Origin of the sequence: Streptomyces sp. NPDC005811, from assembly GCF_040630405.1 — a bacterium.
GTDB lineage: Bacteria > Actinomycetota > Actinomycetes > Streptomycetales > Streptomycetaceae > Streptomyces.
The window spans coordinates 1-115343 of sequence record NZ_JBEXXK010000012.1 but is presented as its reverse complement, the minus strand read 5'-3'; the positions used below and the strand labels follow the sequence as shown (position 1 = coordinate 115343).

Sequence of the window (115343 nt, the reverse complement as noted above, 5' to 3'; positions counted from 1 at the left end):
GCCTACCGCCGCAGCCGCAAGGTCGCCGACGGCCGCGTCAAGGGCGTCCACTACCTGATGAAGAAGAACGGGATCACCGAGTACGACGGCCGCGGCACGTTCCTCGACCCGCACACCCTCCAGGTCACCGGCTACGACGGCGAGACCCGCACGCTCGGCTTCGAGGACTGCATCATCGCCACGGGCGCCACCCCCAAACTGCTCCCCGGCACCCGCCGCACCTCCCGCGTCGTCACCTACGAGGAGCAGATCCTCGCCGAGGAGCTCCCGCAGTCCGTGATCGTCGCGGGCGCCGGGGCCATCGGCATCGAGTTCGCCTACGTCCTGAACAACTACGGCGTGAAGGTCACCGTCGTCGAGTTCCTGGACCGCGTCGCGCCCCTGGAGGACGCCGAGGTCTCCGCCGAACTCGCCCGCCAGTACCGCAAGCTGGGCATCGACGTCCTCACCTCCACCCGCGTCGACTCCATCGACGAGTCCGGGCCGCAGGTCCGGGTCACCGTCACCGGCAAGGACGGCGCCCCGCGGATCCTGGAGGCCGACAAGGTCCTCCAGGCCATCGGCTTCGCCCCGAACGTCACCGGCTTCGGCCTGGAGAACACCGGCGTCACCGTCACCGAGCGCGGCGCCATCGAGGTCGACGGCCGCTGCCGCACCTCCGTCCCGCACCTGTACGCCATCGGCGACGTCACCGCCAAGCTGATGCTCGCCCACACCGCCGAGGCCATGGGGGTGATCGCCGCCGAGACCCTCGCCGGCGCCGAGACCATGGAACTCGACTACGCGATGATCCCGCGCGCCACCTACTGCCAGCCGCAGATCGCCAGCTTCGGCTACACCGAGGCCCAGGCCCGCGAACTCGGCTACGACGTCAAGGTCGCCAAGTTCCCCTTCAGCGCCAACGGCAAGTCCCACGGCCTCGGCGACACCACGGGCTTCGTGAAGCTCATCTCCGACGCCAGGTACGGCGAGCTGATCGGCGGCCATCTCATCGGCCCCGACGTCACCGAACTCCTGCCCGAGCTCACCCTCGCCCAGCAGTGGGACCTCACCGTCCACGAGGTCGCCCGCAACGTCCATGCCCACCCCACCCTCGGCGAAGCCGTCAAGGAAGCCGTCCACGGGCTCGCCGGGCACATGATCAACATGTGAACCCCGGGCGGCGGGGCCGGACGGGTCGCTCACCCGAACGGCCTCGCCGCGCTCGCCGCCCCCCGGCACCCGGGATGTCCTGGCACCAGCCGCGGGACCCGAGCGACGGCGCGGCGCAGCACCGGAAGGGACGCCCCCCCATGACCTCCCACTCCTCTCCCCACGGCCCGACCGGCCACACCCAGGGCGAGATAGGCACCGCCTGGTCCGTCCCGCCCGGCGGCCCGCGCCGGTCCGCGGCGGCCGCGCACGACAGCTTCGCCTCCGGCGGGATCGTCTTCGCGGGCGTCCTGCTGCTCTGCGGCGGCCTCCTGGCCGTGCTCCAGGCCGTGGTCGCCCTCGCCGGCGACGACGTCTACGCCCGTGTCGGCTCCTACGTCTACGAGCTGAGCCTCACCGGCTGGGGCGCGATCCACCTCACGCTCGGCGTCCTCGCCGCCGCGACCGGTGCGGCCCTCCTGAGGGGCGCGGTCTGGGCCCGCTTCCCCGGCATCCTCCTGGCCGCGCTCAGCCTGGTCGCCCAGTGGCTGTTCCTGCCCTACGAACCGCCCTGGTCGGTCACCGTCATGGCGATCGACGTGTTCGTGATCTGGTCCCTGGCCATGCTCCCGGAACGCCGGCCGGACAGATGATGTCCATGTCGGATTCTCGCCAGCGCCGGGGCGCCCGGTGGTCGATGCTGGACGCATGCAGAACGCGATGCACACCGACCGCGAGCGCTGTGTGCGCGCCGTGCAGTCGAAGGACGCGCGGTTCGACGGATGGTTCTTCACCGCGGTCCTGACCACCGGTATCTACTGCCGGCCGAGCTGCCCCGCCGTACCGCCCAAGCCGCAGAACATGGTCTTCCACCCGAGCGCGGCCGCCTGCCAGCAGGCCGGCTTCCGCGCCTGCAAGCGCTGCCGGCCGGACACCAGCCCCGGCTCCCCGGAGTGGAACCAGCGCGCCGACCTGGTCGCCCGCGCCATGCGGCTGATCGCCGACGGGGTCGTCGACCGGGACGGCGTGCCCGGACTCGCCGCCCGCCTCGGCTACAGCACCCGCCAGGTGGAACGCCAGCTCCTCGCCGAACTCGGCGCGGGCCCCCTGGCGCTGGCCCGTGCCCAGCGCGCCCAGACGGCCCGCCTCCTCGTCGAGACGACCGGACTGCCCATGGCGGACGTGGCGTTCGCCGCCGGCTTCTCCTCCGTGCGCACCTTCAACGACACCGTGCGCGAGGTGTTCGCGCTGTCCCCGAGCGAACTGCGCACCCGCGTCCCGCAGAAGGACCAGCCCCCGCCCACCGGCCCCGCGGCACCCGCCACCGGCGGCACCCTCCAGCTCCGGCTGCCGTTCCGGGCCCCGCTCAACCCCGACAACCTCTTCGGACACCTCGCCGCGACCGGGGTCCCCGGCGTGGAGGAGTGGCGGGACGGCGCCTTCCGCCGCACCCTGCGGCTCCCGTACGGCCACGGTGTCGTCGCGCTCACCCCGCACCCCGACCACATCGGCTGCCGGCTCACCCTCACCGACCTGCGCGATCTCACCGTGGCCACCAGCCGCTGCCGGCGCATGCTCGACCTCGACGCCGACCCGGTCGCCGTCGACGACCAGCTGCGCGCGGACCCCCTGCTGGCCCCCCTGGTCGACAAGGCGCCCGGCCGCCGGGTGCCGCGCACGGTCGACGAGGCCGAGTTCGCCGTACGCGCCGTCCTGGGTCAGCAGGTGTCCACGGCGGCCGCCCGCACCCACGCGGCCCGGCTGGTCACCGCGTACGGCGACCCGGTCGAGGACCCGGAGGGCGGCCTCACCCATCTCTTCCCGTCCCCCGAGGCGCTCGCCGACGTCGACCCCGAGTCCCTGGCGATGCCCCGCACCCGCCGCACCACCTTCACCACCCTCGTCCGCCGGCTGGCCGGGGGAACCCTCCACCTGGGCCCCGAGAGCGACTGGGCGGAGACCCGCGCCCAGCTCCTCGCCCTCCCCGGCTTCGGCCCCTGGACCGTCGACGTCATCGCCATGCGCGCCCTCGGCGACCCCGACGCCTTCCTCCCCACCGACCTCGGAATCCGGCGCGCCGCCCAGGAGTTGGGCCTGCCGTCCACCCCGGCGGCCCTCACGGCCCGCGCGGCGGCCTGGCGCCCCTGGCGGGCGTACGCGGTCCAGTACCTGTGGGCGACCGACAGCCACCCGATCAACTTCCTGCCTGTCTAGGGACGTTCCCATGAAGAAGCACACCGTCATCGACAGCCCGTACGGCCCCCTCACCCTCGTCGCCGACGACGGTGTGCTGTGCGGCCTCTACATGACCGGGCAGCGCCACCGGCCACCGGAGGAGAGCTTCGGCCCGCGCGACGACACCCTCTTCGGCGCGGCCGAGGAACAGCTGGAGGCCTACTTCGAGGGCGGGTTGAAGGAGTTCACCCTGCAACTCCGCATGGCGGGAACGCCGTTCCAGCGCGAGGTGTGGGACCAGCTCCGCGGGATCCCGTACGGCGAGACCCGCTCCTACGGCGAACTCGCCGAGGCCCTCGGCAATCCGGGCGCCTCGCGGGCCGTGGGCCTCGCCAACGGCAAGAACCCGATCGGGATCATCGTCCCCTGCCACCGTGTGGTCGGCGCGAACGGCGGCCTCACCGGGTACGGCGGCGGCCTGGACCGCAAGCAGCGCCTGCTGGACTTCGAGAGCGGCACGGCCCTGTTCTGATCCTTCCCCCCCCCGACCCTCCCCCCCGACCCTCCCCCCTGACCCCTCACCCCTGGCAGACCACCGCCAGGTCCGCGCCCGCCCGGAGCAGCGCCACGGTCCGGCCGGCGATCCGGTCGAGGCGCTCCCGCAGGAGCTGCCCGGTGCTCTCCAGTCCGTCGAGCCGGTCGAGGGAGTCCATGATCTCGCGCACGGCGGGGATCCCGTACCCGCCGGCGCGCAGCGCCGCGACGACACGGGCCGCCCGGACCGCCGCGAGACCGTAGCGGCGCGCCCGCAGCGAGGTCACCCGCTCGGGGGCGACCAGACCCTCCTGTTCCCAGAACCGCAGAGTGGAGGGTCGCACCCCCAGCGCCCCCGCCAGCTCGGTGATCGTCATCGCGTCGCCGACGGCCTCCGGCCCGCCGTCCCCGGCCTCCCGCCGGATCGCCCGCAGCGCCTCCTGGGCGCGCAGGACCTCCTCGCGTTCCCGGGCCAGCCGGACATGCACCGCGCCGATCGCCGAGGCCGCCTCCCCGAGCGGCTCCGTCCGCACCCGGGCGAGCAACTCCCGTGCCTCGACGGGCCCGACGGCCCCCGCGAGACCCCGGTAGGCGCGCAACGCGTGCACATGGACCGGCGTGTACGACCGGTAGCCGTTCGCGGCCCGGCCGGCCGGCGGAATCACCCCCAGCCGCTCCAGATCCCGCACCTGCTGCACCGAGTACCCCGACTCCCGCGCGACGTCGACCGTCCGCAACGGCCCCACCCCTCCCTCTCCCCCCAACCCCACATAAGCACTTGAAGGTCATGCTCGAACCATGACTACCACGAGCATGGAGCAGATCATCGAGACGGTGCGTTCCTTCGACGGCGCGCTGGTGGTCGTCCCCGCACCGGGCGGCGACCTTCCCGAGATCGCGTGGGGCGACGCGTTCTTCTACTACGCCCCCGACGGCCGGATGCCCGAGCGCGGCCAGCCGTACGGGACGATCGTCACCAAGGACTACCCGGGCGACACCGCCTCCGACCTCGCCCCGCCGGACCGCTGGCGGGTCAACGTCAAGGTCGACCGGTCCACCTTCCTCGACCTCACCGGGGAGGAACCGCGCGCCCTCGCCCGGCCCCGTGATCACGCGGCCGTCGACACCGTGCTGCCCCACCCCGTGTACGGCGCGCTCGGCTGGATCGCGGTGGTCAACCCCGCCGAGGGGACGACGGAGCTGGTCCTGCGACTCCTGCGCGCCGCCCACGCCGCCGCCCGCGCCCGCCGGCGGTGAGGGGACCGGACCGGCGGAGGTGAGGAGGTCAGACCGGCTGCGCGCCCAGCTCCCGCAGCACCCGCGGCAGGGCCGTTCCGATGGGCTCGCGGACGACCTCGTCGGCGATGTCGTCGTACGGGGTCGGCTCGGCGTTGACGATGACCAGGCGGGCGCCGTGGTCGGCGGCGACCCCCGGGAGGCCCGCGGCGGGCTGGACCTGGAGGCTGGTGCCCACGGCGATGAACACGGTGCAGGCCTTGGAGATCGCGAGCGCGTCTCCGAGGACGACCGGGTCGAGCCGTTCGCCGAACATCACGGTGGCCGTCTTCAGGATCCCGCCGCACTCCAGACACGGCGGGTCCGGCTCGCCGGCGTCCACGCGGGCGAGGGCGTCCGCCATCGAGCCGCGGGCGTGGCACTTGGTGCAGACGACACCGTGCGCGGTGCCGTGCAGCTCCAGCACCTTCCGCTCGGGCAGGCCCGCGCGCTGGTGGAGGCCGTCCACGTTCTGGGTGATCACCCGCACCGGGATCCCGGACCGCTCCAGCTCGGCGACGGCCAGATGCGCGGCGTTCGGCTCGGCCCGCAGCGCGCCGGTCTCCCGCCGCATCAGCCAGGAGCGCCGCCGGATCTCCGGGTCCCGCATGTAGAAGTCGTAGGTGACGAGCTTCTCGGCCTCGGGGTCCCGCCGCCACAGCCCGTTCGGACCGCGGTAGTCGGGGATGCCGGAATCGGTGGAGATGCCGGCCCCGCTGAGGAGGGCGACGAGTGGCCTGTTCATGGGCCCGAGGGTAGGGTTCCCGCCCACCCCGGGGCGAACGGATATCCGGTGCGCCGGCCGGGGCGTCAGCAGGTCCCGCGGACGTAGCCGTCGGAACCCTCGGGCACGACCTCCTCGTCGCGGCGCACGACGGCGAGGGTGCCGCCCCAGCCGGAGCACGCCCGCGCCAGGCCCTTCGCCGTGTACTCGACCACGAGCACGTTGTCGTCGAACGCCTCGGCGAACGCGCCGCACTCGTCGTAGTCGGCGCACTCCTCCACGATGGCGAAGTCCAGGCCCACGGCCGCCCGGTCGGCCACGAGTTCGACGGTGTTCTTCTGGGCGACGGCCAGCCCGTCGGCGTGCGCGTGCGCCGCCAGCAGCTTCATGAGCGCCTCGGCCTGACCGGCCCGCAGATAGGACGGGAAACGGGTGAAGGAGTCATAGTTGTCGGGCTCCACGGCCCGGTAGCCCTTGGCGGCGCAGCCGTCGATCCAGGTGTTCAGCTCGGCGGCGATCCGGCGGCGCTTGGCGTCGGTACGGATGTCCAGGACCGCCTCGTCCCAGTCCTCGTCGTAGACGACCTTGCCGTCGGCGTCGCGCAGCAGCAGATCGGCGTCCCAGTCGCCCTCCGCGCCCTGCTGCGCCTGGAAGGCGTTGATGTTGCAGATGGTGTAGACACCGGGCGCGGGGGCGCTCTCATGACTGCGGCTCACCACCTTCACCCCGGCGGGAGGGGGGTACGCGCCGCCTATCTGGTAGTCCCACGGCACGTGCTTCGGCGGCAGCGTCACGGCGGCGACGGCGGCGGCGGACGTGGACGCGGAGGCCGAGGGGGAGGGGGCCGCGTGCGTGCCGGGCGCGTGCGACGGGGAGGCGCCGCTCTGGGGGCGCGACGTGATCTTCACCGCCGTGACGCTCAGCGCGGTGACGGCCAGGACCGCGGCGAGGCCGACGAGGACGCGCCGCCTGCGCCGCCCGGTCCCGGCGGCGGTCCCCTCCGCAGAGTCGGACACGGCCGCCACTACCGGCTCCACCGGCTCCGCCGGCCCCTCGGCATCCGGCAACGTCCGCAGCGTACGCCGCAGTTCGTCGAGGCCCGGGCGGGCCGCCGGGTCCTTGTCGAGGCAGCGTTCGGCGATGCCGCGCAACGGTTCGGCGACTCCGTCCAGGGCCGGTGCCTCGTACATCACCCGATAGCCCGTCAAGTACGGGCTGCTGCCGTCGAACGGGCGGTTGCCGGTGGCCGCGTAGACGAGCAGCGACCCCAGCGAGAAGACGTCCGAGGCGCCGGTGACCTCGCGCGGCGCGGTGAACTGCTCCGGTGACATGAAGGGCGGGGTGCCGATCAGCCGGCCCGTCATGGTGAGGGCCTCGTTGTCCACGGCGTGCGAGATGCCGAAGTCGATGACGCGGGGGCCGTCCTCGGCCATCAGGACATTGCTCGGCTTCAGGTCACGGTGCACCACACCGGCCCGGTGGATGTCCCGCAGAGCCTCGACGAGACCCAGCGCGAGCACCCGCAACGCGCGTCCGCGCAGCGGGCCGTCCTGGGCCACGATGTCCGCCAGGGTGCGGCCCGGGACGTACAGCGTGGCCATCCACGGCTGCGCCGCGTCCGGATCGGCGTCCACCACCGGCGCGGTGAAGGCCCCGCTGACCCTGCGGGCCGCCGCGACCTCCTGCCGGAAGCGCGTCCGGAACTCCTCGTCCTGCGCGTACGGCGGGTGCACGACCTTGACCGCGACCTGCCGCCCGGAGTCCGACAGGCCGAGATAGACGATGCCCATGCCGCCGTTGCCGAGCCGGCCGACCAAGGTGTAGCCGCCCATGGACTGCGGATCGCCGGGGCTCAGCGACATCGCGCGTCACCTTTTCCAAGTGCCGGGCTCCGAGAAGCTGTTCAAGAGGCAACAGACTAGGCCCTGTGACGGCCGCCGTCGGCCGATCATGACCCATGCCCCGACACTGTCGCCGACCGTTGTTGTTCGGAGCTTGCTCCGCGGTTGCCTGTCGCGGACTCCCCGCGCGGTGTTACGGTCCCGGCATGGCCAAGGTCACCGTCTCCCTGGACGCCCAGCTCGTCGTCGAGGTCATGGTTCTGTCCGGTGTCGGCAACCCCCAGGACGCCGTCGAACTCGTCGTCCGGGACTACATCGAGCGCGGGCACCGCACGGAGGCCCGGGTCGCCGCCCGCGACGAGGCGTTGCGCGAGGCGGACGGCGCACCGCCCAGCCCCGAGGGCTGAGCGCCGGCGGCGGCCGCGGGTCAGTCCACCGGGTGGCCGTTCTCCAGCTCGACCGGTCCCGAGCCGTCCGTCAGGGCGTCGAGGGCGGCCAGGACGCGGCGGCCGAGGGAGCCCAGCAGACGGCCGGTGATCTCCTCGCGCGGGACCAGCCGCCAGGACAGCAGTTCCTCCTCCTGGAGCCGGATCGCCTTGAGGTCGTCCTCGTCGAGGATCCCGCCGTCGTAGAGGTACGCCACCAGCGGCGGCCGGCCCGGGCCCACCGACCAGTCCACCGCGAGCAGCCGCCCGAGGGGACGGTCGAGGCCGATCTCCTCCAGCGTCTCGCGGCGCGCGCCCTGCCGCGGGGTCTCGTCCTGGTCGGACTCCACGGTGCCGCCCGGCAGCGCCCAGCCGTCCCGGTAGTTGGGCTCGACGAGCAGCACCCGCCCCTGTACGTCCCGGAAGAGGACGGCGGCGCCGGCCAGGACGCGGGGCAGGGAGGCGATGTACGCGGCGAAGTCGGAGGCGCTGGAGGCAGTCATCCCCGCAGGGTATCCAGCCCCGTCGCCCGGCCCCGCCGTCCACGAGCGCACGCGCCCTCCCAGGGCACCCCGGTGCGCTCGCACACCCCCGCGCACGCCCCCTGCGCCCCTGTCCTCGTCCCTCCCCTCACGTCTCCACCAGCCGCACCGTCCGCTCCGCCAGCTCGCTGATGCGGGCCCCGTCGAAGCCGAACACCGCGCTGTGCACGGTGTCCTCCAGCGGGTCCGTCCACTGGGCCGGGATCGCCCGTGCCCCGGTCAGGACGCCGGCCACCGAGCCCGCCGTGGCGCCGTTGGAGTCGGTGTCCAGACCGCCGCGGACGGTGAGGGCGAGGGTGCGGGTGAAGTCGCCGTCGCCGTAGAGCAGCCCGGCGGTGAGGACGGCGGCGTTCGGGACGGTGTGGATCCAGCCCAGGCCGGACGTCTCGGCGCCGACCGTGGCGAGGGTGTCCTCCCAGCCCAGGCCCGTGTCGTGGAGGGCGGTGACCCGGCGTACGGTCCGCGCGAGACGGCTGCTCGCCGGGATGACGGCCATCGCCTCCTCGAGCGCGCCGCGCACCGTCGGCGCGGTGAACGCCGCCGCGATCAGCGCCGCCGACCACATCGCGCCGTAGACCCCGTTCCCGGTGTGCGAGAGCACCGCGTCCCGGCGGGCGAGCGAGGCGGCGCGCCGCGGGGCGCCGGGGCTCGTCCAGCCGTAGACGTCGGCGCGGATGAGGGCGCCGATCCACTCCTGGTACGGATTGTCGTACGTCGCCGTCAGCGGCGGCCGGATGCCGCCCGCGAGGTTGCGGTAGGCGGCGCGTTCCGCGGTGAACGTCTGCAGGTACGGCAGCCGCAGCAGCCACAGGTCGCCGACCTGCTCGGTGGTGAAGGCGAAGCCGTGGGTCTCCAGCAGGTCGAGGCCGAGGATCGCGTAGTCGACGTCGTCGTCGCGGCAGCTGCCGTGGACCCGGCCGCGGACACAGCTGCGCCACTCGGGCCGCAGCCGCCCGCGGTCCTCCTCGGTGGCGGGCTCGGGCAGATAGTCGGTGAGGGGGAGCGCGTCGGCGCGGCGCAGATAGCCGTCGATGCGCTCGCGGGTCCACACCTCGCCCTGTTCGACCGGCTTGCCGAGCATGTTGCCGGCGATCCGGCCCAGCCAGCCGCCGAGCACGCGGTCGGCGAGGGCGGGCCCGGTGGTCCGGGAAGTCCCCAAGGGGGTCATGGCTCCGGTCTACCCGATTCCGGGCGCTCTCGCGCGGTTTTCGGCCGCCTCCACAGGCGGCCCTCAGGCTGTCCCAGGGTGCGGGCAACGCATGACGGCGGGGGCTTCCTCCGGTTAAGGTCGCAGCGGCGCGACTGGCCCTGACGTGCGCGGGGCCCGGAGAGCAAGGGGATGGAAACGGTGGCGGACGCTGCAACGCAGGGCACCCGACCGCGGGTGCTCGTGGCCGCGGACAAGTTCAAGGGATCGCTGACGGCCGTACAGGTCGCCGAGCGGGTGACGGCCGGGCTGCGCCGGGCCGTGCCGGACGTCGAGGTGGAGGCCCTGCCGGTCGCCGACGGCGGCGACGGCACGGTCGACGCGGCGGTCGCGGCCGGATTCGAACGCCGGGAGGTACGGGTCGCCGGTCCGCTCGGGCGCGAGGTCACCGCCGCGTTCGCGCTGCGCGGCGACACCGCCGTGGTGGAGATGGCGGAGGCGAGCGGTCTGCAACGGCTGCCCGCCGGTGTCTTCGCCCCGCTGACGGCCTCGACGTACGGTTCCGGAGAGCTGCTGCGGGCCGCGCTGGACGCGGGTGTCCGGACGATCGTGTTCGGGGTCGGCGGCAGCGCGACCACGGACGGCGGCGCGGGCATGCTGTCGGCGCTCGGGGCCCGGTTCCTGGACGCGGACGGCGAGCCGGTGGCGCCCGGCGGCGGTGGACTCGCGGACCTGGACCGCGCCGATCTGTCCGGTCTCGACCCGCGGCTGTCGTCCGTGGAACTGGTCCTCGCCAGCGATGTCGACAACCCGCTGACCGGCCCGAAGGGCGCCCCGGCGGTGTACGGGCCGCAGAAGGGCGCCTCCCCGGACGACGTGGAGGCGCTGGACGAGGCGCTCGCGCACTACGCGAAGGTGCTGGAGGCGGCCGTGGGCCGGCGGGCCGCGGAGTACGCGTCCGCGCCGGGCGCCGGGGCCGCGGGCGGCATCGGCTACGGCGCCCTGCTGCTGGGGGCCCGGTTCCGGGCCGGCATCGAGGTGATGCTGGACGTGCTGGGCTTCGCGCCGGCCCTGGAGCGGGCGGAGCTGGTGATCACCGGCGAGGGCTCGCTGGACCAGCAGACCCTGCACGGCAAGGCCCCCGCCGGGGTCGCGGCCGCCGCCCGTGCCGCCGGCAAGGAGGTCGTCGCGGTCTGCGGCCGGCTGGCCCTGCCGCCGGAGGCCCTCGGCCGGGCCGGGATCCGCCGGGCGTACCCGCTGACCGGGATCGAGCCGGACGTGGCGGCCTGCATCTCCGACGCCGGCCCGATCCTGGAACGGGTCGCGGAGCAGATCGGCCGTGACTTCCTGACCTGACGGCGTCGCCGTGACGGCGCGGCGGACGGACCACCAGCACGAAGGGCCCCGGACCGAACTGGTCCGGGGCCCTTCGTCACCTGTACCGCTACGGCAGCTGGGCCGCGCGGGCCTCGCGTCGGTTGTCGCGGAAGTTGTTCACCCGGCGGGCCGTGGCGAACAGCGGGATCACCGCGCCCATGACGAGCTGCAGCGCGCAGCCGGTCTGCAGGAGCAGCTGGCCGCTCGGGGCGTCGAACGCCCAGGCCGCCAGCAGCCCCATCGACAGCACGATCCAGACGAGCACCGCGCCGGCCAGGCGGCCCCGCGGCTTGGGGTACTCGACCCGGCTCACCATCAGCCAGGCGGTGCCCAGGATGGCCAGCAGCGTCGCCACGAAGGGCAGCTCGAGCAGCACGATCGAGACGACGGTCAGCGCGCCGAACGGCGAGGGCATGCCCTGGAACATGCCGTTCGGCGGTGTCACGCACGAGAATCTCGCCAGCCGCAGCACCACGGCCAGCAGGACGACGATCGCGCCGAGCGCCGCCACCCGCTGGTGGGCGTCGTCGGCGACCATGCCGTAGACCAGGACGAAGTACGCCGGGGCCAGACCGAAGCTGATCAGGTCGGAGAGGTTGTCCAGCTCCGCGCCCATCGGCGAGCTGCGCAGCTTGCGCGCGACCAGTCCGTCGAACAGGTCGAAGACGGCGGCGCAGAGCATCAGGATGACGGCGGTGGCCGCGCTGTGGCGGGCCATGCCGGTCTCCTGGTCCCCGGTGAGGTGCGGGATCAGGATGCCGGTGGTGGTGAAGTACACCGCCATGAAGCCGCACGTGGCGTTGCCGAGGGTGAGGGTGTCCGCTATCGACAGACGCAGCGAGAGGGGCATCTCCTCGTCGTCGTCCGCGTCGTCGGCCTCGGGCACCCAGCCCGCCTGGGTCTCAGGGTCAATCACGGTCAATGCGAGTCACCCCCGCCACGGTCTTCTGCCCGACCTCGACCGCGATCTCCACGCCCTCGGGCAGGTAGATGTCGACGCGGGAGCCGAAGCGGATGAGGCCGATCCGGTCGCCCTGCTCGACCTTCGTGCCCTCGGGGAGGTAGGGGACGATACGGCGGGCGACGGCACCGGCGATCTGGATCATCTCGATGTCACCGAGTTCGGTGTCGAAGTGCCAGACGACGCGCTCGTTGTTCTCGCTCTCCTTGTTGAACGCCGGAACGAACCCGCCGGGGATGTGCTCCACGGACGTGACCGTGCCGGAGAGCGGCGCGCGGTTGACGTGGACGTTGAGCGGGCTCATGAAGATCGCGACCCGGGTCCGTCCGTCCTTCCACGGCATGATGCTCTGCACCACTCCGTCGGCGGGGGAGATGACCCGGCCCGGCGCGATCTCGCGCTCGGGGTCGCGGAAGAACCACAGCATGCCCGCCGCGAGAGCGGTGGCGGGGACGGCGACGGCCTTGGCGACGCCCGAGCGGCGGGCGCGGACCAGGCTGACGGCTGCGGTGGCGACGGTCGGCAGAAGCCACGGCGATGCTCCGCGCGCGAGGCGTGCGCCTACCAGGCGGTCGCGGTGTGCAGAGGTTTGGCTGTGGGGCATGGATGACCTTCGTAGCGGACGATGCCGCGCTTCGACAGGGGGACGGCGGCTTTCCGGCGATCGTAGCGGTTCGGGGGCGCAACTGGGTAAGCCAGGAAGCCGAGTCGACGGCCGGGGGAAGTTGACGGGGTGTGATCTTCTTCTCGAAGAAAACACCCCCAACCCGGACATCTAGCCCTGGAACCGATACTCTTCGAGCAGTCGGCGCCCGATGATCATTTTCTGGATTTCGGCGGTACCTTCACCGATCAGCAGCATCGGGGCCTCCCGGTAGAGGCGCTCGATCTCGTACTCCTTGGAGAAGCCGTAGCCGCCGTGGATCCGGAAGGCGTCCTCCACGACCTCCTTGCAGTACTCGGAGGCGAGGTACTTCGCCATACCGGCCTCAAGGTCGTTTCGTTCACCGGAATCCTTTTTGCGTGCCGCGTTCACCATCATGGCATGCGCGGCCTCGACCTTGGTAGCCATCTCGGCGAGCTTGAACTGGATCGCCTGGTGCTGGGCGATCGCCTTGCCGAACGTGTGCCGCTGCTGGGCGTACTGGACGCCCAGCTCGAAGGCACGCTGAGCGACGCCGCAGCCACGCGCCGCCACATTGACGCGTCCCACCTCGACGCCGTCCATCATTTGGTAAAAACCTCGGCCGGTGACCCCGCCGAGCACCCGATCGGCGGGAAGCCGCAGGCCGTCCATGATCAGCTCGGTGGTGTCGACGCCCTTGTAGCCCATCTTCTCGATCTTGCCGGGGATCGTGAGGCCGGGGCGGACCTCCCCGAAGCCGGGCTCCTTCTCGATCAGGAAGGTGGTCATCGACTTGTGGGGGGCCGTCCCCTCGGGGTGTCCTTCGTCACTTCTGACCAGGACGGCCACCAGCGAGGACGTCCCGCCGTTCGTCAGCCACATCTTCTGGCCGTTGAGGACGTACTCCTCGCCGTCCTTCACCGCCTTCGAGGTGATCGCCGACACGTCCGAGCCGAGGCCCGGCTCCGACATCGAGAACGCGCCCCGGATGTCGCCGGCCGCCATCCGCGGCAGGAAGTGGTCCTTCTGCTCCTGCGTGCCGTGCTGCTTGAGCATGTACGCCACGATGAAGTGCGTGTTGATGATCCCGGAGACCGACATCCAGCCCCGGGCGATCTCCTCCACGCACAGCGCGTAGGTGAGGAGCGACTCGCCCAGGCCCCCGTACTCCTCGGGGATCATGAGGCCGAACAGGCCGAGTTCCCGGAGACCGTCGACGATCTGCTGGGGGTACTCGTCGCGGTGCTCCAGCTCGGTGGCGACCGGGATGATCTCCTTGTCCACGAAGTCGCGGACGGTGGAGAGGATCTCCTGCTGGACGTCGGTCAGACCGGCGGTCTGGGCGAGACGGGCCATTACTTCTCCTGCTGCTTCGGCTCCGGGCGGCCGGGCTGCTCGCCGCCGCGCTCCTTGATGTACGTCTCGGTGGGCACCATCACCTTGCGGCGGAACACGCACACGAGCGTGCCGTCCTGCTTGTAGCCCTTGGTCTCGACGTGGACGATCCCGCGGTCGTTCTTCGACTTCGAGGGCCACTTGTCCAGCACGGTCGTCTCGCCGTAGATCGTGTCGCCGTGGAAGGTCGGCGCCACGTGCTTCAGCGACTCGATCTCCAGGTTGGCGATCGCCTTGCCGGACACGTCCGGCACGGACATGCCGAGCAGCAGGGAGTAGATGTAGTTCCCCACCACCACGTTCTTGCCGAAGTCCGTGGTGTTCTCGGCGTAGTTGACGTCCATGTGGAGCGGGTGGTGGTTCATGGTGAGGAGACAGAACAGATGGTCGTCGTACTCGGTGACCGTCTTGCCCGGCCAGTGCTTGTACGTCGCCCCGACCTCGAACTCCTCGTAGGTGCGTCCGAACTGCATCGTCACGCCTCCGGGATCTCGAACGCCGACGTGCGCTTCATGCCGGCCGCGCGGCCCTTGCCCGAGACGACCAGCGCCATCTTGCGGCTGGCCTCGTCGATCATCTCGTCGCCGAGCATCGCCGAGCCCTTCTTGCCGCCCGCCTCGGACGTGTAGTAGTCGTACGCGTCCAGGATCAGCTCGGCGTGGTCGTAGTCCTCCTGCGAGGGCGAGAAGATCTCGTTGGACGCCTCGACCTGGCCCGGGTGCAGCACCCACTTGCCGTCGAAGCCGAGCGCGGCGGCGCGCTGCGCGACCTCGCGGTAGCCGTCGACGTTGCGGATCTGGAGGTAGGGGCCGTCGATCGCCTGGAGGTCGTTGGCGCGGGCGGCCATCAGGATCTTCATCAGGATGTAGTGGTAGGCGTCCGCCGGGTAGCCGGGCGGCTGCTCGCCCACGACCAGCGACTTCATGTTGATCGACGCCATGAAGTCGGCCGGGCCGAAGATGATCGTCTCGATGCGCGGGGAGGCCTGCGCGATCTCGTTGACGTTGTTCAGGCCCTGGGCGTTCTCGATCTGAGCCTCGATGCCGATCCGGCCGACCTCGAAGCCCATGGTCTTCTCGATCTGCGTCAGCAGCAGGTCCAGGGCGACGACCTGCTGGGCGTTCTGCACCTTCGGCAGCATGATGCAGTCGAGGTTCGGGCCGGCGCCCTCGACGACCGTCACGACGTCACGGTACGTCCACTCGGTCGTCCAGTCGTTGACGCGCACGACCCGGGTCTTGCCGGTCCAGTCGCCCTCGTTGAGGAACTTGACGATGGTGTGCCGCGCCTCGGGCTTGGCGAGCGGGGCGCACGCGTCCTCCAGGTCGAGGAAGACCTGGTCCGCCGCCAGGCCCTGCGCCTTCTCCAGGAAGCGGGGGTTGCTGCCCGGGACCGCGAGACACGAGCGGCGCGGACGCAGACGGTTGACGGTCATGCGGGGACCTCCAGGGGGTCGAGCTTGTTCGCTTTGCGGATCTCGTCGACGATGCGGCCGATGATTCCGGTGATGTCGAAGTCCTTCGGGGTGAAGACGGCGGCCACTCCGGCGGCCCTCAGCTGCTCGGCGTCACCATTCGGGATGATGCCACCGGCGATCACCGGTATGTCTGTGGCACCGGCCACACGGAGCCGATCCAGGACGTCCGGCACCAGCTGCGCGTGCGAGCCGGACAGGATCGACAGGCCCACCGCGTGCACGTCCTCGGCGAGGGCCGCGTCCACGATCTGCTCCGGGGTGAGCCGGATGCCCTGGTAGACCACCTCGAAGCCGGCGTCGCGGGCGCGCACGGCGATCTGCTCGGCGCCGTTGGAGTGCCCGTCCAGGCCCGGCTTGCCGACCAGGAAGCGCAGCTTGCCCGTGCCGAGGTCCTTCGCGGTCGTCTCCACCCGGCGGCGGACCTCCGACATGGCCGAGCCCTCCTCGGCGGGGACCGCCACCGGCGCCGAGGAGACCCCGGTCGGCGCCCGGAACTCACCGAACACCTCGCGCAGGGCCCCGGCCCACTCACCGGTCGTGACCCCGGCGCGGGCGCACTCCAGGGTGGCCTCCATGAGGTTGCCGGTGCCCTTGGCGGCCTCCTTCAGCCGCTCCAGCGCCTTGCAGGGCCGCGGGTGGTTGAAGGGCGGCTGGTAGCGGGTGTCCCGCCACGTCCGCAGCGACGAGATGACACGAGCCTCGACAGCCGGATCGACCGTCTGGATGGCTGTATCGAGATCGGCCGTCAAGGGATTCGGCTCGGTGGTGTTGAAGATGTTGACGCCGACGATCTTCTCTTGACCGGACTCAATACGAGCGCGGCGCTCGGCGTGCGAGGAGACCAGCTGCGACTTCAGGTAGCCGGACTCCACCGCGGCCATCGCGCCGCCCATCTCCTGGATCCGCCCGATCTCCGCGAGGGACTCCTCGACGAGCCCCGCGACCTTCGCCTCGACGACGTGCGAGCCCTCGAAGAGGTCCTCGTACTCCAGCAGATCGCTCTCGTGGGCGAGGACCTGCTGGATCCGCAGCGACCACTGCTGGTCCCAGGGCCGGGGCAGGCCCAGCGCCTCGTTCCAGGCCGGCAGCTGAACGGCACGCGCGCGGGCGTCCTTCGACAGCGTCACGGCCAGCATCTCCAGCACGATCCGCTGGACGTTGTTCTCCGGCTGCGCCTCGGTCAGCCCGAGCGAGTTGACCTGGACGCCGTACCGGAAGCGGCGCTGCTTGGGGTTCTCGATGCCGTACCGCTCCCGCGTGACCTGGTCCCAGATCCGCCCGAACGCCCGCATCTTGCACATCTCCTCGACGAAGCGGACGCCCGCGTTCACGAAGAAGGAGATCCGGGCCACGACGTCGCCGAACTTCTCGGCGGGGACCTGTCCCGAGTCGCGCACGGCGTCGAGCACCGCGATCGCGGTGGACATCGCGTACGCGATCTCCTGAACCGGCGTGGCGCCCGCCTCCTGCAGGTGGTAGCTGCAGATGTTGATCGGGTTCCACTTCGGGAGGTGGGAGACCGTGTACGCGATCATGTCCGTCGTCAGCCGGAGCGACGGCCCCGGCGGGAACACGTGCGTGCCCCGGGACAGGTACTCCTTGACGATGTCGTTCTGGGTCGTGCCCTGGAGCTTGGTGATGTCCGCACCCTGCTCCTCGGCGACGACCTGGTAGAGCGCCAGCAGCCACATGGCGGTGGCGTTGATCGTCATCGAGGTGTTCATCTGCTCCAGGGGGATGTCCTGGAACAGCCGGCGCATGTCACCGAGATGGGCCACCGGCACGCCGACCCGGCCGACCTCGCCGCGGGCGAGGACGTGGTCGGAGTCGTAGCCGGTCTGGGTCGGCAGGTCGAACGCCACCGACAGGCCGGTCTGGCCCTTGGCGAGGTTGCGCCGGTACAGCTCGTTGGACGCCTCGGCGGTGGAGTGGCCGGCGTACGTGCGCATGAGCCACGGCCGGTCCTTCTCCCGCGCGCCTTCGGCGGGCTGACGCTCAGTCATCTATGACCCCGGGTGTCTCAGATGTTGCGGAAGCGGTTGATGGCGTCGAGGTGCTGCGCGCGCATCTCCTCGTCGCGCACGCCGAGGCCTTCCTCGGGGGCGAGGCACAGGACGCCGACCTTGCCCTGGTGGAGGTTGCGGTGCACGTCGTACGCGGCCTGCCCGGTCTCCTCCAGGGAGTAGGTCTTCGACAGGGTCGGGTGGATCTTGCCCTTCGCGATGAGCCGGTTGGCCTCCCAGGCCTCGCGGTAGTTGGCGAAGTGCGAGCCGATGATCCGCTTCAGGGACATCCACAGGTAGCGGTTGTCGTACTCGTGCATGTAGCCCGAGGTCGAGGCGCAGGTGGTGATGGTGCCGCCCTTGCGGGTGACGAAGACGGAGGCGCCGAAGGTCTCGCGGCCCGGGTGCTCGAAGACGATGTCGATGTCCTCGCCGCCGGTGAGGTCACGGATGCGCTTGCCGAAGCGCTTCCACTCGCGCGGGTCCTGCTCCTGCTCGTTCTTCCAGAACTTGTAGCCCTCGGCGTTGCGGTCGATGATCGCCTCGGCGCCCATGGCCTTGCAGATGTCGGCCTTCTGCGGCGAGGACACGACACAGATGGGGTTGGCGCCGCCCGCGAGCGCGAACTGGGTGGCGTACGAGCCGAGGCCGCCGCTCGCGCCCCAGATCAGGACGTTGTCGCCCTGCTTCATGCCGGCGCCGTTGCGGGAGACCAGCTGCCGGTAGGCGGTGGAGTTGACCAGACCGGGGGCGGCGGCCTCCTCCCAGCTGAGGTGGCCCGGCTTGGGCATCAGCTGGTTGGACTTGACCAGGGCGATCTCGGCGAGGCCGCCGAAGTTGGTCTCGAAGCCCCAGATGCGCTGCTCCGGGTCGAGCATCGTGTCGTTGTGGCCGTCGGACGACTCCAGCTCGACGGACAGACAGTGCGCGACGACCTCGTCGCCCGGCTTCCAGGCGTTGACGCCGGGGCCGGTGCGCAGCACGACGCCCGCGAGGTCGGAGCCGATGATGTGGTACGGCAGGTCGTGCCGCTTGGTCAGCTCGCTGAGCCGGCCGTAGCGCTCCAGGAAGCCGAACGTGGACAGCGGCTCGAAGATCGAGGTCCACACGGAGTTGTAGTTGACCGAGGAGGCCATGACGGCCACCAGGGCCTCGCCCGGGCCGAGCTCGGGCAGGGGAACCTCGTCGAGGTGGATCGACTTGCGCGGGTCCTTGTCGCGGGTCTCGAGCCCGGCGAACATCTCGGTCTCGTCCTTGTGGACGGTGATCGCGCGGTACGACTCGGGAAGCGGCAGGGCGGCGAAGTCGGCCGGCATCGCGTCCGGCGACTGGATCGCGTCCAGGATGTCCTGAGTGGTCACGGTGTTGCCTCCGGCGGTGAGCGCCCTGAGGGAGGGGCGCTGAGGGTTGGTTCGGTGCTGTTCGGCGGCGCTTTGTGGCGCGGGAGGTTGCCTGTGACGCAGGCGTCCGGGCGCGCAGGCCATGAGCTGCGGGGACAGCCGGCGTACGAAAGGTCTCTGCTCGCCGGCCGCCCGGACACCTTCAACGTATGACACCGCGTGTCACCTCGCAAGGCACTGAGTGCCAGAACTTCCCCTCAGATGAAATCTTTACGTAACAAATGAGCGATGATCGATCGAACGGGGTCTGAAATCCGTCCGAAAAGCTGCCCTGACATGCCAAAACGGCCACCCGGGCGGGTGGCCGTCATCACAGGGCTAAGGGGCGGGTCAGCGCTCCTTGAGGGCCTGCTCGATGGTGCGCATGACCTCGTCGAGCGGGGCGTCGGTCCGGGCGACCGTGACCAGCACCTCGCCCTGCGCGGAGACCGCCGCGGGGGCCGGCCTGGCCGGCGCGCCGCCGCTGCGTCCCGCGCCGATGCCGGTGCCGAAGGTCCGCCGGACGATCGCGAAGGCGTGGTCGAGCTGGGTCTCGACGTCCCCCTGGCCGCCCGCCCTCAGCCAGCGCCGCAGGACGTGGTTGTGCGCGGTGACCACGGCGGAGGCGGCGACCTCGGCCAGCAACGGGTCGTCGTTGGCGTCGTCGTCGTGCGCGTGCTCGTCGAAGTGGCCGAGGAGGTAGCGGGTGAACAGCCGCTCGTAGCGGGCCACCGAGGCGATCTCCGCCTCCCGCAGGGTGGGCACCTCACGGGTCAGTTTGTAGCGGGCGACCGAGATCTCCGGCCGCGCCGCGTACATCTTCATGACCTCCTTGATGCCGCGGCACACGGTGTCGAGGGGGTGCTCGTGGGCCGGGGCCGCGTTGAGGACGGCCTCGGCGCGGATCAGGGTGTCGTCGTGGTCGGGGAAGATCGCCTCTTCCTTGGAGCGGAAGTGGCGGAAGAAGGTGCGGCGGGCGACGCCGGCCGCGGCCGCGATCTCGTCGACGGTGGTCGCCTCGTACCCCTTCGTGGCGAACAGCTCCATGGCCGCGGCCGCCAGTTCGCGGCGCATCCTGAGCCGCTGGGCGGCCGCGCGGCTGCCCGCGGCACTCTCCGAAACGTCGGGCGTGGCTGGTGTACGTGGGGACCTGGCGGGCTGGGACATGCCCCGAACGTACTGCATGTGCGCAGCTCTCTGCGCAGGTCCGGGGTTTCCCCCGCCCCGGGGGAGCGGGGGAGAACCGGGCCCGGCGGGCACCAGGGGCCCGCCGGGGTCGAGCAGTCCGCCCCAGTCCCGGTCGCCTTCGAGCCGGTCGCCGGCGCCGTCAGCGGCGGGCATATTCGCGGAAACCCCGGCCCGTCTTGCGGCCGAGGCAGCCCGCGGCCACCAGGTGCTCGAGCAGCGGGGCCGGGGCGAGGCCCGGGTCGCGGAACTCCCGGTGCAGGACCTTCTCGATCGCGAGGGAGACGTCCAGCCCGACGACGTCCAGCAGTTCGAAGGGACCCATCGGGTAACCGCCGCCGAGCTTCATGGCGGCGTCGATGTCGTCAAGAGATGCATAGTGCTCCTGCACCATCTTGATCGCGTTGTTGAGGTAAGGGAACAGCAGGGCGTTCACGATGAATCCCGCACGGTCCCCGCAGTCGACGGCATGCTTCCTGATCCGTCCACACACCTCGTGCACCGTCGAGTGGACGTCCTCGGCCGTCAACACGGTACGGACGACCTCGACCAGCTTCATGGCCGGCGCCGGGTTGAAGAAGTGCATCCCGATGACGTCCTGCGGGCGCGAGGTGGCCCGGGCGCAGGCGACGACCGGCAGCGAGGAGGTGGTGGTGGCCAGCACGGCGCCCGGCTTGCACACCTTGTCGAAGGTCGCGAACAGCTGCCGCTTGATCTCCAGGTCCTCGGCGACCGCCTCGACGGCCAGGTCGACGTCGGCGAACGCGTCGTAGGAGCCGGCCGGGGTGATCCGCTCCAGGGTCTGCGCGGCGGCCTCGGCGGTCATCCGGCCCTTGTCGACCGAGCGCGCCAGGTTCTTGCCGATCCGGGCCTTCGCCGTCTGCGCCTTCTCCTCGCTGCGGGCGGCCAGGACGACGTCGTAGCCCGCCTTGGCGAACACCTCGGCGATCCCGGAGGCCATCGTGCCGGAACCGGCCACACCGACGCTGCGGACCTCGCGGCCGGGGACGCCGGAGGCGCCGGCGGCGGGCGTCAGCGCGTCCGGGACGACCGTGGCGCTGCCCGGCGCCTCGTAGGTGTAGAAGCCGCGGCCCGCCTTACGGCCCGTCAGTCCGGCCTCGCTGAGCTGCTTGAGGATCGGGGCGGGCGCGTGCAGCCGGTCGCGGGACTCGGCGTACATCGCCTCCAGGACCGTACGGGCCGTGTCGACGCCGATCAGGTCGAGCAGCGCCAGCGGGCCCATCGGCAGCCCGCAGCCGAGCCGCATCGCGGCGTCGATGTCCTCACGGGAGGCGTAGCGCGCCTCGTACATGGCGGCGGCCTGGTTGAGGTAGCCGAACAGCAGCCCGTCCGCGACGAATCCGGGGCGGTCGCCGACCGCGACCGGCTCCTTGCCGAGGTCCAGGGCGAGGTTGGTGACGGCGGAGACGGCGGCCGGCGCGGTCAGCACCGAGGAGACCACCTCGACCAGCTTCATCGCGGGCGCGGGGTTGAAGAAGTGCAGACCGAGCACGCGCTCCGGACGGGCCGACTCGGCGGCGAGCCGGGTCACGGACAGGGCGTTGGTGCCGGTGGCGAGGATCGTCTCCGGGCGGACGATCCCGTCCAGCTCGCGGAAGATCTGCTGCTTGATCTCGTACGACTCCGGAGCCACCTCGATCACCAGGTCGGCGTCGGCCGCCGCGCGCAGGTCGGTGGCGGTGCGGATCCGGGCCAGGGCGTCCGTGCGCTCCTGCTCGGTGAACCGGCCGCGCTGCACGGCACGGGCGGTGGAGGACTCCAGCACGGCGAGCGAACGGGCCGTGCGCTCCTCGCTGATGTCGATGCCGATCACCTCGCGGCCGGCCTTGGCCAGGACCTCGGCGATGCCGGTGCCCATCGTGCCGAGGCCGACGACGGCGATCGTCCGGAGCGGGGACAGAGAGGTGTCGGAGAGGGGAGTGGCCATCGCGGGACTCCAGAAGAAGAGGGTGACGACTGGGAACGCCCCCGGGTACGCCGGGAGAACCTCTGCGAGGCCTGGGCGCACCGGGTGCGGAAAAGGGATGCGGGTGGTGCCGGGCTACGAGCGCACACGCCCGGGGCCGGTCGCCGGGGGCGCGCACAACGCCCTGCGGACGAACGGGAGATCCGACCGGCCCTGTCCCGTGGCCGGGTCGTACAGCGGTACGTGGTACCGAACCGACTTCTTCGCGGAGGCTGCGTCACCAGGCCGCCGCGAGGAGGATGCGAGTGGGTGACTCGCTCCTCTGAGCTTAACCGGCGGGTAACGAGCGCGCCAGCCCCCGAAATGTGAGCTGAGTCGCTGACCCGCCCACCCCCTAGGCTCGGCGTCATGGACGAAGAGTTGCGGGCGCTCACGGAGCGCTTACGGCAGGAGTCGGGCGGCACGGCGGCGTTCGAGCGGCTGGCGGTGGACGCCGGCCCCGACGAACTGGCGGCGGTGCTCACCGAACCGGGGCGGCCGCTGTGGGCCCGGGAGCTCGCCGCCTTCCGGCTGGGCCTCTGCGGGGACCGGCGCGCCTTCGAGGCGCTCGTCCTGCTGCTCAACCACCGCGACCCACCGCGCTGTGCCGGGGCCGCCCACGCACTGGCCCGGCTCGGCGACCCCCGGACCGCCCGAGCGGCGGCGGCCCTCGCCACCAATGAACTGCGGGTCGCCTACGCCCTGCACCCGGTGCGCCTCCTGGTGGAGCTGCGGGCCCCGGAGTCGGTGCCCGCGTTGATCACCACCCTCCGCCGGAGACTGACGCCCCACGACCCCTACCGGCGTGTGGCCCTCGCCTGTGTGGAGGGTCTCGGCGCGCTCGGCGACGCCCGCGCCCGGCCGGTACTGAGCGACGCCCTCGCCCATCCGGCGCTCGCGGAGGCGGCCGTGCACGCACTGGCGCGGATCCCCCGGCAGCGCTGACTTACCGTCAACAGCGTTTTATCGCCAATTAGTTCGAGATTTGAATACCCGTTCGAGGGGAAGATCGCCTTCCGCCGAAATCCGGCTCGGTGTGCCCGCAGGGCTGCTGCCGAACTGACCGCGGACAAGGCCGGACCAGTCCGGCTACGGAGGGTGAGAGACAGTGACCAGTGCGCAACTCCCGGACGAGATGGACGAGATATCCGACCTGGCCCTACGTCAAGACCCGGTAAAAACGTTCGGCCGGTTCCTGGAGGAGAAGTGGACGGCGGTCTGCCGGGGACTGGAGATAGACCCGTGGCAGACCGAGACCGTCCTCGGGGACCTCAGGGAGGTGCTCCACCCCTGGGGTGAGCGGCCCGTCGGCACGCGCTGCGAACCGCCCTCGTTCGTCTCGGCCGACGGCTTCCCCGCCGAACTCTCCGTCAGCTGGAAGGCCGGCCGGCCCGAGGTCCGCATCCTGTTCGAGTCGCTCGGCTCCGACGGCACCCCGCTCGGCTGCCAGGAGGCCGGCCGGGAACTGACGCGCCGGCTCGCCGGGAGCCCGGGGACGGACATCGCGCGGTACCTGAGCATCGAGGACCTGTTCCTCACGTCGGACCCCGAGCGCTACCGGGCCACCCTCTGGCACTCCCTGGCCTGGAGACCGGGACGGCGGCCCCACTACAAGGTCTACCTCAACCCGCAGGTGAACGGCCTGGACCGGGCGTACGAGGTGATGGCCGAGGCCATGCACCGGCTGGGCCTGGCCGACGCCTGGCGGCCGGTGGCCGAGCGCGGCAGGGAACTCGCCAAGCAGGGGCACGAACTGGAGCTCATGGCCCTCGACCTGGACGCCGGGAACACCTCCCGCGTCAAGGTCTACTACCGGCACCTTCCGATGGAGATGGAGGAACTGGACACGGTGGCGGCCCTGGCGCACCGTTACGAGCCCGAGCGGGCGGCCCGGGCGCGGTCCGTCATCTACGGGCGGGACAGCGGCACCGTGAGCAACGAACCCATGACCTGCCTGGCGTTCCGGGAGGGCACGCCCGGTCCCGAGGAGGCCAATCTCTATCTGCGGCTGCCGGACAACACCCACGACGACGTGGAGGCGGCCGCGCGCGTCGCCCGGCTCATGGACCTGGAGGGCGTCGACCCCCGTCCGCTCGACGGGATCCTGCGGGAGCTGGGGGCCGGCGGGCCCGGGGTCACGGGCATGCTCCAGGAACTGTGCAGCTACCGGACGCTCTCACCGCGGACGCCCGCGGACATCGGCCTGTACCTGCGCTTCGGCACGTACGCCGGGCATCAGGCCGGCATCCCGGCCTGACCCCGGAGCGACCCGTCCGAGTGAGGTGACGGCCCTTCAGGGCCCCTCCGGGACCGGCGCAACGGCTCCGTGCGGTCAACGGCGACCACGCGGAGCCCTCGCGGAACCCTTCTCGCAGCGAGGGCCCTCCGGCCCCGCTCAGCGCTCTTCGGCCCCCGCTCGGCCCCCGCTCGGCCCTCGTTCAGCCGCGGAAGCCCAGCAGCCCGTGCAGGACCGACCCGTGCGCAGCCGGTGAGGCGACCTTGCCGGTCAACGGCTTGGGGTCGGGCTGGGCCCGGCACGTCGCGTCCACCGAGCCGATGCCGCGCGGGACCGTGCCGTCGGTCAGATAGGCCGCCAGGTGCCGGTCGAGGCAGCTGTTCCCGCTCAGCGTGATGCCGTGGTTCCCGCCGCCCTGTTCGACCACGAGGCTGGACCCGCGCAGCAGGGCGTGGACGAGGGCACCGCCCTCGTACGGGGTGGCCGCGTCGTCCGTCGCCTGGAACAGCAGGACGGGCGGCAGGGCGCCGTTGACGATGTTCACCGGGCCCCGCGACCGGGTCGGCCAGAACGCGCACGGCGCGTTGTACCAGGCGTTGTTCCAGGCCATGAACGGCGCCTTGCGGTAGGTCTCCCAGTTGTCCGAGCGCCACTCCTCCCAGTCGTGCGGCCAGTGGGCGTCCCGGCACTGCACCGCGGCGTAGACGCTGTAGCCGTTGTCCCCGGAGGCGTCCACGGCGGCGAAGTTCTCGTACGCCTGCACCAGCGGGTCGGCCTTCTTGTCGTTGACGTACGCCGCGAACGCCTTGGCGAGGTGCGGCCAGTAGCCGTTGTAGTAGCCGCCCGGCAGGAAGGTGTCCTCCAGCTCCGCGGCGCCCACCTTGCCGCCGGCGGGCCTGCGGGCGAGCGCCGCCCGCATCGCGTACCACTTCGCCTCGACCTCGTCCGGATCGCTGCCCAGCCGGTAGGTGGCGTCGTACCGGGCGATCCACGCCATCAGCGCGCGGTGCCGGTCGTTGAACGCCAGGTCCTGGGTGAGGTTGTCGTCGTACCAGACGCCGGTGGGGTCGACGATCGAGTCGAGGACCAGGCGCCGCACCCGCTGCGGGTACAGCTTGGCGTAGACCGCGCCGAGGTAGGTGCCGTACGAGTAGCCGAAGTAGTTCAGCCTCGGCGCGCCGGTGGCGGCGCGGATCGCGTCCATGTCGCGCACGGTGCTGATCGTGTCGATGTACGGCAGCACGCGCGCGTACTTCCTGCCGCACGCCTCGGCGAAGGACCGCGCCCGCTCCAGGTTGGCCCGCTCCACCGCCTCGCCGTCCGGTACGGAGTCCGGGCGCACGGGCGCGAAGTGGCCGGGGGCGCAGTCGAGCGCGGGCGTGCTCTTCCCCACCCCGCGCGGGTCGAAGCCGATGACGTCGTACTGGGCCGCGACCGCCTTCGGCAGGGCGGAGGCGACGAAACCGGCGAGGGACAGACCGCGTCCACCGGGCCCGCCGGGGTTGACCAGCAGCGGCCCCTGGTACGTCTTCGCGGTGTGCGGGACCCGGGAGAGCGCCAGGGTGATCCGCTCCCCGTCCGGGTGGTCGTGGTCGAGCGGCACCTTCAGGGACGCGCACTGGAGCGTCGGCTGGTCGGCGGTGGCGCACTTCTTCCAGGTGATCCGCGTCGCCGGGGCGGCGGACGCGGGTGCCGGGGACGCGGGTGCCGGGGACGCCCCGGCCGGTACGGCCGTGACGGTCCCGGCCAGGACGACGGCGGTGGCGCACAGCACGGCTGCGCGAGTGTTCAAGAAGTCCTCCCAGGACGGAGGGGGGCCTCAAAGCGGCCGGGCCGCGTGGCTCACGGCCCTCGCGGCATCGTCCCGGAAAGATCGTCCGGAGATACGTATCGCCGGGCGATTTGACCCGTTCGGGCGCGCGATGCGCTCGGACGCGCTCAGATCAGGGTGAGCTGGGTCGGGGCGGACTCCTCCTCGGCCGGCGCGTGCTCCTCCTGCTCCGGCGGCCGGATCCGGCGCGGCATCCCCGCGGGCGCGGGCCCGATGCCGTACTCCTGGGCCAGTTCGTGCACCTGACGGGTGATCCGGCGCTGGTACCACGTGGGGGCGTACGCGCCGTCGGCGTACAACCGCTCGTAACGGCGCACCAGGTGCGGATGATGCTGCCCCAGCCAGGCCATGAACCACTCGCGCGCCCCGGGCCGCAGATGCAGCACGAGCGGGGTGACGGAGGTGGCCCCCGCCGCCGCGATCGCCCGCACGGTGGCCCGCAGCTGCGCCGGGTCGTCGGACAGGAACGGGATCACCGGCGCCATCAGCACCCCGACGCCCAGGCCGTGCTCGGTGAGGGTCCGTACGACGTCAAGCCGTCGCTCGGGGGCCGGGGTGCCCGGCTCCACGGTCCGCCACAGCTCGGTGTCGGTGAACCCGACCGAGACGGAGAGGCCGACGTCGGTCACCGCGGCGGACTGCTTCAGCAGCTCCAGGTCGCGCAGGATCAGCGTGCCCTTGGTCAGGATCGAGTAGGGGTTCGCGTGGTCGCGCAGGGCGGCCAGGATGCCCGGCATCAGCCGGTAGCGGCCCTCCGCGCGCTGGTAGCAGTCGACGTTGGTGCCCATCGCCACGTGCTCCCCGTGCCAGCGCGGCGAGGCCAGCTGGCGGCGCAGCACCTCGGGCGCGTTCACCTTGACGACTATCTGGGTGTCGAAGCCGATCCCGGTGTCCAGGTCCAGATAGCTGTGCGTCTTGCGGGCGAAGCAGTACACGCACGCGTGCGTGCAGCCCCGGTAGGGGTTCACCGTCCACTCGAACGGCATCCGGGAGGCCCCCGGCACCCGGTTGAGGACCGTGCGGGCCCGCACCTCGTGGAACGTGATGCCGGCGAACTCGGGCGTGTCGAACGTCCGGGTCGTGACCGCGTCCGCGCCGAACAGCGCGGGGTCGGCCGGACGGTCGTGGCGGGACTCCAGAGCGAGATTCTCCCAGCGCATGACGCCTCCTCCGTAGCACTGCCCTGCACCTGGACCCACAATAGAACATCTGTTCCCATGATCGTGCGAACGGGCGCCCGCCTCGGCGTTTCGCGCACCCCCTGATCGTTTACCCCACCCCGATTTGGGCGGCCGTGGAGCGGGGTGGTTGGCTTGCCCTTCCCGGGAAACCCCGAGCAACCCCGAGCAACCCTGAGCAACACGGACCTGGAGGAACTTCATGGCGCAGGTCGAGGCCACCACCGAGCGGGTCGTCGCGGCGGACCCCGACAAGGTGTTCGACACGCTGGCCGACTACAGCGGCACGCGCGCGAACCTGCTGCCCGCCCACTTCAGCGAGTACGAGGTGCGCGAGGGCGGCGACGGCGAGGGCACCCTCGTCCACTGGAGGCTCCAGGCCACCAGCAAGCGGGTCCGCGACTGCCTCCTGGAGGTCACCGAGCCCACCGACGGCGAACTGGTGGAGAAGGACCGCAACTCCTCCATGGTCACCGTCTGGCGCGTCACCCCGGCCGGCGAGGGCAAGGCCCGCGTGGTCGTCACCAGCACCTGGAAGGGCGCCGGCGGCATCGGCGGCTTCTTCGAGCGGACCTTCGCGCCCAAGGGCCTCGCCCGGATCTACGACGAGATCCTCGTCAAGCTCGCCACCGAGGTCGAGAAGTAGGCAACCCCCGGGCGACCGCCGCCCGTTGCCCCCCTCACCGGTTCGGGTGGAATCCGCCCCCGACCGGGACGGCGCCGTAACCCCGCGCACCTGCCCCGAGTTGCCGCTTCACGCGGGAACCGTGCGGCAGGTGCGACGAGGGGAGCGGCCCATGGGCGGCACGACACTGGCGCGGGACGAGCCGGTCCCGGCACCCCACCCCCGGGAACACCGGGATCCGCCGCCCCCGCCGCCCGCCACCGGGACCGCCCCGAACCCCCGCCGCGCCCGTCCGGCCCTGCTCGGGCTGCTGCTCGCCCTGTTCCTCGCCGCCGTGGAGCAGCCGGCCGTCACCACCGCCCTGCCGACGATCGCCGGTGACCTGCACGCCCTGGACCGGATGACCCAGCCGGTCGCCGCCTCCCTCCTCGCCGCCGCCGTCGCGCTGCCCGTGCACGGCATGCTGGGCGCCCGCCTCGGCCGCAAGGGCGTCCTCCAGTGCGCGATCCTGATCTGCGTCGCGGGCGCCGCGCTCGCCGGACACGCCCGGACCATGGACCAGCTGATCGCCTTCAGCGCCCTCCAGGGCCTCGGCGCCGGCGGAATCCTCAGCGGCGTCCGGAGCCTGCTCGCCGACCTCGTCCCGCCCCGACGGCGCGCCGCCCGCACCGGCCTCGTCGGGGCCGTGTCCGCACTCGCCTGCGTCGCCGGACCGCCCCTCGGCGGCCTCCTCACCGACCGGTTCTCCTGGCGCTGGTGCTTCTACGCCGCGGTCCCCGTCGGCCTGCTCGCCCTGGCCCTGGTCGCCCTCGCCCCGAAGCCTCCCGCGCCCCGGCCCGGGCCACGCCTCGACGTGCTCGGCGCCCTGCTGCTCACCGCTGCGGCCACCTGCCCGGTGCTGCTGGCCGGCCTGGCCGGCACCCGCCACGCCGGGAACTCCGCCGTCGTCGTCGGCCTCGCCGCCGGAGCGGCCGCCGCCGTCCTCCTCTTCCTCCTCGCCGAGGGCGTCGCCACCGACCCCCTGATCCCGCTGCGGCTGCTGCGCGACCCCGTCTTCACCGTCACCGGCCTGCTCGCCCTGATCACCGGCGCCGTCCTCGCCGGCACGGCGACTTGTCTGCCGACCCGGCTGCAACTGGCCGACGGCACCTCCGCCACCGAGGCCGGACTCCTCATGCTCCCGCTCACCGGCGGCCTCGCGGGTGCCTCCCTGCTGTGCGGGCGGCTGGTGCGCCGCACCGGCCACCGCCGGACCCTCCCGGTCCTCGGCAGCGCCCTCACGCTCCTCGCCACCTGGCCGCTGTCCCGCCCCGACCCCGGCGCGCCCCGGCTGACGTACTGCCTGTGGACCGCCGTCCTCGGCGCCGGCCTCGGCCTCGTGACGCCCGTCCTGCTGCGCGCCGTGCGCCACTCCGCCCGCCCCGTCGACCTCACCGCCGCCACCGGCGCCCACACCGGCCTCGCGCGGCTCGGCGGCGCGCTCGGTGCCGCCCTGTGCGGCGCCCTCCTCGCCCACCGGCTCCCCGACGCCCTCGCCGACCGCCCGCCCGCGCCCGCCGGCCTCCCCGACCCGCGCTCCCTCACCCCGGACCTCGTGCACACCCTGCCCCCGGCCCTGCGCGACGCCTGGACCGGCGCCCACGCCGACGCCTCGGCCGGGATCCTCCCCCTCCTGGCCCTCCTCCTGCTGCTGCTCGCCCTGCTCACCGCCTGCTTCCTCAGGGAGACCGCCCCGCACCGCACCCCTCGTCCGACCGGAGCACCTGTCCGCCCCACCGCCGAAACGGAGCCCGTGACCGTGACCGCCCGCGTCCCGCAGGCCCGCACGCCGTACACCGCCGGTGTCCCCGTCTCCGGCGCCGTCCGCCACCCCGACGGCACCGCCGTCCCGCACGCCGCCCTCACCCTCATCGACGCCACCGGAGCCCAGGTCGGCCGCGGCGCCGCCGGGGAGGACGGCCGCTACGCCCTGTCCACGCCCGGCCCTGGCGCCTACGTCCTGATCGCCGCCGCCGGCGGTCACCGCCCCCGGGCCGTCACCGTCACCGTCGCGGAGCGGCCCGTCGACCTCGACCTCGTCCTCGGCGGCGCCGGACGCCTCACCGGGAGCGTCCTCACCGCCGACGGCACGCCCGTCCCCGACGCCGTCGTCACCCTCGCCGACGCCCACGGCGAGGTCGTCGCGAGCACCCGCAGCGACCGCGTGGGCGACTACGCCGTCACCGGGCTGGTCGCCGGGGCGTACACCCTCGCCGCGAGCGCCCCCGCCTTCCGGCCGTCCGCCCTCCCGGTCACCGTCACGGCCTCCCTGGAGACCCGCCAGGACATCGAACTCGCGGGCGGCTCCGTGGTCCGCGGCACCGCCCGCGACGGCACCGGCCGGCCCGTCGAGGACGCGCGCGTGACGCTCCTCGACGCGGCGGGCACCGTCCTCGACACCCTCACCACCGGCCCCGACGGCACGTTCCGCTTCGTCGATCTGGCCTCGGGCGAGTACACCGTCATCGCCACCGGATACCCGCCCGTCGCCACCGTGCTGAAGCTCGCGGGCGGCGCCCGCGCCGAGCACGACGTACGGCTCGGCCACGCGGACTGAACGGACCGCGGGCCCGGCGGCGTACCCCGGCGCGCTCCGGTGAAACCAATTACAGAATTGCCGCACATCCCGACCTGCGCGCGCCGTACGGTTGTTGCTGCGGACAGATCTTGCACAGCTCTGGGGAGAGAGGGCCTGGGCCATGGACCGTGGCACCGAGAGGGACGCACCTCCCAGCCGCGGAGCACACAGCGCGGCGGCCGACGACACCGCCGATCCCGGGCGCGTCCCCCTGGCCGTGGTCGTCGTCGACCGCGACGGCCTCGTCTCCCACTGGAGCACCGGCGCACGCCGGCTCTTCGGCGTCGCCAAGGAGGAGGCGATCGGCGAGCCCGCCATCGATCTGCTTCCCGTCTCCGGCGCCCTCCCCGAACCCGAGGACAGCTACGGCGAGTACGGCGCCTACGACGGCCTGGGACCGGGCCTGGACTCCTCCCTCGACCAGGGACTGGGCTACCCCGCCGCCGGACGCGCCCGCCTCACCGTCCCCGGACAGGGCCGCGAGCGCGCCGACGTCCTGTGGTGGGCCTACCCGCTGGTCGGCCCCGGCCGGGAACGGCTCCTGGTGCTCGCCGCCGACGCGACCGCCGTACTGCGCCCGGAGTCCCCCGCCTCCGCCGTCGCCGTCGAACGCATCGCGCCCGGCTTCGCCCTGCACACCGACTTCCCAGGTGCCGAGGAACTCGCCCGCCGGCTCCCCGACATCCTGCCCAGCATGAGCGTCGGCGAGAGCGCCCGCATCGTCGCCCAGGTTCTCGAACTCGGCTACCCCGTCCTGGAGTTCAGCCAGAACGACCGGGTCCCGGTCACCCCCGACTGGGGCGTCGCCCGCCGCGTCGAACGACGCGAACGCCGGGAGCGGGCGGCCCGCGCCGCCGCCGCGGGGCTGCCCCTGCCCGACGACCCCACCGACGAGGGCGAGGACCTCGAGTACGCCGCCGTCCGCGAGCGCCTGGAGTTCCTCAACGAGGTCAGTGGGCGGATCGGCACCTCCCTGGACCTCTCCCGCACCATCATCGAGGTCAGCAAGGCCGTCGTCCCCCGCTTCACCGACGTCGCCGGCACCTATCTGCGCGAACAGGTCGTCGCCGGCGAGGGCTTCCCCGACGGCGTGCCCGACACCCGCACCCTGTGGCACCGGGTGGCCGTCGAACACACCGACGAACCCGGCCGCTGGGACGACGTCGTCCCCGTCGGCGAAGCCATGCCCTTCCCCGCCCACACGCCGTTCTTCCAGTGCATGACCACCGGGCAGCCCGTCCTCGTGCCGCGCATCAGCGAGCAGATGGGCCACGCCATCGCCGCGCAGTTCGAGAAACGTGACATCCGGCCCCTCATCACCGGCCGCTCCATGCTCGTCGTCCCGCTCAAGGCCCGTAACGTCGTCCTCGGTTTCATGGTCCTGCTGCGCCACCCCGAGCGCGTCGAGTTCAACGACATGGACCGGGTCACCGGCGCCGAACTCGCCGCCCGCGCGGGCCTCGTCCTCGACAACGCCCGGATGTACACGTACCAGGAGTCCGTCGCCGAGACCCTCCAGGACAGCATGCTGCCGCACATCCCGCCGCGCATGGCGGGCTGCGACATCGCCACCCGCTATCTGCCCGGCACCCTCCTCGGCCGGGTCGGCGGCGACTGGTTCGACTCCGTGAAGCTCCCCGGCGCCCGCACCGCCCTCGTCGTCGGCGACGTCATGGGCCACGGCCTCAACTCGGCCGCCATGATGGGCCAGTTGCGCACCGCCGTACAGACCATGGCCGCCCTCGACCTGCCGCCCGCCCGGCTCCTGCGCAACCTCGACGACCTCGCCCAGCGCCTCGGCGACAGCTACCTCGCGACCTGCCTGTACGCCGTCTACGACCCGATCGCGGGCGAACTCCACCTCGCCAACGCGGGCCACATCCCGCCGGTGCTGGTCCGCGCGTCGGACGGCCGCACCGAGCTCCTCGACCTGCCCACCGGCGCCCCCATCGGCGTCGGCGGCGTGCCCTTCGAATCGGTCACCGTCCGGGTGGAACCCGGCGACCGGCTCGTGATGTGCACCGACGGCCTGGTGGAGGTGCGCGGCGAGGACATCGGTGTGGGCCTGGCGGCCCTGTGCGAGTCCGCCGCCCACCCGGCGGCCTCCATGGACGACGCCTGCGACACCATCATCCGCGCCCTCGCCGCGACCTTCACCGAAGCGGGCCACGGCGACCGCAAGGACGACGTCGCCCTGCTGATGGCCCGCCTCAACGGCGTCGAGGACGACGACGTCGCCGAATGGCGCTTCGCTCTCGACCCGGCCGAGGTCCCGCGGGCCCGCGCGGCCGTCCGGGAACAGCTCCACGACTGGGGGCTCGCGAAACTGGCGTACTCCACCGAGCTGATGGTCGGCGAGCTGGTCACCAATGCCGTACGGCACTCCCACCGGCTGCCCGTCGCCGTGCGGCTGGTGCGCGGCGAGACGCTGCTGTGCGAGGTGGACGACGACGACCACGACCTGCCGACCCTGCTGAGCGCCGGACCCGAGGACGAGGCCGGGCGGGGACTGCGGGTCGTGAGCACCCTCGCCCGCGAGTGGGGGACCAGCCGTACCGGCGCAGGCAAGTCGGTGTGGTTCGAACTGACCCTGCCGAGACGCTGAGCAACTCACCTTTCTCCCAGGACCGTTGGCGGCCCTCCACGAGCCGCACGCCTCTTTCGACACAAGGGGCGCACAACGGCGTACGCGGCGCGCGCCAGGCGTGAAGGAACCGCGCGTCCTCCTTGTAGCGGCAACCCGGGGGCGGTAGACCGTACTCGCCCGTCACTCATGACGGATCGGCGCCGCACCCTGGGGAGTTGGGATGAGCGTGACGATGCGATACCGGGAGGCCTGGGAGGGCTTCTGGCGCGAGGCCCCCCATGACACCGGCGCGGTGTTCTGGGACGCGGATCCGAAGGTGACCGCGGCCCTCCACCTCGCCCTGTTCGAACCGTATGTCGCGGACACCGTACTGCCGTTGATCGACCTCGGCTGCGGCAACGGCACCCAGACCCGCTTCCTCGCCGACCGTTTCCCCCAGGTCCTCGGCGTCGACCTGGCCGCCGCCGCCCTCGACCACGCCCGGCAGGCCGACCCCGGGGGCCGTGCCCGGTACCGGCTGCTGGACGCCGCCGAACGCGGTGCCGCCGAGGCCCTGCACACCGAACTCGGCGACACCCACGTCTACATGAGGGGCGTCCTGCACCAGTGCGAGCCCGCCGACCGGCAGCCCCTCGCCGACGGGATCGCCGCGCTGCTCGGCGAGCGGGGCCGGGTCTTCCTCGTCGAACCGTCCGAGGCCGCCGGCTCGGTCCTCGGCGGCCTCGCCCACGGCCCGGCAGGCCCGCCCCCGAAGCTCGCACCGATCTTCCGCCACGGGATAGCACCGGGCGAGGTCGCCGACGCCGCCCTGCCCGCCCATCTGGAGGCGGCCGGCCTCACGGTCCTCGCGAGCGGCGAACTCCCGCTCGTCACGACCGAGTCCACGCCGAACGGCACCCTGATCGAACTCCCGTCGAACTGGCTGGTGGCCGGCCGACGGGACTGACCACCGAGCGGGGCCGACGGGGGCGTTCCCTCGCCGGTCCCGCCCGGGTGCCGAGGCCGCGCCCGCTCCGCTCGACCGTCGAACCGGATCAGGCGGCGAGCCGCGTCAGTGTCTCCTCGAAGGGAATCGCGTCCCGGCCCGGGCGGTTGTGGGGCAGGCGGGCCAGGAGGGCGGCCATGCCGCAGGTGCCGGTCGCGCCGGAGAACGCCAGACCGGCGCCGATCAGCCCCGACAGCCAGTGCGCCGGTGCCCAGGCGAGGCCCGCCAGGAACCCGGCGACGACGAGGGAGCCGGCGGCCAGCCGCACCTGGCGGTCCATCGGCCACGGGGTGCGGGCACCGGCCCGCCGCTCCAGCGGGTGCCCGGCCGCGGCCCACGCCCCGGTGCCGCCCTCCAGCGTGGCCGCCGGGACCCCGAGGTCCGCGAGCCGGGCACAGCCCCGCGCGGACCGGGCCCCGGAGGCGCACACGATCAGCAGGGGGCGCCGTTCCGCGGCCTCCGTCAGCGCGGCCGAGGCCTCGCCGAGCCGGTCCAGCGGCACGTTGTGCGCGCCCGGCAGATGACCCGAGGCGTACTCGCCCGGGGTGCGTACGTCCACGACCGTGAACGCGTCGAGCCGGGCGGCCGCCTCGGCGGTGGTCAGTGCGGCGGGGGTGCCGGAGGTGGCCGGGGCGGCCGGGGTGGTCTGCGGACGGTTCACGGAACAGAACCTTTCTGTGGGGTGTTGTCCCGCACGGGTAGGATACCCGCGGGGGTATGAAGGAGGAGAAGACGTGCAACTCGACATGTCGGCCGAGGAGCTGAAGTCCGCGCTCAACCGGCTGCGACGCGCCCAGGGACAGCTCGCGGGCGTGATCCGGATGATCGAGGAGGGCCGGGACTGCGAGGACGTGATCACCCAGCTCGCCGCGGTCTCCCGGGCCCTGGACCGGGCCGGTTTCGCGATCATCGCCACGGGCCTGGAGCAGTGCATGACCAGCGAGGACCCGGAGGTCCGGGACTCCGTGCAGATGCGCGCCCGCCTGGAGAAGCTGTTCCTGTCGCTGGCCTGAGCCGCCGGGGCCTGACAGGGACCGTCACAGCACCGCGGTCAGGCCCATCCCGGCCGCGACGGTGAGCAGCACCGCGCCGAAGATCCGCTGGAGGGCGGCGGGGGAGACCCGCGCGGCGAGCCGCCGCCCGTCCCACGCCCCCAGCACGGCCGTCGCCAGGAACGGCATGATCAGGGCCCAGTCCAGCCCGCTCGCCGTGTAGGCGCGCGCCCCGAGGGCCACCAGCGCGTTGGCGACGATCACCAGCAGACTGGTGCCCACGGCGGCCCCCATGGGCACGGCCAGGACACCCACCAGCGCCGGCACGGCCAGGAAGCCGCCGCCGACCCCGAGGAACCCGGTCACCGCGCCGAGACCCGCGCCCGCCCCGGCCGCCCGGGCCGCCGAGACCGACGGACGCGCGCGGGGCGTGCCGCGGCGCAGCATCCGTACGGCCGCCACGGCGGCGAGCACCGCGAACATCGCCGTCAGCACGGTCTGCGGGATCCGCGCGGAGAGCGCGCCGGCCGTCGCGGCGGGCAGCACCCCCGCCGCCGCGAACAGCAGGCCCGCCCGCCAGCGCACCGCCCCCGCCCGCGCGTGGGCCACGAGCGCGGTGACCGAGGTGACGATCACGATGACCAGGCTCGCGGTGGTCGCCGAGGCCGGGTCGAAGCCCAGCAGGTAGATCAGCGCCGGGACGGTCAGGATGCTGCCGCCCGCCCCCAGCGCGCCCAGGGCGACACCGACGAGGGCCCCGGCGAGCAGTGCCAGCGCGAACGCGCTCACCGCACGGTCCCGGCGGCCCCGCGCGCCCCCTCGACGGGCAGTCCCAGGGCGGCCCACTCCCGCATCCCGCCGGCCACGTCCGGCGCGGACACCCCGCGCGCGGCGAGCAGCTCGGCGGCCCGCCGGGACCGGCTGCCGGACCGGCAGATCAGCACCGGGTCCCGCCCCTCCGGCAGCCCCGCCGACCCGTCCGCCGACCCGTCCGCCAGCGCGGACAGCGGCAGGTGGACGGCGCCCGGCGCGTGACCGGCGGCGAACTCGTCCTCCTCGCGGACGTCGACCAGCACGGCCGTACCCTCCCGGAGCAGCCGGTGGGCCTGGACGGGGGTGACCCGGCCGGTGGCCAGACGCAGCCCGGCCCCGGCCGCCGCGGCGAAGCCGTCGTCGACGGCCACCACCGCCCGGCCCGCCGCGTCGAGCAGTGAGGCGGCGATCGCCGCCCGCATCCCGCCCGCGCAGTGCACCCACACCGTGCCGGCCGGCACCTCCGCCAGCCGCCGGTGCAGCTGGTGCACCGGGATGTGGACACTGCCCTCGATCCAGCCGGCGGCCCGCTCGCCGTCGCGGCGCACGTCCAGCACGACGACGTCGTCACGGCGCGCCCGGGCCGCGGCGAGTCCCGCGAAGGTCGACCGGGGGAAGGAGACGGGGGCCGTCCCCTCCGGGAGCCAGTCGGCCGGGGAGCCGACGGCCGCCGCGGCCGGCCGGTCGATGCCGACCCGGATCAGCTCCCGCTGCGCCCGGGAGACGTCCTCGGCGCTCGCCGCGAGCAGCGTGACCGGCTTGCCCCACGGGACCATCCAGGCGAGATACGTCGCCAGCTGCCCGTCGACCTCGAAGTTGAACGCGCCCGCCACATGCCCCTCGGCGAACGCCACCCGGCCGCGCAGGTCCACCACCCACTCGCCGGCCGCGAGCCGCCGGGCGAGCTCGGCCGCGTCGGCCCGCCGGGGCGGCGTCAGATCCACCGGCGCCGGCCCGCCCGCGTTGGCCGGGCCCATGTGCGCGTAGTACGCGGGCACGTCGTCCAGCCCGGCCAGCAGCTCCTTCACGAACGTGTCCACGTCCTGCGCCAGCGCCGGATTGGACGCCTTCTCCGCGCCGATCGTGCTGCTCCCGCCGTCCGCCTGCGCGGCGGAACAGAAACTACCGAAACCGTGTGTCGGCAGCACGGACACCTCGTCGCCCAGCTCGGCCGCGAGCCGGTGCGCGGAGGCGTGCTGGGCCCGGGCCAGCCGCTCGGTCAGCCGCGGTTCCACCAGGTCGGGGCGGCCCACGCTGCCGATCAGCAGCGACCCGCCGGTGAAAGCCGCCACCGGCCGGCCGGACTCCTGAAGGACGTACGCCGTGTGGTGCGGGGTGTGGCCGGGCGTGGCCACCGCGCGCAGCACCAGGTCCTCGTCGACCGGCTCCAGGTCCCCGTCCGCGACCGGCACCCGCGGGTACGCCACCTCCGCCCCGGCCGGCACCAGATAGCGGGCGCCGGTCAGCCGGGCCAGCTCCAGGCCGCCCGTCACGTAGTCGTTGTGGACGTGGGTCTCGGCGACGGCCACGATCCGCACCCCCCGCCGGGCCGCCGCGGCGATCACCCGGTCGATGTCCCGCGGCGGATCCACGACCACCGCGGCCCGGGCACCGCCCGCCAGATAGCTGCGGTTCCCCAGCCCCTCGGTCTTGAGGACGTCGGCAAAGAACACGGCACTCTCCCTCGCTGAAAAATTACCCCCGGGGGTATCTGTCCCTCACCGTAACAGAGATACCCCCAGGGGTATTCCGAAGGGTGGGGGTGGGGTGGGGGTGGGCCCGGATCCGCGCGCCTTCTCCCGCCCCGGATGACACGGTGTCCCCGGACACCCACGCACCCCCGCCCAGGAGAACCCCCGGTGAACCCACCCACGCTCGACGCCCTCGACCTGAAGCTGCTCCAGGCGCTGCAACTCGACGGCCGGGCGCCCTTCAACCGCCTCGCCCGGGTCCTCGGGGTCTCCGACCAGACCGTCGCCCGCCGCTTCCGCCGGCTGCGCACCACCGCAGGACTGCGCGTCCTCGGCATGACCGACGAGGTCCGCCTCGGCCGCAGCAACTGGATCGTCCGGCTGTCCTGCACCCCCGACGTCGCCGACCCGCTCGCCGCCGCCCTCGCCCGCCGCCCCGACACCATGTACGTCGCCCTGATCTCCGGCGGCACCGAGGTGATGTGCGCGATGCGGCCCCGCAGCCGCCGCGAACGCGACGAACTCCTCCTCGGCCACCTCCGCCGCATCCCGCGCGTCACCTCGATCAGCGCCCACTGCCTCCTGCACTCCTTCTACGGCGGCCCCCTCGGCTGGCTCTCCAAGACCGACGCCCTCACCCCCGACGAGGCCGCCGCCCTGCGCCGGGTCCACCCCGAGGCCCCCGCCGGACCGGTGACCGTCGACGCGGACGACGAACGCCTGCTCGCCCTGCTCCACGAGGACGGCCGCACCCCCCTCACCGCACTCCAGACCGCCACCGGCCTCACCGAGTCCGTGGTCGCCCGCCGGCTGGAGCGGCTGCTCGCCGACGGCGTGCTCTACTTCGACGTCCAGCACGACGTCGAGCCCCTCGGCCAGGAGATCGAGGCGCTGCTCTGGCTCACCGTGGAACCCGCCGCCCTGGCCGCCGCCGGCCACGCCCTGGCCGCCCACCCCGAGGTCCGCTTCGCCGCCGCCACCACCGGGCGGGCCAACCTCTTCGCCGCCACCCTGCACACCGGCCCCGGCGCCCTCTACGCCTACCTCAGCGAGCGCATCGGCGCCCTGGAGGGCATCCGGTCCGTGGAAACCCTCCTGACGCTCCGCCAGGTGAAGCAACTCGCCTACGACCGGAGTCGCTCCCGGGGCGAGCGGGGCACCGCCCACTAGGCTCGGCAGCCTCCAGCGGAAGGGAACGGGGCGTGAAGATCCTGATCAGCGCCGACATGGAGGGCGCCACCGGCGTCACCTGGCCGGCCGACGTGCTGCCGGGGACCCCGCAGTGGGAACGGTGCCGGTCGATGTTCACCTCCGACGTCAACGCGGCCGCCCTCGGCTTCTTCGACGGCGGCGCCGACGAGGTCGTCGTCAACGAGGCCCACTGGACCATGCGCAACCTCCTCCTCGAACGCCTCGACGACCGCGTCGAGATGCTCACCGGCCGGCACAAGTCCCTCTCCATGGTGGAAGGCGTCCAGCACGGCGACGTCGACGGCATCGCCTTCGTCGGCTACCACGCCGGCGCCGGCATGGAGGGCGTCCTCGCCCACACCTACCTCGCCAACTCCCTCACCGGCGTCTGGCTGAACGACGTGCGCGCCAGCGAGGGCCTCCTCAACGCCCGGGTCGCCGCCGCGTACGGCGTCCCCGTCGTCCTGGTCACCGGCGACGACGTGGCCTGCGAGGACGCCCTCGGCTACGCCCCCGAGGCCCTGAAGGTGGCCGTCAAGGACCACGTCTCCCGCTACGCCGCCGTGTGCCGGACACCGGCCCGCACCGCCGCCGACATCCGGGCGGCCGCCAAGGAGGCGGCGGCCCTCGCCGTACGACGGGATCCGGTCGACGGCGGACCGTACACCGTCGCCGTCGAGGTCGACGCCGAACACCTCGCCCTCGCCGCCACCGTCGTACCCGGCGTGGGACGCACCGGCGAACGTAGGATCGCGTACACCAGCGGCACGATGTACGAGTGCATCCGCACCTTCAAGGCGGTCACCACCGTCGTCTCGGCCGCGATCGAGGAACAGTACGGCTGAGCGGCGGTACGGCAGGGCCGCACGGCGGGGACAGGAGCGGAATGGCTGACGCGCAGGCACAGGACGAGGTCGTCCGGTTCACCTCCGACCTCATCCGCATCGACACCACCAACCGGGGCGGCGGCGACTGCCGGGAACGGCCCGCCGCCGAGTACGCGGCCGCCCGGCTGGCCGACGCCGGCCTCGACCCCGTCCTCCTCGAACGCACCCCCGGACGCACCAACGTCGTCGCCCGCGTCGAGGGCACCGACCCCTCGGCCGACGCCCTCCTCCTGCACGGCCACCTCGACGTCGTCCCCGCCGAGGCCGCCGACTGGACCGTGCACCCCTTCTCCGGCGAGGTCCGCGACGGAGTGGTCTGGGGCCGCGGCGCCGTCGACATGAAGAACATGGACGCGATGATCCTCGCCGTCGTACGCGCCTGGGCCCGGCAGGGCGTACGCCCCCGCCGTGACATCGTCCTCGCCTTCACCGCCGACGAGGAGGCCAGCGCCGAGGACGGCGCCGGATTCCTCGCCGAGCGGCACGCCGCCCTCTTCGACGGGTGCACCGAGGCCGTCGGCGAGTCCGGCGCGTTCACCTTCCACGACGGCGCCGGCCGCCGGATCTACCCCATCGCGGCGGGCGAACGCGGCACCGGCTGGCTCCGCCTCACCGCGCGCGGCCGCGCCGGACACGGCTCCAAGGTGAACCGGGAGAACGCCGTCACCCGCCTCGCCGCCGCCGTCACCCGGATCGGCGAGCACGCGTGGCCGCTGCGCCTGACCCCCACCGTCCGCGCCGCCCTCACCGAACTCGCCGCCCTCTACGGCCTGGAGAGCGCCCTCCACGACCCCGACGCCGTGGACATCCTGCTGGACAAGCTCGGCCCGGCCGCCTCCCTCGTCGAGGCGACGGTCCGCAACAGCGCCAACCCGACCATGCTGGAAGCCGGTTACAAGCTCAACGTCATCCCCGGCGAGGCCGTCGCCCATGTCGACGGACGCTATCTCCCGGGCACCGAGGACGAGTTCGCCGCCACCCTCGACGAACTCACCGGCCCCGACGTCGACTGGGAGTTCCGCCACCGCTCCGTCGCCCTCCAGGCACCCGTCGACGCGCCCCTCTTCGCCAAGATGCGGGCCGCCGTCGAGGAGTTCGCCCCCGAGGGGCACGTCGTGCCGTACTGCATGTCCGGCGGCACCGACGCCAAGCAGTTCTCCCGGCTCGGCATCGACGCCGCCTACGGCTTCGCCCCGCTGAAGCTGCCCGAGGGCTTCGACTACCAGGCCCTCTTCCACGGCGTCGACGAACGCGTCCCCGTCGAGGCCCTGCACTTCGGCGTCCAGGTCCTCGACCGGTTCCTGCGCACGGCCTAGACGAGCGGGGAGAACGTGCAGATCCTGCCGTACGGTTCCTGGCCCTCACCCCTCGACGCCCGCCTCGCCGCCGCCCACGACGGGCGGCCCGAGTACGTCGGTTTCGTCGGCGACGAGGTGTGGTGGACCGCGCCCCGCCCCGCCGAGGCCGGCCGCCGCACCCTCGTCCGCCGCCACCCCGACGGCACCGAGGAATCCCTGCTGCCCCCGCCCTGGAACGTCCGCAGCCGCGTCCACGAGTACGGCGGCCACCCCTGGGCGGCCGCCCCGACGGCCGACGGCCCGCTCCTGGTGTTCGTCCACCACACCGACCAGCGCCTGTACGTCCGCCGGCCCGGCCACGAGCCGCGCCCGTTGACGCCGCTGTCCGCCCTCGGCGGCGGACTGCGCTGGGCGGAACCCCTGTTGCTGCTCGACCGGGGCGAAGTCTGGTGCGTCCTGGAGGAGTTCACCGGCCCCGCTCCCACCGACGTCCGCCGTCTCCTCGCCGCCGTCCCCCTCGACGGCTCGGCCGGCGACGACCGCCGCGCCGTCCGGGAACTCACCGGCGACCACCACCGCTTCCTCACCGGCCCCCGCCTCTCGTCCGACGGCCGGCACGCCGCCTGGCTGGTCTGGGACCATCCCCGGATGCCCTGGGACGGCACCGAGGTGATCGTCGCCGAGGTCACTCCGGACGGAACCCTGGACGGGGCACGGGTGGTGGCGGGCGGCCCGGAGGAGTCGATCGCACAGGTGGACTGGCAGCGGTCGACGGGCAACGGTATGCAATCGCCCGCCGACGGTCCTCACTCGACGGGCAGCGGTATGCAATCGTCCGCCGACGGTCCTCACTCGACGGGCAGCGGTATGCAATCGTCCGCCGACGGTCCTCACTCGACGGTCGACGGCCTGCGGTCCACGGTCGACGGTCCGCGGTCCGCGGGCGACTGTACGCAGTCCGCCGAAGATCGCATACAGCCTCCGGGTGACCGTCTCCTGTATGCGAGCGACCGCACCGGCTGGTGGAATCTCTACCGGGACCACGAACCCCTCTGCCCCCGCGAGGAGGAGTTCGGCGGCGCCCTCTGGAAGCTCGGCCTGCGCTGGTTCGCCCCGCTGGACGACGGGCTCGTCGCCGTCGTGCACGGCCGGGGTGCCACCGCGCTCGGCATCCTCGACCCGGAGACCGGGGAACTGGTCGACGCGGCGGGGCCGTGGACGGAGTTCGCCTCCACGCTCGCGGTGCGCGGGAACCGGGTGGTCGCGGTCGCCGCCAGCCCGCGGACCGGCTACGAGGTGGTGGAGCTGGACGCCCGGACCGGCCGGGCCCGCGTGATCGGGGGCGCGCACGAGGACGCCGTGGATCCCGTGTACTACCCCGAGCCCCAGATCCGCACCTTCGCCGGCCCCGACGGGCGGGAGGTCCACGCCCACGTCTACCCGCCGCACCACCCGGCCTGCGCGGCACCCGGGCACGAGCTGCCGCCCTACGTGGTGTGGGCGCACGGAGGGCCCACCGACCGGGCGCCGCTGGTACTGGATCTGGAGATCGCCTACTTCACCTCCCGGGGCATCGGGGTCGCCGAGGTCGACTACGGCGGGTCGACCGGATACGGGCGGGAGTACCGGGAGCGGCTGCGGGAGCAGTGGGGCGTGGTGGACGTCGAGGACTGCGCGGCCGTCGCCCGGGCGCTCGCCGACGAGGGCACCGCCGACCGGGGCCGGCTGGCGATCCGCGGCGGCAGCGCCGGCGGCTGGACCGCCGCCGCCTCGCTGGCCGGCACCGAGGTGTATGCGTGCGCCACCATCCGGTATCCCGTGCTGGACCTGGTGGGCTGGGCGACCGGCGGGACCCACGACCTGGAGTCCCACTACCCGGACACCCTGGTCGGGCCGCTCGCCGAGGTGCCCGCCCGGTACGCGGAGCGCTCGCCCGTCGAGCACGCCGATCGGATCACCGTACCGTTTCTGCTGTTGCAGGGCCTGGACGACGTGATCTGCCCGCCGGCCCAGTGCGAACGGTTCCTGGCCCGGCTGGCGGGGCGACGGGTGCCGTACGCCCATCTCACGTTCGAGGGCGAGGGGCACGGCTTCCGACGGGCGGAGACCACCGTGCGGGCGCTGGAGGCCGAGCTGTCCCTGTACGCTCAGGTGTTCGGGCTGCGCCCGCCCGGCATCCCCACCCTGGAGTTCACGCAGTGAAGGACCTCGTGCGGCCGTCCCGGCTGGCCCCCGGCGCCCGGGTGGCCGTCGTCGCCCCCAGCGGACCCGTGGCGGAGGAACGGCTCCAGGCCGGGCTCGATCTGCTGCGCGGCTGGGACCTCGACCCGGTGGCCGCGCCCCACGTCCTGGACCGCCACCCGGACCTCGGACATCTCGCCGGCACCGACGCCGACCGGGCCGCCGACCTCCAGCGGGCCTGGTGCGACCCGTCCGTGGACGCCGTGCTGTGCGCCCGCGGCGGCTACGGCGCCCAGCGCGTCGTCGACCTGCTGGACTGGGACGCGATGCGGGCGGCCGGGCCGAAGGTGTTCGTCGGGTTCAGCGACAGCACCACGCTCCACGAGGCGTTCGCGGTCCGCCTCGGCCTGGTCACGCTCTACGGACCGGTCGCCGCCGGCATCGACTTCGTCAAGAACGCCCGCGCCCAGGACCACCTGAGGGCCACCCTCTTCGCGCCCGAGACCGTCCGCACCCTCACCTCCGCCACCCCCGGCCGCGCCCTCGCCCCCGGCCGGGCCCGGGGCGTCACCCTCGGCGGCTGCCTCACCCTGCTCGCCACCGGACACGGCACCCCGCACACCCGGACCGGCGCGCGCGGCGGGCTGCTGCTCGTCGAGGACGTGGCCGAGCCGCCGTACGCCGTGGACCGCGCCCTCACCCAGCTGCTGCGCACCGGATGGCTGGACGGCGTCACCGGGATCGCCCTCGGTTCCTGGGACCGCTGCGGGCCGTACGAGGAGCTGCGGCCGGTGTTCGCCGACCGGCTCGGCGGGCTCGGCGTGCCGGTCGTGGAGGAACTCGGCTTCGGGCACTGCGAGGGCGCGCTGACCGTGCCCTTCGGCGTGGGCGCCGAGCTCGACGCGGACGCCGGCACCCTCACCCTGGACGTGCCGGCCCTGCGCTGACGTGCGGGCCGGCCGTTCGCGGCCCACCCTGGACGTATGACCGCGAAGACCGTGAAGACGGGTAAGTCCGCGAAGGCCTCGGGGACCCACCGCGGCTCCGGTGGCTGGCGCGCGTCGCTGACCGCCGGCCGGGTCACCATGCTGGTGATCGCCGCGCTCACTCTGGTCTTCATCTTCGAGAACACCCAGGAGACCAAGATCAGACTGCTGATCCCCGAGGTGACCATGCCGTTGTGGGCGGCGCTGCTCGCCACCGGGCTGATCGGCGCGCTGTGCGGGGCGTACTTCTGCATGGGCCGCCGTCGCCGCTGACCGGCCGTAGGCTGACGGGATGCCGCACACCGCCTCCCGCCACCTCGCCGAGGGCCCCCGCGTGGGGATACGCCACTTCACCTACGCCGACGGGGCCGAGTTCACCGCGCGGGTCCGCGAGAGCGAGGACCTGCACCGTCCGTGGCTGTTCCCGCCGGCCACCCCCGAGGCGTACGACGCCTACGCGGGACGGCTGATCGAGGACCCGACGAAGGCGGGGTTCCTCGTGTGTGAAAAGGGGGCCATCACCGGGGCCGTCGCCGGGTTCATCAACATCAACAACATCGTGCACGGCGGCTTCCAGTGCGGTGCGCTCGGCTACGGGGTCTTCGCGCACGCGGCCGGCCGGGGGCTGATGCGCGAGGGGCTCGACCTGGTGGTCGGGTACGCCTTCGGGCCGATGCGGTTGCACCGGCTGGAGATCAACGTGCAGCCGGGGAACACCGCCTCGATCGCCCTCGCCCGGGCGTGCGGGTTCCGGCTGGAGGGATTCTCCCCGAAGATGATCAACATCGACGGGGGGTGGCGCGATCACGAGCGATGGGCGCTCACCGCCGAGATGCGGACTTCCGGTTGATCTTCATGGTGTCGAGGTCCGTCACCGTCGACCGCAGCCCGGTGAACCCGTAGCCGCGCTCGCGCAGGGTCGTCTCCGCCCGGTCCTCGGCGAGCGCGCCCGCCATCTCCTCGCCGTCCGCCGGGTCCGACACCACGACGAACCGCATCGAGAAGTGCTTCAGCGGCCGCGGCTCGTACGACAGCGTGCCCTCCTCGGTGAAGCGCATGCTGTCCAGGCCGTGGCCGGAGGCCTCGGCGACCAGCCGGGCACGGGCCTCCTCGGTCAGACCGTCCCACGTACCCCGGACGATCACCCGGTAGGTGTGCCGCTCGCTCATGTTCGCTCCTCGCTCAACTCCTTGGACGGCCGAGGGTACGTCGGCGAGGATGCGGCGCATGCGGAATTTCGTCGTGATCGACGCTCCCTCGAACCTGGGTCTGCGGCCGCCCGCGCCCGGTACCGTCCCCGGCTGCCACAAGCTCGCCGGCGCACTGCGTGAGCAGGGGATCCTGCGGCGGCTCGGCGCGGCCGAGGGCGGGGTGGTCGTCCCGCCGCGCTACGACCGGGGCGACTGGCGGGAGGGCGACGGCGTCTTCAACGCGGCAGCGCTCGCCACGTACACGCGCCGGCTCGCCGACCGGATCGAACGGCATGTGCGGGCCGGCGGGTTTCCCGTCGTCCTCGGCGGGGACTGCTCGATCCAGCTCGGGGCGTCGCTCGCGCTGCGCCGCCTCGGCCGGTACGGGCTGGCGGCCGTGGACGCCTCGCCCGACTTCCGGCACCCCGGCAACTCCGACCGGGTCGGCGCGGCGGGCGGCGAGGAGGCGGCCCTCGCCACCGGCCGCGGCCAGCGCGACCTCACCAACCTGGAGGGCCTCGGCCCCTACCTCCGCGACGAGGACGTCCGCTTCTTCGGCGTCCGCGACGCCTACGCCGAGGACCCCGAGGTCGTCGAACTCCGCGCCCTGAAGGTGCCCGTCGTCACCGTCGGCGAGCTGCGCACCTGGGAGCCGGAGGCACTCGGCGAGGCCACCGCGCAGGCCTTCGCGATCCCCCAACTGGACGGCTTCTGGATCCACTTGGACGCCGATGTGCTCGACCCCACGGTCATGCCGGCGGTGGACAGCCCCGACCCCGACGGACTGCTGCCCGACGAACTCGTCGCCCTGCTGCGGCCGTTGCTCGCCTCCCCGCGCTGTGTCGGCCTCAACGTCACCATCTACGACCCCGACCTGGACCCCGACGCAACCGCCGGCGCCCTCCTCACCGACCTCGTCGTCTCGGCGCTGGCCCCGGACCGGGACTAGCGCCTACCCGGCGGCGTTGCGGATCAGGTTGCGGCCCGCAGGGGTCGGCACCGGGCCCGCGATGATGTCCGCGCCCAGCTCGGTGAGCGTCCTGAGGGCGTCCTCGACGTCCTGGACGGGGATCGTCGCCGCCACCCTGCCCAGCACCTCCAGCTCCTCCAGCTCCCCCTCGGGGCCGTGGCGTTACCGCACGGAGACGGCGGGTACCCGGCGCCCATGGAGCGCATCGACCATCCGGAACACCGGGGACGCCTGGAACATCCAGAAAATCTGGAACATCTGGAACATCTGGACAAGCACCTCGTCGACGAGCTCGCGCAGGTGGCACGGGAGACGATCCGCGACGAGCTGCGCGAGCAGACCCGCAGGCAGCGCCGCAGGGCCATGCTGTACGCCGCGTCCGGTGCCGTCGCCCTCTACGCGGGCGCGGCCCTCGCCCTGGCCCTGGGCCTCGCCCTCGACCTCGGGCTGCCCGGCTGGGCGGCCGCCCTGATCACCGCGGTGATCCTCGCCGCCGTCGCGTACGCCCTGCGCGGCGCCGCCCGGCCGAAGACCGGGGGAGGGGCAGACCTGAGCCACGCCGCCCGGCGCGCGGAGCACGGCCCCGTCCCCGGAGCCATGCCCCCAGCAGGCCCGGCCGCAGGACTCGGTACTCCCTACCCGCCGGTACCGCCGGTACCGCCCGTGCCGCCCGCCCCGCCCGGTACGGACGCGGACGGGATCGGCCCCGAGAACCCGCACCACCGGGCGTGACGCCCCGCGCCGGGCCCGGACCGCGCACGTTTGACCGTTCCCGGCCGGGGGGACGCGGAAGCCCCGTACACGCGACACCCCACCCCGGAGGTGAACCGTGGCACCGCCTCGCACCGTGCACACCGGCGGAACCGGCGACCGCGACCGGCACGCCGCCGTGGTGGCGCCGACCCCCGAGGCCGTGAAGAACCGCCGGCGACCGGACCCGCCCGCACCCGACCCGACGGACGGCACCGCGGAGGAGGACCGCCACGCCGCCGTCGTGGCGCCGACCCCGGAGGTCGCCCAGCGCCGGTCCGGCGCCCGCGCGACCCGCCCCCGCCCCCCTTCCGAAGGAGGCCAGTTACCCGATGGACACCGCCGAACTCACCGAACTCACCGAACTCGGACAGCAGTTGCGCGTGGACAGCGTGCGTGCGGCGGCCGCCGCCGACTCCGGGCATCCGACGTCGTCGATGTCGGCCGCGGACCTGATGGCCGTGCTGCTCGCGCACCATCTGCGCTACGACTTCGACCGTCCCGCCCACCCGGCCAACGACCGCTTCGTCCTCTCCAAGGGTCACGCCTCCCCCCTCCTGTACTCCGCCTACAAGGCGGCCGGCGCGATCGGCGACGACGAGTTGCTCACCTTCCGCACGCTCGGCAGTCGGCTGGAAGGGCATCCCACCCCGCAGCGGCTGCCCTGGGTCGAGACGGCCACCGGCTCGCTCGGCCAGGGGCTGCCCGTCGGTGTCGGCATCGCCCTGGCCGGCAAGCGGCTGGACCGCACCGGCTACCGGGTGTGGGTGCTGTGCGGGGACAGCGAGCTGGCCGAGGGTTCGGTGTGGGAGGCCGCCGAGCACGCGGCGTACGAACATCTGGACGATCTCACCGCGATCGTCGACGTCAACCGGCTCGGCCAGCGCGGCCCGACCCGGCACGGCCACGACCTCGGCGCCTACGCCCGCCGCTTCCAGGCCTTCGGCTGGCACACCGTGGAGGTCGACGGCCATGACGTGGAGGCGATCGACCGGGCGTACGGTGAGGCGCTCTCCACCCGGGGGCAGCCCACCGTGATCCTCGCCCGCACCCTCAAGGGCCGGGGCGTGGCGAGCGTCCAGGACCGCGAGGGCCTGCACGGCAAGCCGCTGCCCGACCCCGACGCGGCGATCGAGGAACTGGGCGGCCGGCGCGCGCTGCGCGTCGCGGTCCATGAGCCGCCCGCCGCCCGCACACTGCATTCCGTCCCCACCGGACGGCCGGACCTGCCCCGCTGGGAGAAGGACTCCGGCGAGCAGGTCGCCACCCGGGACGCCTACGGGCAGGCCCTCGCCGCCCTCGGCACCGCCCGCCCCGACGTCGTCGCCCTGGACGGTGAGGTGAGCGACTCCACGCGCGCCGAGTACTTCGCGAAGGAACACCCCGACCGCTTCTTCGAGTGCTACATCGCCGAGCAGCAGCTCGTCGCCGCCGCGGTGGGCCTCGCGACGCGCGGCTGGGTGCCGTACGCCTCCACGTTCGCCGCCTTCCTGACCCGCGCCCACGACTTCGTGCGGATGGCGTCCGTCAGCGGGGCCGGCATCAACCTGGTCGGCTCGCACGCGGGGGTCGCCATCGGGCAGGACGGGCCCTCGCAGATGGGGCTGGAGGACCTCGCGATGTTCCGCGCCGTGCAGGGCTCGACCGTGCTCTATCCGTGCGACGCCAACCAGACCGCGCAGCTGGTCGCCACCATGGCCGGGCTCGACGGCATCCGCTACCTGCGCACCTCGCGCGGCGGCGGCCCGGCGCTGTACGGGCCCGACGAGGAGTTCCCGGTCGGCGGCAGCAAGGTGCTGCGCGCCTCCGACCGCGACCGGCTCACGATCGTCGCGGCCGGGGTCACCGTCCCCGAGGTCCTCTCGGCGGCCGACGCGCTGGCGGGCGCGGGCATCGCGGTCCGGGTCGTCGACCTGTACTCGGTCAAGCCCGTCGACCGGGTCACCCTGCGCCGCGCCGCCGAGGAGACCGGCTGCCTGATGACGGTGGAGGACCACCATCCGCAGGGCGGCCTCGGCGACGCCGTCCTCGACGCGTTCCTCGACGGCCGTCCCGTGCCCCGGCTGGCGCGGCTCGCGGTCCGCGGGACACCGGGCTCCGCGTCCCCGGCCGAGCAGCTGCACGCCGCGGGCATCGACGCCGAGTCGATCGCCGCGTCCGTCCGGCTGCTGGTGGAGACGGCGGTCGTGCCGTGAGCCGGGCCGCCGGCGACGACGTACGCAGCGTGCGGGCCGGCCGGCGGACCGGGTACACCAAGGAGCACCTCGTCGCGTACTGGTCGCGTACTCCCGGTCTGGTCGCGTACTCCCGGTCGGTCGCCGTGTTCCTGCTGCCGCAGCTGCGTGACCGCCCGCTGATGCCGGAGCGGCACCCGGACGGCGTCGACGGGCCCCGTTCGCGACCCTCGCCTTCCTCGCCGACCATGCCTGCCTCACCCTGCACCGCCGGCTGTCGCGGACCGGGCGGCCCGATCGCCCGGACCTGATGGTGTTCGAGCTGGACCCCTCGGGCGATCCCGCGGACTGCACGCCGTCGTCCTCCTCGGCGCGCGGCACGGCTTCGACGGGGTGCGCCTTCGCCCGGGACGCCGCCGAACTGGACCGCGGCGACCGCCTCTCCCGCGACATCGGCCGCAACGCCTCCGCGCAGACCGCCGTCGCCCCCTGGACCGTGCGCGCCCTGCCCGGCGCACCCGTCGCCGCGCCGATGACCTGGGCCCAGCTCGACGACCCCGGGCTGATATATAGGGCATTTGGTGCATTGGTGAAGGTTTATCCCAGGAGTGTCGGGCCACCCGATGGAGGAACCGGCCATGGCGAGAAGAGGTGGCCATGTCCGACACGAAGAGCAGACGTCCGAAGAGCAGTGATCCGAAGAGCCGAGATCCGAAGGGCAGAGGCGGCGGCATGGCGGACGACGAGAGGCCGAGCCCCATGGAGGTGCTGCGCCAGGCGCGCGCCCAGCTCACGGAGCTGACCGGCCGGGCCGCCGAGACCGTCTCGTCCTTCGAGCGGACCGAGGACGGCTGGACCCTGGAGATCGAGGTCCTGGAACTCGCCCGGGTGCCCGACACCATGAGCCTGATGGCGGGCTACCACGTCGATCTCGACCCGCGGGGCCGGCTCACCGGCTACCGGCGCGTGAGCCGTTACGAACGGGGGCGTTCCGACGCACACCGAGGCGGCGGCCGCTAGGCCGCCCGCGCGCCCCGGCCCCCGTTCCCGATCATCTGCGAGCACCATCCCCAGACAAGGAGGCGCGGCCGACATGACCGTTGTCCCGGCACAACAGACCGGCGGTGGAGGCGGCGGCAGCAGTCTCTACGACGTTCTGGAGCTCGTCCTCGACCGGGGTCTCGTCATCGACGCGTTCGTGCGGGTCTCCCTGGTCGGCATCGAGATCCTCAAGATCGACGTACGGGTCGTGGTGGCCAGCGTCGACACCTATCTGCGGTTCGCCGAGGCCTGCAACCGGCTCGACCTGGAGGCCGGGCCGCACCGGACCCCCGGCCTGCCCGACATGGTCGGCGAGATCACCGAGTCCGGCGCGCGCGGCAAGTCCAAGGGCGCGCTGTCCGGGGCCGCCGAGACCGTCTCCGACGCGTTCCGCCAGGCCCGCGACGAGAGCTCCTCGAAGGAGCCCGAGCGTGAGTCCCGGCCGCGGCCCCGCAGGAGCACCGCGGCCCGCAGGAAGGAGGAAGAGGCGTGAGCACGTACGTCTACGGCATCGCCGCCCGCTCGCACCCCGCCCTCTCCGAGGGCCTGGCCGGCGTCGGCGACCCGCCCCGCCCGCTGCGTGTGCTGACCGAGGGCGACCTGGTCGCGGTCGTCAGCGACGCCCCCGACGAACTGCGCCCCAAGCGCAGGGAACTCCTCGCCCACCAGAACGTCCTGGCCGAGACGGGCGCAGACGGCTGTGTGCTGCCCATGCGGTTCGGCAGCGTCGCGCCCGACGACGACACGGTCATCGACGTGCTCGCCGAGCGGTCCGAGCACTACCGGGAGCGCCTGGAGGCACTCGACGGCAAGGTCGAGTACAACGTCAAGGCCTCGCATGTGCAGGACGCCGTCCTGCACCAGGTGATGGCCGACAGCGCCGAGCTGCGCGCGCTCGCCGAGGCCAACCGGCGGGCCGGGGGCGGCACCTACGAGCAGCGGCTGCGGCTCGGTGAGGTCGTCGCCGGCGCGGTCCGGGCCAGGGAGGCCGAGGACGCGGCCGAGGTGCGGCAGGCCTTGCGGCCGCTCGCCACCGCCGCCGGCGTGGGCCCCGAGTCCACCGGCTGGCTGGCCAACGTCTCCTTCCTCGTGGAACGGGACGGGGCCGCCGCGTTCCTGGAGGCCGCCGAGAAGCTGCGCAAGGCCCGCCCGCACCTCGACGTACGCGTCAACGGCCCCCTGCCGCCGTACAGCTTCGTCGAACCAGGACCGTCCGCACCCGCGGGCGATCCGGGGAGCGGGTGACCCCGTGGGACTGATCTCCGAGGTGCTCCTGCTGCCGTTCGCGCCAGTGCGCGGCAGCGCGTGGGTGATCGGGCAGGTGGTGCGGGAGGCGGAGCGGATCTACTACGACCCGGCCGCCGTGCAGGCTGAACTCGCCCGGCTGGAAGAGCTGCTGGAGGCCGGCGAGATCACGGAGGACGAATTCGACCGGCTGGAGGACGAACTCCTCGACCGGCTGGAGAGCGCGACGCGCAGGAGCGCGGCGACGGACGACGGGACGACACGATGAACCGTATGGGACTGGGCCTCGCGCTCGGGGCCGGATATCTCCTCGGACGGACGAAGAAACTGAAGCTGGCGTTCGCCCTCGGCACGCTCGCGGCCGGGAAACGGCTGAACCTGACCCCGCAGGCGGTCACGGAGCTGCTGTCCCAGCAGCTGAAGGACAATCCGCAGTTCAAGGAGATCGGCGAGGAGATACGCGAGGACCTACGCGGGGTCGGCAAGGCCGCCACCGGTGCCCTGGTCGAACGCCAGATGGAGGCCCTCGCCGACCGGCTGCACGACCGCACCGCCGAGGTACGCGGCCAGCTGGAGGGCGGGACCTCCGAGGACGAGGACGACTCCGGCGCAGAGGCGGAGCACGAGGACGCGAAGGACGCCGAAGGAGCAGAGGACACAGAAGGCGCAGAGGACGCAGAGGGCACAGGGGACGCGGAGGACGCCGAGGACACCGAGGACACCGAGGACACAGGGGAGCGCGAGGAGCCCGAGGACCGCGCGGACGATGAGGACCGTGAGGACAGGGAGGACGGGGAGGACGGGGAGGACCGTGAGGACGGGGAGCGCGCGCGGAGGCGGCCCGCCAGGAAGGCACCGGCGAAGAAGACAGGCCAGAAGGCCGCCGCGAAGAAGGCGCCGGCCAAGAAGACCGGCGACCGCAAACCGGCCGCGAAGCAGAGCACGGGCACCCGCAGGACCGGGGCGCGCACGGCCTCCCGCGGCGGCGGCAGTCGTGGCGGCGGGGGACGGAAGGGAGGCGATGAGCGATGACCGGGACGCTCGGATCCACGACCTCCGCGACCTCCCAGGCCGCGAACGGCGGGAACCCGCTGGCCGGGGTGGCCCACGGCGAGGCCGCCGACCGGCTGAAGGAAGAGGTCCAGGAGTACCTGTCGGCCCAGGCCGAACGCCTGCTGGTGGGCGTCGGCCGCAAGCTCGGCGAGACCACCGGCAAGCTCGACGACATGGCCGAGGGGAACAGCCCCGGCTTCGCCAAGCTGGCCCTGGACGGCGGCCGCAAGCTCGCCGGCGGCAAGGGGCCGCTGCGCACCGCCCTGGAGCTCGGCGCCTCCCACGCCAAGGACAGCGTGACCGGCGCCCTGAAGAGCCTCGGCGGCAAGGGCGGCAAGGGCAAGGGCGGCGCGGGCCACAAGCCGACCGTCATCATGGAGCAGATCGACGTGGGGGTGCCGCTGCGCACGGCCTACGACCAGTGGACCCGCTACCAGGACTTCAGCACCTTCGCCAAGGGCGTCAAGAGCGCCTCCCGCGCCGACGACACCGCCAGCGACTGGCAGGCGAAGATCTTCTGGTCCAGCCGCAGCTGGAAGGCGAAGACCACCGAACAGGTGCCGGACCGGCGGATCTCCTGGACCTCGGAGGGTGCCAAGGGCACCACGAAGGGTGCCGTCTCCTTCCACCGTCTCACCGACACCCTCACCCGTGTCCTGCTCGTCATCGAGTACTACCCCTCGGGGTTCTTCGAGAAGACCGGCAACATCTGGCGCGCCCAGGGCCGCCGTGCCCGGCTCGACCTGAAGAACTTCGCCCGCTTCATCACCCTGAAGGGAGAGGCGGGCGACGGCTGGCGCGGCGAGATCCGTGACGGCGAGGTCGTCCGCTCCCACGAGGACGCGGTCGCGGAGGAGGACGCCCGGGAGGACGATGAGGGGAACCGGGAGGACGAGGAGGAAGACGGCCCGGACGCCGAGGACCGCCCGTACGAGGAGGACGAGGAGGAGGACGAGGACGGCGAGACCGGCGGACACGAGGGTGAGCCCGAGGACGAGTACGACGAGGAGGAGCCCGAGGACGCCTACGAGGACGAGGACGGCTTCGAGGACGAGGACACCGCGGACACCGAGGACGACGAGGGCGGAGGCCGGCGATGACCATGCCGAGCCGCCTGCCGGAGCCGTACGCCCAGAGCAGCGGCGCCAGCCTCGCCGACATCCTGGAACGCGTCCTCGACAAGGGGATCGTCATCGCCGGCGACATCCGGATCAACCTGCTCGACATCGAGCTGCTCACCGTCAAGCTCCGGCTCGTGGTCGCCTCCGTCGACAAGGCGAAGGAGATGGGCATCGACTGGTGGGAGGACGACCCGGCCCTGTCCACCCGCGCCCGCCGCGACGAACTCGCCCGGGAGAACGCCGAGTTGCGCGCCCGGCTCGCCCGACTCGAGGAACTGGCCCCGGCACGTGCCCCGCAGGACGTCCGTGAGGAGAGTCTCGATGACCGGACTGCGTTACGTCTACGCCGTGTGCCGGCCGCTCGGCGCACCCCTGCAGGCCGATCTGACGGGGGTCGCGGGCGATCCGCCCCGGCTCCTCACCCACCACGGTCTGATCGCCGTGGTCAGCCATGTACCGGAACGGGACTTCTCCGAGGAGGCGCTGCGCGGCCATCTGGAGGACCTGGACTGGCTGGCCGCCACGGCCCGCTCCCATCAGCAGGTCGTCGACGCGCTCACCGCCGTCACCACACCGCTGCCGCTGCGGCTGGCCACCGTCTTCCGTGACGACAGCGGCGTACGCGTGATGATGGAGCGGCAGGAGGACCACTTCCGTCGCACGCTGGACCGGCTGACCGGGCGCGTGGAGTGGGGCGTCAAGGTGTACGTCGCACCGGAACCCGAGCCGGTCGCGGCCACGCCGTCCCCCGCGCGGCCCGCCTCCGGGCGGGACTACCTCCAGCAGCGCCGTCGGCAGAGCAGGGCCCGCGAGGACACCTGGCAGCGCGCCGAGCGGTTCGCGGCCCGGCTGCATTCCACTCTCCGCGCGCACGCCGAGGACGCCCGGCTCCACCCGCCGCAGAATTCCACGCTTTCCGCGGCCGGCGCGGGAGAGAACGTGCTGAACGCCGCCTATCTCGTACCGCGCGCCCGGTCCGAGGAATTCGTGGAGATCGTGGACCGCACGAAGGGCGAGGAATCCGGAATCCGCGTGGAACTCACCGGACCGTGGGCCGCCTATTCGTTCGTCGAGCAGGGCGCTGAAAGGGAATCCGGTGAACCGGAGGAGGCGACATGACGGTCGTCGAGCGACGTGAGGTGGCCCTGGTGGACCTCCTGGACCGGCTGCTGGCCGGCGGGGTCGTCGTCACCGGGGACGTGACCCTGCGCATCGCGGACGTCGACCTCGTCCGAATCGACCTGAACGCGCTGATCAGCTCCGTGAACGACACCGTGCCGTCGCCCTGGGGGGATGCACGGTGACCGCCCGCCGCAGCCGTATGGACCTCGAACCCGACACGGTCGAACGCGACCTGGTCAAGCTCGTCCTCACGGTGGTGGAACTGGTGCGCCAGCTGATGGAACGGCAGGCGCTGCGCCGTGTCGACCAGGGAGACCTCAGCGAGGAGCAGGAGGAGCGCATCGGGCTCACCCTGATGCTGCTCGACGACCGCATGACCGAACTGCGCGAGCGCTACGGACTACGGCCCGAGGACCTGAATCTGGACCTCGGGCCGCTCGGACCGCTGCTCCCCAGGGAATAAGGGCGCCTTTTTAACTCACCACCTGTACCAACGGCCCCTGCCTCCGGCCGCGGAGGTCCCCCGGAGGAGGAATCCGAGCAGCCAGACGACGAGAACCGCGACTGCGATCCACCACAGCAACTTCACCGCGAATCCGGCGCCGAAAAGAATCAGCACCAGCAGCAGGACCAGCAGAATCGGAACCATAGTGTGAACCTCCTGCGTTCCGGGTTTCCCGGAATCCGCGAATCATCCGCGGTTCAGGCGTCCTTTCGGCACAGGATCTCTCCGTGCAGCACCGCGAACCAGCCGTCCTCCTGGTGGCCCCACTCCCGCCAGGCCTCCGACACGGCCCGCAGCTGCTCCGGTGTGGCGTGCCCGCCCTCGACGGCGCGTTCCGCGTACGCCGACGCCAGGGTCCGGTCGGCCCACAGGCCGCTCCACCACGCCCGCTCCTGCGGGCTGCTGAACGTCCAGGTGGCGGAGGTCGCCGTGATGTCGGTGAAACCGGCCGCCAGCGCCCAGGACTTCAGCCGCCGCCCGGCGTCCGGCTCGCCCCCGTTGGCCCGTGCCACCCGCCGGTACAGGTCCTGCCACTCGTCCATGCCGGCCGAGGCGGGGTACCAGATCATCGCCGAGTAGTCCGAGTCGCGCACCGCGACGTACCCGCCCGGCTTCGTCACCCGCCGCATCTCGCGCAGCGCCTGCACCGGATCGCCCACGTGCTGGAGCACCTGGTGGGCGTGGACCACGCAGAACGAGTCGTCCGGGTACTCCAGGGCGTGGACGTCGGCGACGGCGAAGTCGACGTTCGCCAGGCACCGGTCGGCTGCCGTGGCCCGCGCCTGCGTCAGGACGTCCTCGGCGCGGTCGACGCCGGTGACATGGCCGTCGGGGACCAGGGCCGCCAGGTCGGCGGTGATCGTGCCCGGGCCGCAGCCGATGTCCAGGATCCGCATGTGCGGCTTCAGTGAACCGAGCAGATAGGCCGCGGAGTTGGCGGCGGTGCGCCAGGTGTGGGAACGCAGCACCGACTCGTGGTGCCCGTGCGTGTAGACGGCGGTCTCCTGTGCCTTCGGCATGGCTCGGCCCCTCTTCTCGACGTACCGGCCCCCGGGCTCCGGGAGTCCGGGGCGATGCTCATCACCGTACGCGCATCGACCGCATCTCGAGACCATCTGTTTTGGTATATGGACTGACGACCCGTCAGGAAGTGGTCGGAAGCGGCCGGACGTGGTCGGAAGCGGTCGGCTACCCTGAAGCCGCCGTCCGTCGCGCGGGCGGCGTCCGCGACCGGGAGGGTCCCCGCATGCGCCTGCTGCTCGTCCGCCACGGCCAGACCCCCACGAACGTCCACTACCTCCTCGACACCGCCGCTCCCGGACCCGGCCTCACCGAACTCGGCGAGCGGCAGGCGGCCGCCCTGGTCGACGCCCTCGCCGGCGAGGACCTCGACGCGGTGTACGCCTCCACCCTGGTCCGCACCCGGCTCACCGCGGCCCCGCTGGCCGCCGCCCGCGGCCTCGACATCCAGGTCCGCGACGGCATCCGCGAGGTCTTCGCCGGCGACCTGGAGATGCAGCCCGGCGAGTCCGAGCAGGCCGCGCTCTACATGCGCACGGTGTTCGCCTGGGCCGCAGGCGACCTGGACCTGCGCATGCCCGGCGGCGAGAGCGGCGCCGAGTTCCTCGCCCGCTACGACGCCGTGGTCGCCGAGGCCGCCGCGGGCGCGGCCACCGCGGCCCTCGTCAGCCACGGCGCCGCCATCCGCACCTGGACCGCCGCCCGCGCCCGCAACATCGACGTCCCCTTCGCCGCCGCCCACCGCCTCGCCAACACCGGCACGGTGATCCTGGAGGGCGACCCCGCCACCGGCTGGCAGGTCCTGACCTGGGCGGGCGCCACGGTGCGGCCGGCGGGCGAGGGCGGCCCGGCGGGCGAGCCCGCCACCGGGGACCAGGGGGATTAAGAGTTTGCCGCCCGGCGGGGGCGGCCCGCAGAATGCCTCCTCATGGGACACCTGGAAGCCGCGCACCTCGAGTACTACCTCCCCGACGGGAGGGCGTTGCTCGGCGACGTGTCCTTCCGGGTGGGCGAAGGGGCCGTGGTCGCCCTGGTCGGCCCCAACGGCGCCGGCAAGACCACCCTGCTGCGCCTGATCTCCGGCGAGCTGAAGCCCCACGGCGGCACCGTCACGGTCAGCGGCGGCCTCGGGGTGATGCGCCAGTTCGTCGGCTCCGTACGCGACGAGACGACCGTGCGCGACCTGCTGGTGTCGGTGTCCTCGCCGCGGATCCAGGACGTCGCGAAGGCCGTGGACAAGGCCGAGCACGCGATCATGACCGTCGACGACGAGGCCGCCCAGCTCCAGTACGCGCAGGCCCTCTCCGACTGGGCCGAGGCCCGCGGCTACGAGGCCGAGACCCTGTGGGACATGTGCACCACGGCCGCGCTCGGGGTGCCGTACGACACGGCGCAGTTCCGGCTCGTACGGACCCTCTCCGGCGGTGAGCAGAAGCGGCTGGTGCTGGAGGCCCTCCTGCGCGGCACCGACGAGGTGCTGCTCCTCGACGAGCCCGACAACTACCTCGACGTCCCCGGCAAGCGCTGGCTGGAGGAGCGGCTGAAGGAGACCCGCAAGACGGTCCTCTTCGTCTCCCACGACCGCGAACTCCTCTCCCGCGGCGCCGAGAAGATCGTCTCCGTGGAGCCCTCGCCCACCGGCGCGGACGCCTGGGTGCACGGCGGCGGCTTCGCCACCTACCACGAGGCCCGCCGGGAACGCTTCGCCCGCTTCGAGGAGTTGCGCCGCCGCTGGGACGAGAAGCACGCCCAGCTGAAGAAGCTCGTCCTGAACCTCCGCCAGGCAGCCTCCATCAGCCATGAGCTGGCCTCCCGCTATCAGGCCGCCCAGACCAGGCTGCGCAAGTTCGAGGAGGCCGGCCCGCCGCCGGAGCCGCCGCGCGAGCAGGACATCACGATGCGCCTCAAGGGCGGCCGCACGGGCGTACGGGCCGTCACCTGCAAGGGACTTGAGCTGACCGGCCTGATGAAACCGTTCGACCTGGAGGTCTTCTACGGCGAACGGGTCGCCGTCCTCGGCTCCAACGGCTCCGGCAAGTCCCACTTCCTGCGCCTCCTCGCCGGGGACTCCGTGGCCCACACCGGCGAGTGGAAGCTCGGCGCGCGGGTCGTGGCCGGGCACTTCGCCCAGACCCACGCCCACCCCGAGCTCCAGGGCCGCACCCTCCTAGACATCCTGTGGAAGGAGCACGCCCAGGACCGGGGCGCGGCCATGTCCCGGCTGCGCCGCTACGAGCTCACCCAGCAGGCCGAGCAGGCCTTCGAGCGGCTCTCCGGCGGCCAGCAGGCCCGCTTCCAGATCCTGCTCCTGGAACTGGAGGGCGCGACCGCCCTCCTGCTCGACGAGCCCACGGACAACCTGGACCTGGAGTCCGCCGAGGCGCTCCAGGAGGGGCTGGAGGCCTTCGAGGGCACGGTCCTCGCGGTCACCCACGACCGCTGGTTCGCCCGCGCCTTCGACCGCTACCTCGTCTTCGGGAGCGACGGCCGGGTGCGCGAGACGCCGGAGCCGGTGTGGGACGAGCGGCGGGTGGAGCGCGCCCGGTAGCCGACGCCCGGGGGCCCGGGGGCCCGAATGTTCGTACAGTGGAGTGGACGCAGTAGGCGGAACGACGAGCGGGGCACCACCATGACCGGAGTCGACCCTGACCGGCTGGACGACCAGCAGCTCATGAAAGAGCTGGAGACGATCCACCGCACGCGCCACGACACCCTGCTGTACGGCTCGAACGACGCCCTGCGCGCCCACAACGACCGTATGGCACAGCTGGAGGGCGAGTACCTGCGCCGCAACCCGGGCCGCTTCGTCTCTCCCGGCCGCACCCGCGAGGGGGCCAGGGAGCGGGCCGTCGCGGCGAACGGCGGACGCGGCGCCCGCCCGGCGACCGGGACGGTCGCGGCGGAGACTCCGGTCGGCAAGTGGGGGCCGGGCTCGGCGGGCGGGGGCTCCGGGGCGAGGTGAGCCGCCGGAGAGAAGCGGGCCGCCGGAGAGAAGTGCCGACGGAGAGAAGTGAGCCGGCCGTCCGGGCCGGACGGCCGGGCGTGAGGCGGCCCCGGGATCCGCAGTCGGATCCCGGGGCCGCCCTGTTCAGTGCTGTGCCTTACTGGCTGTCGTCGCCGCCGTCGGCCTGCACGCTGGTGTTGCCGTTGCCGTTGATGCAGCTGAACTGTTCCCCGTTGTCCTGGTTGGCCGAGCCGAGGCCGAGGAGCGCCCCGAGTCCGAGGTTCAGCTTCGACAGGTTCACCAGGCCGACGTTGACCTCGCCCGTCTGGGTGCAGTTCTGGGCGTTGCCGTCCGAGCCGCCCGCGGAGGCGACTCCCGCACCGGCCAGGGTGAGGGTGCCGATCATTGCGGCCACGAGGCCGGCCTTGCGAAGCGTGCGCATTACATCCCCTTTGCTCTCTGGGTGGTGTGTCTCGTGATGTAACTGAACGTTACGAGTGTGCACCGTATGTTACGATTGCACCTTTTGCACCCCAACACGCCGACCCATCCGCGGCAACCACTGGCATGCCACTCGGGGGACATGGGCCACCGAAGTCCCCTGTCCGGAGCTGCGCGCCGACCTCACCGGCCGTTCGCGACCACCGCCTCGGCCAGTTCCGCCGCGTTCGCGTAGCGCTTCTTGTGCGGCAGCCGGTGCACGGCGTCCACCAGCGCGTCGGGCGCGTTCCTGTGGCGCAGGGTCAGGGACAGTTCCCGCGGATCCGCGGGGAAGGAACCGCGCCCCAGGATCCGGCCCAGCTCCTGCCGGACCGCCGCCGGCGACGCCTGGGGGGACCCCGGTACCACCGGACCGCCCCAGATCTGCGGATCGTCCTCGGCGGGAGGTTCCGGATCGTGCCACTCCGCGGACCGCGTGGGGTGTCCCGAGCGGAGCAGGCCCCGCAACTCGTGCTTCATCTCTTCGTCCCGGTGCACGCTCAACCGGTCGCTGCCTCGCTGCATGTCTCCCTCCGGATGTTCGGGCCGGATGTTCGGGCCGGTCCACCGCGTACCCGTGCCGCGGGGGCCGACACGGGATCCCCGGGATCCTTCGCCGCCGGGCGCCCCGGCCGGGTGCCCGGCCCCCGTCCGCGGGTCACCCGGGTGGCGGACCCCGTCCCGCCAATGGACCGTGGCCGCGCGCGGTCGCACGGGTCTGCGGCTGTGATGGGGGCGGGGCGTGAACGCCGTGCCCCGTCCTCGTCGGCCGAAGGAGCCGTCCCATGCGCCGCACCGCCCCCTTCCTCCTCGCCGCCGCCCTGCTGGTCGCCGTCGCGCCGGTCGCGGTCGCCGATCCGGCGGCCGAGGTCGGCCCCGGCAGCATCGACCCCGGGGGCAGCGTCACCGTGTCGGTCTCCTGCGACCCCCTCGGCGGCACCGCCCCGGAGACCCTGGACGCCGCCTCACAGGCGTTCTCCGAGGGGACCGTCAAGCTGACCAGGGTCCCCGGCGACGACGGGACCGCCGCCGGGCCCGTCTACCAGGGCAGCGCCCTCGTCGCCGCCGACCTCGGCCAGGGCGACGGTGGGCTCGGCCCGGACACCGCCTGGACCGTCGACGGCACCTGCCCGGCACCCCCCGGTGGCCAGGGCAGCCCCTGGAGCGCCACGTTCGACGTCAACCGGCCCACCACCGCGGGCGGCACCACCGGCGGGGACGCGGGTGGGAGCGGGGGAGTGGACGGCGGGCTCGGCGGCAGCGGAAGCGTGGGTCCGGACGGGGGAGCGGACCTGGACGGAGGCGTCGGCACGGATCCCGGTGCGGATCTCACCGCGGATCTGGGCGCGGATCTGGGCGCCGGCATCGGCGGAGGCATCGGTGGAGGCATCGGTGGAGGCATCGGCGGGGCTGTCGGCTCGGGCGGCATCCCGCCCTGCCCCCTGACCCCCGGCCAGAGCGCCCCCTCCTGCGACGGTGGCCACGCCTGCCCCCACGACAAGCCCTGCCCGACCGCCCGTCCCACGCAGCACCCCACGCAGCGGCCCACGGAGCGTCCCACCACCCCGGCCACCGTCGAACACGGTGCACGGGCCGGCACGGGCGGTGCCTTCCGTGACTCCGTGCCCGCCCTCGTCGCCGGCGGACTGCTGATCGCGGGCGCGTTCGGCGCCGCCGCCCACCGGCTGCTGCGCCGCCGCAGGACCCCGGCGGGCCTCTGACCCCGCCCGCAGGCCGCTCCGGCCCCGGCTGTGACCGGCGCGACGCGGACGGGCGGCCATGGGCCCGGGACCCACGGGGTCCACACAGCACGGGGGCATCACCCGCCCCGTACGAGACGGCACGCACCACCGGCACCCGGGCACCGCACCCCACGCGGACCCCTGCGGGTGCCGGCATCCGGCACCAGGGACGGACTGCGCGGAGGACCCCATGCGGCGCACGGAACCGGAGGACCACGGGCCCGTCCGCTACGGCCCCCCGCTCCCGCCCGACGGACTGCCCGTCCTCCCCGAACTCGCCGACGTCCTCGCCCGGGCCGCCACGCGCGCGTACGGCGAACCCGTCGGCGGCGGCCCCGAACTCCTGGACGCCGCCCGCGGCCACCTGGAACGGCGCGGAGTCCCCGCCGGGCCCGGCCGGACCGTCGCCGCGCCCGGAGCGCCCGCGCTGCTCGTCGCGCTGACCGCCGCGCTCGGCGGCGACGTCCTGGTGCCCCGGCCCTGCGCGGCCTGGTGGGCCCCGTACGCCCGCCTCCTCGGCCGGCCCGTCTTCCATGTCGCGACCCCCGCCGAGTGCGGCGGCGTACCGGACCCGTACGCCCTGCTGGAGACGGTGCGCCGGGTGCGCGCCGAGGGCGGGGACCCGCGGCTGCTGGTGCTGTCCCCCGCCGACGACCCCACCGCCACCGTCGCCCCGCCCGAGGTGCTCCACGAGGCCGTCGAGGCCGCCGCCGGGGAAGGCCTGCACCTGATCAGCGACGAGACCTGGCGCGACACCCTGCACACCCCGCACGACACCGTGCCGGTCGGCCCCGCCGAGATGCTGCCCGAGCGGGTCACCGTCGTCACCGACCTGGCCGGCGCGCTGCTGCCCGGCGGCTGGCCCGCCGCCGTCGCCCGGCTGCCCGCCTCGGCCGCCGGGGACGACCTGCACGCGCGCGTGCTCGACGTCCTCACCGCGCTCGACGCCCGCGTGGCCGCGCCCGTCGCCGCGGCCGCCGCGTACGCCCTGACCGGACCCGAACCGGTCACCGCGCGCGGGGCCGCCACCGTACGGCTCCACGCGCGCATGGCCCGCGCCCTGCACGCCACCGTCGTGGCCGCGGGAGCCCTCGCCGCGCCGCCGCAGGCCGGCCGCCACCTGTACGCCGACCTCGGCCCCCTGCGGGAGGCGCTCGCCGCGCGCGGGGTGGGCGACTCCCAGGACCTGGAGGACTTCCTCACCGCCCGGCTCGGCATGCCCGCGCCCGGCGGCCACCGCTTCGGGGACGACCTCGGCGCGCTGCGCGTACGGCTGTCCACCGGACCCCTGCTGGGCGGTACGGACGCCGAGCGCGCGGAATGCCTCATCTCGCCCACGCCGTTGGAACTGCCACACGTGCAACGCGCGTTGACGCTTGTGAGGTCGGTCTTCGACGATCTCCGTGACGACGCTCAGCGACGGGAGCCTCCTCGATGACGCAGCAGTCCGAGTCGCCCACCACCACCGCCGGACCCGTGCCCCCGCAGGACACCGACACCCTGGTCCCGCCCCCTTTTCCGCCGCTCGCCGAGCCCCGCCCGGCCGGTGAGCGGCGGGCCTGGCCGCGTTCCTTCCACCACCGGCTGACCGCCCCGCTGCCCGGACTCAAGGCCCTCGCCCGCTTCGCCCGCGAGGGCTCCGTACGCCCCGGCAGGGAAGGCCTCGCCGACGTCCCCCGGCTGCCCTTCGCCCCCGCCCCGCTGCCCCGCGCGGATCCCGGCACCCTCGCCGTCACCTGGGCGGGACACGCCAGTTGGGTGCTGCGCATCGGCGGACTCACCGTCCTCACCGACCCGGTCTGGTCCCGCCGTATCCTCGGCACCCCCACCCGCATCACCCCCGTGGGCGTCCCGTGGGAGGACCTGCCGCCCGTCGACGCGGTCGTCATCAGCCACAACCACTACGACCACCTGGACGCCCCGACCCTGCGCCGACTGCCGCGCGACACCCCCGTGTTCGTGCCTGCCGGCCTCGGACGCTGGTTCCGGCGGCGCCGGTTCACGGCCGTCACCGAGCTGGACTGGTGGGAGGCGGCCGAACTGTCCGGCGTCCGCCTCGACTTCGTCCCCGCCCACCACTGGTCCAAGCGCACCCTCCTCGACACCTGTCACTCCCTCTGGGGCGGCTGGGTGCTCACCGCCCCCGACGGACAGCGCCTGTACTTCGCCGGCGACACCGGCTACGGCCACTGGTTCTCCCTGATCGGCCGCCGCTACCCCGGCATCGACCTCGCCCTGCTGCCCATCGGCGCCTACGACCCCCGCTGGTGGCTCAGCGACGTCCACTGCGACCCCGAGGAGGCCGTCCGGGCCGCCCTCGACCTCGGCGCCCGCCGGATGGCGCCCATGCACTGGGCGACCTTCGTCCTGTCCGCGGAGCCGGTCCTGGAACCCCTGGAACGCGTCCGCAAGGCCTGGGAGAACGCGGGCCTGGACCGCGAGGACCTCTGGGACCTGCCCATCGGCGGCTCACGGACCCTGGGCTAGCCGGCGCCGGGTCTCCTGATCCGGCGCCACACACTCGGCGCCGCGCTGATCAGCACGGTCAGCGCGACCGCCGTGACCACCCCCTGCCACGGCTCCGGGAACAGCGAACCCCCCAGAATCCCGATCAGCTGATACGTGAGCGCCCACGCCAGACAGGCCGGCAGATTGCCCCGCACGAACCGCCGCAGCGGCCAGTCCGCCATCAGACAGGCCAGCATCACCGGGATCCGGCCCGCCGGCACCAGCCGCGACAGCACCAGCACCGCCACATCGTGCTCGGCGAGCCGGGTCTGCGCCTGCTCCAGCCGCTGCTCCGGCGCCCGCGCCCGGATCGCCTCCAGCCAGCGCGAGCCGTTCCTCGACCGCATCCCGCGCCGCCCCAGCCAGTACAGCGTCGCGTCCCCGAGGAACGCGGCCAGCGACGCCGTCACGAACACCAGCGCCAGCGAGAACGGCGCGGTCTGATGAAACGCCACCACCGCCGCCGAACTCACCAGCGCCCCCGTCGGCACCACCGGCACCAGCGCCCCGATCAGCACCAGCAGGAACAGCGACGGATAGCCGATCGCCTGCTGCGTCGACTCCGCCGGTACGACCGTCGTCGCGGCCGCCGCGAGCCACCACCTCACCGCAGGACCTCGGGGCGCACACTCTCGCCGTGTTCCAGCCGGTGCACCGTCACGCCCGGCGCACGCAGCGCCGCGAGGCGCACGAACTCCTCACCCGGCGCATGGAACTCATGGGGGCGCACGGCGTCCATCCCGATGGGCCAGTACGTGCCGTAGTGCACCGGCACCGCGCTCCCCGGCGCCAGCCGGGCCAGCGCCTCGGCCGCCCGGCCCGCGTCCAGATGCCCCTCGCCCAGGTACGGGCCCCAGCCGCCGACCGGCAGCAGCGCCACGTCGACCGGCCCCACCTCACGCGCCATGTCCTCGAACAGCCCGGTGTCCCCGGCGAAGTAGGTGCGCGCCTCGCCCTCGACGACGTACCCGAGCGCGGGGGAGCGGTGCCGGCCCACCGGCAGCCGCCGTCCGTCGTGCCGCGCGGGCACCGCCCGTATCCGCACCCCGCGCACCGAGGTCACCTCACCCGGCTCCATCTCGCTGACCTGGAGATGCGTCAGCCGCCGCAGCCCCGGGACGGCGCGCGGCGCACCCCGGGGCACCAGCAGGCGCGTACCCGGCGCGAGGCGCGCCAGCGACGGCACATGGAGATGGTCGGCGTGCAGATGGGAGACGACCGCCACGTCCGCCCGCCAGGCGGCCGGCGGGGGGAGCACGCCCCGGCGGCGGCGCAGATGCGCGAGCCGGCGCGCGAACAGAGGGTCGGTCAGCACGCGCACGTTCGCATCCTCGACCGTACAGGTCGCGTGACCCCACCAGGTGATCTCCACCGGCACCCCTTTGCCTCCTTCGCGCGACTCCCCCGAAGCCTACGGGCAGGAGTAGGGTCGGCGGCGAAACCCGGAGGTGAGGGGGACGCCATGGGACCGGTGCGGGTCACGGCGATCGCGAGTCTGACACCGCTCGAGGAACTGGACGCCGATCCCTTCCTGGTGGACTCCCGCAGCCAGCACGCGATGTGCGCGCGCTGGGCCGCCCAGCGCGGCTACACCGTCAGCCGCGAACTGCTCGTGCGCGGACTGCGCGCCGACCACTGCGTGCTCTGGGACGGGGTGCGGCCCGGCGTCGACCTGTTCGTCGCGCCCAGCCGCCGGGTCCTCGAGAGCGCCCTGTCGGACGTCGAGGAGTTCACCGAGGAGTGCACCCGCCGCGGGGTGCGCGTGGAGACCGTCGGCTACGCCGAACCCGCCTACGACGCCCAGATGAAGGCCCACGTCCACCGGCGCCTGTCGATGCCGACGGCCGGCTACGACGGACGGTGAACGCCGGGCGGTGAGCCGCCCCGGACGGTGAGCCCCGGACGGTGAGCCCCGGACGGGACGCCGTGCGCGACGCCGGGGCGACCGACGGTGACCGGGCCGGTTGTCGGTCCCGTGTGACAGGGTGGACGACGGGCCCCTCCGTTCGGCGTCGGGGCCGGAAGGGGCGAGGTGACGGGGCGTGCGTGGGGTGCGGTGGCGGCGAGCCGTCAGCCAGGCGGGGCGGAGCCTCGCCGTGTGGGCCGTCTCCACGCTGACGATGCTGGTGCTCGCGGGGATCCTGCCCGACTTCCGGCTCCAGTCCGCCGACGGCGACAGCGCCACCACCATCGCCGTCACCGCGGCCGTCGGCGCCGGTGTCTTCGGTCTCCTCTCCGCCCTGGTCTGGCCCCTCCTCGTCCGGCTCCTGCTGCTGGTGCCGGCGCTCGTCCTCGGCCTGCTGGTGTTCTTCCTCAACGGCTCGCTGCTGCTGATAGCGCTGCGGCTGACGCCCTCCGGACAGACCGAGGCCGCGCCCGAGACCGCCGTCATCGTCGCCGCCGTGATGTCCGCCGTCGCCTCCGCGACCGGCGGCGCCCTCGCCGTCCGCGACGACGACGCCTACCGCCGCCGCCTCTACCGCCTCGCCGACCGCCGCCGCCGGGGCGGCCCGCCCTGCGCCGCCACCCCGGGCACCGTGTTCCTCCAGCTCGACGGCGTCGGCCACGACGTCCTGTCCGCCGCCGTCGACAAGGGCCTGATGCCGACGGTCGCCGGCTGGCTCGGCCGGACCCCGGCCGACGCCGCCGAAGCCCGCCCCGACCCCGCCTCCCGCCCCACCGGCCTGCCCACCCACCGCCTCACCCCCTGGCACACGGACTGGTCCAGCCAGACCGGCGCCAGCCAGCTGGGCATCCTGCACGGCAGCAACCACGACGTGCCCGCCTTCCGCTGGTACGAGAAGGACAGCCGGGAGGTGATGGTCTGCAACCGCCCCACCAGCGCCGCCGAACTCCAGCGCCGCGCCGTCGAGCGCACCGGCGACGGCGGACTCCTCACCCTGGACGGCGCGAGCCGCGGCAACCTCTTCGGCGGCGGCGCCGACGAACAGGCCCTCGTGCTGTCCATCGCCACCCGCCGCCGGGGCCGCGAGACCCGCTCCCGCGCCGGCTACTTCGCCTACTTCTCCGACCCCGCCAACGCCGTGCGCACCGCCCTGTCCTTCGTCGCCGAGGTGGTCCGCGAGATCGCCCAGTCCACCCGCGCGCGGCTGCGCAAGGAGCGCCCCCGCGTGAGCCGCGGCGGCCTGTACCCGTTCGTCCGCGCCTTCGCCACCGTCGTCGAACGCGACGTCGTCGTGGCCGCCGTCATGGGCGACCTGCTCGCCGGCCGCACCGCCGTCTACGCCGACCTGGTCGCCTACGACGAGGTCGCCCACCACTCCGGGCCGCTCGGCCGGGACACCGACCAGGTCCTCGGCCGCCTCGACCGCGCCCTCGCCCTGATCGAGAAGGCCGCCGAGCACGCCCCCCGCCCCTACCGGATCGTCGTCCTCTCCGACCACGGCCAGAGCCCCGGCGAGACCTTCCGAGCCCGCTACGGCCTCACCCTCGGCGACCTGGTGCGCGCCGGCAGCGGGCTGCCCGTGCCGCGCCGCGCCGAACGGACGCACAGCGGCGCCGAGGCCCGCGCGGCCGTCCGCGCCGCGCTGCGCCGGCCCGTCGAGGAGAGCGGCGAACGGCACCGCCCGGCCGGCCGCCGCTCCGAACCGATCGTCCTCGCCTCCGGGAACCTCGGCCTGATCTCCTTCCCCGACGTCCCGCACCGGATGACGAAGGAGGAGATCGACGCCCGCCACCCCGCCCTGCTGTCCACCCTCGCCAACCACCCCGGCATCGGCTTCCTCCTCGTCCGCAGCGAGGAGCACGGCGGGGTCGTCCTCGGCGCCCACGGCGCCCAGACCCCCCTGGACCGGCTCGACGACGAGCCCGGCCCGCTGGCCCCGTTCGGGCCCGGCGCCGCCGACGCCGTGCGCCGCACCCACTCCTTCCCGCACACCGCCGACATCATGGTCAACTCCTTCCACGACCCGGCCGACGGCGAGGTCCTCGCCTTCGAGGAGCAGATCGGTTCCCACGGCGGCCTCGGCGGCGCCCAGTCCCGGCCCTTCCTGCTGTCCCCGCTCGCCCTGTCCGCCCCCGTCGACGGCGGGGGGACCCTCACCGGCGCCGAACACCTCCACCGCGTCCTGCGCCGCTGGCTCCGCGAATCCGACGGACCCCAGATACCGCTGGAGCAGGCCCCGGAGGAACGGGCCGCCTGAAAATCGGCTGCGCCGCCACGGCCGTACACGCAGACTGGCCGGGTCGCCCTCCCTCCGGTCCCAAGGAGCAGCAGCGTTGCAGGCTGCCGTCACCGTCACGCCCTCCCGCATCCCCGACCTCCTCCTCGGCCTCGCCACCGTGCGGCCCGTCTTCCTCTGGGGCGCCCCCGGCATCGGGAAGTCTTCCCTGGTCAGGGAGTTCGCCGAGTCCCTCGGCCTGGAGTGCGTCAGCCTGCTCGGCACGCAGCTCGCACCGGAGGACCTGATCGGCGTGCCCCAGATCCGTGACGGACGGTCGGTGTTCTGCCCGCCCGAGGCGATCGCCCGCGACGAGCCGTACTGCCTGTTCCTGGACGAGCTGAACGCGGCCGGCCCGGACGTGCAGAAGGCGTTCTACTCGCTGATCCTGGACCGCCGTATCGGCACCTACGAACTCCCCGAGGGCTCGATCGTCATCGGCGCCGGCAACCGCGCCACCGACAACGCGCTCGCCCGGCCCATCGCCTCCGCGCTCGTCAACCGCCTCACCCACGTCCACCTGGAGGCCTCCTCGCGGGACTGGCTGGCCTGGGCGGCGGCCCACGGCATCCACCCCTGGGTCCTCGACCACCTCACCGACCGGCCCGACCACCTGTGGTCCAAGCCGCCGAAGACCGAGGAACCCTTCTCCACCCCCCGCTCCTGGCACATGCTCTCCGACGCCCTGCACTCCTTCGGCCGCGACCTCGACGAGGACACCCTCAAGGTCCTCGCGCACGGCACGCTCACGCCCGCGCACGCCACCGCCTTCTGCGGCTACGTCAAGATCGTCCGCAGCCGGTACGGCATCGAGGCCGTCCTGCGGGGCGACGCGCCCTGGCCGCACCGCGTCGAGGACCGCGACCTGCTCTACTACCTCGCCGACTCCTTCCGCGGCCGGCTGATCAAGGAACTCCCCGCCGTCAAGGAACACATGTCGGCGAACGGCCGGCAGACCGCGTACCGCGCCAAGTCGCTCCTCGTGCAGCTCGCCGAGATCTCCGTCGAGGTCGCGCAGACCGTCATCGCCTCCGACCCCGACGGCAACCCCGTCCTGCCCGCCTGGTTCCTGGTCGAGGCCGCCCGCGACCTGCCCCGCCTGGTGGAGGCGCGGCGATGACCCGGGCCGACCAGGTGGTCCGGCTGGACCGGGCGAAAGGGAAGAACCGGCCGGCGGCGCGGCGATGAGCGGGCCGGACCGACGGGGCGCGGCGACGCGTGGCGCGGGCCGGAGGCAGGGGGCGGTGATGAGCGGGTTGGGCTGGAGGCGGGGCGCGGACATGCGTGGGACGGGCCGGGGGCAGGGTGCGGTGATGAGCGGGTTGGGCCGGGGGCGGGGCGCGGGCATGCGTGGGACGGGCCGGGGGCGGGGTGCGGCGACATGTGGTGCGGGCAAGAGTTACGGCGCGGTGATGCGTGGGATGGGCCGGGGGCAGGGTGCGGTGATGAGCGGGTTGGGCCGGGGGCGGGGCGCGGACATGCGTGGGACGGGCCGGGGGCAGGGTGTGGTGATGAGCGGTTTGGGCCGGGGGCGGGGCGCGGACATGGGCGCGGCGGGCCGGGGGTGGGGTGCGGCGACATGTGGTGCGGGCGAGAGTTACGGCGCGGTGATGCGTGGGACGGGCCGGGGGCAGGGTGTGGTGATGAGCGGTTTGGGCCGGGGGCGGGGCGCGGGCATGCGCGCGGCGGGCCGAGGGCGGGGTGCGGCGACGTGTGGCGCGGGTCGGGGGCAGGGTGCGGCGACAAGTGGTGGGGGCGAGAGTCACGGCGCGGTGATGCGTGGTGCGGGCAAGAGTCACAGTGTGGTGATGCGTGGCGCGGGCCGGAGGCAGGGCGTGGTCATGAAGTGGGCGGAGGCGGGGCGATGAGCAAGGGTGGGCGCGGGAAGAAGAAGCGGGATCTGGCGGCCGAGGCGTTCGCCGAGGGGCTGCGGCTGATGCACGCCAACCCGGCCCTCGACGCCGTCGCCCACGGCGTGTGCCGCGAGGAGGACTGCACGCTGGCGCCCCGCGAGGGCCTCGTCCGGGTCGACTCCCACGGCACGGTCCACGTCCACCCGGCCCGGATCGCCGACCCGGCCGTCTGGGCCTGGTCCCTCGCCCACGCCACCCTCCACCTCGGCTTCGGCCACGTCCCGGCGGCCGAGGGCCCCCGCGTCCAGCCCGACCGGTACGACATCGCCGCCCGCTGCGCCGTCGTCAACCGATTCCTGCTCACCTTCCCCGTCGGCAGACCCCCGGAGGGCCGGCCGCTCACCTACCCCGACGGCGACGAGGAACAGCTCGCCGCCCGCTGGCGCCGCGACGGCCTCCCCACCGCCTACCAGCACTGCGGCACCGCGGGCCCGGACCCCGACCAGCTGCTGCTGACCTGGGTCACCCGGATCCAGGGAAAGCCCCCCGACCGGCAGCTCGCCTTCGCCACCGCCCTCACCCGGACCGTCTCCGCCGCCATGGACATGGCCGGCGGCCGGCGCGCCTCCCTCGACGACGACCTGGATTCCGCGCGCCCCTGGGAACGGGCCCTGAGCTGGTTCGTCTCCTCCTACCCGCTGCTCGGTGGCATCGCCGCCGGCATCAAGCTCGTCCCCGACGCCGAGCTGGCCCGCGCCCACGGCATCCAGATCGCCGCCGTCGACGCCGAGGCCGGCGAGATCTACCTCAACCCGCTGTACGGCCTCGAGGACGACGAATGGCGCTTCGTCCTCGCCCACGAGATGCTGCACGCCGCCCTGCGCCACGGCGACCGCTGCGGCACCCGCGACCCCTACCTCTTCAACGTCGCCTGCGACTACGTCATCAACGGCTGGCTGCGCGAGATGCAGATCGGCACCATGCCCGAGGGCCTGCTCTACGACCCGGAGCTCGCCGGTCTGTCCGCCGAGGAGGTCTACGACCGCATCGCCGGCGACCTGCGCCGTCTGCGCCGCCTGTCCACCCTGCGCGGCAAGGGCGTCGGCGACGTCCTCGGCGGCCCCCTCGGCCCGCCCCGCGACTGCGTCGACCTCGACGGCTTCTACCGGCGCGGCCTCGCCCACGGCCTCGACCTGCACCAACGCGAGGAACGCGGCTTCCTCCCCGGCGGACTCGTCGAGGAGATCCGGGCCCTCAGCCATCCTCCGCTGCCCTGGGACGCCCGCCTCGCCCGCTGGTTCGACGAGTTCGTCCCCCGCCCCGAGCCCGTACGGTCGTACGCCCGCCCCGCCCGCCGCCAGGCCTCCACCCCCGACATCCCGCGCGCCGGCCGCTGGTTCCCGCCCGAGGAGGTGCCCCGCTGCACCTTCGGCGTCGTCCTCGACACCTCCGCCTCCATGAACACCTCCCTCCTCGGCAAGGCCCTCGGGGCCATCGCCTCCTATGCCGAGGCCCGCGACGTGTCCGCCGCCCGCGTCGTCTTCTGCGACGCCGCCCCGCACGACGCCGGCTACCTCCCCGTCACCGAGATCGCCGGCCGGGTCAGGGTGCGCGGCCGCGGCGGTACGGTCCTCCAGCCCGGCATCGACCTCCTGCACCGCGCCGACGACTTCCCGCGCGACGCTCCCGTGCTGATCATCACCGACGGCTGGTGCGACGTCCTGCGCGTCCGGCGCGAACACGCCTACCTCGTCCCGCAGGGCGGTCGGCTGCCGTTCACGGCTCAGGGGCCGGTGTTCCGGGTGCGGTGAGCCGGAATGTGATCGGATGGGGCCCACGGAAACCCGTCCGACGGGAAACCCACGCGAAAGGAACAACCGTGGCCACCACGCGCTCCGCTCACACCGTCTGGGAAGGCAACCTGCTCGAGGGCAACGGCGTCGTCACCTTCGACTCCTCCGGCATCGGTCAGCAGCCGGTGTCGTGGCCGTCGCGCGCCGAGAAGGCGAACGGCAAAACCAGCCCCGAGGAGCTGATCGCCGCCGCCCACTCCAGCTGCTTCTCCATGGCCCTGTCGCACGGGCTGGCGGGCGCGGGCACCCCGCCCACCAAGCTCGTCACCTCGGCCGACGTCACCTTCCAGCCGGGTGAGGGCATCACCGGCATCCACCTCACCGTCGAGGGCACCGTCCCCGGCATCGACGACGACGCCTTCGCCGCCGCCGCCGAGGACGCCAAGAAGAACTGCCCGGTCAGCCAGGCCCTCACCGGCACCACGATCACCCTGTCGGCCAAGCTCGCCTGACCCGGCACCCCACCCCGGCCGGCACGCACCCGCGTACCGGCCGGTTCGGCACGCCCTGGGCGCCCGGCGGCCGGGGCAACCGCCCGGGGTGTGCCCCAGTGCCCCATTGACAGAATCCCGCGCACGATTTGTGCTGGAAGTCCGGTGGCACGGGTGGCTCCCTGGCGAAAGGGGACGGCGATGGGACGTCCGGTCGGCATCGATCTCGGCACCACGAACTCGGTGGTGGCCGTCCTGGAGGGCGGCGACCCCACGGTCATCGCCAACGCGGAGGGCGCACGGACCACCCCGTCCGTCGTGGCCTTCGCCAAGAACGGCGAGGTACTCGTCGGCGAGGTCGCCAAACGGCAGGCCGTCACCAACGTCGACCGCACCGCCCGCTCGGTCAAGCGGCACATGGGCGACGCGCACTGGCGCTTCCCCGAGCACGGCGACGTGGACGGCACCCGCTACCGCGCCCAGGAACTCTCCGCCCGCGTCCTGCAGAAACTGAAGCGGGACGCCGAGGCCTACCTCGGCGAGGACGTCACCGACGCCGTGATCACCGTCCCCGCCTACTTCGACGACTCCCAGCGGCAGGCCACCAAGGAAGCCGGGGAGATCGCCGGCCTGAAGGTGCTGCGGATCATCAACGAGCCGACCGCCGCCGCCCTCGCCTACGGCCTCGACCGCAGCCAGGAACAGACCGTCCTCGTCTTCGACCTCGGCGGCGGCACCTTCGACGTCTCGCTCCTGGAGATCGGCGACGGCGTCATCGAGGTCAAGGCCACCAACGGCGACACCCTGCTCGGCGGCGACGACTGGGACCAGCGGGTCGTCGAGCACCTCGTGAAGAAGTTCAAGGGCCAGTACGGCATCGACCTCGGCGCCGACCGGATGGCGGTGCAACGGCTGCGCGAGGGAGCCGAGAAAGCGAAGATCGAACTCTCCTCGTCCTCCGAGACCACCGTCAACCTCCCCTATATCACCGCCTCCGCCGAAGGCCCCCTGCACCTGGACGAGAAACTGACCCGCGCCCAGTTCCAGGAACTCACGGCCGACCTGCTCGACCGCTGCCGCACCCCGTTCCACCAGGCCGTCAAGGACGCCAAGATCAAGCTGTCCGCGATCGACCACGTCATCCTCGTCGGCGGCTCCACCCGGATGCCCGCGGTCACCGATCTCGTACGGGAGCTGACCGGCAAGGACCCGCACAAGGGCGTCAACCCCGACGAGGTCGTCGCCGTCGGCGCCGCCCTCCAGGCCGGCGTGATCCGCGGCGACGTCAAGGACGTCCTGCTCCTCGACGTCACCCCGCTGTCCCTCGGCATCGAGACCAAGGGCGGCATCATGACCAGGCTCATCGAACGCAACACCACGATCCCCACCCGCCGTTCGGAGATCTTCACCACCGCCGCCGACAACCAGCCCTCCGTCGGCATCCAGGTCTACCAGGGCGAACGCGAGATCGCCGCCTACAACAAGAAGCTCGGCGTCTTCGACCTCACCGGGTTGCCGCCTGCCCCGCGCGGGGTCCCGCAGATCGAGGTCGCCTTCGACATCGACGCCAACGGGATCATGCACGTCTTCGCCAAGGACCTCGCCACCGGCCGCGAACAGAAGATGACCGTCACCGGCGGCTCGGCGCTCCCCAAGGACGACATCGACCGCATGATGCGCGAGGCCGAGCAGTACGCCGACGAGGACCGCGCCCGCCGCGAGGCCGCCGAGACCCGCAACCAGGCCGAGCAACTCGTCTACCAGACCGAGAAGTTCCTCCGCGAGAACGAGGAACGCGTCCCCGCCGAGACCAGGGAGGAGGTGTCCTCGGCGGTCACCGGGCTGAAGGGCCTGCTGGAACAGCAGGCCGACACCGCCGCCCTGCGGGCCGGACTCGACGAACTGGCCACCGTCAGCCAGAGGATGGGCCAGGCGATGTACGCCCAGGCCCAGCAGCCGCCGACCGCCACCCCCACGGCCGACCACGACACCGACCCCGGCGCGGGCCGGGACACCGGCCGGGCGACGGACGACGACGAGACCGTCGTCGACGCGGAGATCGTCGACGACGACACCGACCAGGCCAGGGGAGCCTGACACCGCGGCCGGCGCGGAGTGTGCCCGGGACCTCCGGGTACGCCCGTCGCGCCCGCGCTCACGCCTTGCGGGCGACCCCCGCGTACACCGGCACGATGCCCTCCGCCTGCGCCGCCACGTCCTCCGGCTCCGGCCGCCAGCCCGAGACCGGGATCAGACCGGGACCGAGCAGCTCCAGCCCCTCGAAGAAACGCGCGAACTCGGTGAGGGAACGCGGGAAGAACGGGGTGCCGCTGCGCCGGAAGTGGCTCGCCGCGTTCTCGATGGCCTCGGGGCTGAGATCCGGGGTGACCTGCGAGAGGATCAGCCAGCTGCCCGGCGCGAGCCGCGCGACGTACTCCCGTACGAGGTCGTAGGCCCCGTCGTCGAGGTAGTGCGTCAGCGCCACCAGGGACAGCGCCACCGGCCGGCCCAGGTCCAGGGACTGCTCGGCCCGCTCCAGCAGCGCCGCCAGGTCACGGACATCGGCGTGCACGTACTCGGTGGAACCCTCGGGCGTGCCGCGCAGCAGCGCCTCCGCGTGCCGCAGCACGATCGGGTCGTTGTCCGCGTACACCACCCGCGCCTCGGGCGCCACGCCCTGCGCGATCTGGTGCAGGTTCGGCTCGGTGGGGATACCCGTGCCGATGTCCAGGAACTGCCGGATCCCCGCCTCGGCGGCGGCGCGCACGGCCCGCTGCATGAAACGCCGGTTGCCGCGCGCCCCGCGCAGCACCGTGCCGTCCACGGCGAGGATCCTCCGGGCCAGCTCCTCGTCCACCGGGTAGTTGTCCTTGCCGCCCAGCCACCAGTCGTAGACACGCGCCGGATGCGGTCTGCTGGTGTCGATGCGAACGGGCGCCTTCCGGTCCTCGGATCCGGTCATACGGGCTCTTCTCCTCGCGCGTGGTGCGGACGGTGCGGACAGTGCGGTCGGACGGTGATCAGCGGTGCTCAGAGGGTCTCGCGGAGGTCCTCCAGGAGCCCGCGGGTCGCCTGGGCGGACGCGGCGTGCGTCGTCAGATGGTCGAGGACCTCCAGGTGCGCGGAGACCTCCTTGCGCGAGTCGAGATACAGGGCGCCCGTCAGATACTCGGTGACGACCATGTCGGGCAGCTCGGGCTCGGCGAAACGGAACAGCGAGAAGGGCGCCGCCGTCCCCGGATGCGGGCCGTCGGCGAACTCGGCGATCTGCAGGGTGACCCGGTCCCGCTCGGTCAACTCCAGCAGCTTGTCGAGCTGTTCGCGCATGACGGAGGGGTCCTCGCACACCGGCCGGCGCAGCACCGTCTCGTCCAGCACCGCCCACAGATGCGGCGGGTTCGGACCCTCCAGCAGCCGCTGCCGGGCCATCCGCAGCGACACATGCCGCTCGATCGCGTCCGGCGTGGTCCGCCCGACCGTGCCGGCCTCCAGTACGGCACGGGCGTACCGCTCCGTCTGCAACAGCCCCGGCACGAAGTGCGGTTCGTAACTGCGGATCAGCCGGGCCGCGCCCTCCAGGCTGACGTACAGACTGAACCACTCCGGCAGCACGTCGTGGAAGCGCTGCCACCAGCCGGGGAGGTTCGCGTCCTCGGCGAGCCGGACGAACGCCTCGGCCTCGCCCTCGGAGACGCCGTACGCCTCCAGCAGCACCTGCACGTACGGGATCTTCAGCGCGACCTCGGCCGTCTCCATGCGCCGTACGGTCGCCGGAGCCACCCGCAGGGCGCGGGCCGCCTCCTCACGGCCGAGACCGGCCGCCTCGCGCAGCTCCTGAAGCCGTCTGCCGAGCACCACCTGACCCACCGTGGGCGCGGGCCGCCGTTCACTCACGCCACGTCTCCCCTACGTGTCGAGGCACGCGGGTCAGTGTGTCATGTTCCAGCCGCAGTCTCACGGGTACGGCGATGACGTCCTCGTCACGCGTGACCCCCGGGGCGGCTGCGGCCGGCCGGCCATGACCTCCGGGGTAATCGACTCGTCCCCGTCCGGGCGGGATCGTGGAGTCACCGGGTTCCGGGCCGGCGCACTCCGGCTCGGAACCCGCCCCGGGATCCGCAACCCGATCCCGATCCCGCAGCTGATTCCGGCCTCGCAGCCGATTCCGACCTCGACGGAGGGTGATCCGCCATGTCCGCAGCCCAGCCCGCCCCGCTCACCGCACTCGCCCGCACCGCCGAGCCGTACACCGCGCTGCGCCGCTTCCTGGCCGTGGACGCCGTCGTCACCGGCGTGAACGGCGTCGCCTACCTCACCGCCTCCGGCCCGCTCGGCCGCCTCCTCGGTGTCGACGCCACCCTGCTCCTCGCGCTCGGCGCGTTCCTCACGGTGTACGCGGCCGCCGTCGCCGTACTGGCCTCGCGGGCCCGGCCGGCGGCGCTGCCGGTGCGGGCCGTGGTGGAGGCCAACCTCACCTGGAGCGTGCTCAGTTGCGTCGCCCTCGCCCTGTGGCTGTCGCCGACCGCCGCGGGCGCGGTGTGGACCGTGCTCCAGGCCCTGACGGTGGCCGGTTTCGCCGTACTCCAGCACCTCGCCCTGAAGGCCTCAACCCATCAGTGAATGCAGGTACTTGACCGTCGCCGGATCGGCCGGGAGCAGCGTCTCGACGGCCAGCTCGGCGACGGTCACGTCCATGGGCGTGTTGAACGTGGCGATCGACGAGATGAACGACAGGGTCCGCCCCGCGTGCTCGATCTGCATCGGCAGCGCGAAGTACGGCACGGGCTCCGGCGGTTCGGCGGAACGCCCGCACGCACTCGCCTCCGGCACCGGATAGGCGGCCACCTCCTCGTACAGCGCCCGCAGCGGCGCCGACCGGTGCAGGGCGATCTGACGCTCCATCTGGGCGAGGAGATGGCCCCGCCACTCGGGCAGATTACGGATGCGCGGCGCCAGACCCCGCGGATGCAGCGTCAGCCGCATCGCGTTCAGCGGCGGCACGAGCAGCGACTCCGGCAGCCCCTCCAGCAGCATCGCGATGCCCCGGTTGGCCGCCACGACGTCGTACCGCGCGTCCACCACCAGCGCCGGATACGGCTCGTAGCCCTGGATGAGCCGCTCCAGACCGGCCCGCAGCCCGTCCAGCGCCGGGTCGTCGAGCGGGGTCTCCGGGTAGTGCGGGGCGTAACCCGCCGCCAGCAGCAGCGCGTTGCGCTCCCGCACCGGCACCTCCAGATGCTCGGCCAGCCGCAGCACCATCTCCTCACTGGGCCGGGAGCGGCCCGTCTCCACGAAACTGATGTGCCGGGCCGAGGAACCCGCCCGCAGCGCCAGCTCCAGCTGACTGATCCGGCGCCGCTCGCGCCAGGCCCGCAGCAAGGGGCCCACCCCCGGCTCGGCGGGGGCGGCGGACGCGGCGTTCGTACGGGTCGCGACAATGGCCATACGGACGACCGTAGTCGACAGAGCCCGCGCAGGGGCGTGGGCGAGAGGGGGTGGACGACCGTGCCGTGGATCGCGCGGAGGAACGCGTTCGAGGCCGAGGCGGTGTACCGGGCGCGGGTGCGCGGCTGTCTGCTGGGCGGGGCGCTCGGCGACGCGCTGGGCTACCCCGTGGAGTTCGACTCCCTCGCCCGGATCCGCGCCGCCCACGGCGCACGCGGTGTCACCGGGCTCGTCCCCGACGCGGCCGGCGTGGTCGGCCGGATCAGCGACGACACCCAGATGACCCTGTTCACCGCGGAGGGCGTCGAACAGGCCGTGCGCCGCGAACGCGGAAAGGGGATCGGCGGCGGCGGTCCCCGGCTGGTGCGCTGGGCCTACGAACGCTGGCTGCACACCCAGCGCGTCCCCGCACCCGACGGCGGCCCCACCGCCCACGGCTACGCGGGCCCGGCCGGCGGACTCGTCACCGAGCCCTGGCTGTACGCCCGCCGCGCCCCGGGCAACGCCTGCCTGAGCGGTCTCCAGCAGGACTTCGTCCCCGAGCCCTGGACCGAGCTCGGCCCGCCCGGACCGGTCAACCCGGACTCCAAGGGCTGCGGCGCCGTCATGCGGGCGGCCCCCTTCGGCCTCACCGGCGCCTCCGCCGAGTCCTCCTTCCAACTCGCCGCCGTCTGCGCCCAGACGACCCACGGCCACCCCACCGGCTACTACGCGGCCGGCGCCCTCGCCGCCATCGTCCGGCACCTCGTCGACGGGGAGTCCCTGGAGGGCGCCGTCCTGCGCACCCTGCGCCTGCTGGCCCGGCACCCCGGCCACGAGGAGACGAGCACCGCCCTGCGGCAGGCCCTGGACCTCGCGGCGGACGGCGACCCCACCGCCGAGAAGACCGAACGGCTCGGCGCCGGCTGGATCGCCGAGGAGGCCCTCGCCATCGGCGTCTACGCCGCCCTGGCCCACACCGACGTCGAACGCGCCCTGCTCCTCGCCGTCAACCACTCGGGCGACAGCGACTCCACGGGCTCCCTCTGCGGCAACCTCGTCGGCGCCCGCCACGGCGACCACGGCCTCCCGCACTCCTGGCTGCGCCTGCTGGAGGGCCGGGCCCGTATCGCCGCGGTGGCCGACGACCTGGCCGACGAGGCGGCCCGGGCCTGACCAGCGCCGCAGCCGCTCCGCTGTGGCAGTCTGGACGGGTACGCGACACCCACGAACGGAGTCACCCCGTGGCTGTGGAACCGCTTTCCCCGAAGGAGATCGAGGACCGTCTGTCCGACCTGCCCGGCTGGGCCGTGGACGGCGACCGCCTCACCCGCTCCTACCGCCTGGCCTCCCATTTCGCCGCGACCGCCCTCGTCGTCCACGTCGCGCAGATCCAGGACGCGCTGGACCACCACTCCGACCTCACCCTCGGCTACAACACGGTCTCCCTCGCGGTGAACACCCACAGCGTCGGCGGGGCCGTCACCGCGCTGGACTTCGAGCTGGCACGGCAGGTGGAGGCGGCGGCGGGCGGACACGGGGCGGAGTGACGGCGCCGGGCGACGGTATACAGAGGCCGGTCGCCGGTCGCCGGTCGCTGGTCGCCGGTCACCTGTATGCCGCATCCGGTCGACAGCATTCGATAGCTGACATACGGCGAGCTGTATGCGGCTCGCGGCATACAGTGTGGCGCAGATCGCACATCGCATACAGTCGACGGGCGGACCGGGGAGCGCGCGTGCTGGACTACGACAAGGAAGCCGAACGCTACGACGCCTCACGCGGCGGCGAACCCCGCGCGGCCGCCGCCGCGGCCGCCGTCCTCGGCCTGCTGCCGCCCGTTACCCGCACCCTGCTGGACGTCGCCTGCGGTACGGGGATCGTCACCCGCCGGCTCGCCTCCGGTCCCGGTGCCCCGCGGGTGACGGGCGTCGATCTGTCGCCCGAGATGGCCCGGCACGCGGGCGCCCGGCTCCCCGGCGCGATCGTTCGCGCGGACAGCCGCCGACTGCCCTTTCGCGACGGCCACTTCGACGCGGTGACCAGTGTGTGGCTGCTGCACCTCGTCGATGATCCCGGGGACGTGCGCAGGATCGTCGCCGAGTGCGCCCGGGTGCTGCGGCCGGGCGGGGTGTACGTCACCACCGTCGACAAGGGCGCCTCGCACAACGTGGGCAGCGACATCGACGGCGTCCTGTCGTCCCGCCCGCGCCGCCCCGCCTCCGACGCCACGGCGCTCGTCGAGTCGTATGCCGCCGACTGCGGTCTGATCCCCGCCGGGCAGGCCCGCTTCGCCGGCCGGGGGCAGGGGCGCAGTCCACGCCGGGCGATCGCCGACCTCAGACGCGGATGGTTCGTCACCCTGCCGCCCGGAGACCCGCTGGCCGACGAGTTCGCCGCCCGTCTCGCGGCCCTGCCCGACCAGGAACGGCCGCGCCCGGAACCGGAGTTCACCCTGCGCGCGTTCCGGAAACCACCGCGGGCGCTGCCCCATCCGGCGTCGGACCGCTGAACCAACCGACCCTGTCGAACCGGCCCCTGTCGAACCGGACCCGTCGAACCAGCCCGTCGAGCCGGCCCCCGTCGAACCGGCCGCCGAAGTGGCCGAAAAACACGGCAACGCGGCCGGACCCCACGGCGACTGAGAGTGCGGAACCCGTCCGTCCTCTCTGGAGGTTCGCCCCGTGCAGCACTCGCGCAAGCACCGCAGACGCCGAGCCCTCCTGTCGGCGACGACAGCCGCCGCGGCCCTGGTCGCCGCCGGCCTGACCGCGCTCGGCACCGGCACCGCCTCGGCCGCCACCGCCCGCCAGGTCGAGGCCCTCGACCGGGGTGTGGTCAGCGTCCACACCGACAGCGGCAACCTGGTCAGCTGGCGCTGGCTGGGCACCGACCCCGACAGCGTCTCCTTCAACGTCTACCGGGCCGGCACCAAGGTCAACGCGACCCCGGTCACCGGCTCCACCAACTACTTCCACTCCGGCGCCCCCGCCCAGGCCGACTACACGGTCCGCGCGATCGTGGGCGGTGTCGAACAGGCCGACTCGGTCCACGCGATCCAGTTCCGCACCGGCTACAAGGACGTCCCGATCACCCCGCCGGCCGGCGGCACGACCCCCGACGGCGTCGCCTACACCTACGAGGCCAACGACGCCTCCGTGGGTGACCTCGACGGCGACGGCGCCCTGGACTTCGTCCTCAAGTGGCAGCCGACCAACGCCAAGGACAACTCGCAGTCGGGATACACCGGCAACACGATCGTCGACGGCATACGACTGGACGGCACCCGGCTGTGGCGGGTCGACCTGGGCCGCAACATCCGGTCCGGCGCCCACTACACGCAGTTCCAGGTGTACGACTACGACGGCGACGGCAAGGCCGAGGTCGCGATGAAGACCGCCGACGGCACGGTCGACGGCACCGGCACGGTGATCGGCAGCTCCTCCGCCGACTACCGCAACTCCAGCGGCTATGTCCTGTCCGGCCCCGAGTACCTCACCATGTTCAACGGGCAGACGGGCAGGGCGATGCAGAGCGTCGACTACGTCCCGGCCCGCGGCACGGTCTCCTCCTGGGGCGACTCGTACGGCAACCGCGTGGACCGCTTCCTCGCGGGGACGGCGTACCTCGACGGCTCCCGCCCCTCCCTGATCATGGCGCGCGGCTACTACACCCGTACGGTGATCGCCGCCTGGGACTGGCGCGGCGGCGCCTTCACCCGCCGCTGGACCTTCGACACCAACTCCTCCACCAACAGCGGCAAGGGGTACGACGGCCAGGGCTCGCACAGTCTCTCCGTCGGTGACGTCGACGGCGACGGCAAGGACGAGATCGTCTACGGCGCGATGGCCGTCGACGACAACGGCAACGGCCTGTGGACGACGAGGACGGGCCACGGCGACGCCCAGCACCTCGGCGACCTCGACCCGTCCCACGCCGGCCTGGAGTACTTCAAGGTCTCGGAGTCGGGCAGCCAGCCCGCCGAGCTGTACATCAACCCGGCGAACGGCACGATCAACTGGCAGCTGGCCGCCTGCTGCGACAACGGCCGCGGGGTCGCGGGCGACATCTGGGCCGGCAACGACGGCGCCGAGGTCTGGTCGGCCTCCGACTCCTCGATCCGTGACGAGGCGGGCGCGACGAAGGGCCGCGAGCCGTCCTCCGTCAACTTCCTGTCCTGGTGGGACGCCGACACCACCCGGGAACTCCTCGACGGCACCCACATCGACAAGTACGGCACGTCCTCCGACACCCGCCTGCTGACCGGCTCCGACGTCCACTCCAACAACAGCACCAAGGCGACCCCGTCGCTGTCCGGGGACATCCTCGGCGACTGGCGCGAGGAGGTCGTCTGGCCCACCACCGACAACACGGCCCTGCGGATCTACTCGACCCCGTACGAGACCACGACGCGCATCACCACACTCCTGCACGACACGATGTACCGCACCGGCCTGGCCTGGCAGAACACGGCCTACAACCAGCCCCCGCACCCGAGCTTCTTCATCGGCAACGGCATGGCGACGGCACCCCGGCCGACGGTGTACACGCCCTGACCGGGGCGTGCGGAAGGCCCCGCCCGAGGTCGGACGGGGCCTTCCGCACGGCCGTGCGACGGATCAGTTCAGCGCCTTGGGCACGTTCCCGTAGAACTGGATGGCGGGCCAACCGCAGGAGACGAGCAGCTCGTTGATGGCGTCCGCGACATCCAGCGCGGTGACGTCCTGCCCCGTGGGCCCGGACATCAGGTCGATGGTGAAGTTCACGGTGACGGATCCCTCGTCCGGGCCCGGCGGGGTGACCCCGCGGAACGGGACGTTGTTGCCCCACGCCGGGGTCGACTCGTCGGCCTGCTCGGCGACTTCGCTCTCCTCGGCCCCGGCCGCACCGGCGGACGCGAGGACCGCGCCCGCCGCCGCCGAGCCCGAAGAGACCAGCAGGGCACGTCTGGACACTCCCATGGTTCCCCCATTCCCCTCTCCTGCCTCCTGGGTGAAGGCGGGTTCGATCGTATGAGCGAAAAACGGGCCCGTGGTGCTGAACGAGATCATCCGGTCGGCCGGTGCCGGCTCACCCCGCCGTGCAGCTCTGATCGCCGAGCTTGAACGCCGTCGGTTTCGCGTTCGTGCCCGTCCAGCTGCCCGTGAAGCCGAAGCTCACGGAGGCGCCCGCCGCCACGTTGGCGTTCCAGGTGACGTTCTTCGCGGTGACCGCCGCACCGGACTGGGTGTAGTCGGCGTTCCAGAGCTGGGAGACCGTCTGGCCGTTGGGGAAGGCCCAGTTGAGGCTCCAGCCGGACCAGGCGCCGGTGCCCGTGTTGGCGAGTTTCACGTCCGCCTGGAAGCCGCCGGACCACTGGTTGGTGATCGTGTACGTCACCGCGCAGGCCCCGGTCGGGGTGGGATCCGTACCGCCGCCTCCGTCGCCGCTTCCGCCGCCGCTCGTGTCGGAGGTGTCGCCGTAGACGACGCCCTGGCCGTTCGTCGACACGTACACCCGGCCGTAGACCCGGGGGTCACCGGTGATCGCGGCACCCGTCCAACCCCATTGATGGGCATCGTCGTTGATGCGGGTCCAGGTCACGCCCTTGTCGGTCGAACGGAAGATCCCGCGCACACCGGAGATCTTCGCGCTGGTGTAGAGCGTCTGGTACGAGGCACCGGTCGCCGCCTTCCCGAAGCCGATGGTGTCGGCCTGCTCGACGTTCGACAGCTTGGTGAACGTCGCGCCGGAATCGGTGGAGTGCCACAGCCCGTACGCCCCGTCGCTCGCCCCGCCGGCCAGCCACACATCGCCCTTCGTCCCGGGAAGCGCCTTGAAACGCACGCTGTCCCCACTGGGCAGGCCCGTCGCCGACGACGCGGTGAAGGTCGCTCCGCCGTCCGAACTGACGTAGAACTTTCCGGACTTGAAGCCGTAGAAGGTCTTGGGGTCGACCCGGTCCGACTCGACGACAGCACCGGAGGGGATCCCGCTCGACGCCTGCCACGACGTACCGAAACCGGTCGTGTACTGCACCCCGGTGCCCGCCGGGCTCCACACGAACCGGCTGCCGTCCGCCGCCGCGGCCACCGTCCCGCCGCCGCTCACGCCCGAAGGATCCGTCCCGGCGAACCAGTTGGCCCCGTTGTCCGTCGAGAACGCCACATGCGGGCCCGAGTCCAGATTGCCGACCCGCACCACCGTGTTCGGGGTGGTCTCCGCGAAGTCCAGGCTGGTCGTCGTCGTGAAGTTCGGGGACGTGAACATCATCGACGGCACCTTCGTCAGATCCGTGTGCCGGAATCCGCCGACGTCACCGAGCGCACTGAGCAGCGGGGCACCGGTCGGGGGAGAGGCGAGGTCGTTGACCGCCGTCTCCTCCAGCCCCTGCACCATCGGCTTGACGGTGAACTGGCTGCCGCTGTCCCAGTTGGTGAGGTTCTCCGTGCCGTAGATCGTCGCGCCCGTCCCGTACATCATGCGGGCGGAGTTGAACGGGTCGATCTCCAACGCCTCGGTCATCCACCCGAGTTTGGGCGTCTGCTCCGGCGGCGACGGGTTCGCGCCCCAGGTCAGCCACGGCGACGAGGAGACATCCATCGTGAACCGGTTCGCACGGTTGGGGTACGACGTGTAGTCCCACGCCTTCGTCCAGGTCCCGCCGCTGTCCGTGGAGCGGAAGATCTGCGTGTCGGGCCACCAGGAACTGTAGGCGGTCGCCATCACCGTGCCGGGCTTCTGCCGGTCGACCGTCAGCCCGCTGAAACCGTAGTAGGTGTCGGCCTCCGCCACCGGGCTGATGTCCGTCCAGGTCCCGGTGGCCGTCGCGTACCGCATCAGCCGGCCCTTGCCGCCGTCGTACGGACCGCCCTTGTCGCTGTATGCGATGTACAGGTAGCCGTTGACGGTATCCAGTACACCCTTGTGCGCCAGATAGCCCGTCGGCTGCCCGGCCAGCCGCGACCAGGTCGCCCCCGCGTCCGTCGACCGGTACACCGCGTTGTCCTTGTCCGCGACCCCGACGTAGATCGTCTTCGTCGCCGTACCGGACGTGCCCGTCGACTCGTCGAAGGTGACCCAGACGATCCCCTGGTTGTCGCTGGCGTACCCGCTGGTGTCGCTGGGATCCTGTACATAGGTGCCGACATTCGGGAAGGCGGTCACCTGCGACCAGGTGACGCCCGAGTCCGTCGACCGCCACAGCCCCTTGCCGCTCGGTGCGCCGAGGTACAGCACGCTGTTCTTGTTCGGGTCGACGGCGAGCCGCTCGCCCATGCCCCGGCCGGGCATGTTCCCGCCCAGCTTGAAGGGGAGGTCCGTCTTCTGCCAGCTGGCACCCCGGTCGCCGGACCGCAGCACGGCCCCGTTGGTCGGATCCCAGCTGTTGGTGTACGTGCCGACCGCCGCGTACACCTTGTTCGGGTCGGCCGCGTCGGAGGCCAGGCTCACCACGCCGGTGTGCCCCCAGTCCGCCCAGCCGACCGAGTCCAGCAGCGGCGTCCAGGTCCTGGTCGACTCCTGCCAGCGGTAGGCGCCGCCGATGTCGGTGCGGGCGTAGGCGAGGTTCTTCTCCTTGCGGTTGAAGACGATGCCCGGGACGAAGCCGCCGCCGTCGATCCGGGCGTTCTTCCAGGTGTACGACTCTGCGGCCGCCGTCGCCCTGGGGGTGGCGTCGGCGGCCAGTGCGTGCGGGCTGCCGGCGAGCAGGCCGGCGGCGAGCGCCAGCACCGCCGTCAGAATGCGCTTTCTTCGCACGGTGGGGGTCCTTCCTCGCGAAGCCATGTGTGCGGGGGGAGGTGCGGGAAGTACGACGTGCCGGTGCGGGAACCGCCACGACCGGGCGGCCCCCCATGCGGGAAGGGGCCGCCCGGCGCGGTACGCGGAGCGTTAGCGGGGACTTATTCGAGGAGCTCCGCGTACGAGCCCATGGCCAGGGCGATGTCGGCCTGGGCCCAGAACCGGTGGTACGTGAACACGGGCGCGGCACCGCCCGCGAGATAGCTCTCGATCTTCGACCACGCCGGGTCGCTCCTGTAGAAGGAACGCAGCGAGGCGAACGTCGAGGAGGAGCTGATCGTGTCGCCGTTCGGCATCTTCCCGCTCCAGCCGCTCGGGACGTACACGCCGTCGTCGAAGCGGTTGTAGTCGGCGCGGGTCTCGGGGACCGCGATGCCGAGGGCGTCCTGGTAGTTGGTCCACATGCCGTCCAGGAGCGCCTTGGCGGTCGTCCTCGCCTCCGTGTCACCGGACCTGGCGGCGTAGTACGTCAGGGTCTTGGCGTACGCGGCGGCCACGCCGACGTCGTTGGTGTAGTCGGCGACGGTGACGTGAAGTCCCGTGTTGGCACCGGGACTCGAGGCGTTCCAGGTGTCGGGCTGGCCCGACCACTGGAGAGTGGAGGGGATCAGGAAGGTGCCGTCCGGGTTGATCGTGGTCTTGGACAGCGCCCAGTCGACCCACTTGTCGAGGACCGTCTTGGCGGCGGCGTTCCCCGTCTGCTGGTAGTACTCGGCGACCCGCTCCATCGACCAGGCCTGGAACCCGAACCACTGGTTGGACGGTGGGTCGTGGTAGACGGGCTGCTGGTCGTAGTACATCCCGTAGAAGGTCGACGTGCCCGACGGGGGAGTGGCGTACCGGCCGGCCCAGCTGTTCGTCGCGCCGCCCGCGATGGCTCCTTCGCTCGACTGCAGCCAGCGGTAGAACTCCATCTGCCGGGTGAGGGACTTGGCCCAGTCGGCCTGTCCCGTCGCCGACTTGGGCTTGAGGTCGGCGTAACTGCTCAGCGCGTAGGCGGCCAGCGGGTTCTGGTAGCCGCCGTGGGTGTGGCTGGAGCCGATGCGCCAGGCCCAGCCGGCGCTGGTGTCCGTGGCGCCGCCCCAGGCGTAGTACCAGGACAGCAGATAGTGCGAGGCGTCCTTGCCGGTGCCGGCCGCGCACGCGGTCGGACCGACACAGGTGCCGATCTTCTTGAAGTACTTGTCGTACATCGCATACCGCAGATAGTCGCCCATCTTCGCGGCCTTGCCGACGGTCGCCGACACAGCACTGCCCTTGCCCTGCGCGGTCGCCCAGACGTCCGCCCAGTACGCCGCCTGCACCGCCCGCGCGTCGGCGTCCGGGGCATCGGTGTACTTCCACTGCTTGGCGTACGACGAGTCGCCGGTGAACAGGTCCAGATACCCGTTCGTGCCGCCGTACTTGAAGGCGTCGCAGGTCGGCTGCGGAACCGTCTCCCACACCGACTCCTGCGCACCGCGCTGGAAGGTGTTGATGTACGACGGTCCGGTCGCGGTCGGGCCCGCCTCGCACTTGCCGGGCTCGTTGCCGTACCCGTAGACGTTGTCGACGTCCTGCAGCCAGTGCATACCGTAGACGTCGTCCGTGCTGTATGCGGTCTTCAGTTCACCGGCGATCGGATCCGATCCCACCGACACGCCCGTGTCCAGCCGCGCCGGATACTCGTTCGGTGTGTCCAGCTCCGGCGCGTACGTCGCCGGTTTCGACGCGTTGTAGAACGAGTTCGTCGGCTGGTCGGCGTGGGTGGGGATCATGTACTTCTCCATGATGTCCCACGCGCCGTTGAACTTGGTCCAGTCGCCGGTGATCTTGCCGTACATGGCCTGCAGCCAGAGAAGGTAGCTGTAGGCCTCGGACGTCGTCTCGTGGCCCTGGTCCGGCGCCTCGACGATCAGCGTCTCCACCGAGTGGTACGGGATGCCCTCGGGGGAGAAGTAGCCGTTCGCCGGGTTGGTGATCTTGCCGTAGAGGTCCAGGAACCGCGCGTCGTACACCTTGCTGCCGGCGATCTCGGTGACGGTGACCGACGCCTTCGCGTGTCCGGTGGCCGTCGACTCGAAGACGGCCGCGCCGGTGCCGGAGGCGTTCGCGGTGACGGTCACCTTCTGGGCGGTGCTCCAGTTCGACGGGGTGAAGGTGAGCGAGGCGCCCCCGGTCACCGTCAGACCCGTGTTGCCGCTCACGCGGGCGGTCGTGACGGTCACATTGGCCGACGGCTGGGTCGACAGCTTCACCTCGTAGGTGCCGGTCTTGGCCTGCTGCACCGCCAGCTGGTTGGTGGAGGCGACCACGGCCGGTCCCGAGGCGACCGTGATGCCGACGGGTGTCGACGTGCCCGACGCGCCCAGGCTGTCGTAGGCCTTCGCCACCAGCGAGTGACTGCCCGCCGCCAGCCCGGAGGCCGACAGGGTGTACGGCGCGGTGGTGTCCGTGCCCAGCAGGGTCGTGTCGTCGTAGAACTCGACCTTGGTGACGGTCGCGCTGTCGGCTGCCGCGGCGGTCGCCGCGAGCGGCACCGCGTCGCCCTGGGTGTAGACGGCGCCCGCCGCCGGGCTGGTCAGCACGGTGATCGGCGGCTGGTGCGCACCGGTGCAGGTGGTGCCGTTGATCGCGAAGGCGGCCGGCGCCGTGTTGGTGCCGCTGTAGGTGAACTGCGCGCCGGTGCTCACCGCGGCGCCCGCCGCGATGGTCCCGTTGTAGGTGGCGTTGTTCACCGTGATCTGCTGGCCGGACTGCGACCAGGTGCCGTTCCAGCCGTTCGACAGCTTCTGGTTGCCCGTGTAGGCGTACGTCAGGGTCCAGCCGCTGATGGCATCGGTACCGCGGTTGGTGAGGGTGAGGTCGGCGGTGAAGCCGGAGCCCCAGTCGTTGGTCTTGTAGTCCACGCTGCACTGGAGCGCCGCCGCCTGGGCGGGCGTCGGGAGCGTGCTCAGCATGGCGAAGGGAAGCGCGAGGGCCGCGACTACGGCGGTCCACAGGCGCCGCGTCGCGCGACGTCTGCGTACGGGATCCATGGTTCCGGTTCCTCCTTGCGGCTCTGAGGGTGGGGGGAGGAGCAACAAGCCCTGAACCAGTGGGAGCGCTCCCATAGTGGGGAAAGGGGTGAAGGCGGTCAAGGTGCTTGAAGAGTCGAAAACATTCGACGGGAGAAGTTGAGGGAAAGTCAGCGTCTCCCCTGTTCTTTGCCAGGGCTTGGCGCTAACTTCGGGACACCAGTGGGAGCGATTCCATCAGTCGACGCGTCCGTCACGACGCGCTGAGCTGCAAGGAGTCGCTCATGCGACACCCCCCTCGTTCAATCCTTTTAGCCGTCGCCGGCACGGTCGCCCTCGGGACGGGCGTGGCCCTGCCGGTCATGACGGCCCAGGGAGCCACGCCCGCGTGCACGGTGGAGTACTCCGTGACCGGCCAGTGGGACGCCGGCTTCCAGGGCGCGGTGCGGATCACCAACCATGCCGCCGCCGTGACCGGTTGGATCCTGACCTTCGACTTCGCCGACGGGCAGAAGGTCACCCAGGGCTGGAGCGCCAAGTGGTCCCAGGCGGGTACGGCCGTCACCGCGGCGAACGAGAGCTGGAACGGCTCGCTCGGCACGGGCGCGAGCGTCGACGCGGGCTTCATCGCGTCGAAGGGCACGACGAACGCCGTACCGACGGCGTTCCGCCTCAACGGCACCGTCTGCAACGTCGACGGCGGTTCCACCCCGACGCCGACGCCGACCCCGACCGCGACGGCCACCACCCCGCCCGGTACCGGTGACACACCGCCCCGGCTGAGCGTGTCCGGCAACAAGCTCGTGGACGCCGACGGCCGCACCCGCCGGCTGCTCGGCGTGAACCGGTCCGGCGGCGAGTTCATGTGCGTCCAGGGCCGCGGCATCTGGGACGGTCCGGTCGACGACGCGGCGGTCCGGGCGATCGCCGACTGGAACGTGAACACGGTCCGCATCCCGCTCAACGAGGAGTGCTGGCTGGGCCTGTCGAACATCAACTCCGCCTACGGCGGGGCGAACTACATCAACGCCGTCAAGGACCTGGTGGCCCGCGTCGAGGCGCACGGCATGACCCCGGTCGTCGAACTGCACTGGACCTACGGCCAGTACACCGGCAACTCCGCAGGTTGCACGGACGTGCACGCCAGTTGCCAGAAGCCGATGCCCGACATGCAGTACACCCCCGCGTTCTGGACGTCGGTCGCGAACACCTTCAAGACCGACCAGGCCGTCGTGTTCGACCTGTTCAACGAGCCCTACCCGGACCGCGCGACCTCCACGACCACCCAGGCCTGGCAGTGCTGGCGGGACGGCGGCACCTGCCCCGGTATCGGGTACGAGGTCGCCGGTATGCAGGATCTCGTCGACTCCATACGGTCGACCGGCGCCCGCAATACGATCCTCGCCGGCGGCCTCGCCTACTCCAACGACCTCAGCCAGTGGCTGACGTACAGGCCCACCGACCCGACCGGCAATCTCGCCGCCGCCTACCACGTCTACAACTTCAACTCCTGTGCGAGCGAGAGCTGCTGGAACTCCACCCTCGCGCCCGTCGCCGCCCAGGTGCCGCTCGTGGCGGGCGAGATCGGGGAGAACACCTGCTCGCACGCGTTCGTCGACCAGGTCATGAAGTGGTTCGACGACCGGCAGCTGTCGTATCTGGGCTGGACCTGGAACACCTGGGACTGCTCCTCGGGCCCGTCGCTGATCTCCGGCTACGACGGGACCCCCACCGCGTACGGCATCGGGCTGCGCGACCATCTGCGCGCCCTCGACGGATAGGCGCCATCAGCAGCAAGGGACGTCAGGAACGGACAGAACGGACAACACCCGCGACGGACAAGGAAACCCGCACTCATGAGCCGTAGCAGAACAGCGATGCTCGCCGCGCTGGCGCTGGTCGCCGGCGCCTCCGGGACGGCGCTCGCGGTGGTCCCGGGCGATCCGGGCATCGCCGCCATCCCGTGCACCGTGGCCTACACCGTGCAGAACCAGTGGGACACCGGCTTCACCGCCAACGTCACCGTGACCAACAACTCGACGGCGAAGACGAGTTGGTCGGTGAAGTGGGCGTACGCCGGCAACCAGAAGATCACCAACGGCTGGAACGCGAAGATCACCCAGTCCGGTACGGCCGTCACCGCGAACAACGAGACCTACAACGGAACGCTGCCGAACGGCGGTTCGGTCAGCTTCGGGTTCCAGGCCTCCTACAGCGGCACCAACGCGGTCCCGGCCTCCTTCACGCTCGACGGGGTCACCTGCAACGTCGACAGCGGCGGCGGCACCCCCACCGACCCCGGCACCCCCACCGACCCGGGCACCCCGTCCACCAAGGTCGACAACCCCTACGCGGGCGCCAAGGTGTACGTGAACCCGGAGTGGTCGGCGAAGGCGGCCGCCGAGACGGGCGGCTCCCGGATCTCCAGCCAGCCCACCGGCGTCTGGCTCGACCGCATCGCCGCGATCAACGGCACCAGCACCAGCATGGGGCTGCGCGCCCACCTGGACGCGGCCCTCGCCCAGAAGGGCAGCGGCGAGGAGGTCGTCCAGCTGGTCGTCTACGACCTGCCCGGCCGTGACTGCGCCGCCCTCGCCTCCAACGGCGAGCTCGGCCCGACGGAGATCGACAAGTACAAGACGCAGTTCATCGACCCGATCGCGGCGATCCTCGCGGACAGCAAGTACGCCTCGCTGCGGATCGTCACCACCATCGAGATCGACTCGCTGCCCAACCTGGTCACCAACACCGGCAGCCGGCCCACCGCCACCGCGGCCTGCGACACCATGAAGGCCAACGGCAACTACGTGAAGGGCGTGGGCTACGCGCTGAACAAGCTCGGCGCGATCCCCAACGTCTACAACTACATCGACGCCGGCCACCACGGCTGGCTCGGCTGGGACGACAACTTCGCGCCCGCCGCCCAGGTCTTCTACGAGGCCGCCAACGCGGAGGGGGCGACTGTAGACGATGTACACGGCTTCATCACCAACACGGCGAACTACAGCGCCCTGAAGGAGAACAACTTCACCATCAACGACAGCGTCAACGGCACCTCCGTGCGCCAGTCGAAGTGGGTGGACTGGAACCGGTACGTCGACGAGCTGTCGTACGCGCAGGCCTTCCGCGCCCAGCTGGTGTCCACCGGCTTCCGGTCGGGCATCGGCATGCTGATCGACACCTCCCGCAACGGCTGGGGCGGCACCGCACGGCCCACCGGTCCGGGCGCCACGACCAGCGTCGACACGTATGTCAACGGAGGCCGCTACGACCGCCGTATCCACATCGGCAACTGGTGCAACCAGTCCGGCGCCGGCCTCGGCGAGCGCCCGCAGGCCGCACCGGCCGCCGGGATCGACGCGTACGTGTGGATGAAGCCGCCGGGTGAGTCCGACGGCTCCAGCTCCGCCATCGCCAACGACGAGGGCAAGGGCTTCGACCGCATGTGCGACCCGACGTACACGGGCAACGCCCGCAACGGCAACAACATGTCGGGGGCCCTGGCCAACGCTCCGCTGTCCGGCCACTGGTTCTCGGCCCAGTTCCAGCAGCTGATGCAGAACGCCTACCCGCCGCTGTAGACACCGGCGCGGGGTCCCGTCCGGCCGTTCCCCCTGCCCGGGGAGCGGCCGGATGCGGCGGAAACCGGGACCGGTGGAGCGAAATTTTTGCCGTCCCGGCAACAATCGTGGCCCTCGCGCGGTGCGCCGGAGCACGCTTGCGGCACACCGACGAGAGGCTGACCACCATGGCGCACCACCCGCACGAGCACGGCGACCACGAGGAGGGCGGGCCCCAGCACGGCCGGCACCAGCACCGCCACGGGCACGACACCGACATCGACTGGGCGGAGATGGCCCCGCACCTCGTGGCCCAGGCGGAACTCTTCACCCCGCTGTACGAGCGGGCCCTGGCCTGGCTCGCCAAGGAGGTGACCGAGCCGGGGCTGATCGCCGACCTGGGCAGTGGTCCTGGCGTCGTCTCGGGGCTGTTCGCCGAGACCTTCCCCGGCGCCCGGGTCCTCGCGGTCGACGGCTCCGAGCCGCTCCTGGAGCAGGCCGGGGCGCGCGCCGCCCGGCTCGGGTACGCCGACCGCTTCGGCACCCTCGCCGGTGAACTTCCCGGCGTCCTCGACGAGTTGGACTACCCCGCCGACCTGCTGTGGGCGGGCCGCAGTCTGCACCATCTGGGCGACCAGCGTGCCGCCCTGAGCGCCTTCGCCGAGCGGCTCGCGCCCGGCGGCACGCTGGCGATCATGGAAGGGGGCCTGCCGAGCCGGTTCCTGCCGCGCGACATCGGCATCGGCCGCCCCGGCCTGGAGTCGCGGCTCGACGCGCTCCAGGAGGAGTGGTTCGCGCGGATGCGGGCCGATCTGCCCGGCTCCGTCGAGGTGACCGAGGACTGGCCGGCCCTGCTCGGCTCCGCCGGTCTGAAGCACACCCGCAGCCGCAGCTTCCTGCTCGACCTGCCCGCCCCCGCCTCCGACCGGGCCCGCGCCTACATCGCCGACTCGCTGGGCCGGCTGCGCGAGATCTACGGCGATGTCCTCGACCCCGAGGACCGCGCCCTGCTCGACCGCCTCCTCGACCCCGCGGACCCGGCCGGCGTCCGGCGCAGGTCCGATGTGTTCGTACTGGCCGCACACACCGTGCATACGGCGGTGAAGCCCGCGTAGCCCGGACGGCGCGCCCCCGCACACCCACCTCCCCCGCGTCATCCGCGGCGTCACCCCCTCCGTCGTTCATAGTGACCTGCATCACATTCCGGCAGTAGAATGGGAAGGCGGTTCCGCTCGGACGCGGCATCCCGGACGCGGTCCGTGCGGGGAAGACGGGGGCCGTCATGGACCGTTACGTCAGTCAGGACATCAGCGGCTGGACCGAGGTGCGCGTCCACGGGGTGTCGGGGACGCCGCCCGAGGCCGAACTCTGCCACCCCGCCGTCGCGTTGGTCGCCGGCGACCGGCTCGCCGGCTTCTACCGGCGGATCTGGGAGTGCGCCCGCGGCGCCCCCGACGGGCCGGACTTCCGGCGCGAGGGGTACTCGTGGGGCAAGCTCACCTCGGGCGACAACTCCCGTGCCCTGTGGCTCCTTCTGCTGCCCTTCATGTTCCTGAACCTCGCCTACTACATGGACCCGGAGCACCGCGTCGTCGACGGCCGCACCCGGGTCGTGTCCGAACGCCGAGCCGTCCAGCGGCTTCTCGCGCTCTCCCTCACCGGCACCTACGTCCTGGCCGCCACCTCCGTGTCGATGGACCTGGTCGGCTGGCAGTGCGGAGCGCACACCGGCACGGGCCAACCGACCTGCTCCAGCGGCGGGTTCTGGCTGAACTGGCTGCACTACAGCTGGCTGGACTCCACCGGCCGGCACCTCGCCGTCGCCTCGATCGTGCCGCTCGCCCTGGTCGCGCTGCTGTGGTGGACCGCCCGCCGGACCTGGGCCACCATGGAGGCCCAGCAGGTCCCGCAGGTCAAGGGTGGGGTGGACGTCCGACTGCCGCTGGAGGACCGCCAGTTGTGGAACGGCCGCGGACCCGTGCGCGAGCTGCGCGCCCTGCACGTCGCCGGCGCCCTCGCCGTCGTGGGCGTCCTGCTGCTGGCACCGCTGCTGCCCGGCGCCGACCTCACCAGCCTGTCCCACGGCGGCACCTGGCACCCGGTGGCGGCGGTCCTGCGCAACCTCCTGCTGCTCGCCCTGCTCCTCGTCGTGGCGTTCGTCGTGGTCCTGGTGCCGCTGGCGAAGGACCGGGACCGGCCCGACCCGGCCGCGCCCCGCACGGACGACGACCGCTTCCGCCTCCTGCCCTGGCTCGTCACCGCGCTCGTGGCCGGAGCCCTCGCCGTGGCCTGCTGGGGCGCCGCGGAGTCCGGTCCGCCCGACCCGACAGCCGGGGTCCATGCCCTGCCCTGGCAGACCGGCGCCGTGCGCTGGCTGCTCGTCGCACAAGGCGCGCTCCTGCTGTCTCTCGCCGCCTCCCACGTCGTACGGGGCACGGTGAGGACCACACCGCCCGACCGCAACATCCTCGGCAGCCCCGACTTCCCGCGCCCGGCCTGGGGCGGTATGAGCATGGCCGGAGTCGCCCTCCTCGCCACGCTGCTGGCGACCGCCCTCGCCGCCGGGGTCACGCTCCGCGTGGCGGAGATCCTCGGCGCGCCCACGGTCCCCGGACACCCCACCGGCGATCAGCGGCCCCTGGTGGTGCCGACCGCCTACTTCTGGGGGGCGGTGTGCGCACTCGCGCTCGTCGTCGTGGCGCTGGTCCTCGCCGTCCGCGCCTGGGCGGTGATGAGCCACGGCCGCGCGGACGAGCTGCACCACATCAAGGCGTTTTACCCTCCCGGAGACGCCGGGCGCGCACCGCAGGCACGGCGCCGCCATATCGCCGACGTATGGGCCCGGGCACGGGGGCTCGGGCCCGCCGCCACGACGGGACTCGGCCTGCTGCTGCTCGCCGCCGTCGTGATCGCGGCGGCCGGAGTCGCCCTGGACCTGGCCCTCGGCACCCGGCTCGTCACCGACGGCTCCCGCTGGCTGACCACCGCCGCGAACCTCGTCCTGACCGGCCTGGTCGTCGGACTGCTCTGGGCGGGACGCCAGGCCTACCGCAGCGCGAGCTTCCGGCGCACCGTCGGCATCCTCTGGGACGTCGGCACCTTCTGGCCGCGCGCCACCCACCCCTTCGCCCCGCCCTGCTACGCCGAGCGGACCGTGCCCGACCTGCTGACCCGCCTGGAATACCTCACCGGTACGACCGAGGGGGAGCACGGGCACCAGGGTCCGCCGGGCGGCCGCGTGCTGCTGTCCTGCCATTCACAGGGTTCCGTGATCGGGGCGGCCGTCCTGATGCAGGCGAGGACCACGGCCGGCGTCCGTACCGCCCTGCTGACCTATGGCTGCCCGCTGACCCGGCTGTACGCGCAGTTCTTCCCCGCCTACTTCGACGCGAACGCCGTACACCGCCTCGGGCAGATCCTGGCCAACACGGAGGAGACGCTTCCCGCCCCCGAGGAGAAGCCCGGCCTCGCCGACGACACACGCTGGTACAACCTGTACCGCGCCAGCGACCCCATCGGCGGGTGGGTCGTACGGGACACGGCTCCGTTGCAGCCGAGCGACCCGCTGCGCCGCGGGGACCGGCAGCTGCTCGACCCGACGCAGTTGTGCAAGCAGCCCGGCGACACCTGCTGTCAGCCCCCGAAGGGACACTCCGACTACTTCTCCGACCCGGCGTTCGACGTGTGCGTGCGCGATCTCGTCGCAGGCGGCACCGGTCCGCCGCCGACCGCTCTGCCCTCCACCGCCGTACCCGTGATCCTGTCCGAATCGGTGGACGGCGCGGCGCCGCTCACCCAGGCCCGGCTGTGAGGGCCCGGCCATGAGAAGAGGGGCGCGGCCATCGGCCACGCCCCCTCATCCACGACGAGCCCGGGCTCAGCCGATGTCGAACGTCGACGGGTCCGGACCGATCCGCCGGTCCTCGTTCAGCGCGCTGATCGCCGCCAGGTCCTCGGTGTCCAGGCTGAAGTCGAACACCTCGATGTTCTCCCTGATCCGCGACGGCGTCACGGACTTCGGGATCACCACGTTGCCGATCTGGAGGTGCCAGCGCAGCACCACCTGGGCCGGGGTGCGGTTGTGCTTCTGGGCGATCGCGACGATCGCCGGGACCTCCAGCAGCCCCTTGCCCTGGCCCAGCGGCGACCAGGCCTCGGTGGCGATGCCCTGCTCCGCGTGGAACTCCCGCAGCGCGTGCTGCTGGAGGTGCGGGTGCAGCTCGATCTGGTTGACGGCCGGGACGACCGCCGTCTCGCCCGTCAGCCGCTCGAGCTGCTCGACGGGGAAGTTGGAGACACCGATCGCCTTGGCCCGGCCGTCGGCGTACAGCTTCTCGAACGCCTTGTACGTGTCGACGTACTTGTCCCGGGCCGGCAGCGGCCAGTGGATGAGGTACAGGTCGACGTGGTCCAGGCCCAGCTTGCCGAGCGAGGTGTCGAACGCGCGCAGCGTCGCGTCGTACCCCTGGTCGGCGTTCCAGAGCTTGGTGGTGACGAAGATGTCCTCGCGGGGCACCCCGGAGGTGGTGATCGCCTTGCCGGTGCCCTCTTCGTTGCCGTAGATCGCCGCTGTGTCGATGCTGCGGTACCCGGCCTCCAGCGCGGTGGCCACCGCCCGCTCCGCCTCGTCGTCCGGCACCTGCCAGACGCCGAAGCCCAGCTGGGGCATCTCCACGCCGTTGTTGAGGATGATCGGGGGGACCTTGCTGCTCACGCGCTCTCGATCCTTCGGTTGTCCGTCAAAGTCGTACTCCCATCGTCAACGATCACACGCCGTGATGCATTCCTGAGCCCGAATCCCGAATTCGGACCCCGGGGCCTTACGTCCGGTACAGAGTTCCGGTACCGAGTTCCGGTACCCGGCTCTACGTCCGGTACAGCGCGTCGACCTCGTCCGCGTACGCGTTCTCGATCGCCTTGCGCTTCAGCTTCAGCGACGGCGTGAGCAGCCCGTGCTCCTCGGTGAACGGCTGCGCCAGGATGCGGAACGTGCGGATCGACTCCGCCTGCGAGACCAGCGTGTTCGCGGCCACCACCGAGCGGCGCACCTCCGCCTCCAGATCCGGGTCCCGCACCAGCTCGGCGGGTGTCAGCTGCGGCTTGCCGCGCATCTGCAGCCAGTGCTCCACCGCCTCCTGGTCGAGCGTGACCAGCGCGGCGACGAACGGCCGGTCGTTGCCGACGACGATGCACTGGCCGACCAGCGGATGATCGCGCACCCGCTCTTCCAGCAGCCCCGGCGAGACGCTCTTGCCGCCCGAGGTGACGAGGATCTCCTTCTTGCGGCCGGTGATGGTGAGATAGCCGTCCTCGTCCAGGGAGCCCAGGTCGCCGGTGGCCAGCCAGCCGTCGTGCAGGCTCTCGTCGGTCGCCTTGGGGTTGTTGAGATACCCCTGGAACACGTTGTCGCCGTGCAGCCAGATCTCCCCGTCGTCCGCGATGTGCACGGTCATCCCGGGGATGGGCTGCCCGACCGTGCCGTAACGGGTACGGCCGGGCGGGTTGGCGGTCGCGGCCGCCGTCGTCTCCGTCAGCCCGTACCCCTCGTACACCTGGACGCCCGCGCCCGCGAAGAACAGCCCGAGCCGGCGGTCCATCGCCGAACCGCCCGACATCGCGTGCCGCACCCGGCCGCCCATCGCCGCGCGCACCTTCGCGTAGACGACCTTGTCGAAGAACTGGTGCTGCATCCGCAGCCCCGCCGACGGGCCCGGCCCGGTGCCCCAGGCCTTCGCCTCCACCGCCTCCGCGTACGCCGTCGCCACCTCCACCGCCTTCTCGAACGGCCCCGACCTGCCCTCCCGCTCGGCCTTGCGACGGGCCGCGTTGAACACCTTCTCGAAGATGTACGGCACGGCCAGGAAGAACGTCGGCCGGAACGCGGCCAGGTCGGGCAGCAGCGCCGCCGCGTGCAGCTGGGGCTGATGACCGAAACGGACCTTGCCGCGGATCGCGGCGATCTGCACCATCCGCCCGAACACGTGCGCGAGCGGCAGGAACAGCAGCGTCGCCGCCTCGTCGCCCTTGCGGGAGTGGAACACCGGCTCCCAGCGTTCGATGACCGTGTCCGCCTCGAACATGAAGTTGCCGTGCGAGATCACACAGCCCTTGGGGCGGCCCGTGGTGCCCGAGGTGTAGATCACCGTGGCGACCGAGTCCGGCGTGACCGCCTCCCGGTGCCGGTGCACCACCTCGTCCTCCACCGAGGCGCCTGCGTCGTACAGCTCCTGTACACACCCCTCGTCCAGCTGCCACAGCTGTGTGAGCCGCGGCAGCCGGTCGATGACCGTGGCGATCGTCATCGCGTGGTCCTCGTGCTCCACCACCGCGGCCGTGCACTCCGCGTCGTACAGCATCCAGAAGCACTGCTCCGCCGACGACGTCGGATACACCGGCACCACCTGCGCGCCGATCGTCCACAGGGCGTAGTCGAACAGGGTCCACTCGTAGCGGGTGCGGGACATGATCGCGACCCGGTCGCCGAACCGGACACCCCGCGCGAGCAGGCCCTTCGCGAGCGCGAGGACCTCGTCGCGGAACTCGGCCGATGTCACGTCCCGCCACCGGCCGTCCTCGTCCTTGCGGCCCAGCGCCACATGGAGCGGGTCCTCCTGGGCGTGCCGGAAGACGACGTCGGCCAGACCGCCGACCGGCGGCGCCAACGCCAACGGAGGGTTGGTGAACTCGCGCAAAACCAGCACCCCGCTTCTCAAGGCCGCGCAGCGCCGTGAAAGCTACCCCACGCTCGGGCGGGACGGGAGGGGGCCGGAAAGCGAGCGATGCTCTCGTCTGCGCTGGTCAATGCCGCAAAATGGGCTCACATAGGGAAGGGTCGGACAGAAAACTGACGATTCAGTAAGTTCCGGCGCCGCAATCTCCACCGAATCTGCCCGCAGCGCTTACGCCGTCCCGGCTCAGAGGTGCGGGGGCCGGTATGCGGTATGCGATATGCGGGGTACGGCATGCGATATGGGAAATGTCGCATACCGCATGTCGCATACAGGCTTTCGCACAGTGCATCCACCCTTCAGTCGCCCCGACCACCCCCGCCCCCCGCCCTCGGCCCCCGTTGCAGCCGGTCCCCGCCCGTCAGGATCGCCGCCGCCAGCGCGTCCGCCGCTCCCTGGGCCGAGGCGTGCCGCCGCCCGTGCACCAGGACGAAGTCGACGCGGCCCAGTTCCGGCAGTCCCGCCCGGTCCGGGACGCGGACCAGGCCCGGTGGGATCAGGCCCCGGGAGTGTGCCATCACGCCGAGGCCGGCCCGGGCCGCGGCGATCAGTCCGTTGAGGCTGCCGCTGGTGCAGACGATCCGCCAGGCGCGCCCCTGCCGTTCGAGCGCCTCGAAGGCCAGCGCGCGGGTGATGCCCGGCGGCGGGAAGACGATGAGCGGCACCGGGCGCTCGGGGTCCAGGCGGAGCCGTTCGGCGCCGATCCACACCAGTTTGTCGTGCCAGACCGGTTCGCCGCGCGGGTCCTCGGGGCGCCGCTTGGCGAGCACCAGGTCGAGCTTTCCGGCGGCGAGCTGTTCGTGGAGGGTGCCGGACAGTTCCACGGTCAGTTCGAGGTCGACCTCGGGGTGGTCGTACCGGAAGCCCTCCAGGATCTCCGGCAGCCGGGTCAGGACGAAGTCCTCGGAGGCGCCGAAGCGGAGCCGGCCGCGCAGCCGCGTTCCCGTGAAGAAAGCGCTTGCCTGCTCATGGACCTCCAGGATCCGGCGCGCGAAGCCGAGCATCGCCTCACCGTCCTCGGTGAGTTCCACGGAGTGGGTGTCCCGGGTGAACAGGGCCCGCCCGGTCGCGTCCTCCAGCCGCCGTACATGCTGGCTGACGGTGGACTGGCGCAGCCCGAGCCGGCGCGCGGCCCGGGTGAAGCTCAGTGTCTGGGCGACCGCGAGGAAGGTCCGCAGATGGGAGGGATCGTACACAGTCGGCACTGTACTGCTTATCGCATACCGCGATCACAGTCAGAGCGGTATGACGGATTCCCGATCACGGACCGGAAGAGGACGATGGAGAGGGGCTCTCCGGCCCCCGACGCATTCTCATCGAACGTACGTGGAGCACCGTGAAACGCCTGCAGTGGCCGAGTCGGATGCCGGTCGACCCCTACATCCTGCTGTTGCTCGGGACGGTCGGGCTCGCGGCGCTGTTCCCGGCCCGCGGCACCGCCGCCGACGTGGCCTCGGGAGCCTCCACGGCCGCCATCGCCTTCCTCTTCTTCCTGTACGGCGCCCGTCTCTCCACCCGCGAGGCACTCGACGGCCTCAAGCACTGGCGGCTGCACACCACCGTCCTCGTCTGCACCTTCGTCGTCTTCCCGCTGCTGGGCCTCGCCGCCCGCGGTCTCGTGCCGGTGTTCCTCACGCAGCCGCTCTACCAGGGGCTGCTCTTCCTCACCCTCGTCCCGTCGACCGTCCAGTCGTCGATCGCCTTCACCTCGATGGCGCGAGGGAACGTTCCTGCGGCGATCTGCGCCGGTTCCTTCTCCTCCCTGGTCGGGATCGTCGTCACCCCGCTGCTCGCCGCCGCGCTCCTCGGCAGCGGCGGCGGGGGCTTCTCGGCCCACTCGCTGGTGGAGATCGTGCTGCAACTGCTGGTGCCCTTCGCCGCCGGACAGCTGCTGCGCCGCTGGATCGGCCCCTTCGTCGCCCGGCACAAGAAGGTCCTCGGGCTCGTCGACCGCGGCTCGATCCTCCTGGTCGTCTACACCGCGTTCAGCGAGGGCATGGTCCGGGGCATCTGGCACCAGGTCAGCCCCGTGCGGCTCGGCGGGCTGCTCGTCGTCGAAGCCGGGCTGCTCGCCGTGATGCTCGCCCTGACCTGGTACGGAGGCAAGGCGCTGCGCTTCGGCCGGGAGGACCGGATCACCCTCCAGTTCGCGGGCTCGAAGAAGTCCCTCGCCGCCGGACTGCCCATGGCGAGCGTCCTGTTCGGCGCGCACGCCTCCCTCGCCGTCCTGCCGCTGATGCTGTTCCACCAGATGCAGCTGATGGTGTGCGCGGTGATCGCCAAGCGGCGGGCCCGGGATCCGCTGGAGGGGCCACGCGCGGACGTCGCGGAGCGGGCCTCGGCGGCGGTGTGAGCCACCCGAACGCGACCGCCGCGCGGTCCTGTTGATCCGGATCCCGGGCACGGAACGCTCATCACGGATAACGTTCCGTCATGACCGCACCGCTCACGCTCGCCCCCGCGCGTACCGCCCTCGTCCTCGTCGACCTCATGGACCGGATCGTCGCCCTGCCCCTGGAACCCCGCAAGGGCACCGAAGTACTGTCCGTGGCCGAGGAGTTGGCGCGCACCTTCCGCGCGGCCGGCGCCCCGGTCGTCCTCGTCCGCGTCGAACGCCCCGGCGTCGCCGAACAGCCCCCCGGCAGCGGACTCGTCCCCGGGCTGCTCGCCGCGGGCGACGTGGAGATCGTCAAGCGCACCATCGGCGCCTTCCAGGGCACCGGCCTGGACGAGGCACTGCGCGCCCGGGGCGTCACCACCGTCGTGCTCGGCGGGATCGCCACCAACCTCGGCGTCGAGTCCACCGCCCGCGCCGCCGGCGACCTCGGCTACGACCTCGTCTTCGTCGAGGACGCCATGGCCGCCCTCACCCAGCCCGAGCACGAGGCGTCGGTGAAACTGGACTTCCCGCGGCTCGGCACGGTCGTACCGGCCGCGCGGCTGCGTCTGGCGGCGGACTGAGGCGGGGCCCCCGCGGCGCAGGGGGCGCTCCCCGCCGTTCGGGGCCCCGCCGCCGTGCCGCGGGGGGACCGGGTCACCCGCGGGCGGCCGCGGTCCGCAGGGCGATGCGGTCCTCACCCGCGTACACGTTCATGGAGCTGCCGCGCAGGAAGCCCACCAGCGTCAGTCCCGTCTCCGCGGCCAGGTCCACGGCCAGCGAGGACGGCGCCGAGACCGCCGCGAGCACCGGGATGCCCGCCATCACGGCCTTCTGCGCCAGCTCGAAGGAGGCCCGCCCCGACACCAGCAGGATCGCGCGGGACAGCGGCAGGTCACCGTTCTGCAGGGCGCGCCCGACGAGTTTGTCGACCGCGTTGTGCCGGCCCACGTCCTCGCGCACGTCCAGCAGCTCGCCGTCCTCGCCGAACAGGGCCGCCGCGTGCAGACCCCCGGTCCGGTCGAAGACCCGCTGGGCCGCGCGCAGCCGGTCGGGGAGGGCGGCGAGCAGATCGGCGTCGACGCGGACCGGGGGAGTGTCGGCGATCGGCCAGCGGGCCGTCGTCCGCACCGCGTCCAGGCTGGCCTTGCCGCACAGACCGCAGGACGAGGTGGTGTACACGTTCCGTTCGAGAGTGATGTCTGGGAGCGTCACCCCGGGGGACGTCTTCACGTCGACCACGTTGTAGGTGTTGGAGCCGTCGGCGGTCGCCCCCGCGCAGTAGACGATGTTCTGCAGATCGGATACGTCGGCCAGCACGCCCTCGCTGACCAGGAACCCGGCCGCCAGCGCGAAGTCGTCGCCCGGTGTGCGCATGGTGATGGCGAGCGGCTTGCCGTTCAGCCGGATCTCCATCGGTTCCTCGGCGACAAGGGTGTCCGGGCGGGTGGACACCACCCCGTCGCGTATGCGGAGCACCTTGCGTCGTTCGGTCACTCGTCCCATGTGATGATCAGCCCCGGTTCTGTACGTGCTGGTAGCCGAAGCGGCCCTTGATGCAGAGATTGCCGTGGGTCACCGGGTTGTCGTGCGGGGAGGTGACCTTCACGATCTCATTGTCCTGCACGTGGAGGGTCAGGTTGCAGCCCACTCCGCAGTAGGCGCACACCGTCGTCGTCCGGGTCTGCGCCGCCTCGTCCCAGGTGCCGGCCTCCCGCCGGTCGTACTCCGACCTGAACGACAGCGCCCCCGTCGGACACACCTCGATGCAGTTTCCGCAGTACACACACGCCGAATCGGTCAGCGGGGCGTCCTGCTCCACGGCGATCCGGGCGTCGAAGCCCCGGCCCGTCACGGAGATCGCGAAGGTGTTCTGCCACTGGTCCCCGCAGGCGTCGACGCACTTGTAGCAGAGGATGCACTTGTCGTAGTCGCGGACGTAGAGGTCGTTGTCGATCCTCGGCTCCTCGCCGAGGCGGGCGGCATCGGGGCCGAAACGGTCCGGCTTCGCCTCGTACTCCTTGATCCACTCCACGGCCCGCGGGGTCGTCGACAGGTCGACCGAGGAGGCCAGCAGCTCCAGGACGATCTTCCGGCTGTGCCGGGCCCGCTCGGTGTCCGTCCGCACCACCATCCCCGGCTCGGCCCGGCGCGAACAGGCCGGCACCAGCGTGCGCGCCCCCTCGACCTCGACGACACACACCCGGCACGCGTTCTTCGGCCGCAGCGTGTCGCCCTCGCACAGGGTCGGCACGTCCTTCCCGGCGGCCCGGCAGGCGTCCAGGACCGTCGCCCCCTCCGGAACCCGGACCTCCGTCCCGTCGAGCGTGAACTCCAGCAGCCGGCGCGGGATCCCCAGCGGTGTCACGGTCATGCGTACGCCCCCAGACGGTCGATGGCGGATTCCACGGCGTTCCACGCGGTCTGCCCCAGACCGCAGATCGAGGCGTCACGCATCGCCCGCCCCACCTCCCTGAGCAGGGCGATGTCGTCGGCCGCCGCCGCACCCGCACGGTCGGCGATCCGGCGCAGCGCCTCCTCCTGGCGCACCGTCCCCACCCGGCACGGCACGCACTGCCCACAGGACTCGTCACGGAAGAACTCCGCGATCCGCAGCAGCAGACGGGGCAGCGGCACGGTGTCGTCGAACGCCATGACGACCCCCGAACCGAGGGTCGTCCCCGCCTCGCGGGTGCCCTCGAAGGTGAGCGGGATGCCCAGCTCGTCGGGCCGTACGAACCCGCCGGCCGCACCGCCGAGCAGCACGGCCCGCAGCCCCGGCCGCACCCCCGCCCGCTCCAGCAGCTCGCCCAGCGTCGCGCCGAAGGGCAGCTCGTACACCCCCGGGCGCTCGACACTCCCCGACACGCAGTACAGCTTGGGGCCGGTGGAGCGTGCCGTGCCGATCGCCGCGTACGCCGGTGCGCCCATGGTCAGGATGGGCAGGACGTTGACGAGCGTCTCCACGTTGTTCTCGGCCGTCGGCTTCCCGAACAGGCCCTTCTCCACGGGGAACGGCGGCTTCGACCGCGGCTCGCCCCGGAAGCCCTCGATCGAGTTGAACAGGGCGGTCTCCTCGCCGCAGATGTAGGCGCCGGCGCCACGCCGGATCTCGATGTCGAAGGCGAAGCCCTGGCCGAGGACGTCGTCGCCGAGCAGACCGCGGGCCCGCGCCTGGTCGACGGCATACTGCATACGGTGTATCGCCCGCGGGTACTCGCCGCGCAGATACAGGTACCCGGTGTGCGCGCCGATCGCATACGCCGCGATCGTCATCGCCTCCACCAGCGCGTACGGATCACCCTCCATGATCACGCGGTCCTTGAAGGTGCCCGGCTCGGATTCGTCGGCGTTGCACACCAGATGGTGCGGCCGGTCCGGCTGGGACGCCGTGGCCTGCCACTTGCGGCCCGTGGGGAACGCGGCCCCGCCCCGGCCGACCAGGCCGGAGTCCGTGACCTCACGGATGACTCCGGCGGGACCGAGCGCGAACGCCCGCCGCAGGGCCGCGTATCCGCCGTGCGCCCGGTAGTCGTCCAGCGACGACGGATCGACCACCCCGACCCGCCGCAGCAGCGTCAGTGACGGATCGCCCGCCTGCGGGACCGCCAGCGCCGCCGGCGGCTCCTGCGGCGCCGAGTCGGGCGCGGTCGCGGCGAGAACGGCCGCCTCGACGGCCGAGGGCGCCGACACCGCCGTACGCACCGGATCACCCGCCCTGATCGCGAGGGCGGCCGGGGCGCGTTCGCACAGGCCGAGGCAGGGACTGCGCTCCACGGCCACCCCGCTGCCCGCGCCCAGCCGGGCCTCGACACCGGCGCACAGACCGGCCGCGCCGGCCGCCGTGCAGGCGAGGTCCGTGCACACGTGCAGCACGGTCGCCGGGCGCGGCCGTACCGAGAACATCGCGTAGAAGGTGGCGACGCCGTACGCCTCCGCCGGCGGCACGGTCAGCCGCCGGCACAGGTAGTCGAGGGCGCCCTCGCTGATCCAGCCGACGCGGTCGTTGAGGGCGTGCAGCCCCGGCAGCAGCAGATCACGGCGGTCGCGGGCCTCGCGGCCGCCGCGCGCCCACCGGAGATCGGCGTCCGTGCGGTCGGCGCCCTCCCACGACGACTGCGGAGGGCCGAGCAGGGCGTCCACGGCCGCCCGTTCCTCATCGGTGGGCTTGCTGTCGCCGAAGTGCAGGTCCACGTACGTCACCTCACAGTGATCGGGGCGGGCAGCTTCTCGATCCGGATCGCCGACGCCTTGAACTCCGCCGTTCCCGCGATGGGGCAGTTCGCCTCGATCGTGAGCTGGTTGGTGTCCACCTCGTCGGGAAAGTGCATCGTCATGAACGCGAGCCCGGGCCGCAGCGCGGTGTCGATCCACACCGGCGCCACGACCGTGCCGCGCCGCGAGGTGACCCGCACCTGCTCGCCGACCACGACCCCGTACCGCTCGGCGTCCTCCGGACACAGCTCGACGAACTCGCCGCGCCGCAGCGGGGAGGCGAAACTCCCGCTCTGTACACCGGTGTTGTAGGAGTCCAGCCGTCGTCCCGTGGTCAGCCGGATCGGATACCGCTCGTCGGTCAGGTCGACGGGAGGATCGTGCCGCACGATCCCGAACGGCGCCCGCCTGCCGCGCCGTTGCGGATCGGTCTCCCACAACCTGCCGTGCAGATAGGTCGGTTCGAGCCGCTCGGTGCTCGGGCACGGCCACTGGATGCCCTGGTGCTCCTCCAGCCGGGCGTACGTCATGCCGTGGTGGTCGGGGGAGAGGGACCGGAGCTCGTTCCACACGGCCTCGGCGTCGGCGTACTTCCAGTCGTGGCCGAGCCGTGCCGCGAGGTCGCAGATGATGTCGATGTCCTCGCGCGCCTCACCGGGCGGGGTGACCGCGCGGCGCACCCGCTGCACCCGCCGCTCGCTGTTGGTGGTCGTGCCGTCCGTCTCCGCCCAGCCGGCGGTCGCGGGCAGCACGACGTCCGCCAACTCGGCGGTCTTGGTAAGGAAGATGTCCTGCACGACGAGGAAGTCCAGCTGCCGCATGCGCCGTACGGCCTGTTCGCTGTCGGCCTCCGACTGCGCCGGGTTCTCACCGATGCAGTACACGGCCCGCAGCGTGCCCTCCTCCATCGCCTCGAACATCTCCGTCAGGTTCAGCCCGTAGTGCGGCTGGATGACGGTGTCCCACGACGACTCGAACTTCAGCCGGGCCGCCGGGTCCAGGATGTCCTGGAAGCCGGGCAGCCGGTTGGGGATGGCCCCCATGTCGCCGCCGCCCTGCACGTTGTTCTGGCCCCGCAAGGGCTGCAACCCGGCGCCGTAGCGGCCGATCTGACCGGTCAACAGGGACAGATTGATCAGCGCGCGCACATTGTCGGTGCCGTTGTGGTGCTCGGTGATGCCGAGGGTCCAGCACAACTGGGCGCGCTCGGCACGGGCGTAGGCGTGCGCCAACTCCCTGATGGCGGCGGCCGGTACGCCCGTCACCTTCTCGGCCAGCGACAGCGTCCAGGGCTCGACGAGCGCCCGGTACTCCTCGAACCCCGAGGTCGCCCGCTCGATGAACGTCTCGTTGGCCAGGCCCGCCCGGATGATCTCGCGGCCGATCGCGTGCGCCATCGGGATGTCCGTGCCGACATTGAGGCCGAGCCAGCTCTCCGCCCACTCGGCGGTGGAGGTGCGGCGCGGGTCGACCGCGTACATCCGGGCGCCGTTCCTGATCCCCTTCAGCACGTGCTGGAAGAAGATCGGGTGCGCGAAACGGGCGTTGGAACCCCACATCACGATGAGGTCGGTGTGCTCGATCTCCTCGTACGACGACGTCCCGCCCCCCGAGCCGAAGGCCGCCGACAGCCCCGCGACGCTCGGCGCGTGACAGGTGCGGTTGCAGGAGTCGACGTTGTTGGTGCCCATCACCACCCGGGCGAACTTCTGCGCCACGAAGTTCATCTCGTTGGTGGCCCGGGCGCAGGAGAACATGCCGAACGCCCCCCGGTTGCGCCCGAGTCCACGACTCGCCCGGTCGAGCGCCTCCTCCCAGCCCGCGGGCCGGAAGGGCTCGTCGCGGGAATCGCGCACCAGCGGGTGGGTGAGCCGGGTGTAGGTCTTCGACGGCCGCTTCCTCATACGACTCTCCTCATGCGGCGCTCCTGTCATGCGGCGCTCCTGATCGCGAGCAGGTCCGAGATGGCGTGCACGGTGCGCAGGGTGGGCACCTCGACGCCGGTGATCTCCGCCAGCTCGACGACGGCCGCGAGCAGGACGTCGAGTTCGAGCGGCTTGCCGCGCTCCAGGTCCTGGAGCGTGGAGGTGCGGTGGTCGCCGACCCGCTCCGCGCCCGCGAGCCGGCGTTCGATGGAGACACCCACCTCGCAGCCGAGGGCCTCGGCGACGGACAGCGTCTCGCGCATCATCGTCTCGATGACCCGGCGGGTGCCGCCGTGCAGGCACATCTGCCGCATGGTGGCCCGGGCGAGCGCGCTGATCGGGTTGAAGGAGATGTTGCCCAGCAGCTTGAGCCAGATGTCGTTGCGCAGCCCCGGCTCCACCGGGCACTTCAGGCCGCCCGCCGTCATGGCCTCGCTGAAGCGGGAGCACCGGTCCGAGACACTGCGGTCGGGCTCGCCGACCGAGAACCGGGTGCCCTCCAAGTGCCGTACGACGCCCGGTGCTTCGAGTTCGGTGGCCGCGTACACCACGCAGCCGACGGCCCGTTCGGGCGCGAGCACCGCACTGACCGCGCCACCGGGGTCCACACTCTCCACCCGGTGACCGTCGTGCGGGCCGCCGTGTCGGTGGAAGTACCACCAGGGGATGCCGTTCTGGGCGGCGATCACCGCCGTGGTGTCGTGCAACAGGGGCTCGATCAGCGGCCCGCACGCCGCGTACGAGTGGGCCTTCAGACCCAGGAACACGAAGTCGGCCGGGCCGATCTCGGCCGGGTCGTCGGTGGCGTGGGCGCGGGCGGTGAAGTCGCCGCGCGGACTGTGCACCCGCACCCCGTCCCGCCTCATGGCCGCCAGATGCGGTCCACGGGCGACGAGATGCACATCGGCGCCCGCGCGATGGAGCGCTGCACCGACGTAAGCGCCGATCGCACCGGCGCCGAGGACTGCGACTTTCATGGTGAGGGAGCTCCGTTCGGTCGAGGGTACCGAGGAACTGCCGAACACTGTCGACTGAATATTGTCTACAGTATGGTGGCTACGGCGGCAAGAGTCCGCGCACGGGTCCGCGCACCGCCGACCATGCCGCCGCGGGGAAACCGGCCGGTCCGACCGTTCGGCGCAGGCTGCATACCGTTCACCGCATACGGTCGACGCGCCGCCTTCTCAACCCTCTTGATCCTTCCTACCGTTCGGGATTCATGAGTCCCCCTGTCGCACCGCCCGGCTGGAGCCGCTGGCTCGTGCCCCCGGCCGCCCTCTCGGTCCACCTCTCCATCGGCCAGGCCTACGCCTGGTCCGTCTTCAAGCCCCCGCTGGAGTCCGCGCTCGGCCTCAGCGGCACCCAGAGCGCTCTGCCCTTCCAGCTCGCCATCGTCATGCTCGGCCTGTCCGCCGCGTTCGGCGGCACACTCGTCGAGCGCAACGGGCCGCGCTGGGCGATGACGGTCGCCCTGGTCTGCTTCTCCTCGGGCTTCCTGATCTCCGCGCTCGGCGCCGCCACCGAGCAGTACTGGCTTATCGTCCTCGGCTACGGCTTCGTCGGCGGCATCGGCCTGGGCATCGGCTACATCTCGCCCGTCTCCACCCTGATCAAGTGGTTCCCCGACCGGCCCGGCATGGCCACCGGTATCGCCATCATGGGCTTCGGCGGCGGCGCGCTCATCGCCTCGCCCTGGTCGGCGCAGATGCTGGAGTCGTTCGGCGCGGACCACTCCGGGATCGCGCTCGCGTTCCTCGTCCACGGAATATCGTATGCAGTCTTCATGACCCTCGGCGTGCTCCTCGTCCGCGTCCCCCGCCCCGTCCAGGTGGCCGCCGACGAGACGAGCGGCGGGGCGAGCGAGGGACCGAGCAGCGGGGTGAGCGGCGAGGCGGGCAGCGTCACGGGCGTGCAGGTCTCGGCCCGCTCCGCGGTGCGCACCCCGCAGTTCTGGTGCCTGTGGGTCGTCCTCTGCATGAACGTGACCGCGGGCATCGGCATCCTGGAGAAGGCCGCCCCGATGATCACGGACTTCTTCGCCGACACCTCCACCCCCGTGTCCGTGACGGCCGCCGCCGGATTCGTCGCCCTGCTGTCCTCGGCCAACATGGCCGGCCGCATCGGCTGGTCGTCCACCTCCGACCTGATCGGCCGCAAGAACATCTACCGCCTCTACCTGGGCGTCGGCGCGCTCATGTACGCGCTGATCGCGCTGTTCGGCGACTCCTCCAAGCCGCTGTTCGTCCTCAGCGCCCTGGTGATCCTCTCCTTCTACGGCGGCGGCTTCGCGACGATCCCCGCCTACCTCAAGGACCTCTTCGGCACCTACCAGGTCGGCGCCATCCACGGCCGGCTCCTGACCGCCTGGTCCACGGCCGGCGTCCTCGGACCGCTGATCGTCAACTGGATCGCCGACCGCCAGGAGGAGGCCGGCAAGCACGGCGCGGACCTCTACTCCCTGTCCCTGTTCATCATGATCGGGCTGCTCGCCGTCGGCTTCGTCGCCAACGAGCTGGTCCGCCCCGTCGACGCCCGCCACCACCTGCCCGCCCCGACGAAGGAGGCCGCCGATGTCACAGCCCGACAGCAGCCCGAGTCCGCCTGAACCGGACCGCCGCCCGCTCATCGCGCTCGCCTGGCTGTGGGTGGGCGCCCCGCTCGCCTACGGACTGTACGAGCTGGTGCAGAAGGCGGCGAAACTGTTCACCGGGTAGCCGTCCGGGCTGCTCATGGGCAGGTGTTCGGGAAGTGTTCGGGCGTCCGAGGGTTAGAGGGAAGCCGACAACCCCGGCGCCCGTTTCCTGTCGCAACACCTGTCCCCGTACCCGCGAGTCACTGATCAGACTGGTGGATCCCGCTACCCAAGGCAACGAGGGGGACCCCCACATGAACGGCTCGCGCATCGCCGCCGTCGGCCACTACCAGCCCGCCAAGGTGCTCACCAACGAGGAACTGGCGGGCATGGTCGACACCAGTGACGAGTGGATCAGGAGCCGGGTGGGCATCCACACCCGCCACATCGCCGGCCCCGACGAGCCCGTGGACGAGCTCGCCGCGCACGCCGCCGCCAAGGCCCTCGCCGCCGCCGGCCTCGGCCCGGCCGACATCGACCTGGTGCTGGTCGCCACGTCCACCGCCGTCGACCGTTCGCCCAACATGGCCGCCCGGGTCGCCGCCCGCCTCGGCATCCCGCGCCCGGCCGCCATGGACGTCAACGTCGTGTGCGCCGGCTTCACCCACGCCCTGGCCACCGGCGACCACACCGTCCGCGCGGGCGCCGCGACCCGCGCCCTGGTCATCGGTGCCGACAAGATGTCCGAGGTGACGGACTGGTCCGACCGTACGACCTGCGTCCTCGTCGGCGACGGAGCGGGCGCCGCGGTCGTCGAGGCCTGTCCCGACGGCGTCGAGCCCGGTATCTCGCCCGTGCTGTGGGGATCGGTGCCCGAGATGGGGCACGCGGTGCGCATCGAGGGCCAGCCGGCGCGGTTCGCCCAGGAGGGGCAGAGCGTCTACCGGTGGGCCACCACCCAGCTGCCGCCGCTCGCCCGCCAGGCCTGCGAGCGCGCAGGACTGCGCCCCGAGGACCTCGCGGCCGTCGTGCTGCACCAGGCGAACCTGCGGATCATCGAACCGCTCGCCCAGAAGATCGGCGCCGTCAACGCGGTGGTCGCCCGCGATGTCACCGCTTCGGGGAACACCTCCGCCGCCAGCATCCCGCTCGCCTTCTCCAAGCTGGTCGAGCAGGGCGCGATCTCCACCGGGGATCCGGTGCTGCTGTTCGGCTTCGGAGGCAACCTCTCCTACGCCGGACAGGTCGTACGCTGCCCCTGAACGGCCCGCCGGTAGCGGTGTGACGCGTCCGACGGCCCGGAGGGCTGGCCACAGTGCGCCGTAGACTGTAGACGAAAGACAATCGATACTCGGCTGTAGACAGTACGCAGTACACAGTGGACAGCCGACTCCATACAGTCTGACTCCGTACGTCTTTCGCATTCGTGGCTACTCCGGCCGGCCGTTGCTGCCCGGCGCTGCCCAGGAGGGGAACCGACCGATGTTGTCGACAGGACTGCCGCAGGGTGCGGTGCCCAAGCTCGAACGGCCAGGCCCGCTGCGCGACCGCGTCTACGAGGCGCTGCTCGAGCTCATCACCACCCGGGCCCTCCAGCCGGGCCAGCACCTCGTCGAGAGCGAGCTGGCGAACCACCTCGGCGTCTCGCGCCAGCCCGTGCGCGAGGCGCTGCAGCGGCTCAACACCGAGGGCTGGGTGGACCTCAGGCCCGCGCAGGGCGCGTTCGTGCACGAGCCGACCGAGGAGGAGGCCGACCAGCTCCTCACGGTCCGCACGCTGCTGGAGGCCGAGGCGGCCCGCCTCGCGGCCCGGCAGGCGAAGACGCACGACGTCGACGACCTGGACGAGATCCTGGCCCTGGGCCTGCAGGCCGTGGCCGACGACGACGTGGACGCCGCCGTCGCCCTCAACGCCCGCTTCCACGCCAAGATCATGGAGCTGGCGGGCAACGCGGTCCTGGCCGAGCTGGCGGCCCAGGTCGACCGGCGGGTGCGCTGGTACTACACCCCGGTCGCCCGGCAGCGCGGCGAGCAGTCCTGGATCGAGCACCGCGATCTGATCACCGCGATCCTCAACCGCGACGAACAGCTCGCCACCCGGCTGATGCGGGAGCACACGGAGCACACCCGACGCTCGTACCACGCCCGCGCCAAGTCCTGACCCTCCCCGGGCGGGTGCGGGGCCTGGCGGTCCTGCACCCCCCGGGTTTCCCGGCGTACCTGACGGCCCCTCAAAAGCCGACGCGGGCACGCCGATCGGGGCCCACCACGACGTGGCGGGCCCCGATCCGGTACGCCCGTCTAGGCGGTGGCGCCGCTCGTACGGGCTCCCTTCCCGCCGGCGGGTCCCCCCGACGTGGCCCCCGGCTGCCGCAGCAGCAGGGCGATGCCCGCCGCCACCATGGAGACACCGCCCGCCAGGGCGTACGCGCCGTCGTAGCCCCAGGCCGCGACCACCAGCGAGCCCAGCCCGCCGCCGAACAGACCGCTGACGAGCTTGCCGCTGTACACCAGGCCGTAGTTGGTGGCGTTGTAGTTCTCGCCGAAGTAGTCCGGGGTGAGCGCGGCGAACAGCGGATAGAACGCGCCGCCGCCGAAGCCGGAGAGGAAGGCGAAGAACAGGAACAGCCCCTCGCTCCTGACGTCACCGGCCCAGATCACCCCGAACTGCGCGAGCCCCAGCACGACGATGACGAACACCAGCGTGGACTTGCGGCCCCAGCGGTCCGACAGCCAGCCCACGACCCCGCGGCCCACGCCGTTGACGACCGCCATGACGCCCATCGAGGAGGCCGCGACCAGGGGGCCGAATCCGACGTCCTTGGCGTAGTCGACCTGGAAGGAGATCCCGAAGATGGAGACCCCGGCCGTCATCACGATCGCGACCCACATCAGGGGCAGCATCCCGGTCCGGACCGCCTCCTTCGGCGTGAACTGCCGTACCGCGGGAGGGTTCTTGGCCAGGCTGGTCGCCTTCGTGGCGTCGCCGGCGTACGCCGACGGATCGATGTCGGCCGGCCACCAGTTCTTCGGCGGGTCCTTGAAGAAGAACGCGCTCCCGAACACCACGATCATGATGTAACAGCCGATCAGATCGAGCACCCGGTGGTAGTTCGCCGTGTCGAAGCCGTAGTTGAAGATGAAGATGAACGGCAGCGACCCGTACGCGAAGCCGCCGTTGACGAACCCGGTGCGGGCGCCGCGCCGTTCCGGGAACCACTTGCCGACCATGTTGATGCAGGTCGCGTACACCAGGCCGGCGCCGATGCCGCCGATCACCCCGAAGCCGAGGATCGCCAGCAGCACATTGCTCAGATGCGACAGTGCGAGGAATCCGATCAGGCACATACCGGATCCCGTATACATCGCGCCGCGCGCCGACAGGATCCCGCGCTCCCGCAGCCAGCCCGCCGGGAACGCGACCCCCGCCTGGAAGAACACCCAGACGCTGAGGATCCAGAAGGTGTTCGACTGCGTCCAGCCGTGCGCGTGGGACAGGGTGTCCTCCGCCGAGCCGTACGCGTACTCGAAGACACTGATCGCCATCATGGCGATCCACGGCAGGTAGATCATGAGCTTGCGGGAGTGACCGAGGATGTCCCGGTCGCTCTCGCCGATGCGGTAGACGCGGCCGCGCGCATCGGACACTTCCCGGTAGGGGAGCCCCTCGCGGGCGCCCGAGTCGGTCGACGAGCTGTTCGCCTGTATGCGATCCGCCGTCATTGTCTACGCCATCTCCTCGCCGAGCGGTTGCGGGTTGGGGACGATGCTCCGGGCCTTCGGGGTGCCCGGGGACTTCAGGAACAGCGCCAGGACGGCGGAGGCCAGCCCGATGGAGCCCGCGAGCACGAACGCGCCCTCGTAGTCCCACGCGTCGACGACGACCGCGCCCACCCCCGAGCCGACCAGGCCCGAGATCAGCTTCGAGCTGTAGACCATGCCGTAGTTGCTGGCGTTGTTGTTCTCGCCGAAGTAGTCGGCCGTCATGGCCGCGAACAGGGGGAAGATCGCCCCGCCGCCGAAGCCGGAGACCATCGAGCAGAACAGGAAGAACGGCATGCTGCCCATCTGGCCCGACACCAGCACCCCGAACTGCGCGGTGCCCAGCACGATGCACACGATGATCAGCGTGTTGCGGCGGCCGTACCGGTCGGAGATCCAGCCGATCACACCGCGGCCGGTGCCGTTGACGATCGCCTTCAGGGACATCGCGGTGGCCACGATCCCGCCCGCGAACCCCATGTCCTTGCCGAACGGCACCTGGAAGGCGATGCCGAAGATGTTGATGCCGGCCGTGCACAGCAGACAGAACCACATCATCCACAGGACGGGGGTGCGCGCGGCCTCCCTCGGGGTGTACTGCCGGACCGCGGGCGGGTTCTTCGCGAGCGCCCGGCGGATCTTCGGGTCGTCGGTCACCTTCAGCGGATCGACCTGCGCGGGCCACCAGTTCTTCGGCGGGTCCCGGAAGAACCAGCCCGCCGTGGCCACCACCAGACACAGCCCGACGCCCACCGACGCCAGCACGCCCCGGTAGTTGCCGAGGTCCATGTAGGAGGTGAACAGGAACACGAACGGCACCGAGCCGTAGGCGAAGCCGCCGTTGACGAAGCCGGTCTTGCCGCCCTTGCGCTCCGGATACCACTTGCCGACCATGTTGACGCAGGTCGCATACACCAGACCGGCGCCGATACCGCTGCACATGCCGAAGCCGAAGTAGGCGACGAGCACGTTCGGCGCGTACGCCAGCGAGAGATAGCCCAGCAGCGTCCCGACCGCGCCGATCAGCATCGCCGTACGGGCGGGCAGCCTGCCGCTCTCCCGCAGCTGCCCCGCCGGGAAGGCCACGGCCGCCTGGAAGAACACCCAGACGCCCATCAGCCAGAAGATGTGCCCGCTGTTCCACAGATGCGCCTCGTGGAGCGTGTCCTCCGCCGACGTGAACGCGTACTCGGCGGAGCTGATGCCCATCATGCCCACCCACGGCAGGATGACCATCCACCTGCGCCTACGGCCCATGATGTCGACGTCGGACTCGCCGATCCGGTACACACGGCCGTTGCGGTCCGTCACCTCCCGGTAGGGGAGGGAGGTCGAGTAGTCGGTTGTCGTCATGTCGCTCAGCACCCCTTGCGTCGAAAGTTCTGGCCAGCGCCCCCTGTCCATTGCCTTTCGTGCGCGCACGGGTCCCGGGGGGGGGGGGGGGGGGCCCCCCCCCCCCCCCCCCCCCCCCCCCCCCCCCCAAACCCCCCCCCCCCCCCCCCCCCCCCCCACCACACCCACCACAACCCCCCCGACCCCCCCCCCCCCCCCGGGGCGCCCCCC

101 protein-coding genes and 5 pseudogenes (1 of these 106 running past the window's edge) are annotated in these 115343 nt (G+C 72.4%); 62 read left to right on the top strand and 44 right to left on the bottom strand.

What is annotated here, in order from left to right:
- The 4 genes from lpdA to ABZ490_RS15260 form a co-directional block, all read left to right on the top strand.
- Positions 1-1152 carry the 3' portion of a dihydrolipoyl dehydrogenase gene (gene lpdA / locus ABZ490_RS15275; protein WP_358989392.1) on the top strand. 261 nt of this gene lie to the left of the window's left edge, so the window shows 1152 of its 1413 coding nt (coding positions 262-1413); its start codon lies off the left edge, out of view; its stop codon occupies positions 1150-1152.
- A gap of 140 nt (positions 1153-1292) precedes the next feature.
- Positions 1293-1784, top strand: coding sequence for a hypothetical protein (locus ABZ490_RS15270; protein WP_358989390.1), 492 nt, complete (start codon positions 1293-1295; stop codon positions 1782-1784).
- 67 nt (positions 1785-1851) lie between these two features.
- A complete protein-coding gene (locus ABZ490_RS15265; RefSeq protein WP_358989562.1) occupies positions 1852-3345 on the top strand; it encodes an AlkA N-terminal domain-containing protein in 1494 nt (497 codons plus the stop codon).
- Between the two features lie 10 nt (positions 3346-3355).
- A complete protein-coding gene (locus ABZ490_RS15260) occupies positions 3356-3838 on the top strand; it encodes a methylated-DNA--[protein]-cysteine S-methyltransferase (protein ID WP_358989388.1) in 483 nt (160 codons plus the stop codon).
- A 46-nt stretch (positions 3839-3884) separates the two neighbouring features.
- Here the strand turns inward: ABZ490_RS15260 and ABZ490_RS15255 are convergent, their stop codons facing one another.
- Positions 3885-4577, bottom strand: a complete 693-nt coding sequence (locus ABZ490_RS15255) for a MerR family transcriptional regulator (protein ID WP_358989386.1) — start codon at positions 4575-4577, stop codon at positions 3885-3887.
- A 76-nt stretch (positions 4578-4653) separates the two neighbouring features.
- On the opposite strand from ABZ490_RS15255, the gene ABZ490_RS15250 reads away from it, so the two are divergent.
- On the top strand, positions 4654-5097 hold the full coding sequence (locus ABZ490_RS15250) for a DUF6194 family protein (RefSeq protein ID WP_358989560.1): 444 nt from the start codon (positions 4654-4656) through the stop codon (positions 5095-5097).
- 28 nt (positions 5098-5125) lie between these two features.
- Here ABZ490_RS15250 and ABZ490_RS15245 read toward each other — a convergent pair whose 3' ends face one another.
- Both ABZ490_RS15245 and ABZ490_RS15240 read right to left on the bottom strand, forming a co-directional pair.
- Positions 5126-5860: a Sir2 family NAD-dependent protein deacetylase gene (locus tag ABZ490_RS15245; RefSeq protein ID WP_358989384.1), complete on the bottom strand. Its 735-nt coding sequence runs from the start codon at positions 5858-5860 to the stop codon at positions 5126-5128.
- A gap of 65 nt (positions 5861-5925) precedes the next feature.
- Positions 5926-7701: an endo alpha-1,4 polygalactosaminidase gene (locus tag ABZ490_RS15240; RefSeq protein ID WP_358989382.1), complete on the bottom strand. Its 1776-nt coding sequence runs from the start codon at positions 7699-7701 to the stop codon at positions 5926-5928.
- Between the two features lie 185 nt (positions 7702-7886).
- Between ABZ490_RS15240 and ABZ490_RS15235 the strand changes: the two genes are divergently transcribed.
- On the top strand, positions 7887-8087 hold the full coding sequence (locus ABZ490_RS15235; protein WP_358989380.1) for a DUF2191 domain-containing protein: 201 nt from the start codon (positions 7887-7889) through the stop codon (positions 8085-8087).
- Between the two features lie 20 nt (positions 8088-8107).
- Here ABZ490_RS15235 and ABZ490_RS15230 read toward each other — a convergent pair whose 3' ends face one another.
- Entirely contained in the window at positions 8108-8608 is a 501-nt protein-coding gene (locus tag ABZ490_RS15230) for an NUDIX hydrolase (RefSeq protein ID WP_358989378.1), read from the bottom strand.
- A 127-nt stretch (positions 8609-8735) separates the two neighbouring features.
- Positions 8736-9815 (bottom strand): ADP-ribosylglycohydrolase family protein, encoded by a 1080-nt coding sequence (locus tag ABZ490_RS15225; protein ID WP_358989376.1) that lies wholly within the window; start codon positions 9813-9815, stop codon positions 8736-8738.
- A 216-nt stretch (positions 9816-10031) separates the two neighbouring features.
- Between ABZ490_RS15225 and ABZ490_RS15220 the strand changes: the two genes are divergently transcribed.
- Positions 10032-11150 carry a glycerate kinase gene (locus tag ABZ490_RS15220; protein WP_358989558.1) on the top strand — a complete coding sequence of 373 codons (1119 nt, stop codon included), beginning with the start codon at positions 10032-10034 and terminating at the stop codon, positions 11148-11150.
- Between the two features lie 88 nt (positions 11151-11238).
- Here ABZ490_RS15220 and pssA read toward each other — a convergent pair whose 3' ends face one another.
- The 9 genes from pssA to ABZ490_RS15175 form a co-directional block, all read right to left on the bottom strand.
- The gene (gene pssA / locus ABZ490_RS15215) at positions 11239-12093 is read right to left on the bottom strand and encodes a CDP-diacylglycerol--serine O-phosphatidyltransferase (RefSeq protein WP_358989375.1); all 855 of its coding nucleotides are present in this window, start codon (positions 12091-12093) and stop codon (positions 11239-11241) included.
- Entirely contained in the window at positions 12080-12736 is a 657-nt protein-coding gene (locus tag ABZ490_RS15210) for a phosphatidylserine decarboxylase (protein WP_358989373.1), read from the bottom strand. The genes pssA and ABZ490_RS15210 overlap by 14 nt, the downstream gene beginning before the upstream one ends.
- Before the next feature lie 171 nt (positions 12737-12907).
- Positions 12908-14113 (bottom strand): acyl-CoA dehydrogenase family protein, encoded by a 1206-nt coding sequence (locus ABZ490_RS15205; protein ID WP_358989371.1) that lies wholly within the window; start codon positions 14111-14113, stop codon positions 12908-12910.
- Positions 14113-14625 carry a MaoC family dehydratase gene (locus tag ABZ490_RS15200; RefSeq protein WP_358989369.1) on the bottom strand — a complete coding sequence of 171 codons (513 nt, stop codon included), beginning with the start codon at positions 14623-14625 and terminating at the stop codon, positions 14113-14115. The genes ABZ490_RS15205 and ABZ490_RS15200 overlap by 1 nt, the downstream gene beginning before the upstream one ends.
- A gap of 2 nt (positions 14626-14627) precedes the next feature.
- Entirely contained in the window at positions 14628-15587 is a 960-nt protein-coding gene (locus tag ABZ490_RS15195; protein WP_358989367.1) for a CoA ester lyase, read from the bottom strand.
- Positions 15584-17632, bottom strand: a complete 2049-nt coding sequence (locus ABZ490_RS15190; RefSeq protein ID WP_358989365.1) for a protein meaA — start codon at positions 17630-17632, stop codon at positions 15584-15586. Before ABZ490_RS15190 ends, ABZ490_RS15195 begins: the two co-directional genes overlap by 4 nt.
- A 17-nt stretch (positions 17633-17649) precedes the next feature.
- On the bottom strand, positions 17650-18993 hold the full coding sequence (ccrA, locus tag ABZ490_RS15185; RefSeq protein ID WP_358989363.1) for a crotonyl-CoA carboxylase/reductase: 1344 nt from the start codon (positions 18991-18993) through the stop codon (positions 17650-17652).
- A gap of 369 nt (positions 18994-19362) precedes the next feature.
- Entirely contained in the window at positions 19363-20178 is an 816-nt protein-coding gene (locus tag ABZ490_RS15180) for a TetR family transcriptional regulator (protein WP_358989361.1), read from the bottom strand.
- Positions 20179-20338: 160 nt separating this feature from the next.
- A complete protein-coding gene (locus ABZ490_RS15175) occupies positions 20339-22144 on the bottom strand; it encodes a 3-hydroxyacyl-CoA dehydrogenase family protein (RefSeq protein ID WP_358989359.1) in 1806 nt (601 codons plus the stop codon).
- 387 nt (positions 22145-22531) lie between these two features.
- On the opposite strand from ABZ490_RS15175, the gene ABZ490_RS15170 reads away from it, so the two are divergent.
- Positions 22532-23107, top strand: a complete 576-nt coding sequence (locus tag ABZ490_RS15170) for an adenylosuccinate lyase (RefSeq protein ID WP_358989357.1) — start codon at positions 22532-22534, stop codon at positions 23105-23107.
- A gap of 163 nt (positions 23108-23270) precedes the next feature.
- Positions 23271-24419 (top strand): tryptophan dimethylallyltransferase family protein, encoded by a 1149-nt coding sequence (locus ABZ490_RS15165; protein WP_358989355.1) that lies wholly within the window; start codon positions 23271-23273, stop codon positions 24417-24419.
- Positions 24420-24600: 181 nt separating this feature from the next.
- Here the strand turns inward: ABZ490_RS15165 and ABZ490_RS15160 are convergent, their stop codons facing one another.
- The gene (locus ABZ490_RS15160) at positions 24601-26190 is read right to left on the bottom strand and encodes an alpha/beta hydrolase (RefSeq protein WP_358989354.1); all 1590 of its coding nucleotides are present in this window, start codon (positions 26188-26190) and stop codon (positions 24601-24603) included.
- A gap of 146 nt (positions 26191-26336) precedes the next feature.
- Entirely contained in the window at positions 26337-27389 is a 1053-nt protein-coding gene (locus ABZ490_RS15155) for an Rv2578c family radical SAM protein (RefSeq protein WP_358989352.1), read from the bottom strand.
- Between the two features lie 220 nt (positions 27390-27609).
- Here ABZ490_RS15155 and ABZ490_RS15150 point away from each other — a divergent pair, with 220 nt between their 5' ends.
- From ABZ490_RS15150 to ABZ490_RS15135, 4 genes are all read left to right on the top strand, one after another.
- Complete coding sequence (locus ABZ490_RS15150) at positions 27610-28053, top strand: SRPBCC family protein (protein ID WP_358989350.1); 444 nt, start codon at positions 27610-27612, stop codon at positions 28051-28053.
- Positions 28054-28204: 151 nt separating this feature from the next.
- Complete coding sequence (locus ABZ490_RS15145; RefSeq protein WP_358989348.1) at positions 28205-30628, top strand: MFS transporter; 2424 nt, start codon at positions 28205-28207, stop codon at positions 30626-30628.
- 142 nt (positions 30629-30770) lie between these two features.
- Positions 30771-33254: a SpoIIE family protein phosphatase gene (locus tag ABZ490_RS15140; RefSeq protein ID WP_358989346.1), complete on the top strand. Its 2484-nt coding sequence runs from the start codon at positions 30771-30773 to the stop codon at positions 33252-33254.
- A gap of 202 nt (positions 33255-33456) precedes the next feature.
- Positions 33457-34182: a class I SAM-dependent methyltransferase gene (locus tag ABZ490_RS15135; RefSeq protein ID WP_358989344.1), complete on the top strand. Its 726-nt coding sequence runs from the start codon at positions 33457-33459 to the stop codon at positions 34180-34182.
- 88 nt (positions 34183-34270) lie between these two features.
- On the opposite strand, the gene ABZ490_RS15130 is transcribed toward ABZ490_RS15135, so the two are convergent.
- Positions 34271-34882, bottom strand: coding sequence for a rhodanese-like domain-containing protein (locus ABZ490_RS15130; protein WP_358989342.1), 612 nt, complete (start codon positions 34880-34882; stop codon positions 34271-34273).
- A gap of 73 nt (positions 34883-34955) precedes the next feature.
- Here ABZ490_RS15130 and ABZ490_RS15125 point away from each other — a divergent pair, with 73 nt between their 5' ends.
- Positions 34956-35234 (top strand): metal-sensitive transcriptional regulator, encoded by a 279-nt coding sequence (locus ABZ490_RS15125; RefSeq protein ID WP_067246092.1) that lies wholly within the window; start codon positions 34956-34958, stop codon positions 35232-35234.
- Between the two features lie 24 nt (positions 35235-35258).
- On the opposite strand, the gene ABZ490_RS15120 is transcribed toward ABZ490_RS15125, so the two are convergent.
- From ABZ490_RS15120 to ABZ490_RS15110, 3 genes and pseudogenes are all read right to left on the bottom strand, one after another.
- Complete coding sequence (locus ABZ490_RS15120; protein ID WP_358989340.1) at positions 35259-36002, bottom strand: sulfite exporter TauE/SafE family protein; 744 nt, start codon at positions 36000-36002, stop codon at positions 35259-35261.
- Positions 35999-36289, bottom strand: coding sequence for a rhodanese-like domain-containing protein (locus tag ABZ490_RS15115; protein ID WP_358989556.1), 291 nt, complete (start codon positions 36287-36289; stop codon positions 35999-36001). Before ABZ490_RS15115 ends, ABZ490_RS15120 begins: the two co-directional genes overlap by 4 nt.
- 63 nt (positions 36290-36352) lie before the next feature.
- Positions 36353-37699: pseudogene (locus tag ABZ490_RS15110) on the bottom strand (MBL fold metallo-hydrolase); the annotation flags it as partial.
- Positions 37700-37885: 186 nt separating this feature from the next.
- Here ABZ490_RS15110 and ABZ490_RS15105 point away from each other — a divergent pair.
- Genes ABZ490_RS15105 through ABZ490_RS15075 form a run of 7 tightly spaced genes read left to right on the top strand, consistent with a single transcriptional unit; the run spans position 37886 to position 45110 of the window.
- Positions 37886-38887, top strand: coding sequence for an Lrp/AsnC family transcriptional regulator (locus ABZ490_RS15105; protein ID WP_358989338.1), 1002 nt, complete (start codon positions 37886-37888; stop codon positions 38885-38887).
- Between the two features lie 32 nt (positions 38888-38919).
- The gene (locus tag ABZ490_RS15100; RefSeq protein ID WP_358989336.1) at positions 38920-39753 is read left to right on the top strand and encodes a M55 family metallopeptidase; all 834 of its coding nucleotides are present in this window, start codon (positions 38920-38922) and stop codon (positions 39751-39753) included.
- 41 nt (positions 39754-39794) lie between these two features.
- Positions 39795-41111: a M20/M25/M40 family metallo-hydrolase gene (locus tag ABZ490_RS15095; RefSeq protein WP_358989334.1), complete on the top strand. Its 1317-nt coding sequence runs from the start codon at positions 39795-39797 to the stop codon at positions 41109-41111.
- A gap of 15 nt (positions 41112-41126) precedes the next feature.
- Positions 41127-43295 (top strand): prolyl oligopeptidase family serine peptidase, encoded by a 2169-nt coding sequence (locus tag ABZ490_RS15090; RefSeq protein ID WP_358989332.1) that lies wholly within the window; start codon positions 41127-41129, stop codon positions 43293-43295.
- On the top strand, positions 43292-44221 hold the full coding sequence (locus tag ABZ490_RS15085) for an LD-carboxypeptidase (RefSeq protein ID WP_358989330.1): 930 nt from the start codon (positions 43292-43294) through the stop codon (positions 44219-44221). Before ABZ490_RS15090 ends, ABZ490_RS15085 begins: the two co-directional genes overlap by 4 nt.
- 36 nt (positions 44222-44257) lie before the next feature.
- A complete protein-coding gene (locus ABZ490_RS15080; RefSeq protein ID WP_358989328.1) occupies positions 44258-44533 on the top strand; it encodes a LapA family protein in 276 nt (91 codons plus the stop codon).
- 19 nt (positions 44534-44552) lie between these two features.
- The gene (locus ABZ490_RS15075; protein WP_358989326.1) at positions 44553-45110 is read left to right on the top strand and encodes a GNAT family protein; all 558 of its coding nucleotides are present in this window, start codon (positions 44553-44555) and stop codon (positions 45108-45110) included.
- On the opposite strand, the gene ABZ490_RS15070 is transcribed toward ABZ490_RS15075, so the two are convergent.
- On the bottom strand, positions 45082-45429 hold the full coding sequence (locus tag ABZ490_RS15070; RefSeq protein WP_358989324.1) for a DUF6204 family protein: 348 nt from the start codon (positions 45427-45429) through the stop codon (positions 45082-45084). The genes ABZ490_RS15075 and ABZ490_RS15070 overlap by 29 nt on opposite strands.
- Positions 45430-45487: 58 nt before the next feature.
- Between ABZ490_RS15070 and ABZ490_RS15065 the strand changes: the two genes are divergently transcribed.
- On the top strand, positions 45488-46399 hold the full coding sequence (locus ABZ490_RS15065) for an arginase family protein (RefSeq protein ID WP_358989322.1): 912 nt from the start codon (positions 45488-45490) through the stop codon (positions 46397-46399).
- Between the two features lie 3 nt (positions 46400-46402).
- Here the strand turns inward: ABZ490_RS15065 and ABZ490_RS15060 are convergent.
- Positions 46403-46555, bottom strand: a pseudogene (locus tag ABZ490_RS15060) (VOC family protein); the annotation flags it as partial.
- 60 nt (positions 46556-46615) lie between these two features.
- On the opposite strand from ABZ490_RS15060, the gene ABZ490_RS15055 reads away from it, so the two are divergent.
- From ABZ490_RS15055 to ABZ490_RS14995, 13 genes and pseudogenes are all read left to right on the top strand, one after another.
- On the top strand, positions 46616-47152 hold the full coding sequence (locus ABZ490_RS15055; protein ID WP_358989320.1) for a phage holin family protein: 537 nt from the start codon (positions 46616-46618) through the stop codon (positions 47150-47152).
- A gap of 350 nt (positions 47153-47502) precedes the next feature.
- Positions 47503-49365 carry a transketolase gene (locus ABZ490_RS15050; RefSeq protein WP_358989318.1) on the top strand — a complete coding sequence of 621 codons (1863 nt, stop codon included), beginning with the start codon at positions 47503-47505 and terminating at the stop codon, positions 49363-49365.
- Between the two features lie 29 nt (positions 49366-49394).
- Positions 49395-49909, top strand: a pseudogene (locus tag ABZ490_RS15045) (ATP-dependent DNA ligase); the annotation flags it as partial.
- 167 nt (positions 49910-50076) lie between these two features.
- Positions 50077-50364 (top strand): gas vesicle protein, encoded by a 288-nt coding sequence (locus ABZ490_RS15040; protein WP_358989316.1) that lies wholly within the window; start codon positions 50077-50079, stop codon positions 50362-50364.
- Between the two features lie 73 nt (positions 50365-50437).
- Positions 50438-50878 carry a gas vesicle structural protein GvpA gene (locus tag ABZ490_RS15035; RefSeq protein ID WP_358989314.1) on the top strand — a complete coding sequence of 147 codons (441 nt, stop codon included), beginning with the start codon at positions 50438-50440 and terminating at the stop codon, positions 50876-50878.
- Positions 50875-51630, top strand: coding sequence for a GvpL/GvpF family gas vesicle protein (locus ABZ490_RS15030; RefSeq protein WP_358989312.1), 756 nt, complete (start codon positions 50875-50877; stop codon positions 51628-51630). Before ABZ490_RS15035 ends, ABZ490_RS15030 begins: the two co-directional genes overlap by 4 nt.
- A gap of 4 nt (positions 51631-51634) precedes the next feature.
- Positions 51635-51898, top strand: a complete 264-nt coding sequence (locus tag ABZ490_RS15025) for a gas vesicle protein GvpG (protein ID WP_358989310.1) — start codon at positions 51635-51637, stop codon at positions 51896-51898.
- A 5-nt stretch (positions 51899-51903) separates the two neighbouring features.
- Positions 51904-52662: a DNA primase gene (locus ABZ490_RS15020; protein WP_358989308.1), complete on the top strand. Its 759-nt coding sequence runs from the start codon at positions 51904-51906 to the stop codon at positions 52660-52662.
- Positions 52659-53783, top strand: a complete 1125-nt coding sequence (locus tag ABZ490_RS15015) for an SRPBCC family protein (RefSeq protein ID WP_358989307.1) — start codon at positions 52659-52661, stop codon at positions 53781-53783. Before ABZ490_RS15020 ends, ABZ490_RS15015 begins: the two co-directional genes overlap by 4 nt.
- Positions 53780-54094: pseudogene (locus ABZ490_RS15010) on the top strand (gas vesicle protein); the annotation flags it as partial. The gene ABZ490_RS15015 and the pseudogene ABZ490_RS15010, both read left to right, overlap by 4 nt.
- Positions 54095-54125: 31 nt before the next feature.
- Positions 54126-54923 carry a GvpL/GvpF family gas vesicle protein gene (locus ABZ490_RS15005; protein ID WP_358989305.1) on the top strand — a complete coding sequence of 266 codons (798 nt, stop codon included), beginning with the start codon at positions 54126-54128 and terminating at the stop codon, positions 54921-54923.
- On the top strand, positions 54920-55108 hold the full coding sequence (locus tag ABZ490_RS15000) for a gas vesicle protein (protein ID WP_358989303.1): 189 nt from the start codon (positions 54920-54922) through the stop codon (positions 55106-55108). Before ABZ490_RS15005 ends, ABZ490_RS15000 begins: the two co-directional genes overlap by 4 nt.
- Positions 55105-55389 carry a gas vesicle protein K gene (locus ABZ490_RS14995; RefSeq protein WP_358989301.1) on the top strand — a complete coding sequence of 95 codons (285 nt, stop codon included), beginning with the start codon at positions 55105-55107 and terminating at the stop codon, positions 55387-55389. Before ABZ490_RS15000 ends, ABZ490_RS14995 begins: the two co-directional genes overlap by 4 nt.
- 15 nt (positions 55390-55404) lie before the next feature.
- On the opposite strand, the gene ABZ490_RS14990 is transcribed toward ABZ490_RS14995, so the two are convergent.
- Together ABZ490_RS14990 and ABZ490_RS14985 are read right to left on the bottom strand one after the other, a co-directional pair.
- The gene (locus ABZ490_RS14990; RefSeq protein ID WP_358989299.1) at positions 55405-55575 is read right to left on the bottom strand and encodes a hydrophobic protein; all 171 of its coding nucleotides are present in this window, start codon (positions 55573-55575) and stop codon (positions 55405-55407) included.
- Positions 55576-55628: 53 nt separating this feature from the next.
- The gene (locus ABZ490_RS14985; RefSeq protein ID WP_358989297.1) at positions 55629-56450 is read right to left on the bottom strand and encodes a methyltransferase domain-containing protein; all 822 of its coding nucleotides are present in this window, start codon (positions 56448-56450) and stop codon (positions 55629-55631) included.
- 227 nt (positions 56451-56677) lie between these two features.
- Here ABZ490_RS14985 and ABZ490_RS14980 point away from each other — a divergent pair, with 227 nt between their 5' ends.
- The 3 genes and pseudogenes from ABZ490_RS14980 to ABZ490_RS14970 all read left to right on the top strand — a co-directional run.
- A complete protein-coding gene (locus ABZ490_RS14980; RefSeq protein WP_358989295.1) occupies positions 56678-57337 on the top strand; it encodes a histidine phosphatase family protein in 660 nt (219 codons plus the stop codon).
- 42 nt (positions 57338-57379) lie between these two features.
- Positions 57380-58999, top strand: a complete 1620-nt coding sequence (locus ABZ490_RS14975; RefSeq protein ID WP_358989293.1) for an ATP-binding cassette domain-containing protein — start codon at positions 57380-57382, stop codon at positions 58997-58999.
- A 27-nt stretch (positions 59000-59026) separates the two neighbouring features.
- Positions 59027-59296 (top strand): annotated as a pseudogene (locus tag ABZ490_RS14970) (DUF6158 family protein); the annotation flags it as partial.
- Between the two features lie 256 nt (positions 59297-59552).
- Here the strand turns inward: ABZ490_RS14970 and ABZ490_RS14965 are convergent.
- Both ABZ490_RS14965 and ABZ490_RS14960 read right to left on the bottom strand, forming a co-directional pair.
- Positions 59553-59837, bottom strand: a complete 285-nt coding sequence (locus ABZ490_RS14965; protein WP_358989291.1) for a hypothetical protein — start codon at positions 59835-59837, stop codon at positions 59553-59555.
- 182 nt (positions 59838-60019) lie between these two features.
- Positions 60020-60400 carry a DUF2795 domain-containing protein gene (locus tag ABZ490_RS14960; protein ID WP_358989289.1) on the bottom strand — a complete coding sequence of 127 codons (381 nt, stop codon included), beginning with the start codon at positions 60398-60400 and terminating at the stop codon, positions 60020-60022.
- Between the two features lie 260 nt (positions 60401-60660).
- Here ABZ490_RS14960 and ABZ490_RS14955 point away from each other — a divergent pair, with 260 nt between their 5' ends.
- The 3 genes from ABZ490_RS14955 to ABZ490_RS14945 all read left to right on the top strand — a co-directional run bounded on the left by ABZ490_RS14955 (position 60661) and on the right by ABZ490_RS14945 (position 64104).
- The gene (locus tag ABZ490_RS14955; protein WP_358989287.1) at positions 60661-61596 is read left to right on the top strand and encodes a hypothetical protein; all 936 of its coding nucleotides are present in this window, start codon (positions 60661-60663) and stop codon (positions 61594-61596) included.
- 211 nt (positions 61597-61807) lie between these two features.
- Positions 61808-63055 (top strand): aminotransferase class I/II-fold pyridoxal phosphate-dependent enzyme, encoded by a 1248-nt coding sequence (locus ABZ490_RS14950; protein ID WP_358989285.1) that lies wholly within the window; start codon positions 61808-61810, stop codon positions 63053-63055.
- Positions 63052-64104 carry an MBL fold metallo-hydrolase gene (locus ABZ490_RS14945; protein ID WP_358989284.1) on the top strand — a complete coding sequence of 351 codons (1053 nt, stop codon included), beginning with the start codon at positions 63052-63054 and terminating at the stop codon, positions 64102-64104. The genes ABZ490_RS14950 and ABZ490_RS14945 overlap by 4 nt, the downstream gene beginning before the upstream one ends.
- Here the strand turns inward: ABZ490_RS14945 and ABZ490_RS14940 are convergent.
- A complete protein-coding gene (locus tag ABZ490_RS14940) occupies positions 64101-64733 on the bottom strand; it encodes a VTT domain-containing protein (protein ID WP_358989281.1) in 633 nt (210 codons plus the stop codon). The genes ABZ490_RS14945 and ABZ490_RS14940 overlap by 4 nt on opposite strands.
- Complete coding sequence (locus tag ABZ490_RS14935; protein WP_358989279.1) at positions 64730-65503, bottom strand: MBL fold metallo-hydrolase; 774 nt, start codon at positions 65501-65503, stop codon at positions 64730-64732. Before ABZ490_RS14935 ends, ABZ490_RS14940 begins: the two co-directional genes overlap by 4 nt.
- A gap of 84 nt (positions 65504-65587) precedes the next feature.
- Between ABZ490_RS14935 and ABZ490_RS14930 the strand changes: the two genes are divergently transcribed.
- The 6 genes from ABZ490_RS14930 to dnaK all read left to right on the top strand — a co-directional run bounded on the left by ABZ490_RS14930 (position 65588) and on the right by dnaK (position 74540).
- On the top strand, positions 65588-65989 hold the full coding sequence (locus tag ABZ490_RS14930; RefSeq protein ID WP_358989277.1) for a hypothetical protein: 402 nt from the start codon (positions 65588-65590) through the stop codon (positions 65987-65989).
- 178 nt (positions 65990-66167) lie between these two features.
- Positions 66168-68288: a phage holin family protein gene (locus ABZ490_RS14925; protein ID WP_358989275.1), complete on the top strand. Its 2121-nt coding sequence runs from the start codon at positions 66168-66170 to the stop codon at positions 68286-68288.
- 76 nt (positions 68289-68364) lie between these two features.
- Entirely contained in the window at positions 68365-69426 is a 1062-nt protein-coding gene (locus tag ABZ490_RS14920; protein ID WP_358989273.1) for a MoxR family ATPase, read from the top strand.
- A gap of 744 nt (positions 69427-70170) precedes the next feature.
- Complete coding sequence (locus ABZ490_RS14915; protein WP_358989271.1) at positions 70171-71970, top strand: hypothetical protein; 1800 nt, start codon at positions 70171-70173, stop codon at positions 71968-71970.
- Positions 71971-72038: 68 nt separating this feature from the next.
- Positions 72039-72464, top strand: coding sequence for an OsmC family peroxiredoxin (locus ABZ490_RS14910; protein WP_358989269.1), 426 nt, complete (start codon positions 72039-72041; stop codon positions 72462-72464).
- A gap of 180 nt (positions 72465-72644) precedes the next feature.
- Complete coding sequence (dnaK, locus tag ABZ490_RS14905; protein WP_358989267.1) at positions 72645-74540, top strand: molecular chaperone DnaK; 1896 nt, start codon at positions 72645-72647, stop codon at positions 74538-74540.
- 58 nt (positions 74541-74598) lie between these two features.
- Here dnaK and ABZ490_RS14900 read toward each other — a convergent pair whose 3' ends face one another.
- Complete coding sequence (locus tag ABZ490_RS14900) at positions 74599-75405, bottom strand: SAM-dependent methyltransferase (protein ID WP_358989265.1); 807 nt, start codon at positions 75403-75405, stop codon at positions 74599-74601.
- Between the two features lie 68 nt (positions 75406-75473).
- Entirely contained in the window at positions 75474-76337 is an 864-nt protein-coding gene (locus tag ABZ490_RS14895; protein WP_358989263.1) for a helix-turn-helix transcriptional regulator, read from the bottom strand.
- Positions 76338-76634: 297 nt separating this feature from the next.
- Here ABZ490_RS14895 and ABZ490_RS14890 point away from each other — a divergent pair, with 297 nt between their 5' ends.
- A complete protein-coding gene (locus tag ABZ490_RS14890) occupies positions 76635-77063 on the top strand; it encodes a hypothetical protein (protein WP_358989261.1) in 429 nt (142 codons plus the stop codon).
- Here ABZ490_RS14890 and ABZ490_RS14885 read toward each other — a convergent pair.
- Positions 77049-77888: a helix-turn-helix transcriptional regulator gene (locus ABZ490_RS14885; RefSeq protein WP_358989259.1), complete on the bottom strand. Its 840-nt coding sequence runs from the start codon at positions 77886-77888 to the stop codon at positions 77049-77051. The genes ABZ490_RS14890 and ABZ490_RS14885 overlap by 15 nt on opposite strands.
- A 60-nt stretch (positions 77889-77948) precedes the next feature.
- Here ABZ490_RS14885 and ABZ490_RS14880 point away from each other — a divergent pair, with 60 nt between their 5' ends.
- The 4 genes from ABZ490_RS14880 to ABZ490_RS14865 all read left to right on the top strand — a co-directional run bounded on the left by ABZ490_RS14880 (position 77949) and on the right by ABZ490_RS14865 (position 82423).
- Positions 77949-79043 (top strand): ADP-ribosylglycohydrolase family protein, encoded by a 1095-nt coding sequence (locus ABZ490_RS14880; protein WP_358989257.1) that lies wholly within the window; start codon positions 77949-77951, stop codon positions 79041-79043.
- Positions 79044-79111: 68 nt separating this feature from the next.
- Positions 79112-79417, top strand: a complete 306-nt coding sequence (locus ABZ490_RS14875; protein WP_358989255.1) for a 4a-hydroxytetrahydrobiopterin dehydratase — start codon at positions 79112-79114, stop codon at positions 79415-79417.
- A gap of 188 nt (positions 79418-79605) precedes the next feature.
- A complete protein-coding gene (locus tag ABZ490_RS14870) occupies positions 79606-80379 on the top strand; it encodes a class I SAM-dependent methyltransferase (RefSeq protein WP_358989253.1) in 774 nt (257 codons plus the stop codon).
- 172 nt (positions 80380-80551) lie between these two features.
- Positions 80552-82423 (top strand): rhamnogalacturonan lyase, encoded by a 1872-nt coding sequence (locus tag ABZ490_RS14865; protein WP_358989251.1) that lies wholly within the window; start codon positions 80552-80554, stop codon positions 82421-82423.
- A gap of 63 nt (positions 82424-82486) precedes the next feature.
- Here ABZ490_RS14865 and ABZ490_RS14860 read toward each other — a convergent pair whose 3' ends face one another.
- The 3 genes from ABZ490_RS14860 to ABZ490_RS14850 all read right to left on the bottom strand — a co-directional run bounded on the left by ABZ490_RS14860 (position 82487) and on the right by ABZ490_RS14850 (position 88663).
- Positions 82487-82822 (bottom strand): hypothetical protein, encoded by a 336-nt coding sequence (locus tag ABZ490_RS14860; protein ID WP_358989249.1) that lies wholly within the window; start codon positions 82820-82822, stop codon positions 82487-82489.
- Positions 82823-82937: 115 nt separating this feature from the next.
- Positions 82938-85604, bottom strand: coding sequence for a cellulose binding domain-containing protein (locus ABZ490_RS14855; RefSeq protein WP_358989247.1), 2667 nt, complete (start codon positions 85602-85604; stop codon positions 82938-82940).
- 143 nt (positions 85605-85747) lie between these two features.
- Positions 85748-88663 carry a glycoside hydrolase family 48 protein gene (locus tag ABZ490_RS14850; protein ID WP_358989245.1) on the bottom strand — a complete coding sequence of 972 codons (2916 nt, stop codon included), beginning with the start codon at positions 88661-88663 and terminating at the stop codon, positions 85748-85750.
- Positions 88664-88926: 263 nt separating this feature from the next.
- On the opposite strand from ABZ490_RS14850, the gene ABZ490_RS14845 reads away from it, so the two are divergent.
- The 4 genes from ABZ490_RS14845 to ABZ490_RS14830 all read left to right on the top strand — a co-directional run bounded on the left by ABZ490_RS14845 (position 88927) and on the right by ABZ490_RS14830 (position 96013).
- Positions 88927-90423: a cellulase family glycosylhydrolase gene (locus ABZ490_RS14845; RefSeq protein WP_358989243.1), complete on the top strand. Its 1497-nt coding sequence runs from the start codon at positions 88927-88929 to the stop codon at positions 90421-90423.
- 75 nt (positions 90424-90498) lie between these two features.
- Positions 90499-92223, top strand: coding sequence for a glycoside hydrolase family 6 protein (locus ABZ490_RS14840; protein ID WP_358989242.1), 1725 nt, complete (start codon positions 90499-90501; stop codon positions 92221-92223).
- Between the two features lie 167 nt (positions 92224-92390).
- Positions 92391-93317 carry a class I SAM-dependent methyltransferase gene (locus tag ABZ490_RS14835; protein WP_358989554.1) on the top strand — a complete coding sequence of 309 codons (927 nt, stop codon included), beginning with the start codon at positions 92391-92393 and terminating at the stop codon, positions 93315-93317.
- Positions 93318-93484: 167 nt separating this feature from the next.
- Positions 93485-96013: a hypothetical protein gene (locus ABZ490_RS14830; RefSeq protein ID WP_358989240.1), complete on the top strand. Its 2529-nt coding sequence runs from the start codon at positions 93485-93487 to the stop codon at positions 96011-96013.
- A gap of 66 nt (positions 96014-96079) precedes the next feature.
- On the opposite strand, the gene ABZ490_RS14825 is transcribed toward ABZ490_RS14830, so the two are convergent.
- The 3 genes from ABZ490_RS14825 to ABZ490_RS14815 all read right to left on the bottom strand — a co-directional run bounded on the left by ABZ490_RS14825 (position 96080) and on the right by ABZ490_RS14815 (position 100126).
- Entirely contained in the window at positions 96080-96916 is an 837-nt protein-coding gene (locus ABZ490_RS14825) for an aldo/keto reductase (protein ID WP_358989238.1), read from the bottom strand.
- A 151-nt stretch (positions 96917-97067) separates the two neighbouring features.
- Positions 97068-98894, bottom strand: coding sequence for an AMP-dependent synthetase/ligase (locus tag ABZ490_RS14820; protein WP_358989552.1), 1827 nt, complete (start codon positions 98892-98894; stop codon positions 97068-97070).
- A gap of 335 nt (positions 98895-99229) precedes the next feature.
- The gene (locus tag ABZ490_RS14815) at positions 99230-100126 is read right to left on the bottom strand and encodes a LysR substrate-binding domain-containing protein (RefSeq protein WP_358989236.1); all 897 of its coding nucleotides are present in this window, start codon (positions 100124-100126) and stop codon (positions 99230-99232) included.
- A gap of 140 nt (positions 100127-100266) precedes the next feature.
- On the opposite strand from ABZ490_RS14815, the gene ABZ490_RS14810 reads away from it, so the two are divergent.
- A complete protein-coding gene (locus tag ABZ490_RS14810; protein WP_358989234.1) occupies positions 100267-101283 on the top strand; it encodes a bile acid:sodium symporter family protein in 1017 nt (338 codons plus the stop codon).
- An 80-nt stretch (positions 101284-101363) separates the two neighbouring features.
- Complete coding sequence (locus tag ABZ490_RS14805; protein WP_358989232.1) at positions 101364-101891, top strand: isochorismatase family protein; 528 nt, start codon at positions 101364-101366, stop codon at positions 101889-101891.
- A 73-nt stretch (positions 101892-101964) separates the two neighbouring features.
- Here ABZ490_RS14805 and fdhD read toward each other — a convergent pair whose 3' ends face one another.
- From fdhD to ABZ490_RS14780, 5 genes are read right to left on the bottom strand one after another with little or no spacing between them, the layout of a single operon-like run.
- Entirely contained in the window at positions 101965-102813 is an 849-nt protein-coding gene (gene fdhD / locus ABZ490_RS14800) for a formate dehydrogenase accessory sulfurtransferase FdhD (RefSeq protein WP_358989230.1), read from the bottom strand.
- A 7-nt stretch (positions 102814-102820) separates the two neighbouring features.
- Positions 102821-103681, bottom strand: a complete 861-nt coding sequence (locus ABZ490_RS14795) for a 2Fe-2S iron-sulfur cluster-binding protein (RefSeq protein ID WP_358989228.1) — start codon at positions 103679-103681, stop codon at positions 102821-102823.
- On the bottom strand, positions 103678-105501 hold the full coding sequence (locus tag ABZ490_RS14790) for an NADH-ubiquinone oxidoreductase-F iron-sulfur binding region domain-containing protein (RefSeq protein ID WP_358989550.1): 1824 nt from the start codon (positions 105499-105501) through the stop codon (positions 103678-103680). The genes ABZ490_RS14795 and ABZ490_RS14790 overlap by 4 nt, the downstream gene beginning before the upstream one ends.
- Positions 105502-105506: 5 nt before the next feature.
- Positions 105507-107426: a molybdopterin-dependent oxidoreductase gene (locus ABZ490_RS14785; RefSeq protein ID WP_358989226.1), complete on the bottom strand. Its 1920-nt coding sequence runs from the start codon at positions 107424-107426 to the stop codon at positions 105507-105509.
- 26 nt (positions 107427-107452) lie between these two features.
- Complete coding sequence (locus ABZ490_RS14780) at positions 107453-108424, bottom strand: 2-dehydropantoate 2-reductase (protein WP_358989224.1); 972 nt, start codon at positions 108422-108424, stop codon at positions 107453-107455.
- 242 nt (positions 108425-108666) lie between these two features.
- Between ABZ490_RS14780 and ABZ490_RS14775 the strand changes: the two genes are divergently transcribed.
- From ABZ490_RS14775 to ABZ490_RS14760, 4 genes are all read left to right on the top strand, one after another.
- On the top strand, positions 108667-110052 hold the full coding sequence (locus tag ABZ490_RS14775) for an OFA family MFS transporter (RefSeq protein WP_358989222.1): 1386 nt from the start codon (positions 108667-108669) through the stop codon (positions 110050-110052).
- The gene (locus ABZ490_RS14770; RefSeq protein ID WP_167738980.1) at positions 110018-110161 is read left to right on the top strand and encodes a hypothetical protein; all 144 of its coding nucleotides are present in this window, start codon (positions 110018-110020) and stop codon (positions 110159-110161) included. The genes ABZ490_RS14775 and ABZ490_RS14770 overlap by 35 nt, the downstream gene beginning before the upstream one ends.
- Positions 110162-110333: 172 nt before the next feature.
- Positions 110334-111281 carry a beta-ketoacyl-ACP synthase III gene (locus ABZ490_RS14765; protein WP_358989219.1) on the top strand — a complete coding sequence of 316 codons (948 nt, stop codon included), beginning with the start codon at positions 110334-110336 and terminating at the stop codon, positions 111279-111281.
- Positions 111282-111501: 220 nt separating this feature from the next.
- A complete protein-coding gene (locus tag ABZ490_RS14760) occupies positions 111502-112179 on the top strand; it encodes a GntR family transcriptional regulator (protein WP_358989217.1) in 678 nt (225 codons plus the stop codon).
- Positions 112180-112319: 140 nt separating this feature from the next.
- On the opposite strand, the gene ABZ490_RS14755 is transcribed toward ABZ490_RS14760, so the two are convergent.
- Positions 112320-113741, bottom strand: coding sequence for an OFA family MFS transporter (locus tag ABZ490_RS14755; protein ID WP_358989215.1), 1422 nt, complete (start codon positions 113739-113741; stop codon positions 112320-112322).
- Between the two features lie 3 nt (positions 113742-113744).
- The gene (locus ABZ490_RS14750; RefSeq protein ID WP_358989213.1) at positions 113745-115133 is read right to left on the bottom strand and encodes an OFA family MFS transporter; all 1389 of its coding nucleotides are present in this window, start codon (positions 115131-115133) and stop codon (positions 113745-113747) included.
- Between the last annotated feature and the right edge of the window lie 210 nt (positions 115134-115343).

Excerpts from the sequence above, each read along its gene's own strand:
- ABZ490_RS15270 (WP_358989390.1), top strand. The coding sequence starts at position 1,293 with ATGACCTCCCACTCCTCTCCCCACGGCCCGACCGGCCACACCCAGGGC.
- ABZ490_RS15265 (WP_358989562.1), top strand. The coding sequence starts at position 1,852 with ATGCACACCGACCGCGAGCGCTGTGTGCGCGCCGTGCAGTCGAAGGAC.
- ABZ490_RS15260 (WP_358989388.1), top strand. The coding sequence starts at position 3,356 with ATGAAGAAGCACACCGTCATCGACAGCCCGTACGGCCCCCTCACCCTC.
- ABZ490_RS15250 (WP_358989560.1), top strand. The coding sequence starts at position 4,654 with ATGGAGCAGATCATCGAGACGGTGCGTTCCTTCGACGGCGCGCTGGTG.
- ABZ490_RS15245 (WP_358989384.1), bottom strand. The coding sequence starts at position 5,860 with ATGAACAGGCCACTCGTCGCCCTCCTCAGCGGGGCCGGCATCTCCACC.
- ABZ490_RS15240 (WP_358989382.1), bottom strand. The coding sequence starts at position 7,701 with ATGTCGCTGAGCCCCGGCGATCCGCAGTCCATGGGCGGCTACACCTTG.
- ABZ490_RS15235 (WP_358989380.1), top strand. The coding sequence starts at position 7,887 with ATGGCCAAGGTCACCGTCTCCCTGGACGCCCAGCTCGTCGTCGAGGTC.
- ABZ490_RS15230 (WP_358989378.1), bottom strand. The coding sequence starts at position 8,608 with ATGACTGCCTCCAGCGCCTCCGACTTCGCCGCGTACATCGCCTCCCTG.
- ABZ490_RS15225 (WP_358989376.1), bottom strand. The coding sequence starts at position 9,815 with ATGACCCCCTTGGGGACTTCCCGGACCACCGGGCCCGCCCTCGCCGAC.
- ABZ490_RS15210 (WP_358989373.1), bottom strand. The coding sequence starts at position 12,736 with ATGCCCCACAGCCAAACCTCTGCACACCGCGACCGCCTGGTAGGCGCA.
- ABZ490_RS15205 (WP_358989371.1), bottom strand. The coding sequence starts at position 14,113 with ATGGCCCGTCTCGCCCAGACCGCCGGTCTGACCGACGTCCAGCAGGAG.
- ABZ490_RS15200 (WP_358989369.1), bottom strand. The coding sequence starts at position 14,625 with ATGCAGTTCGGACGCACCTACGAGGAGTTCGAGGTCGGGGCGACGTAC.
- ABZ490_RS15195 (WP_358989367.1), bottom strand. The coding sequence starts at position 15,587 with ATGACCGTCAACCGTCTGCGTCCGCGCCGCTCGTGTCTCGCGGTCCCG.
- ABZ490_RS15190 (WP_358989365.1), bottom strand. The coding sequence starts at position 17,632 with ATGACTGAGCGTCAGCCCGCCGAAGGCGCGCGGGAGAAGGACCGGCCG.
- ABZ490_RS15180 (WP_358989361.1), bottom strand. The coding sequence starts at position 20,178 with ATGTCCCAGCCCGCCAGGTCCCCACGTACACCAGCCACGCCCGACGTT.
- ABZ490_RS15175 (WP_358989359.1), bottom strand. The coding sequence starts at position 22,144 with ATGGCCACTCCCCTCTCCGACACCTCTCTGTCCCCGCTCCGGACGATC.
- ABZ490_RS15170 (WP_358989357.1), top strand. The coding sequence starts at position 22,532 with ATGGACGAAGAGTTGCGGGCGCTCACGGAGCGCTTACGGCAGGAGTCG.
- ABZ490_RS15155 (WP_358989352.1), bottom strand. The coding sequence starts at position 27,389 with ATGCGCTGGGAGAATCTCGCTCTGGAGTCCCGCCACGACCGTCCGGCC.
- ABZ490_RS15150 (WP_358989350.1), top strand. The coding sequence starts at position 27,610 with ATGGCGCAGGTCGAGGCCACCACCGAGCGGGTCGTCGCGGCGGACCCC.
- ABZ490_RS15145 (WP_358989348.1), top strand. The coding sequence starts at position 28,205 with ATGGGCGGCACGACACTGGCGCGGGACGAGCCGGTCCCGGCACCCCAC.
- ABZ490_RS15140 (WP_358989346.1), top strand. The coding sequence starts at position 30,771 with ATGGACCGTGGCACCGAGAGGGACGCACCTCCCAGCCGCGGAGCACAC.
- ABZ490_RS15135 (WP_358989344.1), top strand. The coding sequence starts at position 33,457 with ATGAGCGTGACGATGCGATACCGGGAGGCCTGGGAGGGCTTCTGGCGC.
- ABZ490_RS15095 (WP_358989334.1), top strand. The coding sequence starts at position 39,795 with ATGGCTGACGCGCAGGCACAGGACGAGGTCGTCCGGTTCACCTCCGAC.
- ABZ490_RS15080 (WP_358989328.1), top strand. The coding sequence starts at position 44,258 with ATGACCGCGAAGACCGTGAAGACGGGTAAGTCCGCGAAGGCCTCGGGG.
- ABZ490_RS15075 (WP_358989326.1), top strand. The coding sequence starts at position 44,553 with ATGCCGCACACCGCCTCCCGCCACCTCGCCGAGGGCCCCCGCGTGGGG.
- ABZ490_RS15070 (WP_358989324.1), bottom strand. The coding sequence starts at position 45,429 with ATGAGCGAGCGGCACACCTACCGGGTGATCGTCCGGGGTACGTGGGAC.
- ABZ490_RS15065 (WP_358989322.1), top strand. The coding sequence starts at position 45,488 with ATGCGGAATTTCGTCGTGATCGACGCTCCCTCGAACCTGGGTCTGCGG.
- ABZ490_RS15055 (WP_358989320.1), top strand. The coding sequence starts at position 46,616 with ATGGAGCGCATCGACCATCCGGAACACCGGGGACGCCTGGAACATCCA.
- ABZ490_RS15050 (WP_358989318.1), top strand. The coding sequence starts at position 47,503 with ATGGACACCGCCGAACTCACCGAACTCACCGAACTCGGACAGCAGTTG.
- ABZ490_RS15040 (WP_358989316.1), top strand. The coding sequence starts at position 50,077 with ATGGCGGACGACGAGAGGCCGAGCCCCATGGAGGTGCTGCGCCAGGCG.
- ABZ490_RS15035 (WP_358989314.1), top strand. The coding sequence starts at position 50,438 with ATGACCGTTGTCCCGGCACAACAGACCGGCGGTGGAGGCGGCGGCAGC.
- ABZ490_RS15020 (WP_358989308.1), top strand. The coding sequence starts at position 51,904 with ATGGGACTGGGCCTCGCGCTCGGGGCCGGATATCTCCTCGGACGGACG.
- ABZ490_RS15015 (WP_358989307.1), top strand. The coding sequence starts at position 52,659 with ATGACCGGGACGCTCGGATCCACGACCTCCGCGACCTCCCAGGCCGCG.
- ABZ490_RS15005 (WP_358989305.1), top strand. The coding sequence starts at position 54,126 with ATGACCGGACTGCGTTACGTCTACGCCGTGTGCCGGCCGCTCGGCGCA.
- ABZ490_RS15000 (WP_358989303.1), top strand. The coding sequence starts at position 54,920 with ATGACGGTCGTCGAGCGACGTGAGGTGGCCCTGGTGGACCTCCTGGAC.
- ABZ490_RS14990 (WP_358989299.1), bottom strand. The coding sequence starts at position 55,575 with ATGGTTCCGATTCTGCTGGTCCTGCTGCTGGTGCTGATTCTTTTCGGC.
- ABZ490_RS14985 (WP_358989297.1), bottom strand. The coding sequence starts at position 56,450 with ATGCCGAAGGCACAGGAGACCGCCGTCTACACGCACGGGCACCACGAG.
- ABZ490_RS14980 (WP_358989295.1), top strand. The coding sequence starts at position 56,678 with ATGCGCCTGCTGCTCGTCCGCCACGGCCAGACCCCCACGAACGTCCAC.
- ABZ490_RS14975 (WP_358989293.1), top strand. The coding sequence starts at position 57,380 with ATGGGACACCTGGAAGCCGCGCACCTCGAGTACTACCTCCCCGACGGG.
- ABZ490_RS14965 (WP_358989291.1), bottom strand. The coding sequence starts at position 59,837 with ATGCGCACGCTTCGCAAGGCCGGCCTCGTGGCCGCAATGATCGGCACC.
- ABZ490_RS14960 (WP_358989289.1), bottom strand. The coding sequence starts at position 60,400 with ATGCAGCGAGGCAGCGACCGGTTGAGCGTGCACCGGGACGAAGAGATG.
- ABZ490_RS14955 (WP_358989287.1), top strand. The coding sequence starts at position 60,661 with ATGCGCCGCACCGCCCCCTTCCTCCTCGCCGCCGCCCTGCTGGTCGCC.
- ABZ490_RS14950 (WP_358989285.1), top strand. The coding sequence starts at position 61,808 with ATGCGGCGCACGGAACCGGAGGACCACGGGCCCGTCCGCTACGGCCCC.
- ABZ490_RS14945 (WP_358989284.1), top strand. The coding sequence starts at position 63,052 with ATGACGCAGCAGTCCGAGTCGCCCACCACCACCGCCGGACCCGTGCCC.
- ABZ490_RS14930 (WP_358989277.1), top strand. The coding sequence starts at position 65,588 with ATGGGACCGGTGCGGGTCACGGCGATCGCGAGTCTGACACCGCTCGAG.
- ABZ490_RS14915 (WP_358989271.1), top strand. The coding sequence starts at position 70,171 with ATGAGCAAGGGTGGGCGCGGGAAGAAGAAGCGGGATCTGGCGGCCGAG.
- dnaK (WP_358989267.1), top strand. The coding sequence starts at position 72,645 with ATGGGACGTCCGGTCGGCATCGATCTCGGCACCACGAACTCGGTGGTG.
- ABZ490_RS14900 (WP_358989265.1), bottom strand. The coding sequence starts at position 75,405 with ATGACCGGATCCGAGGACCGGAAGGCGCCCGTTCGCATCGACACCAGC.
- ABZ490_RS14890 (WP_358989261.1), top strand. The coding sequence starts at position 76,635 with ATGTCCGCAGCCCAGCCCGCCCCGCTCACCGCACTCGCCCGCACCGCC.
- ABZ490_RS14885 (WP_358989259.1), bottom strand. The coding sequence starts at position 77,888 with ATGGCCATTGTCGCGACCCGTACGAACGCCGCGTCCGCCGCCCCCGCC.
- ABZ490_RS14850 (WP_358989245.1), bottom strand. The coding sequence starts at position 88,663 with ATGGATCCCGTACGCAGACGTCGCGCGACGCGGCGCCTGTGGACCGCC.
- ABZ490_RS14845 (WP_358989243.1), top strand. The coding sequence starts at position 88,927 with ATGCGACACCCCCCTCGTTCAATCCTTTTAGCCGTCGCCGGCACGGTC.
- ABZ490_RS14840 (WP_358989242.1), top strand. The coding sequence starts at position 90,499 with ATGAGCCGTAGCAGAACAGCGATGCTCGCCGCGCTGGCGCTGGTCGCC.
- ABZ490_RS14835 (WP_358989554.1), top strand. The coding sequence starts at position 92,391 with ATGGCGCACCACCCGCACGAGCACGGCGACCACGAGGAGGGCGGGCCC.
- ABZ490_RS14830 (WP_358989240.1), top strand. The coding sequence starts at position 93,485 with ATGGACCGTTACGTCAGTCAGGACATCAGCGGCTGGACCGAGGTGCGC.
- ABZ490_RS14805 (WP_358989232.1), top strand. The coding sequence starts at position 101,364 with ATGACCGCACCGCTCACGCTCGCCCCCGCGCGTACCGCCCTCGTCCTC.
- fdhD (WP_358989230.1), bottom strand. The coding sequence starts at position 102,813 with ATGGGACGAGTGACCGAACGACGCAAGGTGCTCCGCATACGCGACGGG.
- ABZ490_RS14795 (WP_358989228.1), bottom strand. The coding sequence starts at position 103,681 with ATGACCGTGACACCGCTGGGGATCCCGCGCCGGCTGCTGGAGTTCACG.
- ABZ490_RS14785 (WP_358989226.1), bottom strand. The coding sequence starts at position 107,426 with ATGAGGAAGCGGCCGTCGAAGACCTACACCCGGCTCACCCACCCGCTG.
- ABZ490_RS14780 (WP_358989224.1), bottom strand. The coding sequence starts at position 108,424 with ATGAAAGTCGCAGTCCTCGGCGCCGGTGCGATCGGCGCTTACGTCGGT.
- ABZ490_RS14775 (WP_358989222.1), top strand. The coding sequence starts at position 108,667 with ATGAGTCCCCCTGTCGCACCGCCCGGCTGGAGCCGCTGGCTCGTGCCC.
- ABZ490_RS14770 (WP_167738980.1), top strand. The coding sequence starts at position 110,018 with ATGTCACAGCCCGACAGCAGCCCGAGTCCGCCTGAACCGGACCGCCGC.
- ABZ490_RS14765 (WP_358989219.1), top strand. The coding sequence starts at position 110,334 with ATGAACGGCTCGCGCATCGCCGCCGTCGGCCACTACCAGCCCGCCAAG.
- ABZ490_RS14760 (WP_358989217.1), top strand. The coding sequence starts at position 111,502 with ATGTTGTCGACAGGACTGCCGCAGGGTGCGGTGCCCAAGCTCGAACGG.
- ABZ490_RS14755 (WP_358989215.1), bottom strand. The coding sequence starts at position 113,741 with ATGACGGCGGATCGCATACAGGCGAACAGCTCGTCGACCGACTCGGGC.
- ABZ490_RS14750 (WP_358989213.1), bottom strand. The coding sequence starts at position 115,133 with ATGACGACAACCGACTACTCGACCTCCCTCCCCTACCGGGAGGTGACG.